Raw genomic sequence first — 113,757 nt, 5'->3', positions numbered from 1 at the left:
GACCAGCACCCAGGGCAGCCCCAGCCCCGACAGCAGGCTCGCCGCCATCACGACGGGCTCCCAGGGGGCGGCGCGCAGGGCCACCGAGGCGGCGAAGAGGAGCCCTCCGGTGGCCGACAGCCGTGCCTCGCCGGCCCGGCGCAGCAACGGCCCCGCGATCAGGCCGCCGAGGACCGTGCCGCCGCCCTGGATCGCGGACAACACGCCGGTGAAGCCCGGCTCGCGGTGCAGGCCGTGGTCCACCACGGCGAAGACGACCGCCCCGTTGACGCCGGAGACCAGCATCAGCGCCGCCCCGGACAGCACGAGGCGGCGCAGGAGCGGGTCGTGGAACAGGAAGCGCGCCCCCTCCGCCGTCCGGGCCGCCCAGCCACGCGCCGCGGGGGCGCGCCGGGCGGATGCGGCAGGCAGGCGCAGCGTGCCGAGCAGCAAGGCGCCGGCCGCGAAGGTGGCCGCGTCGAGCGCGACCACAGCGTCGCCGCCCGCGGCGGTGAACAACCCGGCGCCCAGCAGGGGCGCGGCGAGGCGGGTGCCCTCCGACGCGCTCATACGCAGCCCGTTGACCTCGGCCAGCAGCGTCTCCGGCACGGCCGCGGGCAGGACGGCCGCCTCCGCCGCGTCGAGCACGACGAAGCTCACGCCGTAGAGCAGGAGCACCGCGAACAGCAGCCAGACCTGCGCGGGGGAGCGGACCAGGAAGAGCAGGCAGAGCACCGCGCCCATCACGACGTTGGTCCAGACGAGCACGGGCCGTGGGCCGAGGACGTCGGCCACCGTGCCGAGCACGGGTCCGGCGGCCGTCGGCGCCCAGAAGCAGAAGGAGGCGAGGCCGGCGAGGCTGTCGGAGCCGGTCAGCGACTTCACCCAGATGCCCGCGACCAGGGACATGGCCATGGTGCCGAAACCGGAGACCACGACGGCGCTCAGATAACGGCGGGCGTTGCGGTCGGCGAGAGCGGCTTTCATGCCGGGGATCATCGCGGCAGTCAACCTCCAAGTCAATGCTTGGGGGTTGTGATGGTGTTTACTTTCCGCCATGGCGGAGGCGGATCCCAGGCTCAGGGCGCTCGCGCATCCGGTGCGGCTGCGCATGCTCTCGCTGATGTGGGGCGCGCCCATGTCGGCGGCCGAGCTGTCCCGCGAGCTGGGCATCTCGCATGCCCTCGCCAGCCACCACCTGCGTTGCCTGGACGAGGCCGGGCTGGCCGAGCTGGCCGGCGTACGGGTCCGGCGCGGCGGCCGGGAGCGCCGCTACCGGGCGGCGGGAGGGACGCCGCTGACCGAGCAGCGGGACGGTTTCCCGCTGCTCGCCGAGGCGCTGGCGCGGTCGCTGCGCGAGCGGGCCGGGCGCCGGCGCGCGGGCGAGGAGGGAGTGACGGCCGACGCGGAGCTGTGGGTCGATCCCGAGCTCTGGCACGACGTCCGCGACAGGATCCTCGCCGCGATCGTCGACCTGCACGAGGGCGCGGCGGCCCCCCATACGCCGGGCACGATCCGGGTCGGCGCCACTGTCGCCGCCTTTCCGCTGGCGGAATCCATGGGCCCGGAAGGACGTTGAACTCCTGATCCCGGGCATAACACCGGAATCGACAGGGTGTGCCGGTAGGGTCTCCCCGGGAAAGCCGGTTGTACGGGGCACTCGGAATGTGCACCCTGGAAGAGCCCGTCAACGGAGGACAGAACCGAATCGTGACAGCATCCGAGAGATCGATCCAGCTCGTGCGGGTGGCGGCCGAGGCCGCCGCCGAGAAGCTGGCCGACGACATCATCGCCTACGACGTGAGCGAACAGCTCGTCATCACCGACGCCTTCCTTCTCTGCTCCGCGTCCAACGACCGGCAGGTCCGCGCGGTCGTCGACGAGATCGAGGAGCGCCTGCGCGTCGAAGCCGACGCCAAGCCCGTACGCCGTGAGGGCGAGCGGGAGGGCCGCTGGGTCCTGCTCGACTACCTCGACATCGTGGTGCACGTGCAGCACGAGGAGGACCGCCACTTCTACGCGCTGGAGCGCCTCTGGAAGGACTGCCCGTCCATCGAGCTGCCGGAGAGCGTCAAGCGGGTCGCCGCCCAGCGCGGGCACGGAGCGGCCAGGTGACGAACGCCATCATCGGGGCGGCGCGATGAGCCGTCGCGTCGTCTGCCTGCGGCACGGGCAGACGCTGTGGAACGTCGAGAAGCGTTTCCAGGGACACACCGACATCGCATTGGACGAGACCGGCGTCGCGCAGGCGGCCCGGGCCGCCTCCCTGCTCGCGGCGCTGCGGCCGACCATGCTCGTCTCCTCGGACCTGCGGCGCGCGTACGACACCGCCGCGGCCCTCGGCCGGCTCACCGGTCTCGACGTCGCCGTGGACAAGGACCTGCGCGAGCGCGGCGGCGGCGAGTGGGAGGGCCTGACCCGCGACGAGATCAGGGCGGGCTGGCCGGTCGAGTACGAGGCGTGGGAGGCCCCCGGCGGCGAGGATGTGGCGCACGTCGCCGACCGTGTCGCCGAAGCGATCGGGCGCTGGGCGTCCCGCCTGGACGACGACGGCCTGCTGGTCGTCGCCTCGCACGGAGCCGCGCTGCGGCTCGGCATCTGCCGGCTGCTCGGGCTGCCGCAGGAGCTGTGGTCGGCGCTCGGCAGCCTGGGCAACTGCTCGTGGTCGGTGCTGGAGGAGGGCCGTCGCGGCTGGCGCCTGCTGGAGCACAACGCGGGCACGCTGCCCGAGCCGATCAGCAGCGACGACAGCCCCGCCGCCACCGCGGACGGCTGAGACGCCTGTGACCGGTGACGATTAGGTAAACGGAAGGGCATACCTATATGCTCTCCGAGCGCCGCGCCGGGAGCACCCGGAGCGGTGGCAAGGGGCTATAGCGCAGCTGGTAGCGCACCTCCATGGCATGGAGGGGGTCTGGGGTTCGAGTCCCCATAGCTCCACACACCAGAGCGCCACGGACGTGGACATCCACTACTACATCGACGGCCAGTGGAAGGCCGTCCACCACGCCCGCGGCTTCGTCGGCAAGCCGATGTGGCTGATCATCAACCTCCAGATGGAGGACTCGTCCGGCTCTCCGGGCCCGAGCGTGAGCACCTACTACCGGGCCCGGAACGTCTACGTCGGCTGCTCCCGCGCCTGACGCGAGCGCCGGAGGATCACAGGCTCTTGAGGTAGGCGAGCGACGGCATGAAGAAGTACTCGCCGCCCTTCATCGTCACGGTCTGGGGAACCTGGTGCTGGGGACCGCTGAGCTTCGTGCTGCCCCACGCCTTCGGGTAGCGCACCTTGACGTCCCGCTTGCCCTGGCCGATCACCGGGTCGTGACCGGTGCCCTGGGCGGGGAAGTCGGCGTTGTCGGCCCAGCTCTGCTGGGTGAACTCGAACTGGTTCTGCAGGCTGGAGTTGAACGCCATGAACAGCAGGCCGACCCCGCCGGTCGGCCGGGTCGCCGCGGGGGCGTCGTCCCACGGCCTGTCGCTGCGCCTGCCGTACGTCTGGCCGCGCCGGGCCATCATGACGCCGAGTGTGCGCTCCAGCCCGCCGTCCCGCGAGTCCCGAGGGTTGGCCTTGCGGATGTGCGCGCTGACCGGGCACTTGGACCCGGGGTCGTCGCGGTAGCTGAAGTCGTTCTGCACCGGGTGGCCCTCGGAGCTCGGCTTGCCGTGCAGCCGCAGCGGCGTGCCGTTGCGGAACCGGCCCACCAGCATCGCGCCCGCGAGCGGCCGGTCGTCGCCCTTCAGGCCGAGCGCGTCGGCGAGGGCCTCCTCGGCCTCGCGGAACGCGCGGACGTTCTGCTCCAGCTTGCGCAGGACGAGGTAACTGCCGAAGTGCCGGCTCGGGTGGGGAGCGAGGGGGTCGGGGACGAGCACGTGGCTCAGCGGGAAGAACGGGTTCCAGTTGGTGCCGGACTCGGCGGCCACCTGGTCGGCGAGGAACAGCGGCTGGCTGCGGCCGTCCACGTATCCGAAGTGCTCGATGCCTCGGCCCTGGGCGTCGCGCAGGCCCTCGCCCTTCTCCTCGCCGACGATCTTCGCGGTCTTCGGCAGCAGCGCGAGGACCCGCTCACGGGTGGCGGCGACCGGTTCGGGCGTGGCGTCGCCGATCAGCACGATCGCGTGGATCTCCTCCTGGTAGTGCTTCTCCCAGGCACCGACCGCCGGATCGCTCAACGTGTCCTTGCGCCGCTTCATCCCCGACTTGAACGCGTTGTCGGTGAATTTGGTGGTGGAGTCGCCCAGTTTCAGATAGCCGATTTTGCTGATACCGACGCCTACGTACGGCGTGCCGGTTTTCTTCGAGCGGTTGAACTCGCGGACCTCCTCCAGGTGCTTCCTGGCCGATTTCATGAGCGGGACGAGGGAGCGCAGGAAGCGCCTGCCGTCCGGGCCGTCGCCGAAGTGCACGAGCAGCAGGGACATGCTTTCCCTCACGTGCGCCTGCAGGATGTTCGGCTGCAGGTTGTCGAGCATGGCCTTGGTGTCGGCGTCGAGTTTCGCCGAGTCCCACGCGAGCGGCTTGCCGTTGGACAGGTCGACCGGCATGTCGATTCCTTCCCCGTAGTGGAAATGTCGGGCCCCAACCGATAAGAGCCATCATCCACGGAAAAAGTTCGGCGCGCTTCGACTTTGCCCATACGCGATGGGCCAGGTCAGGCCTATTCCGCACCACCGGGGTAGTGATCGGTCATGACGAAGAGACGGCCTGTCGGCGTTGAAGAGGAGTTCCTTGTCGTCGATCTCGAGACCCGGCGGCTGACGCCGCTGGCGGAGTCGATGCTGGAGCGGCTGCCGGACGAGGGGTTCGCGGCCGAACTGCAGCGGTCGGTGGTGGAGACCAACAGCACCCCGATGGAGGACTTGGGTGACGTGCGGGCCGAGATCGTGCGGCTGCGCCAGGCGCTCGTGTCGGCCGGCGAGCCGCTGGGAGTGGGCGTGATCGCCTCCGGCACGACCCCGATCACCGGCATCGAGGGCTACACGTTCACGCCCGGGGAGCGCTACGAGTACCTGTCGGAGTCCTACCGGTTCCTCGCCCAGGAGCAGCTCATCTGCGGGGCGCAGGTGCACGTGGAGATCGACGACAGGGACGTGGCGGTGCTCGCCGCCCAGCGCGTGGAGGCGTGGCTCCCCCCGCTGCTCGCGCTCAGCGCCAGCTCGCCCTACTGGATGGACGAGGACAGCGGGTATGCCAGCAGCCGGGCGCTGACCTGGCAGCGCTGGCCGACGGCGGGCCCGCTCGGCCCGTTCGCCGACGCCGCCGAGTATGACAGGACGGCCGAGGACCTGGTGGCGTCCGGCGTCATCGAGGACCAGGGCATGGTCTACTTCGACCTGCGGCTCAGCGCCCACGTGCCGACGGTGGAGATGCGCATCTGCGACTCCTGCCCGCTCGCCGACGATGTGGTGCTCCTCGCCGGACTCTTCCGCGCCCTCATGACGAGGGAGATGGAAGCCGTGGAGCGGGGTGAGCCGCCGGTCGGCGAGCAGCGCCTGGCGCTGCTGCGGGCGGCCAACTGGCGGGCGGCCCGCGACGGGCTGGAGGGCGATCTGCTGTCGCCGGTGACGAGCCGGCCCGTGCCGGCCCCGCGGCTCATCACCTGGATGCTGGAGGAGCTGCGGCCGACCCTGGAGAAGCTGGGCGACTGGGAGATCGTCTCCGAGCTCGCCGACGCCGCGCTGCGCCGGGGCAGCTCCGCCTCGCGCCAGCGGGGGGCGTACGCGGTCAACGGGAAGCCGGAGGACGCGGTCGACCTGCTGCTCGCGGAGACCCGGCAGCGCTAGCGGGCCGTGCGGCAGGGCGGGTGTACGGGCCGATACGCTACTGGCCATGTCTGCGACCCCCGCCCTGAGCGCGGCATGAACGGCGCCTATTCGGGCTGGTTGATCGGCGCCGCTCTGCTGATGGCGCTCGTCGGTGTCGTCACCGCCGTACGGGACCGGCCGATGGGGCCGGTGCTGCTGGCCGGGCTGGGACTGCTGGAGCTCGCCGTGCTCGCGCAGGCGGGCTTCGCGCTCGCCGGGCTCGGCCACGTGGTGGAGAAGGCGACCTTCATCGGCTACCTGGCGGGCACCGTGGTGATCCCGCCCGCCGCCATGTGGTGGGGCCGGGCGGAGCGTACGCGCTGGGGGCCGGGGGTCATCGCCGTGGCCGCCTTCACCGTGGCCGTCATGACCGGGCGGCTGCTGCAGATCTGGAACGCGGGCGCATGAGCGAGCGTAGCGAGCGAATCGATAGACACAGCGCGATTCGCTCGTGCGACTCCGAGCCGCAAGGCGAGGAGGTGGCATGAGCGCCCCTGCCGGACAGGACCGGGGCGGCGAGGCCGTACGCTCCGGGCCGGGACGCGTGCTCGTGGCCGTGTACGGGATCTTCGCGCTGGCCGCGACCTCCCGCGCCGCCGTGCAGATCGCCACGAGATTCGCCGAGGCGCCGCTGGCGTACGCGCTGTCGGCGTTCGCCGGAGTGGTCTACATCGTGCTCACGGTGGCGCTGGCCCGGGGCGCCCGGCGCGTCGCGGTCGCCGCCTGCCTGGTCGAGCTGGCCGGGGTGCTGGTCGTCGGCACGCTGAGCCTGGCCGACTCCGCCGCGTTCCCGCAGGCCACCGTGTGGTCCGGATACGGCAGCGGGTATGGATTCGTGCCGCTCGCGCTGCCCGTCATCGGTCTCCTGTGGCTGCTGCGCGGAGTCCGGCGCTCGTAACGGTCCGGGGAGCAGGGAACAAATGAGAGCTATGAGGGCTTTGGTATGGTGTCAATCGTAGGATGACCGGATGAGGGGAGATGTTGCGGCGATGAGTGCCGTCGTGACGCGGAGGGGCGTGCTGCGAGCACAAGGCGGATCGATGGCGTGGCTGATCGCCGGGGGCATCGCCCTCGCCGCGTTGAACCTGCGCACCGCGGTGACCAGCGTGGGGACCGTCCTCGACCAGGTGAGCGCCGGGCTGGGTCTGTCGGGGGCGATGACCGGGCTCCTCACGACCCTGCCGGTGATGAGCTTCGCCCTGTTCGGCGCGCTGACGCCGGCCATGTCGCGGAGGATGGGGGAGCACCGGCTGCTGCTGGCCGCGATCGTCCTGCTCGCGGCGGGGCAGGCCGTGCGCTCCCTCGTCGACTCGGCCGTGCCGTTCATGGCGGCCAGCGCGGTCGCGCTGGCCGGTGGCGCGGTCGGCAACGTCGTCATCCCCGCGCTGATCAAGAGGCACTTCCCCCGGCGGGCGGGTGCGATGACCACCGTCTACTCGACGGCCCTCGCGGCCGGGACGATGGTCGCCGCCGCCGCGACCGTTCCCGTGCAGCAGGCCGCGGGAGGCAACTGGCACGTGGCACTCGGGGTGTGGGCGGCCCTGGCCGCCGTGGCCGCGATTCCGTGGCTCGCGCTCAGGCGCGGTGAGCCGGAGCGGCGCGACACATCCGCGAGGGCCGGAGCCGACGGCCTCCTGCGCAGCAGGCTCGCCTGGGCCGTGGCCGGATACTTCGGCTCGCAGTCGCTCATCGCGTACGTGATGTTCGGCTGGCTGCCGCTGCTGCTGCGGGACAACGGCTACACCGCCGGCCAGGCCGGCCTGGTCCTCGCCGTGTTCACCGGGCTCGGGATCCCCGTCTCCATGGCGGTGCCCGCGCTGGCGGCCCGGCTGTCCGGCCAGCGCCCGCTCGTGATCGCCTTCGCCGTCCTGTACGCGGCCGGCTTCGCGGGCCTGCTCACCGGGCAGGCGCTGTGGGCGTGGTCGATCCTCGTGGCCGTCGGCGGGGGCACGTTCCCGCTCGCGCTGGCGATGCTGGCCATGCGGACCCGCACGGCGGCGGGCACCGCCGCGCTGTCGGCCTTCGGGCAGAGCGCCGGATATCTCATCGCGGGCGCCGGGCCGATCACGTTCGGCCTGCTCCACCAGGTGAGCGGCGGGTGGGCGCTGCCGTTCGGGCTGCTGTTCGCCGCGCTCGCCGTACAGGTGGTCACCGGCTGGTACGCGGCGGCCGACCGCACGCTGGAAGACGAGACTCCGTCCGCACCCGGTGGGCGGCGCAGCGACCACGTCTCGCGGGGCGTGCGCGACCTCGTCGCGGGACGGATGCGCCGGTCGGCCGACACGGCGCGGCGGGCGCGGTCGGGCGACGGGGGCAACGCGGCCCGGCCGCGCCCTGCCATCCGGCCTTCCGGCCTGGCCCGCCCGGCCGGGCGGCAGGGTGCGGGCCGGGGAGACGAGCGCCGCAGGCCGGCCTCCCGCTGAGGCCGCGCACCTGGGTTTACGTCCTTCTCTCAGGGCAGGCGTAGGGCAGAGACCCACGAGAGAGGAGAAGGCATGAGCTCGATCGAACAGTCCGTCGATGTGAATGTCCCGATCCGCACCGCGTACAACCAGTGGACGCAGTTCGAGAGCTTCCCGGAGTTCATGGAAGGCGTGGAGTCGGTCAAGCAGATCGGCGACACGCGTACCGACTGGGTCGTCGAGATCGCGGGCGTCCGCCGCGAGTTCGAGGCGGAGATCACCGAGCAGCACCCGGACGAGAGGGTGGCCTGGCGCTCGGTGGACACGCCGCGGCAGGCCGGCGTCGTCACCTTCCACCGGATCGACGACAACACGACCCGCGTCACGCTGCAGATGGAGTACGACCCCGAGGGCTTCCTGGAGAAGGCGGCGGACGCCCTGCAGATCGTCCGCATGCGCGTCAAGGGCGACCTGGAGCGTTTCAAGACGTTCATCGAGTCGCGCGGCAGCGAGACCGGCGGCTGGCGCGGCGAGGTCCCGGGCCCGCACCAGCAGGGCGGCACGGGCCTCGGCGGCTCCGGCACGGGCTACGACATCGGCGAGCCGATGCCGCCCCGGACCGTGAACCCCGAGTATCCGCGCGAGACGCCGCTGCCCCCGCCCGGCCCCGGCCCGATCCCGCCCGCTCCCGGCACGGGTCCCGTCCCCGGCACCGGCCCGGTGCCGCCGCGTGACACGCCCGGCCCGGTGATCTGATCCACGCGAACAGGCCCGTCTCCCGCGCCCCGGGAGGCGGGCCTATTCGTTATTCGTGAGTGATCGGAAATTTATTTCGTCATGATAAGATGTGCAATCTGTCTTGTAGCCTCACGGGCGTATCCGATGAATACAGCGAAAGGGATGTCGCCCGTGTGTTACGAGCCCGATGCCGTGCCGCCCGTCTACGGTTCTCCGGTCACGACCGTCACGTCCGAGCGCCTCGTGCTGACCTCGGCCGACGGGGCGAGGTTCGCTGCTCACCTGTCCCGCCCCGGGCGCCCGTCCGGTCCCGCGGTGCTCGTCCTGCCGGACAACCGGGGACTGTCGGGATTCTACGAGCGCCTCACAGAACGGCTCGCCGAGCAGGGGCACACCGCGCTCGCCATCGACTACTTCGGGCGTACGGCCGGGACCGATCCGCGCTCCGGCAGCGACTTCCCGTTCATGGAGCACCTGGGCAAGGCGCACAAGGACACGCTGTTCGCCGACATCGCCGCCGGCGCCGCGCGCCTACGGGCCGAGGTGGGCGAGCAGGTCGTCTCGCTCGGCTTCTGCTTCGGCGGCAGGCTCGCGTTCATGACGGCCCTGCCCGCCTTCGGGCTCGCCGGCGCCATCGGCCTGTACGGATATCCGGACGTGCTGTTCGGCAACCCCGGCCCCACCCAGATGGCGGGCGAGCTGCGCGGGCCGATCCTGGGGTTGTTCGGCGGCGCCGACGAGGGCATCTCCTCCGAGGTGGTGCACGCTTTCGGCGAGGCGCTGGAAGGCGCGGGCGTGGCCCACGAGTTCGTCACCTATCCGGGAGCGCCGCACAGCTTCTTCGAGCTGGGCCGCCCGGAGCTGGCAGAGGCCTGCGCCTACGCCTGGTCACGCATCCTCGGCTTCCTGAAGCGGACAGCCCGAGGCGACCTGACCTCGCCTCGGGCTGCCACGATGCAAGACTAAGCCTTCCGGTTCCCGCCGCGCGCACCGGCACCCCCGAAAGTGCCGAAATGGTGATGCGGCGGGCCGGGCGGACCCGTTACCGTGCCCGCATGACATTGATCGTCTCTCCGCCGCCCGCCCGCTAGCGGGCGGCGCCATCCGGTGAGCCGGGCCTGGGCGGCCCGGCCGGTGGTCCCTGCCCGCCTGCGGGAATCGGGCCCACCTCACTGGAGAGACGTCGATGAACCACGCTCCAGCCCTGTCCGTACGGCAGGGCCTCGTCTACGTGTCCGCCGCCGCGATCGCCTGGGGAACCGGGGGAGCGGCGGGGGCTGTCCTGCACGGCGCGGGACAACTGAGTCCCGTCGCCGTGTCGTTCTGGCGCTTCGCCTGCGGCGCGGCGCTCCTGCTCGCCGTCGCCCGCAGCCGCCCCTCCTGGCGGGCGGTGCTGCTCGTCGGCCCGGCGATGGCGGTGTGCCAGGCGGCCTACTTCGGGGCGATCGCCGAGGCCGGGGTCGCGGTCGCCACCATGATGACGATGGGCGCCACGCCGCTTCTGGTGGCGGCCGGTGGCCGGGTCTTCCTGGGCGAGCCGCTGGGCCGCACCGGCCTCGCCTGCGGCGCGCTCGCCGTCGCCGGGCTGGCCATGCTCACGGGAGGCGCGCGGACGGTCACCCCGGCGGGCGCCGGCTACGCGTTGCTGTCGGCGGCGGCCTACTCCCTCGTCACGCTCACAACCCGCCGGATGCCCGCCGACGGCGTGGCCGTATGGGGGTTCGCCGGAGGCGCGGCCTGCCTGCTCCCGCTCGCCGCTGCCGGAGGGCTGATGCCCGCCGGGCACGCCGTGACCAACGTGCTGCTGCTCGGCTACCTGGCGGCGGTGCCGACGGCGCTCGCGTACGGGCTGTTCTTCGCGGGGTTGCGCGTCGTCGGTGGCACCACGGCGGCGGTCATCTCCCTGCTCGAACCTCTCGTCGCCGCCGTCATCGGCGTCGTGCTGCTGGGGGAGCGCATGTCGGCCGTACAGGTGGGCGGGGCGATCGTGCTCCTGTGCGCCCTCGCCTGGCTCGCCCGAGGGGAACTTCGCGATGCCCCGTGTTGACTCACCCCGGGCTAACGCAGAAGCCCGAGGACCTGTTAGCGATACCATGAGCTGGGGGCCTTGCGCGTACGTGGTCACCAGGCGGAACGTTCCTCAGCGGGCTCGTGACGCAACAGTGATCATCACGGTATTGACACGGCTCGCTGTTATCGCAAACAGTCAGGAAACCTGATCCGGAATGAGCGGGGCGCGGCGGATGACGAAGGTCCGGCCTGGAGAGAGCCCGACCGAACGCCCGAAGGCGGCGGTCATGGAGGACGTCGCGGAGCTGGCAGGAGTGTCGGCGATGACGGTGTCGAGAGTGCTGAACGCCCCGGAGAAGGTGCGCCCGGAGACCCGGGCGCGCGTTCTCGCGGCGGTCCGCGAGCTCGACTACCGGCCCAATTCGGCGGCGCGGGTCCTGGTGACCGGCCGCTCGGGCGTGCTGGGGGTCGTCTGCTTCGACACCACCCTGTACGGCCCGGCCTCCACGTTGTTCGGCATTGAGCAGGCCGCCAGGGACAGCGACTACCTGGTCAGCATCGCCAGCCTGCCCGCGCTCAACCGCAGCTGGATCACCAGGGGAATCGACCGCCTGCGGTCCCAGTCCGTGGACGGCGTCATCGTCGTCGCGCCGCACGAGTCGGCCGCCGAGGGGCTCCGGCACCTTCCCCCCGGCCTCCCGGTGGTCGACGTCGGCGGAGGCACGGACCTGCCGGTGCCGGTGGCGGCGGTGGACCAGTACGCCGGCGCCGCCCGGGCCACCCGCCACCTGCTCAGCCTCGGTCATCGCACCGTCTGGCACCTGTCGGGCCCGCCCAACTGGATCGACGCGAGCGGCCGGGTGGCCGGCTGGCGGTCGGCGCTGGAGGCGGAGGGCAGGGAGGTGCCCGAGCCGCTGGTCGGCGACTGGACCGCCCACTCCGGCTACGAGATCGGCAAGCGGCTCGCCCGTGAGCCCGACGTGACGGCGATCTTCGTGGCCAACGACCACATGGCGATGGGCGTGCTGCGGGCCCTGCGCGAGACGGGCCGGCGAGTTCCAGAGGACGTGAGCGTTGTCGGCTTCGACGACGTCCCCGAGGCGGCCTACTTCTGGCCGCCGCTGACCACCGTCCGGCAGAACTTCGGCGAGGTCGGCCGGCAGGCGTTCCAGCTCCTGCTGGACCGTATCGCCGGGGTGGAAGGCGAGGCCAGGCGCATGGTGGAGCCCGAACTCGTGGTGAGGGAGAGCACCGGCATCAGCCCCTGAAAAAGGGGACACATGTGAGGGCGGCGGCAGGCGTGTCCACGCCTGCCGCCGCTTGGGAGGAGCCGCCCGGGGCGCCGGTGCCTGGTGAGACGGCGCACCCCGGGCGGCCGCTTGTTACGGCTTCACCTCCAGCGTCACCGTGGTGGCCGACGGCCGGAAGCGGGCGTCGCCGGAGTAGGAGACGGTGAGCTCGTGCGTGCCGGCCGGCAGGTCGAGGCCGAGTTCGGTCTTGCCCTGGCCGCCGGGGTTGAGCGTCCCCTCGCCGAGGATCGTGGCACCCTCGGACACGGTCACCCGACCGGTCGCGCCCTCCGGGTCCACGCTGTAGTGGACCTGGACCTTCTTGCCCTGCTTCACCTGCTTGGGCGACGCGTGGGCGGTGACGGTCGTGTCGGTCCTGGTGTCCTTGCCGAGGCGGATGAACGTCACCGAGTGGGCCGGGAAGTCGTAGGTGAAGGCGGAGGAGAATCCGCTCACCTCCCGCTCGACCGGGGAGATCTTCGTGGGCTCGGCGAGCGAGTTGACGGCGGCGAGGTCACCGGTCAGCGAGGTGACGACGGCCTTCGGGGCGATCTTGGCGCCGCCGAGGTCGACCGTGCTGCGCACGGCGGTGTCCTGGACGTTGACGGCCTTGACCACCACGTCGCCGGTGCCGCTGTCCTTCGAGACCACCTGGTAGAGCGGCTCGACGGCGGCGTTGTCGGTGAAGTCGTTGATCTTCTGGCCGTCCAGCCAGGTGGTGATGTGCCGCCCGGAGACCTGGATCTTGATCTTGTAGTCGCGACCGGTCTGAACCGTGGTGCTCGACGTCGCGATCGACGACTTGGAGCCGTTCGTCGCCTTCTCGACGGCCGACTGGGTGTTGTTCCAGCCGCCGATGTTCCACCAGTAGAAGTTGCCGGTGTCCTTCGCGCCGAACATCACCAGGAAGCCCTCGGCGCCGCCGGTCTTGCGGGCGGTGACCTCCAGCGTGTAGTTGGACCAGTCCGTCGAGCCGGCCGTGGACCGGGCGTCGGTCACGTTGGCCGTCTGTACGTACGCGCCGTCCTGCACCGCCCACGTCCCCTGGCCGGGGGTCCACTTGCCCGTGCCGTTCGAGAAGTCGTCGCTGAACAGGACCGTGCCGTCGGCCCCGGTCACCTTGACGTCGTCGTAGCGGACCTGGGTGCTCCAGGAGCCGAGTCCGATGGCGCCCTTGATGTCGTCCACGGGCAGCGGGCTCGCCTTGTAGGTGCTCGGCAGCACGGTGTCGCCCACGTTTCGGGAGAACAGGCGCTGCACGTAGTAGCTGGGCGAGCCGTAGACCTGGTCGTTGTCGAACCAGATGAGGTCCGGCGTCCAGTTGACGTAGTCGACGTTGGACAGCAGCGGCGCGTACGACGCCAGGTCGACGACGTCGGAGTTGCGCTCGATGCCGGTCAGGTACGACGCCTCGGTCAGCGCGTTCCAGTACGTGTTGCCCTTCGAGGCGTACTCGCCGACGAACACGTGCGGGCCGCTCCGGTCGTAGTTGTCGTAACGGTGGTTGTTGGCCAGGAACCAGCTCGGGTCGTTGTAGTAGTGCTCGTCGACCAGGTCGGCCTTCTGGTCACGGGCGAACTGCCACATCCGGTCGAACCAGGAGCCCTGGGACGTCTGGCCGGCGTTCGAGAGGATCTTGATGTTCGGGTACTTGGCCCGGATCGCGCTCGCGAACTTGGGGAAGTTCGTGAAGAACTCGGTGTAGATCTCCTCGTTGCCGAGGCCGATGTACTTGAGGTCGAACGGCTTGGGGTGGCCCATCGCCGCCCGCTTGGAACCCCAGGTGGAGTCGGCCGGCCCGTTGGCGAACTCGATCAGGTCGAGCGTGTCCTGGACCCACCGCTGGAGCTTGGCCTCGTCGGTGAGCGGCCGGTTCTCGTTGCAGCCGTTGACGCCCACCGACAGCACCGGCAGCGGCTCGGCGCCCAGGTCCTCGGCGAACTGGAAGTACTCGTAGTAGCCGATGCCGTACGTCTGGTTGTAGCCCCAGAAGTTGAAGTTCGTCGGCCGCTCCTCGACCGGGCCGAGCGTCTCCTTCCACTGGTAGATGCGGCGCCGGTCCTGGTTGAGCGAGTACGGGTCGTAGGTGCCGACGTTGGTCACGCAACCGCCGGGGAAGCGCAGGAACCGCGGCTTGAGCGCGGCGATCGTCTCGGCGATGTCCTTGCGCATGCCGTTCTCGCGGCCCTTGAAGGTGTCCTCGGGGAACAGCGAGATCATGTCGAGGTCGACCCGGCCGGTGCCACCGGCCAGCACGACCAGGCGCGCGGCGTCCGTGGTCTCGTTCGCGGTGATCGTCGCGGTGTACTTCTTCCAGTCGGCCGATTGGACGTCGATCGTGGCGGTGCCGTACACCTTGGAGCCGTCCGCGCTCTCGACGGAGGCGGTGATCGGGCCGCCGCCGGTGCGCCGGGCGAACAGCGACAGGTCGTAGGTCTTGCCGGCCTGGACCGCGATGCCCTTGTTGAAGCCGGCGTTGCTCACGCCGTAGCCGGCGCCCGGGTTCGTGATGTCCAGCCGCAGGAAGTTGCGGTTGTTGCTGTTCAGCGGCTGGTCGCCGGACACCGCGGCCGTGCCGGTCGCGCCGCCGCGCCCGACCTTGGTCCACGCGGTCAGGCCGTTGTAGTTCCGGTTGTCGACCGAGTTGAACTCGAAGGACCGGTTCTGCACGAGCTCGGCGTACAGGCCGCCGTCGGCCGCGTGGTTGATGTCCTCGTAGAAGATGCCGTACAGGTTGGGGCTGACCTTGGTGCCGGCGGCGGTGGTGTCCACCTTGAGCTCGCCGACGTCCTTGGCATAGCCCTCGACCTGGAACTTCGTCCCCTGCGTCGTCGTGCTCTGGCCTGTGGCGACGAGTCTGCCGTCGCTGACCGCGATCCGCCTGTCCCCGGCCGACAGGTACACCTTGCCGCCGCCGGCGTCACGGAGCTGGAACGCTCCAGCCGTGGAGCCGAGGCGCACCGTGGAGTCGTCGGCGACCTGCAGGTAGCCCTTGCCGCTCAGGTCCTTGAGCGCCACCGTGCCGTCGCCCTTGTCCTCGGCGGTGACCGCGAGGCTCGTCATGGCCTGGGCGTCGGAGGCGACGACCTGCCCGTCCTTGTCGGCCGACAGGTACGGCGCGGAGCCGGCCGCGCGCAGCGTGAACGCGCCGGACGGGACGATCGCCTTGCCCTCGGCCGCCTTGACCGCGAAGTAGTCGAAGTCGGCCGCGATCGGCGTGCCGTTCTGCGCGGACAGCGCGAACAGGCCGACCTGCTTGACGTCCAGCGCGGCGGTGACCTTGGACGCCTGCACCCAGGCCGAGCCGTCCCAGTACGACGAGGTGAACTGGTTGCCCGACCTCGCCAGCTTGAGGATCTCCCCCGTGGATCCGGAGCGGCTCGCGAAGGCCGCGGTGAAGGCCGCCTTCACTTCGGTGTCGGTCTCGATGACGTTGCCCCCGGACGAGCCGACGTGCGCGAGACCGGCGCGGACGTAGTTGTCCCAGTCCTGCCAGGCGAAGATACCGGCGCTCTGGTAGTCGAGCGCGACCGGGGCGCTGAACTTCGTGACGACCTCGAAGTCCCCGGCGGGGACGTCCATGAGGAAGATGTTCTTGGCCGAGTTGTCGGTCTGGTAGGTGTCGCCCTTCAGCGAGTGGATCCGCAGGCTGCCGGGCCGCTCGCTCAGGGACCACTGGGTGTTGTCGGGGTTGAGAACCTGCCAGTCGGGACCGAGCGCGGCGGCGTCGAACTGGTCGACGGCCGCGCCGGCGGGGATCGGGTCGGCGGTTTCGGCCTGAGCCGGCGTGGTGGAGAGCGCGCCGCTCACCACACCGCTCGCCAGGGCCGCCGACAAGGCCAGTGACCAGGCCTTTCTGCTCATTCGGGGGGCTCCTCCGGTTTCTGTTAGCGTTAACATCACGAGATGGTCGCGAAGTGAGCGCTAACAAGCTGGATTCGGCCACCAGTTAAGGGCCATGCGGCATGTCCGTCAATAGGACGTTAACGCGATGTTTCGGTGTGACCGGACCGTAACCGGCCACCACCTTGACGGCGGGTCGTGTTAACGCTCACAGTCTTCCCAAGCAGTTGAGAGGAGCGCCAGTGGGACCCAACGTCGACCGCCGCCCGCCCGTCATGGCCGACGTGGCCAGGCTGGCCGGAGTGTCGCACCAGACGGTCTCGCGGGTGCTCAACGACCATCCGAACGTCCGCGCCGAGACCCGCACCCGGGTCATGCGGGCCATCGACCAGCTCGGTTACCGCCGCAACCTCGTCGCCCGGGCCCTGGTCACCAAGCACTCGCGCACGCTGGGCGTGGTCAGCTTCGACACGACGCTGTACGGCCCGGCGAGCACGGTATACGGAATCGAGCAGGCCGCGAGGGACGCGGGCTACTTCGTGAGCATCGTGAGCCTGCGGACCATCGACAGGGCCGGCGTGAACGACGCGATCGGCTACCTCGCCGAGCAGGGCGTGGACGGCATCGTCGTCGTCGCCCCGCAGCGGTCGGCGGCCCGGGCGCTCGACGACCTGCCGGCGGGCATGCCCGCCGTGGCCGTCGAGGGCTGGCATCAGGGCGAGGTCTCCGTGGTGAGCGTCGACCAGGTCGAGGGCGCCAGGCTGGCGACCTCGCACCTGCTCGACCTCGGGCACGAGACCGTCTGGCATGTCAGCGGCCCGGCGGACTGGCTGGAGGCCGAGGGCCGGATCGAGGGCTGGCGCGCGGTGCTGACCGCCGCGGGGCGGCCCGTCCCCGGCATGCTGACCGGCGACTGGAGCCCCCGATCGGGCTACCACGCCGGCAAGGAGCTCGCCGCCATGGCCGGCGACGTCACCGCGGTGTTCGTCGCCAACGACCAGATGGCGCTCGGTCTCCTGCGCGCGTTCACGGAGGAGGGGGTGAAAGTCCCCGAGCAGATCAGCATCGTGGGCTTCGACGACATCCCTGAGTCGGAGTTCTTCTCCCCGCCGCTCACCACCATCAGACAGGACTTCGGGGCCGTAGGCAGGCGCAGCATCGACGTGCTGCTCCGGCAGATCGAGTCGGGCGAGGCGTTGCCCCATGAGCGTCTCGTCGTGCCTCCCCAGTTCGTGCTCAGGGGAAGCACGGCCGTCGCCGCGCGCTAGCCGTACGGAAACACATTGATGACCAGCGCTGTGCCGTAGGTGTTAGCGCTAACAGTTAGAAAGGATCCCCACAGTGTTGAAGAGGATCTCGGCACTGATCCTGGCCGGTGCCACGGCCCTGACGATGGCCGGTTGCAGCAGCAGCAGTGGCGGCAGCGGTGGTTCGTCCGGCGGTGGCGCCGACGACGGAAAGCTCGTGATGGGCTTCGCCCAGGTCGGCGCGGAAAGCGGCTGGCGCACCGCCAACACCAAGGACATCCAGGAGTCCGCCAAGGCGGCCGGCATCGAGCTGAAGTTCTCCGACGCTCAGCAGAAGCAGGAGAACCAGATCAAGGCCATCCGCTCCTACATCCAGCAGAAGGTCGACGTCATCGCCTTCTCGCCGGTGGTGGAGTCGGGCTGGGACACCGTCCTCAAGGAGGCGCAGAACGCGAAGATCCCGGTCATCCTCACCGACCGGGCCGTGGATTCCAAGGACACCAGCCTGTACAAGACCTTCCTCGGCTCCGACTTCGTCGAGGAGGGCAAGAAGGCCGGTCAGTGGCTGGTCGACCAGTACAAGGACAGCAAGGACGACGTGAACATCGTCCAGCTGGAGGGCACCACCGGCTCCGCGCCCGCCAACGACCGCAAGGCCGGCTTCCAGCAGGTCATCTCCGCCGACCCGAAGTTCAAGATCATCGCTTCGCAGAGCGGCGACTTCACCCGCGCCAAGGGCAAGGAGGTCATGGAGGCCTTCCTGAAGTCCAACCCCAAGATCGACGTGCTGTACGCGCACAACGACGACATGGGCCTCGGCGCCATTGAGGCGATCGAGGGCGCGGGCAAGGTCCCGGGCAAGGACATCAAGATCATCACGGTCGACGCGGTGCACGACGGCATGCAGGCCCTCGCCGACGGCAAGATCAACTTCATCGTCGAGTGCTCCCCGCTGCTCGGCACCCAGCTCATGGACCTCGCCAAGAAGGTCGTCAAGGGCGAGCAGGTGCCCCAGCGGGTGGTCACCGAGGAGACCACCTTCACCCAGGAGCAGGCCAAGGAGGCCCTGCCCAACCGCAAGTACTGATCGGATTCCGGGCCGCCCCCGCCGCGGGGCGGCCCGCCCATGACGACGAGACACGAGGATCGAGCGATCCGGAGGAGTGCGCGCTCCAACGGTGAGCGGGAGACAACGAGCGATCCGGAGGGGCGCGCCGCCGATCTGGACTGAGGAGCGAGTGGGGAGCGAGGAACGAGTGACCCCCGAGCGACGAGGGAGGCGTTCCATTGCGCGCCTCCGGCACGACCAGGCGGAAGTAAGCGCTCCGACGGTGAGCGGGAGACACAGAGAGGGGCGCCGCATGGCCGCACCCGCGCCGATCCTGCGGATGAGCGGGATCGGCAAGCAGTTCCCCGGCGTGAAGGCACTGGACGGCGTCGACTTCCGGTTGCTTCCGGGCGAGGTCCACGCGCTGATGGGGGAGAACGGCGCCGGCAAGTCCACCTTGATCAAGGTGCTGACCGGCGTCTACGACATCGACGCAGGCGAGATCGAGCTGGAGGGCCGGCCGGTCGCCTTCTCCAGCCCCCTCGCCGCGCAGCAGGCGGGCATCAGCACCGTCTACCAGGAGGTCAACCTCTGCGCGAACCTGTCGGTGGCGGAGAACATCTTCATCGGCCGTGAGCCCCGCCGGCTCGGCCGCATCCAGTGGAAGGCGATGCGCCGCAGGGCCGCGGAGATCCTCGCCCGGCTCGACCTCGACCTCGACGTGTCGGCGCCCCTGTCGTCGTACTCGCTGGCGATCCAGCAGATGGTCGCGATCGCGCGGGCCGTCGACATCGACGCGAAGGTGCTCATCCTCGACGAGCCCACCTCCAGCCTCGACGCGGGCGAGGTCGCCCAGCTCTTCCGGGTGATGCGCAGGCTCAAGGAGCAGGGCATCGCGATCCTGTTCGTCTCGCACTTCCTCGACCAGATCTACGAGATCTCCGACCGGATGACGGTCCTGCGCAACGGCACGCTCGTGGGGGAGTACCTCACCAGCGAGCTGAGCCAGGTCGAGCTGATCGGCAAGATGATCGGCCGCGAGCTCGCCGACCTGGAGAAGCTGGAGGAGCGCCCGCCGGCCCGCGAGGGCGCCCCGCTGGTGGAGGCCGAGCAACTGGGCCGCACCGGCGCCATCCAGCCGTTCACGCTCACCATCCACGAGGGCGAGGTCGTCGGCCTGGCCGGGCTGCTCGGCTCGGGCCGTACGGAGATCGCCCGGCTGCTGTTCGGAGCCGACCACGCCGGCACCGGATCGCTGAAGATCGGCGGCGAGCAGGTCAACCTGCGCACGCCCCGATCCGCGGTCTCCAGGAAGCTGGCCTTCTGTTCGGAGAACCGGCGGGCGGAGGGACTGATCCCCGACCTGACGGTCCGGGAGAACCTCATCCTCGCCCTGCAGGCCGCCCGCGGCTGGACCCGGCCGATCCCACGGCGCAAGCAGGATGAACTGGTCGAAAAGTACATCGCCGCGCTGAACATCCGCCCGGCCAACCCCGACCAGCTCATCAAGAACCTCAGCGGCGGCAACCAGCAGAAGGTGCTGCTGGCCCGCTGGCTCATCCTGGAGCCCCGCCTGCTCATCCTCGACGAGCCCACCCGCGGCATCGACGTCGGCGCCAAGGCCGAGATCCAGCGTCTCGTCGCCGAGCTGTCGGACGGCGGGATGGCCGTGCTGTTCATCTCCGCCGAGCTGGAGGAGGTGCTGCGGCTCAGCCACAAGGTCGGCGTGTTGCGCGACCGTCGGCTCGTCGCGGAACTGGACAACGACGAGCGCCTGACCACCGACACACTGACGGAGACGATCGCGAGCGGAGCCCGATCATGAGCCGGATCCTGAAGCACCGACTGTTCTGGCCCCTGGTCATCCTGGTCGCGCTGCTGGCGCTGAACCTCTTCTTCACGGACAACTTCTTCAAGATCCAGATGAAGGAGGGGCACCTCTACGGCAGCCTGATCGACATCGTCCGGTTCGGCGCGCCACTGATCCTGGTGTCGCTCGGCATGACGCTGGTCATCGCCACCAGCGGCATCGACCTGTCGGTCGGCTCGGTCGTGGCGATCGCCGGTGCGCTGGCCTGCCTGCGCATCAGCGGCCTGTCCGACCAGAACTCCGTGGGCGGCGTGCTCGGGGCCGTGGGCCTCGCGCTGGTGCTGTCGGTGGTCCTCGGCGCCTGGAACGGCTTCCTCGTCGCGGGCATCGGCATCCAGCCGATCATCGCGACGCTGATCCTGATGGTCGCCGGGCGCGGCCTGGCCCAGCTCATCACCGACGGCCAGATCACCACCGTCAACAGCTCGCCGTACAAGCTGATCGGCGGCGGATACTGGCTGACGCTGCCGTTCGGGATCATCATCGTGGCGGTCGTGCTCGCGCTCACCGCGTTCCTCACCCGGCGCCTGGCGCTCGGCCTGCTCATCGAGTCGGTCGGCGGCAACGCCGAGGCGAGCCGCCTGGCCGGCATCAGCGCCCGCGGCGTGCTCATGACGGTGTACGCGTTCTGCGGGCTGTGCGCCGGCATCGCCGGACTCATGATCAGCTCGAACGTCTCCAGCGCCGACGGCAACAACGCCGGCCTGTGGATCGAGCTGGACGCGATCCTCGCCGTCGTCATCGGCGGCACCCCGCTGTCCGGCGGCCGCTTCTCGCTGAGCGGCACCGTGCTGGGCGCCCTCATCATCCAGACGCTGACCACCACGATCTACTCGATCGGCGTCCCGCCGGAGACGACGCTGCTGTTCAAGGCGCTCGTGGTGACGATCGTCTGCCTGATCCAGTCCCCGGCCTTCCGCGCGAAGGTGTTCCACCGCCGCAGGCGCCCGATAGCGGCGCGCCCGGCGGCCGAAGAGAAGGTGAGGGTCTCGGCATGACGAGCATCACCGGCCTGCGGGACCTCCGCCGGCGTACGGTCCCGCCGAAGTACATCCCCGTCCTGGTGACCGCGGGGCTGTTCGTGGCGATGTTCGTGGCGGGCGGCATCCGCTACGACAACTTCGCCACCGGGCAGATCATCCTCAACGTCTTCATCGACAACGCCTTCCTGCTGGTCGTCGCGGTCGGCATGACGTTCGTGATCCTCACCGGCGGCATCGACCTGTCGGTCGGCTCGGTGGTCGCGCTCGCCACGATGCTGAGCGCCAGCCTGCTGAAGGACGGCTGGCCGGCGTACGCGGTCATGGCCCTGGTGCTGGTGATCGGCGCGGTGCTGGGCCTGGCCATGGGCGCGATCATCCACTACTTCGAGATCCAGCCGTTCATCGTCACGCTGGCCGGCATGTTCCTCGCCCGCGGCCTGTGCTACACGATCAGCACCGAGTCGATCCCGATCGAGAACCAGACGTTCACCGACATCGCCCAGACGCGGATCAACCTCGGCGGCGACCTGTCGGTCTCCCCGAGCGCGGTGATCGCGGTGGTGGTCGTGCTGATCGCGGCGTACGTGCTGCACTACACCCGGCTCGGCCGCAACGTCTACGCGACCGGCGGCAGCGAGCAGTCGGCCCTGCTCATGGGTCTGCCGGTGGCCCGTACGAAGATCGCGGTCTACACGATCAGCGGGTTCTGCTCGGCCCTCGGCGGCCTGCTGTTCGCCTTCTACTCGCTGTCGGGCTACGGGCTCAGCGCCGTGGGCATGGAGCTGGACGCGATCGCCGCGGTCGTCATCGGCGGCACGCTGCTGACCGGCGGGAGCGGCTTCCTGCTCGGCACCGTGCTCGGCGTGCTCGTGCTGGGACTGATCCAGACGATCATCAGCTTCGAGGGCACGCTCAGCTCGTGGTGGACCAGGATCTTCATTGGTCTGCTGCTCTTCGTCTTCATCCTCCTGCAGCGCGTGTTCTCGGGGGGATCGCGCCGCCGAACTCCTTGATGTGCGGAAAAGTCCTATCCCTTCTATCGGCCGCATCCAGCTGTGCGGCCACCCCCCAACCAAGGAGATGCATATGAGGTTGCTACGAATCGGGGGCGTGGTGTCCGCCATCGCGCTCGCCGCGACCATGACGGCCTGCGGCTCCAGCCAGAAGACGGTGGACGTCGAGGCGTCCGCGTCCTCCGCGGCCGGCAACGCCGGGGCCCTGATCGGCGTCACCATGCCGACCAAGTCGTCGGAGCGCTGGATCCACGACGGCGACAACGTCAAGCAGCAGCTCGAGGCCCTCGGCTACAAGGTGGACCTCCAGTACGCCGAGAACGATATCCCCACCCAGGTCAACCAGATCGAGAACCAGATCACCAAGGGCGCCAAGCTCCTGATCATCGCCTCGATCGACGGCACCGCGCTCACCTCGCAGCTGCAGGAGGCCGCGGACAACAAGATCCCGGTCATCGCCTACGACCGGCTCATCCGCAACAGCCCGAACGTCGACTACTACGCCACCTTCGACAACTTCAAGGTCGGCGTGCAGCAGGCGACCTCGCTGTTGAAGGGCCTCGGCGTCGACAGCGGCAAGAAGGGCCCGTTCAACGTCGAGCTGTTCGGCGGCTCGCCCGACGACAACAACGCCACCTTCTTCTGGAACGGCGCGATGTCGGTGCTCAAGCCGAAGATCGACGACGGCACGCTGAAGGTCAAGAGCGGCCAGACCGACTTCAAGCAGGCCGCCATCCTGCGGTGGGACCCCGCCACGGCGCAGAAGCGCATGGAGGACATCCTCACCAAGACCTACACCGGCGACGCCAAGGTCGACGGCGTGCTCTCGCCGTACGACGGGCTGTCCATCGGCATCCTGTCGGCGCTCAAGAGCTCCGGCTACGGCACCAGCGGCCAGCCGTACCCGGTCGTGACCGGTCAGGACGCCGAGCTGGCGTCGGTCAAGTCGATCATCGCCGGTGAGCAGTACTCCACCATCTTCAAGGACACCCGCAAGCTCGCGGAGCAGACCGTGAAGATGGCCGACGCGGTGCTGAAGGGCCAGAAGCCCGAGGTGAACAACACCACGGACTACAACAACGGCAACAAGGTCGTTCCGTCGTACCTGCTGGACCCGGTGATCGTCGACAAGGACAACTACAAGGAAGTCCTCATCGGCAGCAACTACTACACCGAGGACCAGCTCAAGTAGGGATCCGGGCCCGGGGAGGAGTCCCCGGGCCCTCCCTGAGCGGGGGGCACATGACCGAGCACATCTTGCGGATGAGCGGGATCACCAAGACATTCCCCGGGGTGAAGGCCCTGCAGGACGTCAACCTGGCGGTCCGGCGCGGTGAGATCCACGCGATCTGCGGCGAGAACGGCGCCGGCAAGTCGACGTTGATGAAGGTGCTGTCCGGGGTCTATCCCCACGGCCAGTACGAAGGCGAGATCACCTTCGAGGGCAGGCGCTGCGAGTTCGGCGGCATCCGCGACAGCGAGCGCGCCGGCATCGTCATCATCCACCAGGAGCTGGCACTGTGCCCGCAGCTGTCGATCGCGGAGAACATCTACCTCGGCAACGAGCGGGCCACGCGCGGCGTCATCGACTGGAACCGCACCAACTACGAGGCCGGTGAGCTGCTGAAGCGGGTCGGCCTGCGCGAGAACCCGACGACGACGGTCGCCGACATCGGCGTCGGCAAGCAGCAGCTCGTGGAGATCGCCAAGGCGCTGTCGAAGGAGGTCAGGCTCCTCATCCTCGACGAGCCGACCGCGGCGCTCAACGACGAGGACTCGGCCCACCTGCTCGACCTGCTGCGCGGGCTCAGGGACGAGGGCATCACGTGCGTGATCATCTCGCACAAGCTCAACGAGGTGACCGCGATCGCCGACTCCGTCACGATCCTCCGTGACGGGCGCACGATCGAGACCCTGGACATGGCCGCCGACTCCGTGACCGAGGACCGCATCATCTCCGGGATGGTCGGCCGCGCCCTCGACAACCGCTTCCCGCCGCGCACGCCGGCGATCGGCGAGGAGGCGTTCCGCATCGAGGACTGGACGGTCTACAGCCCCAGCCAGCCCGGCCGGAAGGTGGTCGACGGTGCCTCGCTCACGCTGCGCCGTGGCGAGATCGTGGGCCTGGCCGGGCTGATGGGCGCCGGCCGCACCGAGCTGGCGATGAGCGTGTTCGGGCGGACGTACGGGGTCCACATCTCCGGAAGGATCTTCAAGAACGGCGAGCCGATCGAGATCCGCACCGTGCAGGACGCGATCAGGCACGGCGTCGCCTACGCCACCGAGGACCGCAAGAGGTACGGCCTCAACCTCATCGACGACATCAAGCGCAACATCAGCGCGGCCTGGCTCAAGGGCCTGTCGAGGCGGGGCTGGGTCAACGAGTACGAGGAATACCGCGTCGCCCAGCAGTTCCGCGCGAGCATGAACATCAAGGCGCCCGGCGTCGACAGCGTCGTCGGCAAGCTGAGCGGCGGCAACCAGCAGAAGGTCGTGCTCTCCAAGTGGATCCTGACCGAGCCGGACGTGCTGATCCTCGACGAGCCGACCCGGGGCATCGACGTCGGCGCCAAGTACGAGATATACATGATCATCAACCGTCTCGCGGAGCAGGGCAAGGCCGTGCTGGTGATCTCGTCCGAGCTGCCCGAGCTGCTCGGTCTCTGCGACCGCATCTACACGCTCTCGGAGGGGCGCGTCACCGGTGAGGTGCCGCGCGAGGAGGCCACGCAGGAACGCCTCATGTATCTCATGACCAAGGGACAGGAGTAGCTCGCATGAGCAGCATCACGCCCGCCGACGTGGAGGTCGGCGCCAAGGGCGGCGGGGGAGCGCCGGGGCGGCCGGGCCGGGTGTCGCTCGGCGGGCTGTCGCTCAACCTGCGCTCCAGCGGCATCTACATCGCCTTCGCGCTGATCATCGTGTTGTTCTCGGTGCTGACCGACGGCGCACTGCTGCAGCCGCAGAACATCTCCAACATCATCGTCCAGAACTCCTACATCCTGATCCTCGCGATCGGGATGATCCTGATCATCATCGCGGGGCACATCGACCTGTCGGTCGGCTCGGTTGTCGCGGTCACCGGCGCGCTGGCCGCGGTGCTCATGGTGAACATGGGCGTGCCCTGGCCGGCGGCCCTGCTGATCACGCTCGTGGCAGGCGCGCTGATCGGGGCCTGGCAGGGGTACTGGATCGCGTACTTCGGCATCCCCGCGTTCATCGTCACGCTGGCCGGCATGTTGCTGTTCCGGGCGCTGACCCTCACCGTCCTGGGCAACCAGGGCATCGGCCCGTTCCCGGACCAGGTCCGTACGCTGGCCAACGGCTTCACCGACGGCTGGCTGGGCAACGTCGGCCTCGGCCCGCTCGGGGGCGCCGACCTGTTCAGCCTGCTGGTCGGCATCGTCGCGATCGCCGGCATGGTCCTCGCGCAGTGGCGCACGCGGAGCGCCCGCAAGGGCTACGGCCAGGCGGTCGACCCCCTGGTGCTGTTCGCGCTGAAGATGGCGGCCGGAGCCGCGCTGATCCTCTTCCTCGTCGTGCAGCTCGCCCGCTTCAAGAACCTGCCGTGGGTGCTCGTGCTGCTGGCGGCGCTCGTGCTGGCGTACTCGCTGATGGCCAACCGCACCGTGTTCGGGCGGCAGATCTACGCGATCGGCGGAAACCTGCAGGCGGCCGTGATGTCCGGCGTCAAGGTCAAGTCGGTGGTCTTCTGGATCTTCGTCAACATGGGGGTGCTGTCCGCGATCGCCGGCGTCATCTTCGCCGGACGGCTCAACCAGGCGGGTCCCACCGCGGGCAACAGCTTCGAGCTGGACGCGATCGCCGCGGCCTTCATCGGCGGCGCGGCCGTGCAGGGCGGCGTGGGCAAGGTGGTCGGCGCGATCACCGGTGGTCTGATCATGGCGGTGATCAACAACGGCATGTCGCTGATCGGCTCGCCCAGTGAGCGGGTCATGCTGGTCAAAGGCGCGGTGCTGCTCGCCGCGGTGGCGTTCGACGTGTGGACCAAGCGCAGGGCCGGCACCGCGCGCTGATGGCCGCAGATATCGATGGAAACCGGTTTCGGGCTGCCGGCCGCATCGCCGGCCGGCGGCCCCCGCTCCGGGCGTGGCCGGCGCCAGAGCCTCTGGAGGTTGAGTGTGAACGTTAACAGTGACCGTTACGTGGTCGGTGTGGATTACGGAACGTTGTCAGGCCGCGCCGTGGTGGTGCGCGTGAGCGACGGCGCGGAGCTGGGCAGCGCCGTGCACGAGTACGCCCACCGCGTGATCGAGGACGCGCTGCCCGGCTCCGGCGTCCGCCTCGGACCGGACTGGGCCCTGCAGTCGCCGGCCGACTGGATCGACGTGCTGCGCAACGCCGTGCCGAAGGCCCTGGCCGACGCGCAGGTCGCCGCGGAGCAGGTGGTCGGCATCGGCACGGACTTCACGGCCTGCACGATCCTGCCCGCCACGGCCGACGGCCACCCGCTGTGCGAGGAGTTCCCCGAGCGGCCGCACGCCTGGCCGAAGCTCTGGAAGCACCACGCGGCACAGCCGCACGCCGACCGGATCAACGCGCTGGCCGCCGAGCGCGGCGAGGCGTGGCTGCCGCGGTACGGCGGCAAGATCTCCTCCGAGTGGGCCTTCGCCAAGGGCCTGCAACTGCTGGAGGAGGACCCGGAGATCTATGAGCGGGCCGACCGCTGGATCGAGGCCGCCGACTGGATCATCTGGCAGCTCACCGGGGTGGAGACCCGCAACGTCTGCACCGCCGGGTACAAGGCCGTTTACCAGGACGGAGGCTATCCGTCCGAGGACTTCCTGGCCGCGCTCAATCCCGCCTTCTCCGGGTTCACCCGGAAGCTCGGCCAGGGTCCGTCCGGGACGGACGGCAATAAGGCGCGGCTCGCTCCGCTCGGCGGCCTCGCCGGTCACCTGACCGCGCGGGCCGCCGAGTGGACGGGGCTGCCCGAGGGGATCGCGGTGGCGGTCGGCAACGTCGACGCCCACGTCACCGCGGCCGCGGCCGACGCCGTGCGGCCGGGCCAGATGGTCGCCATCATGGGCACCTCCACCTGCCACGTCATGTGCTCCGACCAGCTCGCCGAGGTTCCCGGCATGTGCGGCGTGGTGCGCGACGGCATCGTCCCCGGACTGTGGGGCTACGAGGCGGGCCAGTCCGCCGTCGGCGACATCTTCGGCTGGTTCGTGGACAACTGCGTGCCCGCGTCGTACGCCGAGCGGGCGGCGGAGGCGGGAGTCGGGCTGCACGAGTACCTGACCTCGCTCGCGGCCGCGCAGAAGGTCGGGCAGCACGGGCTGGTCGCGCTCGACTGGCACGGCGGCAACCGCTCGGTCCTGGTCGACCACACCCTGTCCGGCGTCATCGTCGGGCAGACGCTCGCCACCCGCCCCGAGGACGTCTACCGCGCGCTCATCGAGGCCACCGCCTTCGGCGCCCGCACGATCGTGGAGACGTTCGAGGCGGCCGGGGTGCCGGTCGAGGAGTTCGTGGTCGCCGGCGGCCTGCTCAAGAACCGCTTCCTCATGCAGACGTACGCCGACGTGCTGCGCCGCCCGCTGTCGGTGATCGGCTCCGACCAGGGGCCGGCCCTCGGCTCGGCCATCCACGCCGCCGTCGCGGCGGGCGCCTACCCCGACATCACGGCCGCCGCGGCGGCGATGGGCAAGCGCGAGGCGGCGGCGTACGTGCCCGACGCCGAGCGGGCCGACGCCTACGACCGGCTGTACGCCGAATATCGCAGGTTGCACGACCACTTCGCGGACGGCGAGATGCTCCACCGGCTCCGCGCGATCAGGAACGAGGCCAGCGCATGATCGATGAACTTCGCAGGGAAGTCTGCCGGCTCCACGCCGAACTGGTGCGATACAACCTCGTCGCCTGGACGGCCGGCAACGTGTCGGGCCGGGTGCCGGGCGAGGACCTGTTCGTCATCAAGCCCAGCGGGGTGTCATACGACGACCTGACCCCCGAGTCGATCGTGGTCTGCGACCTCGACGGCAACCTGGTCGAGGGCGACCTGTCCCCGTCCAGTGACACGGCCGCGCACGCCTACGTCTACCGGCACATGCCGGAGGTCAACGGGGTCGTGCACACCCACTCCACGTACGCCTCGGCCTGGGCGGCGCGCGGTGAGGCCATCCCGTGCGTGCTCACCGCGATGGCCGACGAGTTCGGCGGGGAGATCCCCCTCGGGCCGTTCGCGCTCATCGGCAACGACGACATCGGCAAGGGGATCGTCGCGACCCTGACCGGGCACCGCTCCCGCGCCGTGCTGATGCAGAACCACGGCGTGTTCACCATCGGCGAGTCGCCGAAGGCGGCCGTCAAGGCCGCCGTGATGTGCGAGGACGTCGCCCGCACTGTGCATGTCTCCCGGCAGCTCGGTGAGCCCCTGCCGATCGCGCAGGGTGACATCGACCGCTTGTACGACCGGTATCAGAACGTCTATGGACAGAGGAGTCACCTGTGAAGCTATGGTTCCTGACCGGTAGCCAGGGCCTGTACGGCGAGGACACGCTGCGGCAGGTGGCCGAGCAGTCCCGGCGCATCGCCGAGCAGCTGGGCGAGGCGTTGCCGTTCGAGCTCGAGTGGCGGCCCGTGCTCACCGACGCGGCGGCCATCCGCCGCGTGTGCCTTGAGGCCAACGGTGACGACGACTGCATCGGCCTGATCGCGTGGATGCACACGTTCTCCCCGGCCAAGATGTGGATCGCCGGCCTGGACGCGTTGCGCAAGCCGCTGCTGCACCTGCACACGCAGGCCAACGTGGAGTTGCCGTGGAGCTCCATCGACATGGACTTCATGAACCTCAACCAGGCCGCCCACGGCGACCGTGAGTTCGGCTACATCCAGACGCGCCTCGGCGTGCCGCGCAAGACCGTCGCGGGCCACGTGAGCGACCCGGCGGTGGCGGCGCGGATCGCCACCTGGGCCCGCGCCGCGGCCGGCCGGGCCGAGGTCGGCTCGCTGCGCCTGGCCCGCTTCGGCGACAACATGCGCGACGTCGCCGTGACCGAGGGCGACAAGGTCGAGGCGCAGCTGCGGTTCGGGGTGTCGGTGAACACCTACGGCGTCAACGAGCTGGTCGAGGCCGTGGACGCCGCCGCGGACGCCGACGTGTCCGCCCTCGTCAAGGAGTACGAGGACCTCTACCGGATGGCCCCCGAGCTGCGCGCGGGCGGGGAGCGGCACGAGTCGCTGCGGTACGCGGCCCGCATCGAGCTGGGCCTGCGGCACTTCCTGGAGGGCGGCGGCTTCAAGGCGTTCACCACGAACTTCGAGGACCTGGGCGGGCTGCGCCAGCTTCCCGGCCTGGCCGTGCAGCGGCTCATGGCCGAGGGCTACGGCTTCGGCGGCGAGGGCGACTGGAAGACCTCGGTGCTGCTGCGCACGCTCAAGGTCATGTCGGCGGGCCTGCCCGGCGGCACCTCGTTCATGGAGGACTACACCTACCACCTCACCCCGGGCGAGGAGCTCATCCTCGGCGCGCACATGCTGGAGGTCTGCCCGACGGTCGCGGCGGACACCCCCTCGTGCGAGATCCACCCGCTGAGCATCGGCGGCCGGGAGGACCCGGTGCGGCTGGTGTTCGACGCCGCCCCCGGCCCCGCCGTGGTGGTCGGCCTGTCCGACATGGGCGAGCGCTTCCGGCTGGTGGCCAACGAGATCGACGTGGTCGCCCCGCCCGAGCCGCTGCCCGCCCTGCCGGTCGCCCGTGCCGTGTGGCGGCCCCGGCCCGACCTGCGCACCTCCGCCGAGTCGTGGATCACGGCGGGCGCCCCGCACCACACGGTGCTCTCCTCGGCCGTCGGGTCCGAGGAGCTGACCGACTTCGCCGACATGCTCGGCGTCGAGTTGCTCGTCATCGACGAGGCGACCACCTCCCGTCAGTTCACCAAGGAACTGCGGTGGAACCAGGCCTACTATCGGCTCGCGCAAGGATTTTGATGTCAAAGAAGTGGGTGATGGGCGGCCTGGCCGCCCTCACACTCGGAGCCGGGGCACTCGTCCCGTCCGCCGCCTCGGCGGCGGACGAGGGCCTCGCTCTCTGGTACAAGCTCGACGAGACCTCCGGCACGGTGGCCTCGGACTCCTCAGGCAACGGCAGGAACGGCACGCTCAACGGTGACGCGAGCTGGGGCGACGGCCTCCGGCTCGGCGGCACGAACGGGTACGTCAAGGTGCCCGACAACCTGATGCGCGGCATGACCTCGATCACGGTCGCGCTCGACGTCTGGATCGACCCCACGCAGGCCACGCCGTACTTCGTCTACGGCTTCGGCAACTCCAGCGGGTCGAGCGGCAACGGCTATCTGTTCACCACCGGCAACACCTTCCGCACGTCGATCGCCTCGGGCAACTGGTCGACCGAGCAGAACGCCAACGCCGGCGTCAACCTCCCGCGCGGCGGCTGGCAGCACATCGCGTACACGCTGGGCGGCGGCGTCGGGGTGCTGTACCAGAACGGCGACGAGGTGGCCCGCAACACCGCCGTCACGCTCACCCCGGGCTCGATCGGCGGCGGCACGACCACGGCCAACTACATCGGCCGCTCGCTCTACTCGGGCGACAAGTACCTCAAGGGCAGGGTCAAGGACTTCCGCGTCTACAGCCGGGCCCTCGGCGCGGCCGAGATCGCCCAGCTCGCCGGACCGGTCAACACCGAGATCGTCAAGCAGGACGCGGCGGCGCTCGACCTCGGCGACACCGGTGCGGTCCGGTCCGACCTGACGCTGCCGGCCAAGGGCGCGTCCGGGTCCACGATCACCTGGGCCTCCAGCGACCCGTCCGTCGTCAGCACGACCGGCGCGGTCACCCGCCCGCCGGCGGGCGCGGCGGACGCGCACGTCACCCTCACCGCCACGCTCACCAAGGGCACGGCGACGGAGACGAAGACGTTCGACGTCACCGTCGAGGCGATCTACACCGACAAGCGGGCCGTGGAGACCGACGCCGGCAAGCTCGTCGTCCACAACATCGACGACGTCCGCGGCAACCTGACGCTGCCGACGAAGGGCGAGAACGGCACCACCATCACCTGGCGGTCGAGCAAGCCGGACACGCTCAGCGAGACCGGTGAGGTCAACCGGCCGCAGCCGGGCGCCAGCGCCGTCAAGGTGAACCTCAAGGCGACGATCTCGCGCGGCGGCCACCAGGCCGTGCGGATCTTCAAGCCCGAGGTGCCGGCGCTGCCCGCCAAGGAGCCGTACAAGGGCTATCTGTTCGCCTACTTCACCGGTGAGGGCTACTCGAACGGCGAGCAGATCTACAACGCGCTGAGCAAGGGCAACGACCCGCTGCACTGGCAGGAGCTCAACGGCGGCCGGCCGGTCGTCACCTCGGACGTCGGCGAGAAGGGCCTGCGCGACCCGTTCGTCATCCGCTCGCCCGAAGGCGACCGTTTCTACCTGATCGCCACGGACCTCAAGATCTACGGCAACGGCGACTGGGACCGCGCGCAGCGCAGCGGCAGCCGCTCGATCATGGTGGCCGAGTCGACCGACCTGGTGCACTGGACGAACCAGCGGCTCGTCCAGGTCTCCCCGCCCGAGGCCGGCAACACGTGGGCCCCGGAGGCGTACTACGACAAGACCCTCGGCGCGTACGTGGTGTTCTGGGCGTCCAAGCTGTACGGCAACCCGCAGCACACGGGGGACACGTACAACAAGATGGTGTACGCGACGACCCGCGACTTCTACACCTTCTCTGAGCCGAAGATCTGGAAGGACCCGGGCTACTCGGTCATCGACTCGACCGTGATCGAGCACAACGGGACCTACTACCGCTTCACGAAGGACGAGAGGAACAACTCCTCCTCCAGCCCGTGCAGCAAGTACATCATCGAGGAGAAGTCCACCTCGCTGACCAGCACGAACTGGGACTTCCTGAAGGAGTGCATCGGCTCCGGCGCGCTGTCGCGCGGTGAGGGGCCGACGATCTTCAAGTCCAACACCGAGGACAAGTGGTACCTGTTCATCGACGAGTACGGCGGCCGCGGCTACGTGCCGTTCGAGTCGACCGACCTGGAGAAGGGCGACTGGACCGTCCCGGCCGACTACCAGCTTCCGAGCCGCCCGCGTCACGGCACGGTGCTGGGCGTCACGCAGGCCGAGTACGACCGGCTGCTCAGCGCCCTCGGCTGATCCGGGCTCTCGGCTGATCCTGCGGGCCCTTCCCCTCCACGGGGAAGGGCCCGTTCGTGTCAGACGCAGACGCCGTGCGTCAGGCCGCCCGCCGCGACAGCGACCGGGAGGCGAGGGCGGCCCGGGCCGCCGCGAGTGCGCTGTTGATCGACACCTCGGCGAGCAGGCCGGGCGCCGCCACCTGGTCGCCGGTCAGCCAGACGCCGTCGCCGCGCTCGACCGCCGGCCGGTCGCGCCACGACGTGCCGGGCAGGTCGAGCGCGCCGCTGCGCCCGGCGGCCACGGCGTCGCGGCGCCAGGTGACCCGCCCGCGCCAGCCCGGGAGGGCGAGGTCGGCGATCCGCTCAAGCCGCCCGAGCGCAACGGCCTTCGGCTCACCGGGACGCATCGGCATCTCCATCTGGACGAGGCTTTCCCCGGCAGGGGCAAGGGACGGGTCGGGCAGTGAGTAACGCTCCAGGAAGCCGCCCTCGTCCAGGTCGCTGACGAGGAACAGGTCCCGCGGGTCGGCGCGTACCGCGAGGTCGAGCAGGACCGCCCGGCCGCTCTCCCAGCGCAGCGAGTCGTCGCCCAGCAGGCCGCGGGCGGCGTCGAGGGAGGTGGCGACGATCACCCGTCCCTCCGGCAGCCGGTCCACCCTCGACCCGGTCTCGACGCGTACGCCGAGGTCGCGCGCCCGCGCGGCCATCCGGTCGATCACCCGCCCCCAGCCGCCGATCACGTAGCGGACCGACGGGTACCGCAGGGCGAACACCCGCTGGATGCGCTCCCAGGCGAAGGCCGCCGACAGCCGGCCGGGGTCGGCGTCGTAGGTGACGACTCCCAGCAGCCCGGCGGCGGCCCGTGCGGCCTCGGCGCCGAAGCGGCGGGTGGCCCAGGAGCCGAAGTCCTCGTCCACCGGCGCCTTGAGACCACGCCGGAGGATCATCCGCAGCAGCCCGGCCGGGGGCCGGCCGGTCAGCCTCCCGCCCCGGCGGAACCGCGCCCGGGCCAGATGCCCCGGCCGCAGCGGAGCGTACGGCCGGACCAGTCCCCGCTCGTCCAGCCACCGCCAGGGCAGGCCGTCGGAGTAGAAGACGTGGGTGCCGTCGTTGGCGACGTACGGCGTGGCGGTGGAGCGGGCGCGCCCGCCGAGGGTGTGGTGCGCCTCGTGCAGGACGACGGCCGCGCCGCCCTCGGCGCAGGCGATGGCGGCGGTCAGCCCGGCGAGCCCGCCGCCCACGATCGTGATGTTTTCTCTCATGCACTCCCGGACGCGTCCCGGGCCTCGATCCGTGACATCTTCTCCGGGTTGGCGATGAGATAGACCGTGTCCACCAGACCATCGGTGATGACCAGCGAGACGACCGTGACGGGACGGCCGTCCAGGCGGGCGACGATCGCGGGCCCGCCGTTGACCTCGGCGATCTCCAGGTCCATCTCCTTGCCCGGGGGAGCGCCGATGGAGGCCAGGAAGCGCCGGCGGCCCTCCACGCTCGCGATCGCGATGAGGAAACGGGCGACCGGCACGGCGCCGGCCAGCTCCCGCAGCGGCGCCCGCGCCTTGCCGCCGCCGTCGCCGACCATGCGGACGTCCGCGGCGAGCAGCGCCGTCAGGCCCTCGATGTCCCCTTCCGCGCAGGCCGCGACGAAGCGCTCGGTGATCCTGCGCCGCTCGCGCCGGTCCACGTCGAAGCGCGGCCTGCGCTCGCGCACGTGGTCGCGGGCGCGTCTGGCGAGTTGCCGAACGGCGGGCTCGCCCCGGCCGAGGATTTCGGCGATCTCGGCATGGGAGAAGCCGAACGCCTCCCGCAGGACGAACACGGCCCGTTCCAGCGGGGACAGCGTCTCCAGCACGACGAGGAGGGCCAGCTCGACGCTGTCGGCGCGTTCCGCGGACTCCCCGGAGTCCGGCGCGGTGACGACCGGCTCGGGCAGCCAGGGCCCGACGTACGCCTCGCGCCTGGCCCGCACCCGGCGCAGCCGGTCGATGGCGAGGTTGGTGGTGACGCGCACCAGGTAGGCCTTCGGGTCGGCCACCGACGCGGCGTCCACCTCCGCCCAGCGCAGCCACGCCTCCTGGACCACGTCCTCCGCGTCCGCGGCGCTGCCGAGGATGCGGTAGGCCACACCGGCGAGCAGGCTCCGGTGCGCGGTGAAGACTTCGATGGTCATGTCACGCCAGACGTATCATGCCCGCCGTTGTGTGACATCGGCTCGTCCGGTTACCGTCCCCGCGCGGACTCCTATACACTGACTGCGTCGCAAGGGGCTATAGCGCAGCTGGTAGCGCACTTCCATGGCATGGAAGGGGTCTGGGGTTCGAGTCCCCATAGCTCCACCACACCTCAAGGGCGGTCGATCGACCGCCCTTTCTCGTCTCAGGGCACGCCGAGGAGGCGGAGGACCGCCGTGGTGGCGGCGGCGAGGACGACGATCAGGGGGAACGGCGCCTTCCGCAGCGTGAGGATCCCGGCGACGAGCACCCCGGCGGGCCTGGCCCATCCGGCGAAGCCGTGCCCCTCGGTGAGGGCCGAGGTGGCCACCAGGGCGATGAGCAGCACGGTCGCGGCGACGGACAGCAGGTGGCGAAGGCGGCCGGGCAGCCGGAGCCGGTGGCGCAGCACCGGCCCGGCCAGGCGGAACGCGTAGGTTCCCGCGGCCAGCGCGACGACGGCGAGCAGGGGCATCAGCGGACCTCCCGGTCGGGCAGCGGCGCCGGTGCGCGCGTGGCGAGCACCAGGCCGATCAGGGCGAGCAGCACCGGCAGCCCCGCGGGCAGGAACGGCGTGGCCGCCACCGCGACCAACGCACCCAGGACGCAAGCCCGGCGCAGGGCGGCGTTCCGGACGTTCCGTTCGGCGAGCGAGGGCAGCACGAGGGCGAGCAGCACCGCGGGGAAGGCCGCGTCCAGCCCCAGGGCGTCGGTGTCGCCGATGCCGCGCCCGGCCAGCGCGCCGAGCACGACGGCCGCGTTCCAGCTCACGAACAGTCCGAGCCCGCAGGCCCAGAACGCGGCGTGACGCCGGCGGGGATCGCCGTCGCGCAGCACGAACGCCACCGCCTCGTCCGTCATGAGGTGCGCGCCGGTGAGGCGTGTCCACCACCGGCCGCCGAGGACGTCGCCGATCGCGAAGCCGAACGGCAGCAGGCGCGCGTTCAGCACCAGGCCGGCCGCGACGGCGGCGATCGGGGCGCCGCCGGACAGCACCACGCCGACCGCGGCGAACTGTGCCCCTCCGGCGAACACCAGCAGGGACATGACGACCGGCACCCACGGAGGCAGGCCGCCGGACACGGCGATCGCGCCGAACGCGGCGCCCACCATCGCGTCGGCGAGGCACACCAGGGCGATGTCGCGGAGCGTGCCGCGATCGAGTGTTCGCCAGAGCGAATGCATGTCCAGTAGAGTGAACAAGGACGGCGGTGTTCGTCAAGTCGAACAAACGGAAGTGTGGAGCGAACACGTGGCTGAGAGGCCGTCCTTCGACCTGATCACGCTCATCGCGGCGTCCATCCGCAGGGAGCGCGAGCGTGCCGGCCTGTCGCTGACCGAGCTGGCCAAGCGCGCGGGCATCGCCAAGTCCACGCTCTCCCAGTTGGAGTCGGGCGTCGGCAATCCCAGCGTGGAGACGCTGTGGGCGCTCGGGGTCGCGCTCGGCGTGCCGTTCAGCCGCCTGGTCGACCCGCCCCGGCCGGCCGTACGGGTGATCCGGGCGGGGGAGGGGCCCGCGACCTACTCCGAGCAGGCCAGCTACTCGGCCACCCTGCTGGCCTCGTGCCCGCCGCACGCGCGGCGCGACCTGTACCGCATCTCGGCCCAGCCGGGCAGGCCGCGCACCTCCGACCCGCACATGGCCGGCACCGTCGAGCACCTCCTGATCGGCACCGGACGGGCCTTGGCCGGGCCCGCGGAGGAACCGGTCGAGCTCGGGCCGGGCGACTACATCGCCTACCCCGGCGACGCCCCCCACGTCTTCGAGGCACTCGAGCCCGACACCACCGCGGTCATCGTCATGGAGCACATCTAGCCCTCCCGCGGCTCCCCTCGGCGGGCGAGGGCCGTACGGACGGCGACGCCCGCCACGGTCGCGGTGGCGCAGGCCGCGAGTGCCAGGGGCGGCACCAGCGGCGTGAGGGCCCCGAGGGCGGCGAGGATGACCACCCCCGCCAGATGCGACCTCGGGACGCGCCCCCAGACGGCCCGCTTGAACAGCGCGTGCCCGGTGAGGAAGAGCGCGGGACCGCCCAGCACGGCCATCGCCGTCCCCGGCGCGGTGTGCCCGCCCGGGTGGTGGATCACGAGCTCGTCGGCCACGGCCGACACGACGACGCCCGCGACCATCGGCAGGTGGAGGAAGGTGTAGGCCGAGCGGGCGAGCCGCCCCGGGTCGTCCGCCGCGGCGATCACCCGGCTGCCCGCCTCGGCGCTGCTGCCGAAGTAGGTCCACCACAGGCCGACGCTCGCACCGAACGCGGTGACGAGGGCCGCGGCGGCGACCGGCGACGGGTGCGCGGCGAAGGTCCCCCCGGTGACCAGGATCGACTCGCCGAACGCGATGATCAGGAAGAGCTGGCAGCGCTCGGCCAGGTGGGCGCCGTCGATCGACCAGTCCGTGGTCGCCGACCTGCCGAGGCCCGGGGTGACGAACCCGACCCAGGGCGCCAGCAGGTCGGCCCCCACCGCGGCCGCCCACAGCAGTTCCCTAGGCAGGCCGTGCGCGAGGCCGCCCGCGATCCAGAACACCCCCGACAGCACGGCCCAGGCGAGCACACGCGCCAGGTTGCGCCGCAGCGGCCCCCGCGGCGCGGCTGCCACCGAGGACGCCGTACGGACGACCTGGACGGCCACGTACGCTGCGGCGAACATCAGGCCGTGCTCGACGAAGGCCCGGGGGAGGGCAGCCGACATGACCAGGCTCGCCAGCATGACGGCGACCAGCACGATCCGCACCGAGGGACGGTCGGGGTCGAACCAGTTCGTGTGCCAGGCGGTGTAGATCCAGGCCCACCAGACGGCGAGCAGCAGCAACAGAGTCTGCGCCGCGCCGCGCCACGACAGGTGGCCGAGCAGCAGGTGGGAGAGCTGGGTGACCGCGAAGACGTACACGAGGTCGAAGAACAGCTCGGTGAACGTGACCCGCTGCTCCCCGCCGCGCGAGCGGAGCGAGCCCGTGTGCATCGTCACGGCGGCCCACGCTAGAGATCTCCCGCCCGAAAGGGAAGAAGATATCTTGATATACCACGATCCGCTGACGTACGTTCGAGCGAATGAGAGCGGAAGAGCTGCGCAGCCATCGCTGGTACGGCGCCGACAGCCTCAGGTCGTTCAGCCACCGTGCCCGGACCCGGCAGCTCGGCATCGCGGCGCAGGAACACCTCGGCAAGCCCGTGGTCGGCATCCTCAACACGTGGAGCCAGCTCAACCCCTGCCACATGCATCTGCGTGAGCGGGCCGAGGACGTGCGGCGCGGCGTCTGGCAGGCCGGGGGCTACCCGGTGGAGCTGCCGGTCATGGCGGTGGGGGAGACGTTCCAGAAGCCGACCGCCATGCTCTACCGGAACCTGCTCGCGATGGAGACCGAGGAGGTGCTCCGCTCCTATCCCGTCGACGCGGCCGTGCTCATGGGCGGGTGCGACAAGACCACCCCGGCGCTCGTCATGGGCGCGATCAGCGCGGACCTGCCGGTCGTCTTCGTGCCGTGCGGGCCGATGCTGCCCGGCGACTGGCGCGGGCAGCGGCTCGGCAGCGGCAGCGACATGTGGAAATACTGGGCCGAACGACGGGCGGGAAAGCTCGGCGACGAGCAGTGGGCGGAGATCGAGGAGGGCATAGCCCGCTCGCCCGGCCACTGCATGACGATGGGCACGGCGTCCACGATGACCTCGGTGGCCGAGGTGCTCGGGCTGACGCTGCCGGGCGCCGCGTCGATCCCGGCCGTGCTGTCGGCGCACACCCGGATGGCCGCCGCGAGCGGCCGTCTCGCGGTGGACCTGGCCTGGCACGGTCCCCGCCCGTCGCAGGTGCTGGACGAGAGGGCCTACCGCGACGCGGTGACCGCCGTGCTGGCCCTGGGCGGCTCGACCAACGCGGTGATCCACCTGATCGCGATGGCCCGCCGCAGCGGGGTGCACCTCACGCTCGACGACTTCGACGACGCCTCCCGCCGGGTGCCCGTCCTCGCGGACGTACGGCCCGGCGGGGCGCACCTCATGGAGGACTTCCACCGGGCGGGCGGCGTCCCCGCGCTGCTGCACAGGATCGCGGACCTGCTCCACCTCGACCGGCCCACCGTGTACGGACGCGTGCACGGGCACGGCCTCGCGACGCGGGAGCCGTACGACGACACGGTCATCAGGCGCAGGGACGACCCGGTGTCGCCGGAGGGCGGGCTGGCCGTGCTGCGCGGCAACCTCGCGCCGGACGGCGCGGTGATCAAGCACGTGGCCGCGGAGCCGCGGCTGCTGCGGCACACCGGGCCCGCCGTGGTCTTCGAGGGGCACCAGGACCTCTTGCGGCGGATCGACGAGGTGGACGTCACGCCCGACAGCGTGCTGGTGCTGCGCGGCGCCGGGCCGAAGGGCGGCCCCGGCATGCCCGAGCACGGCATGCTGCCGATCCCGGAGCGGCTGCTCAAGCAGGGCGTCCGGGACATGCTGCGGATCTCCGACGCGCGGATGAGCGGCACCAGCTACGGCGCCTGCGTGCTGCACGTCGCCCCGGAGTCGCACGTCGGCGGGCCGCTGGCGCTGGTGCGGGACGGCGACCTGATCACCCTCGACGTCGAGGCGCGGCGGCTCACGCTGGAGGTCGCCGGCGACGAACTCGACCGCAGGCGGCGCTCCTGGACGCCGCCGCCCCCGCGCTACACCCGCGGGTACGGCGCGCTGCACGAGGCGCACATCCTCCAGGCCGACGAGGGATGCGACCTCGACTTCATGAGAGGGTCCGGCGGGGCGCCCGAGCCGGACGTCGACTGATCGGGATTGGTATACCGGTACGCATGACCGCTGAGCACGTGCTGAGTCCGGTGGCCAGGTCGACCACTCGCACCGACCTGGTCGCCGACGCGATCCGCACCGCGATCCTGTCCGGGCGCATCGCGCAGGGGGAGACGCTGGTGGAGCGCCGCCTGGCCGAGCGGCTCGGGGTCTCCAAGACGCCCGTCAGGGAGGCGCTCATCGGACTGGCCGCCACCGGGCTGGTCGTGATCGGCCCGAACAGGGGGGTGACGGTGCGCGTGGTGGGCCGTGCCGACCTCCGGAAGGCGTACGAGGTCAGGCTGCTGCTCGAACCGTGGGCGATCGGCCGTACGGCGGCCTCCGGACACGCCGCGGACGGCGCGCGGGCGGCCCTCGCCGAGGCGCGGGCGCTGCTCGCCGGCACCGACACGGCGGCCCTCAGCCTGGCCAACCGGCGCTTCCATCGTGAGCTGTACGCCCGGTGTGGCAACGAACTGGTGGTCGCCCAGCTCGACACCCTGCAGGATCTCGCCGCGCTCGGCAGCGTCACGGTGCTGTGGCGGGACCGGCCCACGTGGCCGGAGGAGCACGAGGAGCACGAGGAGCACGAGGCGATCCTCGCCGCCGTCGAGGCGGGCGAGGCCGCGCTCGCCGAGCGGCTGACCCGTCGCCACATCGAGCGCTCGGTCGCCCGCCTCGTCTAGAAACGGACCTCAGGCGAGCGTACGCAGGATGTCCGAAACCATCTGCCGGTCGGGGCCGGTCAGCTCGGTCATCGGCGGGCGTACGGCCCTGCCGCACACGCCGAGTTGCGCGAGCGCCTCCTTGACCGCCGAGACGTTGTGCTCGCCGCCGTTCCTGGCGCGCAGGTCCTCGATGGGCTTGAGCAGCCGCCACACCTTCGCGGCGCCCGCCCGGTCGCCCGCCCGGAGCAGGGCGTGCAGTTCGAGCGACCGCTCGGGGGCGATGACCGCCAGGCCGGAGGTGAAGCCCTCCGCGCCGCCGGGCCAGAAGAACGGCGCCCAGGTCTCGGCGAGCCCGCACAGCCACACCGGCCCCTCCACGGCGGCGGCGAGGACGGCCATGGCCACGGGGTCGGGCACCGCGTACTTGACTCCCACGACGTTGGGGCACTCGCGCAGCAGGTCGCGCAGAGCGCGCTCGGTCACGGCGGGGGAGCGCACGTAGCAGACCACTCCGAGGTCGGGCACCGCCTGGGCGATCTCCCTGTGGTAGGCCGTCCAGCCCGCCTCCGACTGGTAGGGGTGCACCGGCTGGTGGACCATGACGGCCTGGCAGCCCTGCCGGGCGGCGTCCCTGGCCAGCCGTACGGCCCGGCGCACCTCGTGGCCCACGCCCGCGATCACGACGGCGTCCGGCGCGGCCCTCCGGGTGACGGCGACGGCCCGGGACAGCTCGTCGTCGTCCAGTGAGTAGAACTCCCCGGTGTTGCCGTTGGGGGTGAGGGCACCCACTCCGCCCCTCGTCAGCCGCTCGACGACGGCCGCGAGCGCCGGCTCGTCGATCCGGTCGCCGTCGTCGAACGGGGTGACCGTGACGGCGACCACGCCGCGCAGCGCCTCGCGTACCTCGTCGATCATGTGAACCTCCCGGGGCCGATATCTGGTATATCAGTATGCCAAACGCGTGAAGTTGACAACGATCTTTGACACAATTAATGGCCGAAATGCCTATTTAGTCGGGCAATGTCTTGACTTGTTGGGCGTGGTCCCCTATCTAGAAGAAGGCAAAGACGGCTGATCATTAACGGCGGCGACCATGACAATCGAATCAGGACCGGACAATCCGCGTCAGGAGTACCGCGCCATCCAGGCCGAGGCGTTCAACCGCATCGGCGGCAGGTACGACGAGGCGTTCCCGCACAAGGAAGGCCAGGTGGCCGCCGGAGAGTGGATGATCAAGCAGCTCAAGCCGGGCGCGCGCGTCCTCGACGTCGGCTGCGGTACGGGCTCGCCCACCGCCCAGCAGTTCGCCGAGGCGGGCTGCGAGGTGATGGGCATCGACATCTCCCCGGTCATGCTGGACCTGGCGAGGAAGAACGTGCCGACCGGGACGTTCCTCGAACGCGACGTGCTCGACCTCGACGACTCGCTCGGCGTGTTCGACGCCGTGACGGCCTTCTTCAGCCTGCTCATGCTGCCGCGGGCCGAGATCGAGCAGGCCCTCGGCAAGATCCACGCCGTGCTCGCCCCCGGCGGCCTGTTCTCGCTGAGCATGGTGGAAATCGACCTCGACGACGTGCCTTTCCAGTTTCTCGGCGCTCCGGTGCGGGTGACCGGATATCTGCGCGACGAGTTGCGCGAGGTCATCGAAGCCGCCGGTTTCAGCGTGCTGTCGGAGAATCACCTTTCGTACGCTCCGGCGACCACACAGGCGCCGCCGGAAATCCAGCTCTTCGTCAACTGCCGGCGTGACCAATTCTGAGCGGCCACACCCGTGTCGGGAGACGGGGAACCGTTAGCCCTGCTGAGTCAGGTCAGCGGGGTCGTCCGGGCCATCGGCGAGAGCCGCGGCCCGGAGGACGCGACGAGGGTCCTCTGCGAGGCGGTGGTGCCGTGGCTGGCCGACGCCGCCGCGGTCTACGTGGACGGCGCCGTCTGGCACCGGGTCGATCCCGACGGACGGCTGCCGCCGCGCTGGGCCGGCGACGGGATCGGTGAGGCGGCCCTGCTCGACGGGCATCTGCTCGCCGTGCCCCTCCGGGCGTACGGCAAGCCCGTCGGCTGCGCGCTGCTGGCGCGCGACGCCCGGCGGCCGCCCTTCGGGGAGATTCACGTGCTCGCCGCGGGACAGTTCGCCGTGCCCGCCGCGCTCGCGATCCACCACGGGCGGCGAGACCGCCAGCAGGACGAGACCCTGGAGACCCTCCAGCGCGGGATGCGGCCGGGCGACCCGCCCGACCTGCCCGGGCTGGAGATCGCCTACCGCTACAAGCCCGCAGCCGAGCGGGTGGGCGGCGACTGGTACGACGTCATCCCGCTGCCGGGCAGCAGGGTGGCCCTGGTCGTCGGCGACGTTATGGGACACGGGCTGGCCGCCGCGGCCGTGATGGGCCAGCTCCGCACGGCCGTGCAGACCCTGGCCTCGCTCGACCTGCCGGCCGAGCAGGTGCTCCACTCGCTCGACGAGATGGCCCAGCGGCTGGCCGCGCAGACGCTCACCACCTGCGTCTACTGCGTGTACGACCCGGTGCTGCGCAGATGCACGATCGCGAGCGCCGGGCACCTGCCGCCGATCCTGCTGGGATCGGACGGCAAGGCGGAGGTGCTGTCGCCGCCCCGGTGCCCGCCTATCGGCCTGGGCCGCACGCCGTTCGAGACGATGGAGATCGCGGCGGAGGACGGCAGCATGCTCGTCCTCTATACCGACGGGCTCGTGGAGGAGCGCGGGCAGGACATCGGGCTGAGCGTGGAGTCGCTGCGCCGCAGGCTCGCGAACGGCACCTCGATCGAGGCGCTGAGCGACGACGTGCTGTCCGCGGGGAGGACCGACGACGTCACCGTGCTGGCCATCCGGTTCCGCGGCATCCCCAGCGAGCACGTCGCCCAGTGGCTGCTGGAACCCCAGCCGACGACGCCGTCGCGCGTACGCGGCCTGGTCCGCCGGACGCTCGGCTCGTGGGGCCTCACGTCGATGACCCCGGTGGCCGAACTGCTCGCCGGCGAGCTCGTCACCAACGCCGTGCAGCACACCCAGCGGCCCATCACCATCAGGCTGCTGCGCACCGACCACCTGCTGTGCGAGGTGAGCGACGACGACCACCGGCTGCCGGTGGTGCGCGAGCCCGGCCCGCTCGACGAGGACGGCAGGGGGCTCTACCTGGTCAGCCAGCTCGCCGAGCACTGGGGGACCAGCCGGGTCGCCGGAGGCAAGACCGTCTGGTTCTCGCTGACGATCCCCTAACGCCGGAACGCCTTCCGGTACGCCGACGGCGACGTACGCATCGAACGGCCGAAATGGTGGCGGAACGTCACCGGGCTTTCGAATCCGACGGCGGCTGCGATCTCCTCTATCGGGGCCGCCGTCGTCTCGAGGAGCGGCAGGCTGGCCGCGATCCGCTGCGCGATCACCCATCGCAGGGGGCTCGTCCCGGTGCGGCGCCCGAAGTGCCGGATGAAGCCGCGCTCCGACATCCCGGCGACCCGGGCCAGGGCGGCGACCGTGACCGGCCGGGTGAGATCGGCGAGCACCCAGTCCATCGCCCTGCCCACCGGGTCGTCGTCGTCCACCGCCGCGACCGGCGCCTCGACGAACTGCGCCTGCCCGCCCTCCCGGTGCGGCGGCACCACCAGCCTGCGGGCCACCGCGTTGGCCACGCTCGGCCCGTGGTCGCGCCGCACGAGATGGACGAGCAGGTCGAGGCCCGCCGCGCTGCCCGCGCTGGTGAGCACGTCGCCCTCGTCCACGTACAGCACCCCGGGGTCCACCCTGACCTCGGGAAAGCGCCGCTGGAGCAGCGCTGCGTACCTCCAGTGGGTCGTCGCGGCCCGGCCGTCGAGCAGCCCGGCGGCGGCGAGGGCGAAGGCGCCGGAGCAGATCGACACGACCCGGGCCCCGCCGTCGTGCGCCCGGCGCAGCGCGGCCGTGAGCGCGGGGGACACCTCGGCACGCACGTCGGGGACGCCGGGCACGATCACGGTCCGCGCCCCGGCGAAGACGTCCAGCCCGTGCGCCGCCTCGATCGTGAACCCGCCGACCGCCCGCAGCGGGCCGGGCCTTTCCGCGCACACGGCCAGCTCGTACCACGGGACGTCCAGCTCCGGGCGGGGCAGGCCGAAGACCTCGACGACGCAGCCCAGTTCGAAGGGGCTCATGCCGTCGAAGGCCAGCACCGACACGGTACGGCTCCGGTCGGGGAGCGGGAGCATGGCGGGATATTAGCGATATCGGGCGTTCATGCCTCTTCTGGGGTGGCAGGGCGGCCGGGCACCCTGGTCGGCATGTCCGCCGTAACGCACACCCCGGCCGCCGAGCCGGCCGCCGCCGTCGCCCACTTCTCCGCCCGCCTGGCCTTCGAGACCGACGTGTCCGACGTACGCGCCGATCTGCTCTCCGGCGAGCCGGGGATCGTCGTGGTGGACTCCCGCAGCGCGGAGAGCTGGCGGCAGGGTCACATCGAGGGCGCCGTCCACCTGCCCACGGCGGAGATCGCCGCCCGGGCACCCGCGCTGATCCCCCGTGACGTGACGGTCGTCACGTACTGCTGGGGGCCGGGCTGCAACGGCGCGACCCGCGCGGCGCTGGAGTTCGCCCGGCTGGGCTACCGGGTCAAGGAGATGATCGGCGGGTTCGAATACTGGGCGCGTGAGGGGTTCCCGGTCGTGGAGCCCTCCGGAGTGCGCGCTCGTCCGGCGGATCCGCTCACCGCGCCCGCGGGGGCCGCCTGCGCCTGCTGAAACGTTCTCGGTTACACCCACGCTGCGGAAGTCCTATACACTGGCGGAGCGCCGCCGACGCGGCGTGGGCAAGGGGCTATAGCGCAGCTGGTAGCGCACTTCCATGGCATGGAAGGGGTCTGGGGTTCGAATCCCCATAGCTCCACCATGGCTGAACCATCGCAGGAGCCGTCCTCCGTCCGGAGGGCGGCTCTCGGTGTCTTGATGGACGCCGAAACGGTCTCCGGCATCTACGGATACCTTGCCGCACGTGGAGTGAAGATCTGGATCGACGGCGGCTGGTGCGTCGATGCCCTTCTGGGAAAGCAGACGAGAGGTCACCCGGACCTCGATGTGGCGATCGACCACAAAGACGAAGAGAAATTCATCGAACAGATGAAGGGTCTCGGGTACACGAAGAGGCGCGACGGCGGCGACACCGCGTGGAACTACGTCCTGACCGATGGCCGGGGCCGTGGCATCGACGTGCATGTATTCGAATACGACGAGTCCGGAAAGAACATCTACGGGATCGAATATCCCTACGGCTCACTCACCGGACAGGGCGAAATCAACGGCCATACCGTGAACTGCGTCGCCCCGGAGTGGATGTTCGCGTTCAAGACGGCGTACGCGCCGGAAGAAAAGGATCGCAAGGACGTCCACGCGCTGGGTGAGAAGTTCGGCTTCGAGATACCGCCTACTCATCATTGACCTGCACATGGTCACACGCGTGCCGGGTAGGGGCGGGTGTCATGAAGAGGATCCTGCAGCTCGTCGTCACCCGCTGGCTGGCGCGTACGCCGATCGGGATGGTCGTGCTCGGCCTCGCCTGGCTGTTCATGCGCAAGCGGCGGGCCCGCAGACAGCAGCCCGCGGACAGCCCGGTGCTCCGTGAGCCCGGACGCCGGTCGGGCAACCCGTACGCCTGGCGTGGCCCGGCCGCGGGCAACCGCCGCTGACATCGATCAGCCGACGGCGGCGGGAGTGCGGAACGTCTGCCGGTAGACCAGGGGTGACACCCCGACGGCGGCGTGGAGGTGCTGGCGGAGCGAGACCGCGCTGCCGAACCCGGCCTTCCTGGCGATCGCGTCGACCGGCAGGTCGGTGGTCTCCAGCAGGTGCCGGGCGTGCGCGATCCGCTGTCCGGCGAGCCACCTGGCCGGGCTGAGGCTGGTCTCCTCCCGGAACCTGCGGGTGAACGTCCGCACGCTCATGCGGGCGTGCGCGGCCAGGGCGGCAAGATTGACCGGTTCCTCCAGATGTTCGAGCATCCACGCACGGGTGGGCGCGGTGGTGGTCCCGGAGGGATCGGGCAGCGGCCGCTCGATGTATTGGGCCTGCCCGCCCTCCCGGAACGGCGGGGTGACGCACCGGCGGGCGGTGCGGTTGGCCACCTCGCTGCCGTGGTCGCGCCGGATGACGTGCAGGCACAGATCGATGCCCGCGGCCACGCCGGCCGAGGTCAGCACGTCGCCGTCGTCGATGAACAGCACGTCGGGATCGAGCCGTACGCGGGGGAACAGCGCGCGGAAGTCCGCGGCGTTGCGCCAATGGGTCGTCGCGGGGCGCCCGTCCAGCAGGCCCGCGGCGGCCAGCACGAAGGCCCCGGTGCAGATCGAGATGAGCCGGGCGCGCCCCACGACGCCCCACAGCGCCGCGCGCACCTCCTCGTCGAGGGTGCCGTCCTCCAGCGGCGGGCCGCTGTGGATGCCCGGCACCACCACCGTGTCCGCCGTCGCGAGCACGCTCAGGTCGTGGTCGGGGACGATGCTGAAGCCGGCCTGGCCGCGCACCGGGCGGCCTCCCGGGGTGCAGGTGACGACCTCGTACAGCGGGCCGGGGTCGCGGGCGGCCCAGAACACCTGTCCGGGGATGCCCAGATCGAGGGTGGCGAAGTCGTCCAAGGCCAGTACGGCGACGCGGTGCATGGCCCGATTCTTTCACATGTTGACCTCCCGGCCACTGTCCCCACGGTGGACACAACGGGAGGATGCTCGCCATGAAGTCGCTGCATCGTGCGTGGATCGTCGCCGCCGTCGCCTTCGTCGCGATCATCGGGGCGGCCGGGTTCCGCGCCACGCCGGGCGTGATGATCACGCCGCTGGAGGACGAGTTCGGCTGGACGAGAGGCACGATCTCGCTCGCGGTCTCGGTGAACCTCATGCTCTACGGACTGTGCGCGCCGTTCGCGGCGGCGCTCATGGACCGCTTCGGCATGCGCCGCGTCGTCGCCTGCGCCCTGCTGCTGGTGGCGACCGGCAGCGGCCTGACCGTGTTCATGACCGCGAGCTGGCAGCTCATCGCGCTCTGGGGCGTCCTGGTCGGGCTCGGCACCGGCTCGATGGCGCTCGTCTTCGCCGCCACGCTGACCGACCGCTGGTTCGTACGGCACCGCGGCCTGGTCACCGGCGTGCTGACGGCGGGAGGCGCGACCGGGCAGCTGATCTTCCTGCCGGTGCTCGCGCACCTGGTCGAGATGCAGGGCTGGCGGTGGGCCTCGGTCACGGTGGCGGGGGCCGCGCTCGCCGTCGTCCCCCTTGTGTGGTTCCTGCTCAGGGACACCCCCGAGGAGATCGGCCTGACCGCGCTCGGCGCGGCCGAGCCGGTCGTGCGCACACCGGCCAAGGGCGCCGCCGCGCGGGCCGTACGCGTGCTGCGGGACGCGGCCCGCACCCGGCACTTCTGGTATCTCGCGCTCGGCTTCGCCATCTGCGGCGCGAGCACGAACGGTCTGGTCGGCACCCACTTCATCCCGGCCGCCCACGACCACGGCATGCCGGAGACCACCGCCGCCTCGCTGCTCGCCGTGATCGGGGTCTTCGACATCGCGGGCACCGTCTTCTCCGGCTGGCTGAGCGACCGGGTGGACCCGCGGCTCCTGCTCGTCGTCTACTACGCGCTGCGCGGACTGTCGCTGCTGGTCCTGCCGCAGTTGTTCGCCGCCACGGCCGAGCCGAGCATGCTGGTCTTCATCGTCTTCTACGGCCTCGACTGGGTGGCCACCGTGCCGCCGACCGTCGCGCTGTGCCGCAGGATCTTCGGCGCGGACGGCGCGGTGGTGTTCGGGTGGGTCTTCGCCTCCCACCAGGTCGGCGCGGCCGTCGTCGCCACGGTGGCCGGGGTCACCCGCGACCACCTGGGGAACTACGACCTGGCGTGGTACGGCGCGGGCGTGCTGTGCCTGCTCGCCGCGCTCATGTCGTCCCGTATCGTCACGCGTGTCCGGGATCGCGGCGAAGCTGCGATCCTTGTCGGGTGACCGAACGCGTTCTTCCCCTGGTCGTACGCATCGAGCGGGCCGCGCCGCCGCGCCGCACCGACGCGCTGGAGGCGGCGGCGACGGCAGTGGTGCGCCTGCTCGATCGTGCCCAGGACGGTGAGTGGCCCGACGAGGTCGCCGAGTGGCAGGACGGCCGGATCAGGAAGGTGGTCAGGCGGGCACGCGGCGCCGAGTGGCGGCGGGCGCTCGCCCTGCCCGGCATCACCGTCACCGTGCGCACGGCCGAGGTGCGGGTGCATCCGCCCGTGCCGCTCGACGACTGGCCGCGTGACCTCGCCCGGCTGCAGGTGTCGGGCACGGAGCTCTCCGACGACGCCGCCCCGCCGGAGGCGGGCCCCGACGACGTGGTGCTCTGGATCAACCCCCGCCTGGAGATGACAGCGGGCAAGGCGATGGCCCAGGCGGGGCACGGCGCCCAGTTCGCCTGGTGGGGCGCGGGCGAGGCGGACAGGGCGGCCTGGCGCGAGCGCGGCTTCGCCGTACGGGTCAGGACGGCCGGCCCGGACCGGTGGGACGCGCTGGCCGCGAGCGGGCTGCCGGTGGTCAGGGACGCCGGGTTCACCGAGATCGCACCGGGCTCCGCGACGGTGGTCGCCGACGCGCCATGGCTGCGGGTGGGCGTTCCCGAAGTGTGATGGGGAAGGCACCCGAAATACCGGGATTTGCCGTACGCTCCCGATCGTGTCACCTGGGGACTATGGGACGAAGGCCGTCCCCTCTTACATAGCGGCCGAGGCCGAGACCACTCCGCTACCGAAGATCACGGTCCCTGTGGCGCCGCCACCGGCGAGCTCGTCGAAGGGCCTCGGGGACCTGCCGATGCGGGTGGTCTACCGGGCGATCGCGGTCGCCGCGGGAGTCGTCGTCCTGGGGGCAGGCGCGACCGTCGTGCTGCTGAACCGGGACGACCCCGCCGCCACGGCCGCCGCGCCGCCGCCTCACTCCGCGGCCGTCGTCGTCCCCTCGGCCGCGCCGGCCTCGTCCGGCGCCGCCGCACCCGCCGCGGGCGCGGTGGCCACGCCCGGTCTCAGTCCCCTGTCGAGCGCTCTGTCCAGCCCTGTCGCCAGCACCGGGGCGAGCGCGACCCCCGGCACGACCGCGAGCGCCGCCTCGAGTCCGGCGGCCGGCGCGGACGCGGTCGATCCCGCGCTGGCGGCGGCCCTGAAGGACCCCCGCGTGCCCGCGCTGCCGAAGAACAGCCGCAGGCTCCGCAGCCTGCCCGGCCGGGCGGCCGCCACCCACGGCCTGGTCAAGGACCGGCGCTCCGGCATCGCCCTGCCCCGCTTCACCAAGACATGGGCGCTGGCCAAGCCCGCGCCGTTCGCCTCCCGTCAGCTGCTGCCCAAGGTCAAGGGCGCGTCGTACCGCGGGATGCTGGTCTCCTGCCCCGTGCCGATCCCCGAGCAGAAGACGCTGCGCGACACCGCCTTCCTGGCCGCCCGGTGGACGCTCAATCACCACCCCTCGGGCGCGACGATCACCTGGACGGCCTCCCAGCCCTTCAAGGCGGGCAAGCGGGAGGGCTGGCTGCTCGGCTACACCGTGCACTACACGCTCAAGGGCAAGAAGCGGGTCTCCGCCGCGGCGCTGGCCCTCGTGGACGTGCCGGAGAAGAAGCCCGCGGTCGTGTTCGTCACGATCCCCGACAGCCAGAAGAAGCGCTGGCACGACATCAACAAGGTGATGTCGTCCGTCAAGGCGCTCTAGCAGGAGCGCGGGCGCCGCCACAGGCGGTTGGTCAGGAGCACGGCCACCGCCAGCCCCGCCGCGGTGAGGGCGCCGCCCTCACCGACCATCCAGGCCGACCTGTCGTGCGCCGACGTCATCGCCTCGGCCACGAAGTACAGCGACGCGTTCATCGTGGCGTGGAGCACCAGGACCGGCCAGATGCTCCGCGTACGCAGGCGCAGCCACACGAGCGGGAAGGCCAGCGTGACCGTCTGGAGAGTGAACATCAGCAGCGCGTACGGCACCGGCACGCCCTTCTCGACCGCCCCCGGCACGAACAGCATCAGCGGGTAGTGGAACGAGGCCCAGGCCAGGCCGAGGATCACCGCCGTCGCGGCCGGGCCCCGGCGCGCGGCGAGCCTCGTGACGAGCAGGGAGCTCCAGCCGAGCTGCTCGCCGAGCGCCAGGACGACGAACGGCGCCACGCCGGGAACGAGGCCGAGCACCACGCCGAGCGCCGGATGCAGCCCGGTGGACGCGGCGAGGTTGCCCGGGTCGAAGCGGGCGGCGCCGGTCAGCCAGGCCGTGCCGTACGTGAGGCCGGTGCCGAGGACGGGCACGGCCCACGCGGCGGCGAGCGTGCGCCAGGGCACCCGGTGGAAACCCCAGTCCACGGCGCGGACACCGCCGCCGGCCAGGCACGCGACGAGCGCGGCGAGCGCGGGCATGAACGCCTGACTGTAGACGGCGATCTGGATGCCGATCGGGGCGTCGCCGATCCGGTTGAGGTCGGCGCCCTGCGAGACGGCGAGGGCCACGACAGGTAGCACGAGGGCGGCCAGGGTGACGCCGTACACGGCGAGCCGCGGCTCGCGGGCGGCGGGAGCGGCGGCCTCGATGGGGATGGTGGTTGACGGGTTCGTTCGCATGGGCCGATTGCAGCGCCCCGGCGGTCCCGTCCGCCTGAGAGCCGGGTCCCGTTCCCGTCCCGGCGTCCGGACCCAAGAGGGTCCCGGCGTCCGGGCCCAAGAGGGTCCCGGGTGGGACGGGACCCGGGTCCCATTCCCCTCAAGGTGAGGAATGTCCAATGATGTCCTGATGCGAAGCGGTACGTGGCCCCGATGGCTCTGGGCGATCCCCGTCCTGTGCGGGGCGGCCGTCGTCGCCGGCGTCGCGCTCACCACGGCCGTGCCCGCGCCCGACACCACCTATCTGGTGCTCGACGCGGTCGTCGGACTGACCTGCCCGGCGGTCGGCGTGCTGATCCTGTCGCGGTCGCCGCGGCACCCCATCGGCCGGCTGTTCTGCCTGAGCGGCGCCGGGCTGGCGCTCCAGGCGCTGTCCGGGGGATACGCCGCGTACGCCCGGCCGCACGGGCTGCCCGGCGCCCTGCTCGCCGCGTGGGTGACGAACTGGGTGTTCTTCACCGGTTTCGGGCCGCTCCTGCTGCTGCCGCTGCTGCTGCCCGACGGACGGCTGCCGTCGCCGCGCTGGCGGCCGGTGCTGATCGCGGCCGTCGCCGCGATGGCGGTGCTCCAGGTCATGCTCATGCTCCGCGACCGCATCTGGGTCTGGGGACACGAGGTGCCCAGCTCCTTCGGGTTCGTCCCCACGGATCCCGTCGCGGAGGTCGCCTTCGGCGTGGTGGTGACCGGGCTGGCCCTGTCGGGGGTCGCGGCGCTGGCCACCCGGGTCACGCGCTCGGACAACAGGCGCCGCCTCCTGCCGGTGTTCGCGGCCGTCGTCGCGGTGGGGCTCTCGGTCGTCGCCGACACCCTGCTGCCGCCCGACCCGCCCGTGGGGGTGTGGCTGCAGGCCGCGGCACTGCCGCTGTTCCCCGCGGCCACGGCGGTCTCGATCTTCCGCTACCGGTTGTTCGAGATCGAGGTGCTGATCCGGCGCACCGTCGTGTACGCGCTGGTCACGGTCGTGCTGCTGGGGGCCTACCTGGTCACCGTGGCCACGATCGGCACGCTCCTGCGAACCGGGAGCGGAGTCCTCCAGCCGCTCGCCGCAACCGCTGTCGTCGCGCTGGCGTTCGCACCCGTACGCGACGCCGCGCAGCGGGCCGTCGGCCGTCTGCTGTTCGGCAACCGGGGTGACCCGGCCGCCGCGCTGTCCCTGCTCGGCCAGCGCCTGGAGTCGTCGGCCGACCCGACGCGGCTGCTCGACCGCGCGGCGGAGACCGTCGCGCACACGCTGCGGCTGCCCGCGGTCGCCGTGCTCGCCGCCGACGGCACGCCGGTCTGCGCAGAGGGCGGGGTCCCCGCCGACGGCGTACGGCTGCCGCTCGTGGTGGGCGGACGCGTGGAGGGGGAACTGCGCGCCACCCCCCGCTCGCCGGGCGAAGCCCTGTCGGCGGCCGACCTGGCCGTGCTCGACGACCTCGCCCGCCAGCTCGCGGTCGCCCTCGCCGCCGTACGGCTCGCCACCGAGGTGCAGACGTCACGGGAGCGGCTGGTCATCGCCAGGGAGGAGGAACGGCGCAGGCTCCGCCGTGACCTCCACGACGGTCTCGGGCCCGGTCTGGCCGCCATCGGCGTACGGCTCGACGTGATAGAGGCCACCGCCACGGGGGTGTCGCCGGCCGTGCGATCGTCGCTGTCGGAGGTCAGGCAGCTCGTCCAGGGCCTCGTCGGCGACGTGCGGAGAATCGTCCACGACCTGCGGCCGCCGGCGCTGGACGAGCTCGGGCTGGCCGGGGCCCTGGAGGACCTGGCCCTGGACACGGAGGAGGCCGCGGAGGGCGGCCCGGCCGTCATGGTCCGGGTGCCGGAGCCGCTGCCCGAATTGCCCGCCGCCGTCGAGGTGGCGGCCTACCGCATCGCTCAGGAGGCCCTGGCCAACGCCCTGCGTCACGCGCGGGCCCGGACCATCGAGATCGTCGCCGGGATCGAGCGGGACGGACTGGTCCTGCGCGTCCGCGACGACGGCCGGGGACTGCCCGAGCCGCTCGTCGAGGGCGTGGGATCGGGCAGCATGAGGGAGCGCGCCGCGGAACTCGGCGGCGTGTTGCGCAGGACGTCCGCCTCAGGGGCGGGCACGACGGTGGAGGCGGTGCTGCCGCTGTGATCGACCCCAAAGCCGATTCCACGACCGATCCCGAGGCCGCCGAGCCGGTGCGCGTCCTGCTGGTGGACGACCACCCGCTGCTGCGGCACGGCCTGCGGGCGCTGCTCGAACAGGTCGGCGGCGCCGAGGTGGTGGGCGAGGCGGGAGACGGCGACGAGGCCGTCGCCCTCGCCCTGTCGCTGCGGCCCGACGTGGTCGTGATGGACCTGGTGATGCCGGGCACCTCGGGGATCGAGGCCACCCGCCGGCTGATCGACCGCGACCCCGCCCTGGGCGTGCTCGTGCTGACGATGAGCGAGGACGACGCGTCGGTGTTCGCCGCCCTGCGGGCGGGCGCGCGCGGCTACGTCCTCAAGGGCACGGGCGGGGCGGAGTTCATCGCCGCCGTCCGGGCCGTCGCCAGGGGCGAGGCCGTGTACGGCCCCGCGGTGGCCCGGCGCATCCGCAGGTTCCTGGCGCCGGGCCCGGCCGTCACGCCGTTCCCCGAGCTGACCGCCAGGGAGCGGGAGATCCTCGACCTGCTCGCGTCCGGCAGGTCGAACGCGGAGATCGCCCGCGCCCTGTTCCTCAGCCAGAAGACCGTGAAGAACCACCTGACGTCCGTCTTCGCCAAGCTCCAGGTGGCCGACCGGGCGCAGGCCGTGGTGCGCGCCCGCCGCGCCGGCCTCGGCGAGTGAGCCGGGGGATGCCCGGGCTCAGTGCTCGGCGAGGACGATCACGGAGTCACCGGGGGCGAACGTCATCGCCCGGGACCGGTCCGGGTTGAGCACGACGCCGTAGTGGGGCGGCTCGCCGATCCTCGCCGCCACGCGGTATCCGATCGCGGTCTCGCCGCGCCGCAGGGCCGACTCCACGATCGTGCGGAAGGCGACGGGCGTGCCGGTGGTCACATAGTTCTCCACGGGCCGCGGGTAGACCTCCGAGCCCGCGGAGTCGAAGAGCTGCCCGAAGACCTCGGCGAGGTGCGGGTTCTCGGCGAGCTGCGCGAGCAGCAGGCCGATGACGGTGTCGCTGATCACGATGTCGTCGGCCTCGGTGACCTCGGCGAGCGAGCGGTTGTTCTCGTCGTGCATCTCGCTCACGATCGAGTACTTCTCGCCGAGGGTCGCCTGCATGTCGCGCAGTTGCAGCAGCGTCATCAGCGTCCGGGTGTCGGCGTGGCGCGGGGCGTACCGGTCGTCGGAGAGCACGATGACGTGCTGGTAGACGCCGACGCCGAGGGACTCCAGGGCGTACCTGTCGGTGCCGTCGCACTCCTTGACGTTCACCGTCAGATTGGCGAGGTGCGCCAGGCCTGCCCCGGCGCCGGGATGGTCACTGGCGACGTCGAGCACCGACCCGGGGGTCACGTAGCCGTCCAGGTAGCGGATGATCCGCGCGGCCCGGCCGTTCCAGCCGAGCATCAGCGTCCGCTCGGCGGCCGGCTCGGGGGCTCGCGCGGGGACGATCTGCCGTTCGTCGGCGGGCGCCGTGCCGTTGGCCAGGCGGATGAGGGAGTCGTCCTGGGCGAGCACGACGAGTTCGTCGGACGTCCCGATCACCGTGTCCGGCGGCGGGTTGAGCACCACGCCGCCGGGCCCGCGCAGGCCGAGGACGGTCGCGGTCGCGTACGTGTCGAGTGCCTCGCCGTACGACCTGCCCGCCAGGGAGGGTTCGCGGCGCAGGTACATCTCGCCGCCGTCGAAGTTCAGCAGGTCCATGCAGACCACGGACACGCCGGACTGGCGGGACGACTGCACGATCAGCCGGGCGGCGATGTCGTCGCTGTCGACCAGGTGGACGCCCCGCCCGCCGGCGAGCCGGGCGGCGGCCATGTTGCGCGAGGAGGCGACGGCGGCGATGACCGGAGGATGGTCCCCGGCCCGCTTGGCCAGCGCGAGCAGGGTCTTGATGACGTGCGCGTCCGGGTCGTCCTTCTCGGGGGACAGCACCACGACCGTACGCGCGGTGCTCAGGCTCATCAGGTCGAGGTCCGCCGGCTCTGTGGGACTGCCGGTGCGGCAGACCAGCCGTGTCCTGCCGGTGTCGCCCACCCGGGCCCGGATGGCGTCCTCCATCGTCGGCTTGTCCTTGTCGGCCAGGATCGCGATGACCGAGCCGCGCTGGCTGGCGTGTGCCTTCACCAGTTCGGAGACGATCGTGTAGAGCTGCTCGGACCAGCCGAGGATGACCGTGTGGCCGCTCTCGATGACGCGTGAACGCCCCTTGCGCAGTTCCTCGATCTTGCCGCGCAAACCGGCGGAGAGCACGCCCACGAGGATGCTGACGATGAAGATGCCGCCGAGGGAGGCGCCCAGCATGATGGCGAGGAAGGGCGCCGTCCCGGCGTCTCCGGCGATCTTTCCCGGGCTGAGCGCGTGCATGAGCGACAGCCACAGCACCCCCGGCCAGCCGTCGTGCCGGAGCGCCTCGTCGGGGGTGAGCCACATGGTGAGCGCGCTGATCACCACGATGAGTACCAGCGACACCAGGGCCAGCCAGCCGATGAGGGCGGCCGTGCCCTTGGCCATGGTGTTGTCGAACCAGTAGCGCGCACGCTCTTTGACCGTGGCTTTTGACACCGGCATCCCCCGCAAGTGATCGGCAAACGCCAGACATAGTAGAAGCGACTAGGCTTGAGCGTGTGACGCACCTGGTTCTCGCCTCCGCCTCGCCCGCCCGCCTCGGTGTGCTGCGGGCGGCCGGGCTCGATCCCAAGGTGATCGTCAGCGGCGTCGACGAGGACGCGATCACGGCCGGCACCCCCGGGGAGCTGTGCCTGAAACTGGCCGTGGCCAAGGCGGACGCCGTCTCCCGGACGCTCGGCGACGGCATCGTGATCGGCTGCGACTCGGTGCTCGAACTCGACGGCGTCGCGTACGGCAAGCCGGGGACGCCGGAGAACGCGGTGCGCCGCTGGCACATGATGCGGGGCAGGACCGGCCGGCTGCTGACCGGGCACTGCGTGGTCGACGTGGCCGGGGGCCGCAGGGTGTCCGAGGTGGCGGCGACCGTGGTGCGGTTCGGCACGCCGTCGGACGAGGAGATCGAGGCGTACGTCGCCAGCGGGGAACCGCTGGGCGTGGCGGGGTCGTTCACGCTCGACGGCCTGGGCGGCTGGTTCGTGGAGGGCATCGAAGGCGACCACGGCAACGTGCTCGGCATCTCGCTGCCCCTGCTTCGCCGCCTTTTCGCCGATCTGGGCGTGCCGGTGACGACCTTGTGGCGCTAGCCTGCCCGCCATGAGTGGCATCGGGCGGCCCGCCGGACGGCGTGGCGTCGGCGGTTTCGCCGAGGGGATCGGTTTCTGCTTCCGGGGACTCGGCTGGGCCGCCCGGCATCCCCGCTGGTGGGTGTTCGGGCTGATCCCGGCCCTGATCGCCCTGGTGCTCTACGCCCTGGCGCTGGTCTGGCTGGGCACGCACGCGACCGACGTGGCGGCCTGGGCGACGCCGTTCGCGGACGACTGGGGCTGGCGCGACGGGTTCCGCACGCTGGTCGGCGTGATGATCTTCGTGGCGGGTCTCGCGCTCGCCGTGCTGACGTTCACCGCCGTCACGCTGGTGATCGGCGACCCCTTTTACGAGAAGCTCTCGGAGAAGGTCGAGGAGGACCTGGGCGGGCTCCCCGACGGTGGCGACCTGCCTTTCTGGGCGTCCCTGTTCCGGTCGATCCGCGACAGCCTCGTCACGCTCTGGTGGGTCCTGCTGTTCTCCGTGCCGTTGTTCGTGCTCGGCTTCGTGCCGGTCGTCGGGCAGACCGTGGTGCCCGTGGTGGGGGCGTTCGTCTCCGGGTTCTTCCTCACGGTCGAACTGACCGCCCTGGCGATGGAACGCCGGGGTCTGCGGCGCAAGGAGCGTTTTGCCCTGCTCCGGTCGAACATGTCCGCCTCGCTCGGGTTCGGCGTGCCGCTCTTCGTCGCGTTCATGGTGCCGCTCCTGAGCGTCGTACTGATGCCCGGCGCGGTCGCCGGCGCCGCCATGCTCGTCCGCATGCGGCTGGCGCCGGCGACCGTCCCGGGCGATCAGGCACCGGGAGGTCAGGCACCGGGAGGTCAGGCCAGGGACACGAGACCGGCGTAACCGGAGTTCCACATGTCCTCGACCCCGTCGGGCAGCAGCAGGACGCGGTCGGGGCGCAGGGCCTCCACGGCCTTCTCATCGTGGGTGACCATCACGACGGCGCCCTGGTAGGAGGCGACCGCCGCCAGCACCTCGTCCCGGGACGCCGGGTCGAGATTGTTGGTGGGCTCGTCGAGCAGCAGCACGTTGGCCTGCGAGCTGACCAGGGTGGCCAGCGCCAGCCGGGTCTTCTCGCCGCCGGACAGCACGCCCGCGGGCTTGCCCGCGTCGTCCCCGGCGAACAGGAACGAGCCGAGGATCCGGCGCACCTCGCCGTCGCCCAGGTGCGGCGCGGCGGCGGCGAGGTTCTCGGCGACGGTGCGCGCCGGGTCGAGCGTGTCGTGCTCCTGCGCGAAGTAGCCCAGCCGCAGACCGGGCCCGTGCACCACGCGGCCCGAGTCGGGGCGTTCGCGCCCGGCCAGGATCTTCAGCAGCGTGGTCTTGCCCGCGCCGTTGAGACCGAGCACGACGAGCCGGCTGCCCCGGTCCACGGCCAGGTCCACCCCGGTGAGCACCCGCAGGTCGCCGTACGCCTTGGTCAGGCTGATCGCGCCGAGCGGGGTGCGGCCGCAGGGGGCGGGCTCGGGCAGCCGGATGCGGGCGACCTTCTCGGCGCGGCGGACCGGCTCCACCGCGGCCAGCATGCGGTCGGCCCGGCGCGCCATCTCCTTGGCCCGTACGGCGGTCGCCTTACCGGCGCGCATCCTGTCGGCCTGGGCGTGCAGCGCGGCGGCCTTGCGCTCGGCGACGGCCCGCTGCCGGGCGCGCCCGCGCTCGGCGGCGTCGCGGTCGGCCAGGTAGGTGCGCCAGCCGGTGTTGTGCACCTCCAGCGCGGCCCGGTCGGCGTCGAGGCGCCAGATCCGGTTCACGGCGTCGTCGAGCAGTGTGGTGTCGTGGCTGATCAGGACCAGCCCGCCGGTGCGGCTCGCGAGGTACGACCGGAGCCAGGTCACCGAGTCGGCGTCCAGGTGGTTGGTGGGCTCGTCGAGCAGCAGCGTGCCCTGCTCGGCGAACAGGATGCGGGCGAGTTCGACCCGGCGGCGCTGCCCGCCGGACAGGGTGCCGACCCGCTGGGTCATGACCCGGTCGGGCAGGCCGAGCCCGGCGGCGATGCGGGCGGCCTCGGCCTGCGCGGCGTACCCGCCGCGGGCCTCGAACTCCGCCTCGGCCCGGACGTACCGCCGCATCGCCTGCTCCTGCAGGGCGGGGTCGGCCATGGCCGCCTCGGCGGCGCGCAGCGCGCGCTCGGCCTCGTCGAGCCTGCGGGCCGACAGGATGCGGCCGGCGACGGTGAGGGACGGATCGGCCGCTGCGGGATCCTGCGGGAGATAGCCGACCTGGCCGGTCCGGGTGATGGTGCCCGCGGCCGGCTGCAGTTCGCCGGCCAGGGTCTTCAGCAGGGTGGTTTTGCCCGCGCCGTTGCGGCCGACCAGGCCGACGCGGTCGCCGGGGGCGACGTGGGCGGTGACGTCCGACAGCAGGAGACGGGCGCCGACGCGCACGTCGACACCGCGAAGGGTGATCATTTGATGACGCTCCGGAGAAGCTCAAGGACACACGGGTGGCGTGGAAGCGGGTGTCCGAGCTAAGAGATCCGGGGCGTGGACATGGCGCCGAGTGTAGGCCGCGTGCCCCGCCCGGTGCCAACGGTTTTCCGGCTGACCGGTTGTCCACAGGAGGATGCTTGTCCCCAGAACGCGCTTCGGCCGTCGTGGGGGCGGGGCCGTCCGGCGAGGCTTGCGGCCATGACGATCCCGAAGCTCGTGCTCTCCTCGCCGGCGGACATCCTCGCCGCCGTGCCCTACCTCGTCGGGTTCCACCCCGCCGACAGCCTCGTCGTGACCGGCGTCGCCGGCCCGGAGGTGCGGCTGACGACGCGCTGGGACCTGCCGGTCGCCTCCGGGGACCTCGACCGGCTGGTCACACTGCTGCGCCGCGAGTCGGTGACCGCCGCGTTCGTCGTCGGTTACGGTCCCGGCGCCCTGGTGACCCCGGCCGTCGACACGGTGACCCGGCTGCTGCACGCCGGAGGCATCCGGGTGGCCGAGAGCCTCCGGGCCGAAGGCGGGCGCTACTGGTCCTACTCCTGCGGCAGCGCGACCTGCTGTCCCCCCGAAGGCACGCCCTACGACACCGAGCGCAGCCACGTCGCCGCCGAGGCCGTGATGCACGGGTTGGTCGCCCTGCCCGACCGGGGCAGCCTGCGGCGCTCGGTCCAGCCGTGCGGCGGAGCGGCGATGCGGCAGGTCACCCTCCGCGTCATGGCCGATCTGCGGGCCGTGCCCGAGCCGGGGGGATCGGTCGCGGACGAGACGGCCGCGCGGTTCGTGGCCGAGGGGCTGGCGCGGGTGCGCAGAGCCATCGGCCTGTACGACTCGGGAGGCAGGCTGGACGACGAGGGCGCCGCCCGGCTCGGGCTCGACCTCGCCGTGGTCAGGGTGCGTGACGAGGCGTGGGCGTTGATCGACGACCGGGACGCGCACATCGCACTGTGGCGCGACCTCACCCGCCGGCTGGAGCCGGGCCACGTCGCACCCGCGGCCTCACTGCTGGCGGCCGCCGCATGGCATCGGGGGGAGTGCGCGCTCGCGGGGATGGCGCTGGAGCGCGCGCTCGCCGCCGACCCCGGCTATTCGATGGCGCTCCTTCTCCGGCAGGCCCTGGTGCACATGATGTCCCCCGCCATGCTCCGCGACCGCATGCCGACGCCGGAGGAGCTCGACGAGGAGATGGGCCGTCCCCGGGCGATCTGGCTCGCACCGCTGCGCGCGCTGCTGGCCAGGGACCTGCCCGCTCCGGTGTCCGCGACGGCCCCGGGCCGCGGTCAGACCGCGTCGCCGCCCTGAGCCTGACGACGGCGCTCGTTGTAGGCCCGCATCCGGGCGGGGTAACCCGTGAGCTGCACGTCGTACACCGGAAGGGCGAGATCCCTGGCGACCTTGGCGATCACGGCGGGAGCTCCGACACGGCGACGGGTCCACTCCCCGTCGTGGGCCACTGCCACCGCGGTGGTGTCGGTCGCGAAGGTCTCGGGCTCGACGTAGAACTCGACTCCACGCCGGGTCTTGGCGAACTCGATGAGGGCCTCGATGTCGGCGTCGGTCGCCTCGCGGTCGAACTTGGCCACGCGGGCGCCCCGGCGCCGCCGGAGCCCGTAGCGATCTCGCCATCTCATAGTGCTTGTATACATCGCCGTGGATCACGATGGCGTTAAGTGAACGGTCTCGGGGCGATGTCGGGGATGTCCCTGATGCCGCCGGGTGCGTACGCGGCACAAGATGGAGGCAGACTCGAAGAGAGCCGAGCAGTCGATCGACGGAAGGCGAAGCTGTGATGCCCGCGGCAGCGACACCACCATGGCCGGGCAGTGCCCCGATGCCACACCCTCAGTTGCGCGTCACCAACCAGGACCGCGAACAGGTGGTCGAGCACGTCAAAGCGGCTTACGCCGAGGGCAGGCTCGACAAGCACGAGATGGACGAGCGGCTGCACCTGGCGATGACCGCGCGCACGCACGCCGATCTCGTGCCCATCATGAACGACCTGTACGGCACCCGCCCGGCGTACGTGCCCCGGCCGCCCGCGTACCGGCCGCCCGCGTACCGGGCCGCGGTCCCGGACGGGGGAGACCGGGTCGGGGCGGCGGCCTCGCACCTGTTCGCGCTGCTGGGGTTGTTCATCATCGGCCCGCTGCTGATGATGGTGACCGCGGGGCGGACGTCCCCCTACATCAGGAAGCACGCGGTGGAGTCGCTCAACTTCCACCTCACCGTGCTGGGGGCGACGGTGCTGCTGCCGTTCACCGTCGTCGGCGTCGTCCTGCTGCCGGTCATCTGGGTCGTCGGACTGGTGCTGTGCATCGTCGGCGGGGTGTCGGCGCTCGCCGCCACCGAGTTCCGCTACCCGCTGACCATCCGCCTGATCAAGTGACTCCCGGTCAGGGCATGAGTGCGCGGACCGCGGCCACGGTGTCGGCCTCCTCCGGCCGCTTGTCGGGCCGGTAGCGCAGCACTCGGGCGAAGCGCAGCGCCATGCCGCCGGGGTAGCGGCTCGACCGCTGCACGCCGTCGAAGGCGATCTCCACGACCAGCACAGGCTTGAGCGTGACGACGTAGCCGTCCACCGGTCCCTCCGCCAGCCGCAGGAACTGCTCGGTCTGCCAGGTCAGCAGTTCGTCGGTGAGGCCCTTGAACGTCTTGCCGAGCATCACGAAACCGCCGGTCTCCGGGTCGTAGGCGCCGAGGTGCAGGTTGGACAGCCAGCCCCGGCGCCGTCCGCTGCCCCACTCGGCGGCCAGCACGACCAGGTCGAACGTGTGCCGCGGCTTCACCTTGACCCAGCCCGCCCCCCGCCGGCCCGCGGCGTACGGCGTGCGCAGCGACTTCACCACGACGCCCTCGTGGCCCCGCCGTACGGCGTCGCCGAAGAACGCCTCGGCCTCCTCGGCGTCCGCCGTGACGAGCCGAGGTGTGATCAGCTCGGCCGGGACCGCGGCCTCCAGCGCGGCGTGCCGCTCCTCGTCCGGCAGGTCGAGCAGGTCGGCGCCGCCCACGCGCAGGGCGTCGAAGAAGAAGACGGTCAGCGGCACGGTCGCGCGCAGCGACGCGACGTCGGTCCTGCTGGCCACCCGGCCCGAGGTGACCTGGAACGGCTCGGGGCGGCTGTCCGGGCGCAGCGCGATGACCTCGCCGTCGAGCACGAGATCGGTCCCGGGCAGGCCGAGCACGGCCTCCACCAGCTCGGGGACCTGCGCGGTGATGTCGTCGAGCGTGCGGGTGAAGACGGCGACCCGGTCGTCCGACCGGTGGGCCTGGACCCGCACGCCGTCGAGCTTCCACTCCACGGCGGCAGGGACGCCGGCCTTCTCCAGCGCGGCGGTCACGCTGGGCGCGCTCTGCGCGAGCATCGGCGCCACCGCCCGCCCGACCTCCAGGTGGAACGCCTTCAGCTCCGCGACACCGCCGCGCAGCGCGGCCGCGCCGACGGCGGGCAGCGAGCCGCGCAGGGTCAGGGCCCGGCGCACCTCGGCCGCGGGCACGTTCGCGGCCATGGCGACCGCCTCGATCATCACCCCGTTGAGCGCCCCCTGGCGCAGCTCGCCCGTCAGCAGCCGGTGCAGGAACGACTGCTCCTGCCGGGTGAGGGCGCCGAACAGCTCGCCGAGCAGTTCACGGCGCGCGGCCTGCGAACCCGACCCGGACTGCGACTTGACGCGTTCGAGCAGCGCGTCGACCTGCGTCAGGGTCGCCGTGGCGATCTGGCGCGGCTCGGGGAGGTCGGACAGGCTCCGCCAGCCCACCCCGATCTGGCGCTGCGGCAGCTCACCGGACAGGTAAGCGATGGCGATCTCGGCCTCGTCCGGTCCCACCCTGCCGAGCAGCTCGGCGAGGTGCCTGATCTTGGCGAGCCGCGCCGAGTCCGCGGCGACGGCCGCGGACGTCCTGGCAAGGTCGATCAGCAACACACCGTAATCCTGCCTCACCACAGCGCCAGATGCCCAGGCCGGGGGTCGGACACGACCTAGTGGGACGTCCGCGAGCCTTGGCCGGGTCGGTCACTGCGCCATCCGGAAGGAACCTGCGGTCCTCGTGAAGCCCGCTCCGCTTCCTCGATCCAGACGAACGTTTGCGGGCAGCACTAGCTCCGCCACGCCCCGTGATAATGCGGCAGGTCGAGCGGCGGCACCGGGAAGCCGCCTGCCGCGGGCTCGTCGGACAGTCGCTCGAACTCGGCGTCGACTTCGGCCTTCTTGGCTTCCTTGCGCCGCTGGTTGACGGTGTCGAACCGCATCCAGATGGCCGGCGCGCCGACCGCGATGACCGCGCCGAGGACGACGCCGATCATCCGGTTGTCCTCGTTGACGACCACATTGCGCACGGCCGCGACGAGCAGGATCCAGGCCAGGTTGACTGGGATGAGCACCTTCCATCCCAGCGACATGAGCTGGTCGTAGCGCACACGGGGCAGCGAGGCGCGCACCCACACGATGAAGCTGAAGGTCAGCACGAACTTGATGAAGAACCACAGCACCGGCCACCATCCCGTGTGCGCCCACTCCCACGACATCGGCAGCGGCGCCCGCCAGCCGCCGAGGAACAGCGTCACGGCGATGCCCGAGGCGGTGAAGGTATGCAGGTACTCGCCCATCATGATCAGGGCGAACTTCAGCGACGACGAGTACTCGGTCTGGAAGCCGCCGACCAGCTCGCCCTCGCCCTCAGGGAGGTCGAACGGGATGCGCGCGGCCTCGCCGAACATGCAGACCACGTAGATCAGGAACGACGGGATGAGCAGCACCGCGTACCAGGTGCCGGCCTGCACCTTGACGATCTCCGAGGTGGACAGCGTCCCGGCGGAGATGAACACCGCCACGAACGACAATGCCATCGCGATCTCGTAGGAGACCACCTGGGCCGCTGAGCGCAGGCCGCCGAGCAGCGCGTACGGCGAGCGTGACGACCAGCCGGCCAGCACCACGCCATACACCGACACCGCGCCCATGGCCGGCATGAACAGCACCGCCACCGGCAGGTCCACGAGCTGCAGCGGCGTCTGCACGCCGAACAGGTCGACCATCGGCGCGAACGGCACGATCGAGAAGGCCAGGAAGGCCGGGACCACCATGATGACCGGGGCCAGCAGGTAGAGCACCTTGTCCACGGTCCGCGGGAAGATGTCCTCCTTCAGCCCCATCTTGAGCGCGTCGGCGACCGACTGCAGCAGGCCGAACGCACCGGCCCGGTTGGGGCCGTAGCGGTGCTGCATCCGCGAAATCAGCTTGCGCTCGTACCAAACCCCGAATACCACTCCGAACGCCAGGAAGAGGAACAGCATCACGGCCTTGACGATGGTGATCCACAGCGGGTCCCTGCCGAAGTCGGCAAGGGTGGGATCGGCCATGGGAACGCCGGTCATGGAGTGCTGCTCCTTCCTCTGCCGCGGCGTCCGGCGAGTCCGGGACCCGCGGTGGAAGGTGACGCTATCCGGTGAGCGGATCGGCGTCTTGAACGAATGCGAACAGCCGCTTCGGCGTCATGCCCGCCATCGCCCGGATCTCGCGGGTGAGATGGGACTGATCGGCGTAACCGCACGCGACCGCCTGCCCCAGCGTGGCCGAGGGCCGCCGCAGCAGATCCACGGCGCGCTGGAAGCGGGCGATCCGGGCGACCGTCTTCGGCGACAGGCCTACCGAGCGACGGAACCCGAGTTCGAGGTATCGGCGGCTGACGCCCAGCTCGTCGGCCAAGGCACCGATGGTGAGCCGTCCGTCCGGTTCCTGCAGCCGCAGCCAGGCCTGCATGATCACGCCGTTGGGGACGGCGTCGGGACGCAGCCACGCCGTCAGCAGTTGCTCCAGCAGGCTGAAGCGCGCCGCCCAGTTCGCCGGCGCGGCCAGCCGACCGGTCAGCTCCGCGGCGCGGGCCCCGAGGAGATCCGCCAGGTGCACGGTCGCACCGGCCACCTCGCGCATGGATGTCCCCGTCAGTGCCGACATCCCGGCAGGGGTGAGCCCGACCGCCACCCCGTGGCGCCACGGGGTGCGAGCCGGGAGCGTCGCGGCGCTCCGGGGGCCGGTGACGATGGCGCTCATGCCCGTGAAGTCGATGATGAGGGTGGCCGCGTTGAGCGGCAGCATCCTGCTGGGCGGAAGCCTTCCCGCCGGAGCGCGAAAGCCTGCCCAGCCCAGCACGTAGGGACGCAGGCGTCGGCCCGACGCGCGGATGACGATCCGGTACGCCTCCGCCGGTGGCTGTGCGGGCAGGGAAGCGGGCAGGGAATGCGTCGCCATCACATCAGCACACCGCCGGTTCACGGGAGGTCATGGATCAAGTGTGCCGGGAGCGTGCGACACCCGGCACACGGGAGAAAGCCCTACTAGCTGTAGTGGCGCACGCGCGGCCACAGCTCGCGCCAGGGCCGGACGGGGTCGCGGCAGACCGTGATCGGCACACCCCGCTCCTCGCCCGGCATCCCGCTCAGCCTGCCCGCGACGGTGCAGCGGGCGAAGACGGCGCCGAGGTCGGCGGGCGGGTAGCCGACGGACACGACCACCCGCGTGCCCTCCGGCGGCGGTCCCCACCACCACAGCTCGTTGTGGCCGCTGTAGACCGCGGGCAGCCCGAACTCGCCCGCCCAGCGGCGCAGCGCGCCGGCCTCGCCGTAGTTCGCCGCGAGCAGCACCGCACCGGCGCGCTCGCCGGCGGGCAGGCCGCTCACCACCCGGGCCGTCTGCGACGCCACATCGCGCATGCCCACCGACTCACGGGCGACCTCGTTGATGGCGGCGACCGGCGTGCCGGCGAGCGACGCCGCCGGGACGACCGGCAGCGCCACGACCACCGCCACCACGGCGTCGACCGCCAGCGCCGCGACCAGCACTCCCCGCCTCCGCCACCCGGCCGCCGTCACGCAGCCGGCCGCGAACAGGTAGAGCAGGAACGCGCCGGTGTAGTCGGGGCGGCCCCCCGAATAGAGGACCAGCGCGCAGGCCACGGGGTAGGCGATGGCGAGGGAGCGGACCCGCCGGTTCCGCCACAGCCGCAGCCAGCCCGCCGCGCAGACCACCGCCTGCACGGGCCCGAGCAGCACGATCTGAAGGGGGACGAAGGTGGCGCGGTTGTCGGCGCCCTCGTCGATCCTCAGCGCCTGGGCCATCTGGAACTGCGGCCAGTCGTGCGTCGCCTGATAGAGCAGGTTGGGTGAGGCGATCGCCAGAGCCAGGAGGGCGCCGGCCCACAGTCGCCTGTCCCGCAGCACCTCGCGCGGGCCGGCCACGAGGATGCCCAGGCCCACGCTGCCCAGCAACACCACGATCAGGTCGCGGTTGTACGCGGCGACCCCGGACAGCGCTCCCACCCAGAGCCAGTAGCGCCCGTCCCCTCTGAGCAGCACCCGGAGCAGGCACAGCGTGACCGCGCTCCACAGCACGAGATCGGGGGTGAGGGTCAGCAGGGCGTGACCGGCCACGAGAGGCAGCACGGAGGTCGCCGTCCCGGCCGCGGCGAGGACCTGGGCTGCGCGTCCGCCACCAAGCCCGCGGGCGGCCAGCGCGACGAGCACGACCAGAGCCCCGGCGCACAGGGCGGGCACGATCCGCAGCGCGACGACCGTGTCCCCGAAGATCGCCGTGGACACCCGGGCGATCATCGGCGTGAGCGGTGGGGTGTCGAAGTATCCGAGCCGCGGCCGCTCGCCCAGCATGCGGAAGTACAGCTCGTCGCGGTGGTAGCCGTACCAGGGGCTCACCGCGAGCAGCACGGCCACGGTCGCGGCGGCGATCGCGGGCACGGCCCGGGGCGGCCCGGTGAGCGGAGCGCCCGCCCGGAGGTCACCGCCGGGGGCCGCCCTGCCGGCGTCGTCGCGTGTCGCCGGCGTGCCGCCCGTCAACTGGTCGTCCGCGGTCACGCCGGCCTCCCGGAAGCCGGCGTTCGCAGGGGGCCGTCCTGAGGGCGGCCGTGATGGGAGGGACCCCGATCGAGGGGGCCCATGCGGCGGTGGTTCGGGAGGGCATGGTCCACGCGGTCATCATCCTCGAACCGCTCCCGTCCTCCTATCCCCGAATCCGGAGCGCCGCCGTCGCCTCGCCGGCGTCCCGGTCAGCCGACGCCGAGCAGGTCGACGACGAAGATGAGCGTCTCACCGGGCTTGATGAGGGCGCCCGCGCCGCGGTTGCCGTACCCGAGGTGCGGGGGGATCGTCAGACGGCGCCGTCCGCCGACCTTCATGCCGGCCACGCCGCGGTCCCAGCCGGCGATGACCCGGCCGCCGCCGAGCGGGAACTGGAACGGCTGGCCGCGGTTCCAGGAGGCGTCGAACTCCTCACCCGTGGAGAACGCCACCCCGACGTAGTGGACGGTCACGTTCTGCCCGGGCTTGGCCTCCGGCCCGTCCCCCTCGACGAGATCGACGATCTCCAGGTCCGCGGGCGGCGCGCCCTCGGGAAAGTCGATCTCGGGCTTCTCCAGTGCCACGTGGGCCTCCTGTTCTGTGTTTGCCCAACTGTTCTGTATGTGCCCGAAGGCGCTTCGGGTGCCGGAAGTTCCGGCCGGCTGACGACTCTACCGGGGACGGCCGACACGACGACGCCTTCCCCACGCGGGGTGGGGAAGGCGTCGGAATTCCGGAGGATGACGAGGGTTACGGGCGACGGCCCCTCGACAGGCCCGCCCGGTCGTCGTCGCGCGCCTCCTCGGCACGGCCTTCATCCGCACGAGCCTCATCCGCGCGGGCCTCATCCGCGTCGGTCACCGGGTAGCCGGTGGCCTGCGGAGCGGTGTCACGCGCCGCGAGCGGTGACGTGACGGGCCCGGCCGACGGCGGACGCTGGACCACGACGGTGTCGGCCGGCTGCACGCCGCCCTGCAGCAGCGCCTGGGCCTGGTCGAGCATGGGAGAGGCCACCAGCACGTCGTAGCGCCCGGCGACGATCGAGCTCCTGGACGAGAAGTCGCGCGTCCCGCCGGTGAAGGCGTGGCTGGTGAAGCCGAAGGCGGCGCCGGCGATGGCGCCCCAGAGGATCGACCACAGCACCAGCCCGAAGAACGAGGTCGTGGCCGAGGTGAACAGCCCGAGGAACAGGCCGACGATGAGTCCGAACACCGCGCCGGTGATCAGGCCGGACAGCGCGGCCCTGCCGTTGGTGAGCCGCCCGGTGACGGTCTCCTCCAGGCGCAGGTCGCTGCCGACGATCGCGGTGTTCTCCACCGGGAACCCGGCGTCGGACAGGGTGTCGACGGCGCGCTGCGCCGCCGCGTAGTTGTCGTAACTGACCAGCAGCCGTCTGTCGACCGCCGGACTGACCGGCCCTCCGGCCGGGGAGTACTGCATGATCGCCTCCGCGGGGTAGTGCGGTCGGTAACACGGACGCACTACCCCCAGAGAGCTCGATATTCCTGTACGGAATAGGAGGAGTCACCAGCTTTGGTGCAGCGGCATGCCCTCGCTGTAGCCGGATGCGCTCTGCACGCCGACCACCGCCCGCTCGTGGAACTCCTCCAGAGTGGTGGCGCCCGCGTACGTGCAGGAGGAACGCAGACCGGCCACGATGGCGTCGACCTGGTCCTCCACGCTGGGCCGTGCCGGGTCGAGGTACATCCGGGAGGTCGAGATGCCCTCCTCGAACAGCGCCTTGCGGGCCCGCTCGAACGGCGAGTCCTCGGCGGTGCGCAGCCGTACGGCACGGGCCGAGGCCATGCCGAAGTTCTCCTTGTACTTGCGCCCGTCCGGGGCGGTGCGGGTGTCGCCGGGCGACTCGTACGTGCCGGCGAACCACGAACCGATCATGACGTTGGAGGCTCCCGCGGCGAGCGCCAGCGCGACGTCGCGGGGGTGGCGCACGCCGCCGTCGGCCCACACGTGCCGGCCCAGGCGGCGGGCCTCGGCGGCGCACTCCAGAACGGCCGAGAACTGCGGCCGTCCCACGCCGGTCATCATCCGGGTCGTGCACATGGCGCCCGGGCCCACGCCGACCTTGACGATGTCGGCGCCGGCCGCCACGAGGTCGCGTACGCCCTCCGCGGTGACGACGTTGCCCGCCGCGATCGGCACGGAGGGCTCCAGCGCGCGTACGGCCCGCAGCGCCGAGATCATCTTCTCCTGGTGGCCGTGCGCCGTGTCGACCACGAGCACGTCGACGCCCGCGTCGAGCAGTTCCTTGGACTTGGCGGCCACGTCGCCGTTCACCCCGACCGCCGCCGCGACGCGCAGGCGGCCGCGCGCGTCCACGGCGGGCTGGTAGAGGGTGGAGCGCAGGGCGCCGGTGCGGGTGAGGATGCCGACCAGGCGGCCGTCCTCGTCCACCACGGGCGCCAGCCGGTGGCGGCCCTCGTGCAGTGCCTCGAACGCGGCCTGCGGATCGACGCCGCGCGGCAGCGTCTGCGGTGATTCGGTCATGACCTGGGAGAGCTGGGTGAACATGTCGACGCCGTGGCAGTCGGCCTCGGTCACCACGCCGACCGGGCGGTTGTCCCAGTCGACGACGATGACCGCGCCGTGCGCCCGCTTGGGCAGCAGGGTGAGCGCCTCGCCCACGGTGTCGTGGGGAGTGAGGGTGATGGCCGTGTCGTGGACGAGGTCACGGCTCTTCACCCATTCGATGACATCGGCCACCACGTCGATCGGGATGTCCTGGGGGATGACGGCGATGCCGCCGCGCCGGGCGATGGTCTCGGCCATGCGGCGGCCCGCGACGGCCGTCATGTTGGCGACGACGATGGGGATCGTGGTGCCGGTTCCGTCACCGGTGGACAGGTCCACGGCGAGGCGCGACCCGGCCGAGGAACGGGACGGCACCATGAAGACATCGCTGTACGTGAGATCGTAGGGCGGCGTCACATCATTGAGGAATCGCACGTTTGTCCAGCCTACGTTGTGAGCGGGTCATATCCGGCATTCCCGGCCGACGCCGGAGCAGACCCGGACACGGGATACATTGACCTCGCCTGAAAGGAGAGCATGTGATCATCGTTGACCGTCCGGAGACGCTCGTCGTCGGCTATGCCGTACGGACGACCAACGCGGCGGAGGCGGACCAGGCCCGCGCCCAGCTGCCGGCCCTGTGGGCTCGCGCCGGAGCGCCCGGAGCCTTCGCGCACGTGCCCGGCCGGATCGACGAGAACCTGTACGCCGTGCTGACCGACTACGAGAGCGACCACAACGGCGCCTACACCCAGATCGTCGGCGTGGCCGTGCGTACGGCGGCGCGACTGCCCGAGGGCATGGTCGCCGTGCGGGTGCCGGGCGTGCCCGCGCTGCTGTTCGAGGCGCGGGGACCGATGCCGGGCGCGCTCGTCGAGGCCTGGCAGCAGGTGTGGAAGCACACCGAGTCGGGCGGCACCCCGGCCCGCGCCTTCACCACCGACCTGGAGATCCACCACCCCGGGGGCGTCGACCTCTTCGTGGCCACGCTGCCGTCGTTCGGGGAGCCCTCCGGGCCCCCGGCGCAGGTTCAGGCGACGCCGGCCTGATCGTCGTTCTGCCCGTCGTCCCGGTCGTCGTCCGGCGGCGGGTCGGGCAGCCGCCACCCGGCGACCAGCAACGGCAGCAGGAAGTGCGTCCACCACAGGGCGAAGACGCCGAGGAACACGGCCGCGGCGGGGATCTGGGACTTGTCTCCCTCGCTCCACGTCGCGACCACGACGAACGCCGCCAGGCCGGCCAGGATGAGTCGCATCACCCTGTTCGCGTACGTGTGCGCCCGGAGCCGCTCGGCGACCTGCCGCTCGTCGAGGTGGGTCTCCGGCAGCGAGGCGAGCCCGCGGGTGGCGCTGTTCAGCGCGGTCACGACCGGGACGTAGATCGCCAGCATGACCACCAGCAGCACGAGGTTCACCCGGACGGCGGTGTCGCTCGGGGCGATCGCCCACGACACCGCGGCGTCCGCCCACAGCAGCAGCACGCTGGCCGCGCCCGCCACGACGAGCAGGCGGCGCCGCCGCCGGGTGCGGTGCAGCGCCACGAGGCGGTCCTGCTCCATCGACCGGGCCACGTGGAGGTTCCAGCGTTCGCGCAGGTTCACGACGCGCTCCCCAGTTTGGGAAACGGCTTGAGGGAGAAGACGACCTCCACCGGCACCTCGAAGAACTCGGCGATCCGCAGGGCCAGGTGAAGGCTCGGGCTGTACTCGCCGCGCTCCAGGTAGCCCACCGTCTGGTAGTGCACCCCGAGCGCGGCGGCCAGATCCCGGCGCGAGACCCCGCGGTCGGCCCTCAGCACCGCGATGCGGTTGAACACCGGCTCCTCGGCCACGTCTCACCTCCGTCGGGCCCATGAGTCCGCTCATCTTCCGCGGACCCGGCGCAGCAGCCAGGGGGCTAGCACCATACCGCCGACCGCCCATGCTCCCAGAACGGCCGCCGCCCGGCCGAGCGGCCAGCTGTGCCCGAGCTCGGTCGCGAGGACGGAGTCGGGCAGGAACGCCGCGCGCAGCCCGAGGCCCTGCCAATAGAGGGGGAAGAACTGGGCGATGCCGCGCACCAGGCCGGGCAGCGCCTCCAGCGGGAACATCACCCCGGAGACGAGCATCAGGAGCATCGACGGCAGGGCGAGCATGGCCGCGGCCGCCTTCGGGCCGGACACCAGGCTGCCGATCATCGCGCCCAGCGGCACGACGGCCAGCGTGCCCAGCACCAGGACCCAGGCGAGCGTGAACCACCGCGCGGGCGTCGCCGGCGCGGTCACCCCGGCGAGCGGCACGGCCACCAGCAGGACGAGCGCGGCGTTCAGCGCGATCGTCAGCAGCGTCGAGACGGCCCGCCCGGTCAGGTAGACGCGGATGCCCCGGGGCAGCGTGCGGGCTCGCATGAGCGTGCCCTCCTCGCGGTCCGCGGCGATCAGCATCGGCAGCCCCATCAGCCCGGTCGAGAAGACCGCGAACGCCAGGAAGCCCGGCGTCATGAACGCCGCCATGGACACGGGTGCGCCGGGCACGTTGTCGTCCCCGATGAACAGGACGAGCACCACGTAGGTGCCGACGGTCCCGACGAGGGCGTTCAGCAGCTCCTTGCGGTCGCTCCAGAGGTTGAGCTGCTCGGTCCAGCCCCGCCGCAGCCCCAGCGTCGTCGCGTTCATCGCGTCCCTCCCACGGTCGCCGTCTCGCGCGTCTCGTCGATGAGATCCAGGTAGCTCTCCTCCAGGGTCGGCCGCCTGATCTCCAGCCCGGGGACCGGGCCGCCGTACCGCCGGTGCAGGTCCCACGCCACGCCGGACGGGTCGGCGGTCTCCAGCTCGCCGTCCTCCCAGCGCACCAGCGACGGCGCCTGCACGGCACGGGCCAGCTCGGCCGGACTGCCGCAGGTGACCACCCGCCCGGCCACGAGTACGGCGATCCGCCCGGACAGCCGCTCGGCCTCGGCCAGGTCGTGCGTGGTGAGCAGGACGGTCAGCCCCTCGTCGCCGGCCAGCCGCTCGATCAGCAGGTGGAACTCCCGCCGGGCCTCGGGGTCGAACCCGGTCGTGGGCTCGTCGAGGAACAGCACGTCGGGACGGCCGACGATGCCGAGCGCGACGTCCAGGCGGCGGCGCTGGCCCCCGGACAACACCCCGACCCGGTTTCGCGCCGCCTCGGTCAGGCCGAGCGTGGCGAGCAGCTCGTCCACGTCGCGCGGCTTCTCGTAGTGCGCCGCGACGTGCGCGAGCAGGTCGCGCGCCCGCCAGCGGGGATGGTCGCGCCACGACTGCATCACCACACCGAGCCGCGCCCGCCAGGCGTCCCCGGCCCGAGCCGGGTTCTCGCCGAGCACCTCGACCTCGCCCGACCAGCCCGTACGGAACCCTTCCAGGATCTCGACCAGGGTGGTCTTGCCGGCGCCGTTGGGCCCCAGCAGCGTGAACACCTCGCCCCTGCGCAGGTCGAGGTCGACGCCCTTGAGCACCTGGATGGGCCCGTACGCCATGCGGAGTCCGCGTACGCGGATGACGACGTCGTGCATGCGCCCTCCAATGAAGTAATCGTGCTCTCGAATGTAGTAGATGTACTACATTCGATTCAATACCTGCTTCATTGGAGGGCGGTCAGCGTGATCGGCTCAGGGCGTCCAGAGGGGCTCGGGGATCTCGAAGCCCACCGGCTCACCCCACTGGTTGCGGTAGGCGACCTCGTGGGCGGGGCGGCGCGGGGCCACGTCCCAGCGGCCGGTCGGGTAGCCGAAGGTGACCATGCACGCCACCTGCCAGCCCTTGTCCTCGGGCACGCCGAGGATCCGCATCGTCTCCGCGCCGTGGAACAGCCCCAGCACGGACGTCAGCGCGCTGCCCACGCCGAAGGCGCGGGCGGCCAGCTGGGCGCTCCACACCGAGGGGTAGATGGAACCGCCGCTCGGGTCGTTGCGGGTGAAGGCGAACATCAGCAGGGGATAGGACTCGAAGTGGTCGGCCAGGTGCTGCGCCGACCGCAGCACGTTGAGCGTGCGGGTGTCGCCGGTCGCCTCGGCCCGCTCGCGCATCGGCTTGTAGTGCCCCTCGAACAGCCTGCCGAGCGCGTCCCGGTACAGCGGCCCCAGCTGGGACTTCACCTCGGGATCGTCCACGAGCAGGAACCGCCAGCCCTGGGTGTTGCCGGCGCTGGGGGCGCGGACGGCGGCGTCCAGGATGCGTTCCTGGACCTCCATCGGGATCGGGTCGGGCTTGACCCGCCGCATGGCGCGGGTCGTGTAGAGGGCCTCGAAAAGGTCCATGTGCGGGAGAACTCCTCGATCGTCGCGGGGGAAATGGGAGCCGGGGTCAGGGCAGCACGGGCGGGGGAGGCGGTCAGGCCGGCAGCACGGTCACGGCGGCCCGGTCAGGCCAGCACGCCGGCGGCGCGCAGGGCCTTCGCCTCGTCGCCGGGCAGGCCCCAGCCGCTCAGGTCGTGCAGCCGGGTGGCCGGGGCCAGGTCGCCGCACGGCACGCCCACCAGCCGGGGCGCGGGCGCGGCCTGCGGCAGCCCGCCGACCTCCACGAACGTGCCGCGCGCCTGGTTGTGCGGATGCCGGACGGCCTCGCGAGGGTCGAGCACGGGGGACACGCAGGCGTCGGATCCCTCGAAGACCGCCTCCCACTCGGCGCGGGTGCGCGACCGGAACGCCTCGGTCAGCCGCTCCCTGATGGCCGGCCAGTTCGCCCGGTCGTCGCGGTCGGGCATGTCGTCGATGCCCATCCGGGCGAGCATCTCCGCCCAGAACTGCGGCTCGAGCGCGCCCACGGCGAGATGGCCGCCGTCGGCCGTCTCGTACGTGTCGTACATGGGGGCGCCGGTGTCGAGGAGGTTGGTGCCGCGCGGGCCCCAGTGGCCGGAGTGCACCCCGCCGTAGAACATCGAGAACAGCAGCGCGGCGCCGTCCACCATCGCGGCGTCCACCACCCGGCCGCGCCCGGTGCGCTCACGTTCCAGCAGGGCCAGCAGCACGCCGTACGCCAGCATGAGCCCGCCGCCGGCGAAGTCGCCGAGGATGTTGATCGGCGGGGTGGGCTTGCCGCCCTCGCGGCCCAGCATCGACAGCACTCCGGCGATGGCGATGTAGTCGATGTCGTGCCCGGCCGTGGAGGCGAGCGGGCCGTCCTGTCCCCAGCCGGTCATGCGGCCGTAGACCAGCCGTTCGTTGACCGCGTGGAGGTCGGCGGGCCCGATGCCGAGCCGTTCGGCGACCCCGGGCCGGAAGACTTCGATCACCACGTCGGCCCGCTCGGCGAGCCGCTTGAAGGCGGCGACCCCCTCCGGGGACTTGAGGTCCAGGCCGATCGTCCGCTTGCCGCGGTCCATCACGTCGCGGCGCGGGGCGTCGCTCACGGCCTTCACCCGGTCGATCCGCAGCACCTCGGCGCCGTGGTCGGCGAGCATCATCCCGGCGAACGGCCCGGGCGCGAGACCGGCCAGTTCCAGCACCCGGATCCCCGCCAGCGGTCCCCGCGACTCTTCCATCCGCGCCCTCCTCGCAGCGGCATCAGTTCACGCGACAAGTAGAACATGTTTCTGTAGGCGTGCGAGACTGCGCCCGTGACGTGGAATGTTCTCGCGCTGCCGCCGCTTCCGGAGACCGCGGTGCGCGGCCTGCTCGCCGACCTCGACGGCCGCGTCGAGGTGCGTGTCCCCGCCCGCCACGACCGCGCGGCGCTGCTGGACGCGCTGCCCGAGGCCGAGATCGTCGTCGGCGACTGGAGCGGGGCCCTGGCCCTCGACGCCGAGGCCGTACGGCTGGCGCCGCGCCTGGCGTTCGTGCAGCAGCCGTCGGTCGGTGTGGACGGGCACGACCTGGAGGCGCTGGCCCGCGCCGGGGTGCCCCTCGCCAACACCGCGGGGGTGAACGCCGCCGCGGTGGCCGAGTGGTGCCTGGCCGCCGCGCTGGCGCTGCTGCGCCACCTCGCGGACGGCGACAGGGACATGCGGGCGGGGGAGTGGCCGCAGTTCGCCTACCAGCGCCGCGAGCTCGCCGGATGCCGGGTGGGAGTGATCGGCTTCGGGCCGATCGGCGCGGCCTGCGCACGCCTGTTCGGCGCGCTCGGCTGCCGGGTCTCCTACTGGTCGCGCACGCCCAAGCCCGAGTCGTACGGCGCGGCCTACCTGGACCTCGACGCGCTGGTGGCGGGCAGCGACGTGCTCGTCCTGGCCGTGCCGCTCGCGCCGGAGACCCGCGGGCTGATCGACGCCGCCGGGATCGCCCGCATGCCGAAGGGGTCGGTGCTGGTCAACGCGGCGCGGGGCGGGGTGGTCGACCAGGCGGCGCTGCTGGCCGCGCTGGAGTCCGGTCACCTCGCCGGCGCGGCGCTGGACGTGTACGACAGCGAGCCCCCGCCGCCGGACGACCCGCTGCGCTCCTGCCCCCGGGTCCTGCTGTCGCCGCACGCGGCCGGGGTCACGCCCGAGGCGACGACCCGGCTGATCCGGTGCGTGCTGGACAACCTCACCGCGGCGGTGGAGGGCCGTCCCGTCGTCAACGTGGTCAACGGCGCCGACCCGCTCGTCCGCCGGCGTCAACCCAGGTCATGACGGTTTCCACAGTTACGGCAGGGGCGGCGGAGGCGATGAGAAAGGGCAGGATACGATCTACGCCGACGGGGCGCCGCGGGAATTCCAGATAGTTTTCGCGGGCGTAACGTGTCTACTCTGGTCTGCGTTCCCCTCCGGGGATAGCGTGCCAAGAGGCGATCTCTACGATCCATGGGGGTGGTGTCATGCCAGAGCGCACGGCCAGTATGACCGCCCATCAGCAGGCCGTCGAGCAGATCAGGAACTCCTACGCGGCCATTCCGGCGGACGCGGCTCCCCGGCTGGCCAAGGCGACGACGAACCTGTTCCGCTTCCGCACGCCGGCCAAGACGGCCACGCTGTCCGCCCGCGATCTGGACCAGGTCATCCACGTGGACCCGGTGACCATGACGGCCGAGGTCCAGGGCATGACGACGTACGAGAACCTGGTGGACGCCACGTTGCCGTACGGGCTCATGCCGTACGTCGTGCCGCAGCTCAAGACGATCACGCTGGGCGGCGCGGTCACCGGTCTCGGCATCGAGTCGACGAGCTTCAAGGACGGCCTGCCGCACGAGTCGGTCGAGGAACTGGAGATCCTCACCGGCGACGGGCGGATCGTGGTGGCCCGGCCCGACAACGAGCACGCGGACCTGTTCCACGCGTTCCCCAACTCCTACGGCACGCTCGGCTACGCCCTGCGCATCCGGATCAAGCTGGCCCGGGTGAAGCCGTACGTCAAGCTGACGCACATCCGCTTCAGCGACGCCGACAAGTGCATGCTCGCCATGCAGGAGATCTGCGAGAGCCGCGAGCACGACGGCGAGCAGGTGGACTTCGTCGACGGCACGTTCTTCGGCCCCGACGAGCTGTACATCACGATCGGCTCGTTCTCCGACCGGGCGCCCTACACGTCCGACTACACCGGCATGCGGATCTACTACCAGTCGATCCGCAGCCGCGTCCGCGACTGGCTGACCGTGCGCGATTACCTGTGGCGCTGGGACACCGACTGGTTCTGGTGCTCGCGCGCCTTCGGCGTGCAGCAGCCGCTGGTCCGCTCGCTCCTCCCGCGCCGCTACCTGCGGTCGGACGTCTATCGCAAGCTCGTCGGCCTCGACCAGAGGTACGGCGTGACCGCCCGGATCGACCGCTGGCGGAACAACCCGGTGCACGAGTCGGTCATCCAGGACGTCGAGGTGCCGATCGAGCGCGCCGCCGAGTTCCTGGAGGTCTTCCACGACAAGGTCGGCATGACCCCGGTGTGGATGTGCCCGCTCAAGGCGACCGACCGGTGGGCCCTCTACCCCCTGGAGCCCGGCCGCCTGTACGTGAACTTCGGCTTCTGGGGCATGGTTCCGCTGCCGCGCGGACAGTACGACGGTTACTACAACCGGCTGATCGAGCGGGCAGTTCACTCGCTCGACGGCCACAAGTCGCTGTACTCCACCTCTTTCTACGAGCGTGAGGAGTTCTGGCGGCTTTACAACGGAGACGCCTACTGGCCGGTCAAACGCGCTTACGACCCGGGCGGCCGGTTGCTGGACCTCTATGACAAGTGCGTCAGGGGCCGGTAGGCGTCGATACGTCGGGAGAGGTGCAATGACTCTTGCGAAGATCTTCGAGAAGATCGTCGGTCCTGACGCGGGCGTCGAGTTCGTCGCCTACGACGGCAGCAAGGCCGGATCCTCGGGGGCGGACCTCCGCATCGAGGTGAAGTCGCCGGTGGCGGTGGCCTACCTCGCGCAGGCGCCGGGAGAGCTCGGCCTCGCCCGCGCGTACATCTCCGGCCACATCGACGTGCACGGGGACATGTACACCCTGCTCGACCGGATGTGGTCGCTGACCCTGAACGACCTGCCGCTCAGCGAGAAGGTCGCCGCGATCCGCTCGCTCGGGATCAAGCCGCTGCTGATGCGCGTCCAGCCGCCGCCGCAGGAGGCACGGCAGAGCACGCTGGCGAAGCTGGGCAGCCGGCACGCCAAGCAGCGGGACGCCGAGGTGATCCACCATCACTACGACGTCTCCAACCGCTTCTACGAGTGGGTGCTGGGCCCCTCCATGGCGTACACCTGCGCGGTCTTCCCACGGCAGGACGCGACGCTGGAGGAGGCGCAGTACACGAAGTTCGACCTGGTGGCCAAGAAGCTCGACCTCAAGCCCGGCATGCGGCTGCTCGACGTCGGCTGCGGCTGGGGCGGCATGGTCATGCACGCGGCCAAGGAGTACGGCGTGAAGGGCCTCGGCGTCACGCTGTCGCGCCAGCAGGCCGAGTGGGCGCAGAAGGCCATCGCGGAGGCGGGGCTGTCGGAGCTCGCCGAGGTCCGCTACATGGACTACCGCGACGTCGCGGAAACCGGTTTCGACCGGGTCAGCTCGATCGGCCTCACCGAGCACATCGGCAAGGACAACCTGCCGTCGTACTTCTCCTTCCTGTACGGCAAGCTCAAGCCGGGCGGGCGCCTGCTCAACCACTGCATCACCCGTCCGACCAGCACCGAGAAGACCATGAACAAGGGCGGCTTCATCAACCGCTACGTCTTCCCCGACGGGGAGCTGGAGTCGGTGGGCTACCTGATCCGCCAGATGGAGGACACCGGTTTCGAGGTCCGCCACGAGGAGAACCTGCGTGAGCACTACGCGCTGACGCTGCGCGAGTGGTGCAAGAATCTCGACGCCCACTGGGACGAGGCGGTCGAGGAGGTCGGCCAGGGCACCGCCCGGGTCTGGCGGCTCTACATGGCCGGCTGCGTCGTCGGGTTCGAGCGCAACAAGGTGCAGCTCCACCAGGTGCTCGGCGTCCGGCTCGACGAGGGACGGTCGCACGTTCCGCTGCGCCCGTCCCTCGACTGGCCGTAAAGGTCCCTACCGCAGCTCGCGCTTGAGGATCTTGCCGGTGGCGGTCATCGGCAGGGACTCGCGGAACTCCACGATCCGCGGGTACTTGTAGGCCGCCATCGTCTCCCGGCACCACGCCACCAGTTCCTCCTCGGTGGTGGTGGCGCCGGGCTTGCGGATGACGTACGCCTTGACCTCCTCGCCGTGGGAGTCGTGGGGCACCCCGACGACCGCGGCGAGCGAGACCGCCGGGTGGGTCATGAGGACCTCCTCGATCTCTCGGGGGTACACGTTGAAGCCGCCCCGGATGATCATGTCCTTGGCCCGGTCGACGATGAAGTAGTAGCCGTCCTCGTCGCGCCGGGCCACGTCGCCCGTACGGAACCAGCCGTCCTTCATCACCTCCGCGGTGGCCTCCGGCCGGTTGTAGTAGCCCTTCATGATGTTGTGGCCGCGGACGGCGATCTCGCCGATGTCGTCGACCGTGTTCCACTCGGCGTCGACCAGCTTCATCTCCACGCCCCAGATCGGCGTGCCGATCGACCCGGGCTTGTTGGGCTTCCCGGGCTGGTTGAACGAGGCCACCGGCGAGGTCTCCGACAGGCCGTAGCCCTCCAGGACGTCCACCCCGAACGTCGCGCTGAAGTCCTTGAGGACCTCCACCGGCAGCGCCGATCCGCCGGAGACCGCGCTCACCAGCGACGTCGGCACCTGCGCCGCCCCGGTGTGCACCGCGGTGAGCATCGCCCAGTACATGGTCGGCACGCCGGCGAACAACGTGACGTTCTCCCGCCGCATCAGCGTGAGGGCCTCGGCCGGCTCGAAGCGCGGCATCAGCACGAGCGCGGCGCGGCGCCGGAACCCGGTGTTCATCAGCACGGTCTGGCCGAAGGAGTGGAACAGCGGCAGCGTGACGAGGTAGACGTTCTCCGGCTGCCGCGGCGACAGCTCGTCGTTGACCATCGCGTTCATCAGCATGTTCTGATGCGTGAGCTCGGCGCCCTTCGGCTGCCCGGTGGTGCCGCTGGTGTAGAGGATCACCGCCGTGTCCTCGGGGGAGGTCTGCACGGTCTCGAACTCGCCGGACATCCCGTCGAGGGCCGCCCACAGCGTCTCGCCGAGCTCGGACTCGGTGGCGAGCGGCGTGGCCGGCAGCACGAAGAAGTGCTCGGCGCGTTCGGCGTCGGCGAAGCCGGCCCGGCCCCGCTCGCCGAGCGGCAGCTCCGGCGAGCCCTCGAAGCAGAAGAAGGCCTTGGCGTCGGAGTCGTCCAGGTGATAGGCGATCTCCCTGGCCTGCAGCAGCACGTTCAGCGGGACGACGGTCGCGCCCGCCTTGAGGATCCCGTAGTAGACGAACGGGAAGTACGGCAGGTTGGGGCAGGCCAGCGCCACCTTGTCGCCCTTGCCGATGCCGCGCGAGACCAGCAGGTTGGCGACCTGGTTGGCGACGGTGTTCACGAGCGAGTACGGCAGGCGCATGTCGCCGAGGACGACCGCGGTGGCGTCGGGCTTCTCCCGTGCGCTGTCTTCCAGCACGACGGCCAGGTTGAGCATCTGCCGCTCCCTCTTCTATCGGACCCTTCGGTCCATACCAACCGGTAGGTACCTCAGCGTAACCGCTCGGAGAGTGGATTTTGAGGGTCCGGTTACAAGGGCGTTCTCGACCCTTGACGATGCTGTGTCCCCGCACAAGAGTGGGCGACATGGACACGGCTGTCGACCTGTCCCACATCCCGTTCTGGGGGCTGCCCCAGGCCGAGCGGCACGAGGCGTTCCGCCGCCTGCGCGCGCTCGACCGGCCCGTCTTCTTCCGGGAGAACAAGATCCCCTTCATCGGTCACGGACCGGGCTACTACGCGCTCGTACGGCACGCCGACGTGACCGAGGCGAGCCGCGACCCCGCCGTCTTCAGCAGCGAGCCGACGGCCAACAGCATCCCGGACATGCCGCGCTGGCTGGCCGTCTACTTCGGATCGATGATCAACATGGACGATCCCCGGCACGCCCGGCTGCGGCGGATCGTCTCGCGGGCGTTCACCCCGCGCATCCTGACCAAGATGGAGGAGGACCTCGGCCGGGCCGCCCGGGAGATCGTCGACGGGGCCGTGCGGGAGGGGCCCGGCGACTTCGTCACCCAGATCGCCGCCCGATTACCCGTACGGGTGATCTGCGACATGATGGGCATTCGGCCCGAGCACCACGACCGGGTGCTGCGCCGTACGAACACGATCCTGGCCAACGCCGACTCCGAGTATTCGGGCGTCGCCGTCGACCCGTCCCGGCCGGACGGCTCCTTCGGCCGCTGGACCACGGCCCGCGGCCTGGCCGCGCTGTTGCGGGCCGGGCACGACCTCAACGCGCTGGCGCGGCGCCTCGCCGGGGAGCGCCGCCGCCGGCCCACCGACGACCTGACCAGCAGGCTCGTGAACGGCGAGGAACGCCTGACCGCCCAGGAACTCGGCTCGTTCTTCATCCTGCTGGTCGTCGCGGGCAGCGAGACGACCCGCAACGCCATCGCCCACGGGCTCAAACTGCTCACCGACCACCCCGAGCAGCGCGCGCTGCTGCTCGCGGACTTCGACGGGCGCATCGCGGGCGCCGTCGAGGAGATCGTCCGCTACTCCAGCCCCGTCATCCAGTTCCGCCGCACCGTGACACGCGACCACACGATGAACGGCCACGACTACCGCGCGGGCGACAAGGTCCTGCTGTTCTACAACTCGGCGAACCGGGACGAGGCGGTCTTCCGCGATCCCGACGTCTTCGACATCACCCGCAGCCCCAACCCCCATGTCGGCTTCGGCGGCCACGGCCCCCACTACTGCCTGGGCGCCCACCTCGCCCGCCGGGAGATCACCGTGATGTTCCGGGAACTGTTCGACCGCATGCCCGCCATCCGTTCCGTGGGCGAGCCGTCCTACCTGCTGTCCAACTTCATCAACGGCGTCAAGCACATGAGCTACCGCTTCTGAGCCTCGGCGTCAGTGAGCGTACTCGTCGCGGCGCCACAGCATGGCCGCCAGCATCAGCGGGAACATCGCGACGTGGGCCGCGACCATCAGGGCCATGCCGTGGATCAGGCCCAGCCACAGGAGCGGGAACAACGGCACGACCGGGGCGAACATCGCGCCGCACATCTCCAGGACCGGGGCCCAGGCGTGCCCGCGCACGCGCATCCAGACGGCCATGCCGGCCGACATGTCGAACGCCATGAGCAGATAGGCGAGTTCGGTATCGCGGGCGTACGAGGGCTGGATCCCCAGGGCGGACCACAGCAGGCCGAGCGCGAACATCCCGGCGAACATCGCGACCACCATCTCGAGGTAGTGCAGGGCGAAACGGCCCCATCGCCGTGTGGCGGGGCGGTGGCCGGTGGGCCTTCCAGGCGTGGTGTGCGTCATGGCCCAACTGTCCGGGCGGCCCGCGGACGCGCCAAGGAGGGAGACGGGAACGGGTCCGAAATCTTGGGCTCCCCGTCCGTCCGGCCTACAGTCGGGTCATGACCCAGCGGCGCATGGTCGTGGTCGGATACCACGCGGCGGAGCTCGTCGACATCGCGTGCGTGACGTCGAGCCTGATCATGGCGAACGCCCACGGGGCGTCCCCGTGCTACGACGTGTGCCTGGCCACCCCGTCGGGGCTGCCGGTCACCTGCGGCAGCGGGTTGACGCTGCAGGGGCAGCAGGCGCTCGAACGCGTCACCGGGCCGCTGGACACGCTCCTCGTCTCCGGGGGGATCGGGCACGAGGAGGCCGCAGCCAACCGGGTGATCGTCGGCCACGTCCGGCGGCTGGCACGGGAGAGCCGCCGCGTCGCCTCGGTGTGCACGGGCGCGGCGGTGCTGGCCGCCGCCGGCCTGCTCGACGGGCGGCGCGCGACCACACACTGGCAGTTCGCCCACACGCTCGCCGCCCGCCACCCGGAGATCGCCGTCGACGCCCGCCCGATCTTCATCCGCGACGGCAACGTCACCACCGCCGCCGGTGTCACCAGCGCGCTGGACGTCACGCTCGCGTTCATCGAGGAGGACCACGGCCCCGCCCTCGCCAGGCAGGTGGCCCGCAACCTGGTGACCTACCTGCAACGACCGGGCAACCAGGCGCAGATGAGCATGTTCACCGAGGGCCCGCCGCCCGGGGACGGCCTGGTCAAGCGCATCGTCGACCATGTCACCGGCCATCCGGACGCCGACCTGTCCACCGCCGCCCTGGCGGCCGGCGCGGGCGTGAGCGAGCGCCACCTGACCCGGCTGTTCCTCAAGCACACGGGACAGACCCCGGGCCGGTTCGTACGGCGGGCCCGCACCGAGGCCGCCGCCCACCTGCTCGCCTCCACGTCGCTGCCGATGGCCGCGATCGCGGCCCGCTGCGGCTTCGGGACGGCCGAGGCTCTCCGCCAGGCGTTCGTCGATCTTTACGGCATCCCGCCCTCGCGTTACCGCCTGACCCAGGCGACCGCGTTGCCGTCCTCCTTCGGCGACGACAGGTGACGATTCTGTCGGTGCCGCCTGCGATGGTGGCGGCGTGGTCTACTTCGTCTACCGCAGCGTCTACGAGGGACCGTCCGGCCGGCTCGTCCGGCACTTCCCCGACGCCACGGTGCTCGACTGGTTCCGCAGGGTGTGGGACGACGCCGCGTCGCAGGACGCGTACACGTGGGTGCAGCGCGAGTTCGGTGCAAATGTCTACGGTCTGCACACCATCTTCGAGACCGGGCTGCCGGCCCCCCGCACCCATGTCGAGTTGCGCCGGCTGCTCAAGGAACATCTGTACGTCGAGGGGAGGCTGCGGGCCGACCGGCACAGCGTGCGGGTGCTCACCGATGACGACGAGGTCGAGCTGGCGTACTTCTTCGTGGACGACCACGTGGTGGCGGCCGAACCCGACCGCTGGGCCTACCTGGTGCACGAGAGCTGGGACCTGCCCGCGGACGCATCACCGTCCGTGCGGACGTTCACGCCTCCGGTCCCGGTTCACGTCGTCAGCCCCGCGCCGCCCGGCGGGGAGGGCGTGATGTACGCCGTCATACTCACTCACCACGCCACCGTGAACAGCGTCGGAGGCAGATACCCGGAGGCGTTGCCGGGCGTACGGCTGCCGGGGCTCGCGGCGGCGCTGCGCGCGGCGGACCCCGATCTCCTTAACGGCGAGTTGCGTGCCCTGCGCGCGCTGATCGCCCCTGATGATGAGGAGATCGGGCCCGCGCTGGAGCGCTGCAACCATTGGGCCCGTCTGGAGGAAGACGTGCCCGAGATCAGTGCTCCGCACTCCCGGGCGCACGAACACGCGCTGCGTCTGCTGGCGGACCGCGTCCCGGCGGACGGACGTGACCCCGGTCGCACGCTCGTCCGGTGCGACGACCACCTGGCCCAGATGGCGATCCACATGGACAAATTCTTCGGGTACCGGCAGTGGTTCCTCTTCGACGACGTCTGGGCCGCCGCGCATCCCGAGACGGCCGCCTCACTGATGCGTTTCGGCGCGCACTGGGATCCACGCTGCCGGCGCAGGCATGCGCGCCTGACCCACTGCGGCTGAACCAATGGATGTGGCAGACTGACAACCGAATGTGGTTCTAGTCACTCGGAAGGGCCGGGCCCCCACCATGACGACACAGCCCACGGAGCGCACGCCCATCACCTCGGCGGCGGACATCGACCTGAACGACTGGAACTTCTGGGGCCGTCCGGACGAGGAGCGGGAACACGCGTTCCGGCTGCTGCGCGACCTGGACAAGCCGGCCTTCTTCCCGGAACCCGAGTTCAGCCTGGGCGGCGTCACCGGGCCGGGCTACCACGCGCTGGTCCGGCACGCCGACATCCTGGAGGCCAGCCGCAATCCCGAGGTCTTCTGCTCGGGCGACGGCGGGGCCACCAACATCCCGGACCTGCCGGCGGAGTTCGCCGAATACTTCGGCTCGATGATCAACATGGACGACCCGCGGCACGCACGCCTGCGGCGGATCGTCTCGCGCGCCTTCACACCGAGGATGATCAAGCAGTTCGAGTCCGACGTGGACGCCGCGGCCTCGCGCATCGTGGACGAGCTGCTGGAGACCGGCCCCGGCTGCGACTTCGTCACCGAGGTGGCCGCCAAGCTGCCCTTGAAGATCATCTGCGACATGATGGGCATCCCGGAGAAGGACTACCAGTTCGTCTTCGACCGCTCGAACATCGTCCTCGGCGCCACCGACCCCGAGTACGTGAGCGACCGCGAGGACATCGCCGACGCGCTGCTCACCGCGGGGATGGAGCTGCAGCAGCTCGTCCAGGACCTGGCCGCGCTGCGGATGGAGACGCCCACCGACGACCTCACTTCGTCCCTGGTCAACGCCAACATCGACGGCGAGCGGCTGACCGCCCAGGAGCTCGGGTCGTTCTTCATCCTGCTCGTCGTGGCCGGCAACGAGACCACCCGCAACGCCATCTCGCACGGCATGCGCCTGCTCACGCTCAACCCGGAGCAGCGGCGGCTGTGGCTGGAGGACTTCGAGGGCCGGGCGCCGCGCGCGATCGAGGAGATCGTCCGGCTGGCCGCGCCGGTCAACTACATGCGCCGCAAGGTCACCCGCGACCACGAGATGAACGGCAACCTCTACCGCAAGGGCGAGAAGGTCCTGCTGTACTACTGGGCGGCCAACCGCGACGAGCGGGTGTTCGACGACCCGCTGCGCTTCGACATCCTGCGCGACCCCAACCCGCACGTCGGCTTCGGCGGCCCCGGTCCCCACTTCTGCCTCGGCGCCCACCTGGCCCGCCGCGAGATCACCGCGATGTTCCGCGAGCTGCTGCGGCGGGTCCCCCAGATCGAGGCGGGCGAGCCGGAGCGCCTGCTGTCCAGCTTCATCAACGGCATCAAGCACATGCCCTGCGAGTTCTGACCGGCCGGACCCGGGTCCGGCCGATGGTCAGCGGAGGGGCTTGATCGACCGGAAGACCGTGTTGATGTCGGGGAGCAGGTCGTTCTTGAGCTCGGGCACGGCCATGTAGACGATCGTGGGAAGGTCGGCGCCGGTGTTCATGGCCGCGACCACGACCGTGGTCGTCGCGCCGTCGGCGGTCACCTTGTAGACGGCGGCCAGGCCGGTGAGGTTGTTGCGCGCCAGGCGCTGCTGGGCGACCTTGGTGGCCGCGTTGCCCTTGGGGAACTGGGTCTGCCGCGCCCGGAACATCACGGCACTGACGACCGGGCTCAGGTTGTCGGGCGTGGTGTACCTCGCGGCCAACGACTGCGCCAGCGGGCCCGACATCACCTGGGCGAACTCGCGTTTGCCCTTCGTGGTCATGCCGGCGGGCACGTACTGCCTGCTGGTGAAGCCGTACGTCGCCTTGACCTGGGCCGGGTCGGCGTCCGCCTGCCAGGGGCCGCCGAGCCTGGGCAGCGTGATCCGGCCCGCGGTGTCGGTGAGCACGCCGTTCACCGGGGAGGCGGTGCCCTTGTAGACGGGCAGCCGTGACGACGTCTGCGCCTGCGGCTTGGCCGTGGCGCCGGTCTTGACGGGGGAGGGCTTCGCGGACGTCGCCGCCTCGGCTGTGTCGCCGGAGCTGAGCGGCCCGGCGGCGAAGGCCCACACGAGCACCCCGACGAGCGCGGCGACGACCGAGGCCACCAGCGCGTACAGCCAGACCGGCCGGCCGGACTCGTCCTCCTCGTACTCGTCGATGGCCTGGTAGTTCTCCCCGAACACCGTGTTCCACAGCTCCTGCTGCCGGTGCGCGGGAGGCGTCTTCGGCCCGCTGATCTGTCCCGCCGTCACGAACGGCCGGTACGGGTCCTCCGGCTGGGGAGGGGGCGGGGGCGCGGTGGAGGCGGGCGGGGCGGACTCGGCGTACGAGCGGACCGAAGGAGTGAACGGCGCGGACGGCCGGGGATGGTCCGGCCCGCCCGGGAACGGGCCCCCCTGTGGACCGGCCTGCCCCTGACCCTGCCTCTGGCTCTGGCTCTGGCCCTGGTGTTGACTCTGGTCCTGACCGGGGCCCGCGGGGCCCGGCGTGCCGTACACCGGCGCGGGGCCTCCGAAGCCCTCAGCGCGTCCGAAAGACTCTGCGCCTCCGAAACCCTCTGGGCCCCTGAAGCCGTCTGGGCCGTCGAAGGCGCGGGCGGGCCGGTTCTGAGCCGTACCGGGGGGCGGGCCCGCCATGGTCGCGGTGGCGTCCGCGGACTGTTGCGGCGCACCCTCGACGAAGGACCGGACGGTCGGGGTGAAGGACGAGGGCGGAGGCATCTCGGGCCAGGCCGGCGGGATCTCCGGCCACGCCGGCTCCCGCTGGTGTTCGCTGCGGTCCGTGGGCACGGTACCTCCCGAGATCATGCCCGAATTGGGGGTGCCTGGCATGATCTCATGCGAGCCGGGGGCTGCCGCAGCGAAACCGCGGAATGCCTCGCGGAACTGCTCACCGGTGGGGTCGGTGGGCGGGTCCTGCATCGGCAAATCCGCGGGCGGGAATGAGTTGGCCACGGCAAGCACAGTAGGGGAATGGACATAAGAGCCCACAACGGATCTATCACCATCGTGTATCGCACTCTGACACGCCAGGTCAGCAGACAAGATCGATCCGCGTCCCGCTTGCCGTCTGCGCTACGCTTGACACGCGTGCCGCCACCCTGCTGAGCGGGCAGCCGTCTCGGAGCGTGAGAGCGCGGAGACGGGGCTGCCTCGACTGTGACGCGGGGGCCTGCCCCCGGCGGGCGCCTTCATCTGTGTGATTCCAGCCGCCTGGCGAGGAGTGGAAGTGGACGAGCCGGTGTACGACCCGCAGGCGCTGCAGGCCAAGTGGCTGCCGCGGTGGGAGGAGCTGAACCCCTTCGCGGCGGTCGAGGACCTCGCGGACACCAGGCCGCGCAAGTACATGCTCGACATGTTCCCCTACCCCTCCGGCGACCTCCACATGGGGCACGGCGAGGTCTTCGCCATCGGCGACGTCGTCGCGCGCTACTGGTTCCAGAAGGGCTACAACGTCCTGCACCCGATCGGGTGGGACTCCTTCGGCCTGCCCGCGGAGAACGCGGCCATCAAGCGCAACGCCCACCCCGCCGAGTGGACGTACGCCAACATCGACACCCAGGCGAACTCGTTCAAGCGGTACGCCATCTCCTTCGACTGGTCGCGGCGCCTGCACACCAGCGACGCGGAGTACTTCCGCTGGAACCAGTGGCTGTTCACCCGCTTCTACGAGCGGGGCCTGGCCTACCGCAAGGGCGGCCTGGTCAACTGGTGCCCGCAGGACCAGACCGTGCTCGCCAACGAGCAGGTCGTGGCGGGCAAGTGCGAGCGCTGTGGCGCCGACGTCATCCGCCGCGAGCTGACGCAGTGGTACTTCAAGATCACTGACTACGCCGACCGGCTGCTCGACGACATGGCGCAGATCGAGGGCGGCTGGCCCGAGCGCATCCTCACCATGCAGCGCAACTGGATCGGCCGCTCCACCGGGGCCGACGTCCAGTTCCGCATCGAGGGCCGCGACGAGCCGGTCACCGTCTACACCACGCGCCCCGACACGCTGTACGGCGCGACGTTCTTCGTCGTGGCCGCCGACGCCCCGCTGGCGGAGGAGATCGTCGCCCCCGAGCAGGCGGAGGCGCTGGCCGCCTACCGTGCCGAGGTCGCCAAGCTCTCCGACATCGAGCGGCTGTCCACCGACAAGGAGAAGACCGGCGTCTTCCTGGGCACGTACGCGGTCAACCCGGTCAACGGGGAGCGCATCCCGGTCTGGGCGGCCGACTATGTGCTGTCCGACTACGGCCACGGCGCGATCATGGCGGTGCCCGCGCACGACCAGCGCGACCTCGACTTCGCGCGGAAATTCGGGCTGCCGGTCAAGGTCGTCGTGCACACCGGCCTGGCCGACCCGGGCGAGACCGGCGTCGCCACTCCCGGCGAGGGCACGCTGGTCAACTCGGGTCCGCTGGACGGGCTGACGAAGGCCGAGGCGATCCAGAAGATCATCGAGGTCCTGGAGGAACGCGGCACCGGCAAGGCCGCGGTGAACTACCGGCTGCGCGACTGGCTGCTGTCGCGGCAGCGGTTCTGGGGCACCCCGATCCCGATCATCCACTGCGTGGACTGCGGCGAGGTCCCGGTGCCGGACGACCAGCTTCCGGTCACGCTGCCCGACCTGCGCGGCGCGGCCCTGCAGCCGAAGGGCGTCTCGCCGCTGGCCGCGGCCACCGAGTGGGTCAACGTCGAGTGCCCGAAGTGCGGCGGACCCGCCCAGCGGGACACCGACACGATGGACACCTTCGTCGACTCGTCGTGGTACTTCCTGCGCTACTGCGACCCGCACTACGAAGGCGGGCCGTTCGACGTCGAGAAGGTCCGCGAGTGGGGCCCGATCGACCAGTACGTCGGCGGCGTCGAGCACGCCGTGCTCCACCTGCTGTACTCGCGGTTCTTCACCAAGGTCCTGTACGACATGGGCCTGGTCGGCTTCACCGAGCCGTTCCTGCGCCTGCTCAACCAGGGCCAGGTGATCAACCGGGGCAAGGCGATGTCGAAGTCGCTGGGCAACGGCGTGGACCTGGGCGAGCAGATCGACGCGTACGGCGTGGACGCCGTGCGACTGACGATGATCTTCGCCGGGCCGCCGGAGGACGACATCGACTGGGCCGACGTCTCGCCGGCCGCGTCGCAGAAGTTCCTGGCCCGGGCGTTCCGCGTGATGGCCGAGGCCGGTGCGGCGTCCGCCCCGGGGATCGACTTCTCCGGGGGCGACGTCGAACTGCGCAAGGTCACCCACCGGACCATCGACGAGGTGACCAAGCTCGTCGAGAGCCACCGGTTCAACGTCGCGGTGGCCCGCATGATGGAGCTGACCACGGCCGCCCGCCGGGCGATCGACGCCGGTCCCGGCGCGGCCGACCCGGCCGTCCGCGAGGCCGCCGAGACCCTGGCGATCATGCTGTCGCTGGTCGCGCCGTACGTCGCGGAGGAGGGCTGGGAGCGGCTCGGGCACGCGCCGTCGGTCGCGAAGGCCGGCTGGCCCGAGGCGGACCCGGCGTTGCTGGTCCAGGAGTCGGTCACGGCCGTGGTGCAGGTGGCGGGCAAGGTCCGCGACCGGCTGGAGGTCTCCCCGGACATCTCCGAGGCGGACCTGCAGGCCCTGGCTCTGGCGTCGGACAAGGTCCGGCCCTACCTGGACGGCGAGCCGCGCAAGGTGATCGTGCGGGCGCCGAAGCTCGTCAACATCGTTCCGTAGGGGAGTGATCCCGGCTCCGCCATACCTTGTGCAAACCTGTCCGGTATGGCGGAGCCGCCATGCGGCATAGGGTGCGGCTGTGGCGAATGGTGCGTACCTGAGATACCCCCACCTGAACGGTGACCTCCTCGCCTTCGTGGCGGACGACGACGTCTGGCTGGCGCCCACGAGCGGCGGCAGGGCCTGGCGGTTCACGGCCGACCGGGTCCCGGTATCCCACCCCCGGTTCTCTCCCGACGGCACCCGCCTCGCCTGGACGAGCACCCGCGAGGGCGAGCCCGAGGTGTTCGTGGCCGATCTGGAGGGCGGCGAGGGCGAGCGGCTCACCCACTGGGGCAACGCCACGACAGGCGTGCGCGGCTGGACCGAGGACGGCCACGTGCTGGCCGTGACCGCCGCCGGCCACGCCTCGCGGTCCCGGCTGTGGGCCCACGCGGTGCCGCTGGACGGCGGCCCGGCGACAGCTCTGCCGTACGGCAGGGTCAGCGAGGTCGCGGTCAGCGGCGCCAGGGTGGCGGGCGTCTCGGCGGTGTTCCGCGAGCCGTCGCAGTGGAAGCGCTATCGCGGCGGCACCGCGGCCAAGATCTGGGTGGACGCCACGGGCGACGGCGAGTTCACCCACCTGTTCGCCGGCAATCCCGCGCAGCACTGGTCGGTCATGTGGGTGGGGGAGCGCCTGGCCTTCCTCGCCGACACCGACGGCGACGGCAACCTCTACTCCTGCCTGCCCGACGGCTCGGACCTGCGGAAGCACACCACGCACCGCGGTTTCTACGCGCGCCATGCCGCGTCGGACGGCTCCCGCGTCGTCTACAGCCTCGGCGGCGACCTGTGGCTGTTGGAGAGCCTGGACGCCGAGCCGTACAAGCTGGACATCACCCTGAGCGGGCCGCGCCCGGCCAGGGCCAGGCGGCCGGCGCCGAACCGGGTCGGCGGCTTCGCGCCGGATCGCACCGGGCGGGCGAGCGTGGTCGAGATCCGCGGCACCGCCCACTGGCTGACCCACCGCGACGGCCCCGCGGGCACGCTGCGCGCCGAGCCCGGCGTCCGGGTACGGCTGCCGCGGCCCCTCGACGACACCGGCCGGGCCGTCTGGGTGTCGGACGCCTCCGGTGAGGACGCGCTGGAAATCGGCCCGTCCGGCGGGGAGATCCGCACGCTGGCCGCCGGCCGGCTCGGCCGGGTGCTCGACCTGGCCGCCGCGCCGGACGGGAGGCACGCTGCGGTCGCCACCCACGACGGACGGCTGCTGGTGGTGGACCTCGGCTCAGGGGACGTCCGCGAGGTCGACCGCACCACCCACGGCGACGTGCAACACGTGACGTTCTCCCCGGACTCGGCCTGGCTCGCGTGGGCGCACGCCTACCAGCCGTGGCGCCGCCACCTCAAGCTGGCCCGCGTGGACGGCGGCGCCGCGATCGAGGTCACCCCGCCGCGCTTCAACGACTACAGCCCGTCCTTCACCCAGGACGGCAGATACCTGGCCTTCCTGTCGGACCGCACGTTCAACCCGGTCTACGACAGTCACGTCTTCGACCTGTCCTTTCCCAGCAGCTGCCGGCCGTACCTGGTGCCGCTCAAGGCCACCACGCCCTCGCCGTTCGACCCCTCACTGGCAGGCCGCGGCTTCGGCGGGGACGACGACGCCGGCCCGGAAGACAAGAACGGCGAGAGCGCCAAGAACGACGCCGGGAAGGACGGTGAGCCCGGCCCGCCGCGTCCGACCGAGGTGGACGCCGACGGGCTGGCGGCGCGCATCGTGCCCGTGCCGGTGCCCGCCGGCACCTACTCCAACCTGCGTGCCGCCAAGGGCGGCCTGCTGTGGCTGCGCCACCCGCTCACGGGCGAGCTCGGCGACGGCACCGAGCCCGGTGAGCCGGTCCTCGAACGCTACGACCTGGCCAAGCGCAGGGCCGGCGAGCTGGGCGGAGAGTTCTGGGCCTTCGAGGTCAGCGGCGACGGCACGCGCCTGGTGGGCACCGGCGGGCACGGCCTGCAGACCCGCGCCACCGGGGACGACGACGAGGTCGTCACCGTCGACCTGGACCGCGTGGCCGTGACCGTCGATCCGGTCGCCGAGTGGCGTCAGGCCTACGCCGAGGCCGGGCGGCTCATGCGCGACCACTTCTGGCGGGCGGACATGAACGGCGTGGACTGGCAGGCCACGCTCGACCGCTACGCCCCCCTCGTGGAGCGGCTCGGCGCCTACTCGGAGCTGATCGACCTGCTGTGGGAGGTCCAGGGCGAGCTGGCCACCTCCCACGCGTACGCGCGGCCGGCCGGCTACGGCTACGATCCCCGGCGCCGCCAGGGCCTGCTCGGCGCCGACCTCGCCCGGGACGAGAACGGGGTGTGGCGGATCAGCCGCATCCTGCCCGGGGAGTCCTCCGACCACGAGGCCCGCTCGCCGCTGCTCGCGCCCGGCGTCGCCGTCCGCGAGGGCGACGCGATCGTCGCCGTGAGCGGGCGTCCGGTGGATCCGGTCCGCGGGCCGCTGGCGCTGCTGTCCGGCACGGCGGAGCGGCCCGTGGAGCTGACCGTCCGGCCCGGCTCCGGCGGCGAGCCCCGCCGGGTCGTCGTCACGCCCGTCGCCGACGAGACGCGGCTGCGGTACCACGACTGGGTGGCCGGGCGGCGGGCGTTCGTGCGTGAGGCGTCGGGCGGGCGGCTCGGCTACCTGCACGTGCCGGACATGATGTCCACCGGGTGGGCGCAGTTCCACCGGGATCTGCGTACCGAGATGGGCTTCGACGGGCTCGTCGTGGACATCCGCGACAACGGCGGCGGGCATGTCTCCGAGCTGGTGCTGGAGAAGCTGCAGCGGCGGGTCACCGGGTGGTCGCTGGCCCGGGGGTACGAGCCGGCGCGATACCCGGAGGACTCGCCACGCGGGCCGATCGTGGCCGTCACCGACGAGTTCGCCGGGTCGGACGGGGACATCGTCAGCGCCGGGATCAAGAACCGCGGCATCGGGCCGCTCGTGGGCACGCGGACCTGGGGCGGCGTGATCGGCATCGACTCGCGGTACGCGCTCGTGGACGGGACCGTCGTCACGCAGCCGCGGTACTCGTTCTGGCTGGAGGGCGAGGGGTGGGGCGTCGAGAACCACGGCGTCGACCCGGACGTCGAGGTCGTCGTGACGCCGCAGGACCTGGTCGCCGGGCGGGATCCGCAGCTGGCGCGGGCGGTGGAGCTGGCCCTGGCGACGCTGGAGGACAGGCGGCCGGCCACCCCGCCGGAGTTGCCGCCGCTGATGTGATCCCCCGCTGCCGATGACGTTGACGATCGGGCAGCCGTACGGACAAAATTGCGCCCGAGCCACAAACTAGTCATATCGATGTAGGCGTGCGGTCAGGGCATGCCGCGACCACCACCGCTCCGGCGGTGGTCTGGGGTGCGCGCCTGACCGTTTGGCTCGCCGTCGGCGTGCGCCCCGCGTGGGAGGCACGTCTTGTACAGACGAATTCTCGGCGGGCTGGCGACCGCCGCCGCGATGGCGGCGACCGTTCTCGTCGTCACCGGCTCGCCGGCGAACGCCGCCGGTACGGGCACCGGCTACCTGCACACCAGCGGGAACAAGATCGTCGACAGCACCGGCGCCACGGTCCGGCTGACCGGCATCAACTGGTTCGGCATGGAGACCGACAACAAGACCTTCCACGGGTTGTGGGCGAACAACCCGTGGAAGAGCCAGCTCGACCTCATGGCGAACCTGGGCTACAACACGATCCGGGTGCCGTTCTCCGACGACGCGCTGAAGCCTGGCGCGCAGGCGACGAGCGTCAACACCTACTCCAACCCCGACCTGATCGGCCTGTCCCCGCTGCAGATCCTCGACAAGGTCGTGGACTACGCGGGCCAGAAGGGCATGCGGATCATCCTCGACCGGCACCGGCCGACCAGCGCGGGCCAGACGGCGTTGTGGTACACCTCGGGCGTCCCCGAGTCCACCTGGATCAGCGACTGGAAGTCGCTGGCCCAGCACTACGCGGGCAACACCACCGTCATCGGAGCCGACCTGCACAACGAGCCGCACGCCGACGGCACCAACCCGAACGCGACCGGCTCCTGCTGGGGCTGCGGCGACGAGTCGCGCGACTGGCGCCTGGCGGCCGAGCGCGCGGGCAACGCCATCCTGTCCGTGCAGCCCAACTGGCTGATCTTCGTGGAGGGCGTGAGCTGCCCGAGCGGCGGCCTGTCCAACGTCTGGGACAACGACCCCAGCAACGACGAGGACTGCGGCTGGTGGGGCGGCAACCTCACCAAGGCCGGGCAGTACCCGGTGCGGCTGAACGTGGCCAACCGGCTCGTCTACTCGCCCCACGAGTACGCCACGTCGGTCTACCACCAGGCGTGGTTCGACGACCCGTCGTACCCGGCCAACATGCCGGCCATCTGGGACAAGTACTGGGGCTACCTGTACAAGCAGAACATCGCGCCGATCATGGTGGGCGAGTTCGGCACCACGCTGGCCAGCAACACCGACAAGATCTGGCTCCAGGAGCTCATGAAGTACATGGGCAGCGGGGTGAACGGCATGTCGTTCACCTACTGGTCGTGGAACCCCAACTCGGGTGACACGGGCGGCATCCTGAAGGACGACTGGGCGACGGTCGACCAGGCCAAGCAGAGCATCATCTCGCCCTACCTGATCCCGCCCACGGGCGGCAACCCGACGCCGCCGGTGTCGCCCTCGGCCTCGCCGAGCGTGTCCCCGTCGGCGTCCCCGTCGGCGTCCCCGTCGGCGTCTCCGTCGGTCTCGCCGTCGGCGTCTCCCTCCGCGTCGCCGTCCGCGTCTCCTTCGTCGCCGGGCGGGAAGACGTGCACCGCCACGTACAAGGTCGCCAACCAGTACCCCGGCGGCTTCCAGGGCGAGGTCACGGTCAAGGCGGGGTCGTCCGCCATCTCGGGCTGGACCGTGAAGTGGGCCTTCCCGAACGGCCAGAGCATCAGCCAGCTCTGGAACGGCACGCTCAGCGCGAGCGGGTCCAACATCACGGTGACGAATCTGGCCTACAACGGCGCGCTGGGCGCCGGGGCCTCGACCACGTTCGGCTTCAACGGCAGCTGGTCGGGCACCAACGGCGTTCCGTCGCCGGTGAGCTGCACCGCCTCCTGACGGCGAATCGAACACGGCACAGCACAAGCCCGGCGCTCACGAGAGCGCCGGGCTTGTCCCTGTGCGGCGTCCGGAACCGGCGGACGGCTACAGCTTGCGCAGGACGGCCGTCACCTTGCCGAGCACGGTGGCCTCGTCACCGGGGATCGGCTCGTAGTTGGGGTTGTGCGGCACCAGCCACACGTGCCCGTCCTTGCGCTTGAACGTCTTCACGGTGGCCTCGCCGTCGATCATGGCGGCCACGATGTCGCCGTTGTCGGCGACCGGCTGCTGCCGCACCACGACCCAGTCGCCGTCGGCGATGGCGGCCTCGATCATCGAGTCGCCGGAGACCTGGAGCAGGAACAGCGTGCCCTCGCCCACGAGCTGCTTGGGCAGCGCGAACACGTCCTCGATGCTCTGCTCGGCCAGGATGGGACCACCGGCCGCGATGCGGCCGACCAGTGGCACGTAGGCCGCGGTGGGCCGGTTGAACCCGGACTCCTCCTCGGAGGTGGCGTCGGGGTCCACCCACAGCACCGGCTCGCCCGGCAGCCGGACCTCCAGGGCCCGGGGCCGATGCGGGTCACGCCGGAGGTAGCCCTTACGCTGGAGCGCCGTGAGCTGGTGCGACACGCTGGAGGTGCTGGTCAGCTGGACCGCTTCCCCGATCTCCCGCATGGACGGCGGATAGCCGCGCTGCTGGACCGAGTCGCGGATCACCTCGAGGATCTTCCGCTGCCTGGGGGTGAGGCCAAGCGAGTCGCGCCTGCGAACCGCGAGGTCGCTGACGCCATCCGCTTGCTCACTTCGGTCACTCACGATGCCACCTCTCAATCCGTGTTCCTCATGTCGCACAGAGCGACCGTACCGCGATTCAAGATCACCGTCAAACAATTGTTCGATATCCAGCGAAATCGCCGATCTCGCCGTCCACCTCATCGTACGGGAGTTCGATCGATCCCGTGTTCGATTTACCCGATCTTCTCTGGGTGCTGTACGCCCAGGTCAGAAGCCGTACGGAAATCGGCCGGGAAACGGCGCCTAAAGGGCGTATTCCGCGACGCGCGGGGCAGGTGATGCGGCCGTGACCGGAGGCGCGACACGCGCGCCGAGCAGGCACTTCCCCTCCCAAGGCCGGTTCGACTTGCGTTCAAGGTCGGGCACTCCTACGGTTGGACCACAACATCTAGTAGTCACAGCGGTGTAAGTTCACCACACCTTGTGTTCCGGATGTGCGTTCAGGGAGGCGATGAAGTGCACTGTCCGTTCTGTCGCCATCCGGACACCCGGGTCGTGGACAGCCGTGCTGCCGAGGACGGGGCGGCGATCCGCCGCCGGCGCACCTGCCCCGAGTGCGGGCGCAGGTTCACCACCCAGGAGACCGTGCTGCTGATGGTGAGCAAGCGCAGCGGAGTCACCGAGCCGTTCTCCCGGGAGAAGGTCATCGCCGGCGTGCGGCGGGCCTGCCAGGGGCGTCCGGTCAGCGAGGACTCCCTCGCCCAGCTCGGGCAGCGCGTCGAGGAGAGCATCCGGGGTACCGGCGCGGCCGAGATCGCCTCCCACGAGGTGGGCCTGGCCATCCTGGGCCCGCTCCGCGACCTCGACGAGGTGGCCTACCTGCGCTTCGCGTCGGTCTACCGGGGATTCGAGACGCTGGCCGACTTCGAGGCGGAGATCGAGCAGCTCAGGGCGGCCAGAGGCGACCGGGAGCCGATCGAGGAGTGAGCGCCTCCCGGGAGACCGGGACGGGGCGGAGGCGGCGGCACGGCGCCGGGTGCGGTGGCCGCGGCGCGACGATGAGGTTGTAACGAGCGTGGTCCGAAAGAGGGGCTCCACCGGGCCCTGGGAGGGGGAAGTCATGACGGAGACCGTGAGCGGCACCGTATCGGGCACGGGGGGCCGGGCCGGCAAGCGCCCGCGCAAGGGCCTGAAGATGAAGCGCGTCTTCACCACCCCGGGTGTCCACCCGTACGACGAGGTCCGCTGGGAGCGGCGCGACGTCGTGATGACGAACTGGCGGGACGGCTCGGTCAACTTCGAGCAGCACGGCGTGGAGTTCCCGGACTTCTGGTCGGTCAACGCGGCCAACATCGTCACCACCAAGTACTTCCGCGGGGCGGTGGGCACCCCGCAGCGCGAGTCGAGCCTCAAGCAGCTCGTCGACCGGGTCGTGGGCGTCTACACCAGGACCGGCCTCGAGAACGGCTACTTCGCCTCCGAGGAGGACGCGGAGATCTTCGACCACGAGCTCAAGCACGCGCTGATCCACCAGATCTTCAGCTTCAACTCCCCGGTGTGGTTCAACGTCGGCACCCGCTCGCCCCAGCAGGTGAGCGCCTGCTTCATCCTGGCCGTGGACGACACGATGGAGTCGATCCTCGACTGGTACAAGGAAGAGGGCGTGATCTTCAAGGGCGGCTCCGGCTCCGGGGTCAACCTCTCCCGCATCCGCTCGTCCAAGGAACTGCTGTCCAGCGGTGGCACGGCCAGCGGCCCGGTCTCCTTCATGCGCGGCGCCGACGCCTCCGCCGGCACCATCAAGTCGGGCGGCGCCACCCGCAGGGCGGCCAAGATGGTCGTCCTCGACGTGGACCACCCCGACATCGAGGAGTTCATCGAGACCAAGGCGCGCGAGGAGGACAAGATCCGCGCGCTGCGCGACGCCGGGTTCGACATGGACCTCGGCGGCAAGGACATCGTGTCCGTCCAGTACCAGAACGCCAACAACTCGGTGCGGGTCTCCGACGAGTTCATGCGCGCGGTCGAGGCCGGCGGGAAGTTCGGCCTGCGGGCCCGGCTGACCGGCGAGGTCATCGAGGAGGTCGAGGCCCGGTCGCTGTTCCGCAAGATGGCCCAGGCCGCCTGGGAGTGCGCCGACCCCGGCGTGCAGTACGACGACACGATCAACGACTGGCACACCTGCCCGGAGACCGGGCGCATCACGGCCAGCAACCCCTGCTCGGAGTACGTCCACCTGGACAACTCCTCGTGCAACCTCGCGTCGATCAACCTGCTGAAGTTCCTGCGTGACGACGACAGCTTCGACGTCGCGACCTTCGTGAAGGTCACCGAGCTGATCATCACCGCGATGGACATCTCGATCACCTTCGCCGACTTCCCGACGCAGAAGATCGCCGAGACCACCCGTGCGTACCGCCAGCTCGGCATCGGCTACGCCAACCTGGGCGCGCTGCTGATGGCGACCGGCCACGCGTACGACTCCGACGGCGGCCGGGCCATCGCGGCCGGGATCACCTCGCTGATGACCGCCGTGTCCTACCGCCGCTCGGCCGAGCTCGCCGGGATCGTCGGCCCGTACGACGGCTACCAGCGCAACGCCGAGCCGCACAAGCGGGTCATGCGCAAGCACGCCGCGGCCAACGACGACCTGCGCACGCTCGACGACATGGACAAGGCCCTGCACGCCGAGGCCACCCGGCAGTGGCAGGAGTGCCTCAGGCTCGGCGAGAAGAACGGCTACCGCAACGCCCAGGCGTCGCTGCTCGCCCCGACCGGCACCATCGGCCTGATGATGGACTGCGACACCACCGGCATCGAGCCCGACCTGGCGCTGGTGAAGTTCAAGAAGCTCGTCGGCGGCGGGTCGATGCAGATCGTCAACCAGACGATCCCGCGGGCGCTGCGCCGGCTCGGCTACCTGGAGGAGCAGGTCGAGGCCATCGTCGAGTACATCGCCGAGCACGGCCACGTCGTGGACGCCCCGGGCCTGCGGCCGGAGCACTACGAGGTGTTCGACTGCGCGATGGGCGAGCGGGCCATCGCCCCGATGGGCCACGTCCGGATGATGGCGGCCGTCCAGCCGTTCCTGTCCGGCGCGATCTCCAAGACCGTGAACCTGCCCGAGTCGGCCACGGTGGACGACATCGAGCAGGTCTACCTGGAGGGCTGGAAGCTCGGCCTCAAGGCCCTGGCCGTCTACCGCGACAACTGCAAGGTCGGGCAGCCGCTGTCGGTCGCGAAGAAGACCTCCGAGGAGGTCTCCGAGGAGGCCGCGGAGAAGGAGCCGATCGTCCAGGTCGTGGAGGTCGCGCGGCCGACCCGGCGGCGCATGCCGAACCAGCGGCCGAGCACCACCACCCGCTTCACGGTGGGCGGCGCCAAGGGCTACATGACCGCCTCGTCCTACCCCGACGACGGCCTGGGCGAGGTCTTCCTCAAGATGTCCAAGCAGGGCAGCACGCTCGCGGGCGTGATGGACGCCTTCTCCGTGGCGATCTCGATCGGCCTCCAGTACGGCGTGCCGCTCGACACGTACGTGCAGAAGTTCGTCAACATGCGGTTCGAGCCGGCGGGCATGACCGACGACCCCGACGTCCGGATGGCGCAGTCCGTGATGGACTACATCTTCCGGCGGCTCGCGCTCGACTACCTGCCGTACGAGGACCGGGCCGCGCTGGGCATCTTCTCCGCCTCCGAGCGGGCCGCGCAGCAGCGCGGCGAGGACCCGGCCGCGCTCCAGGACGTGGACACGGCCGCCCTGGCGCAGTCTGCGCCCATCGAGAGCGGGCAGGCGCCCGTCGAGAAGGCGCAGGCCGCGCCGGTCGAGGCCAAGCCCGCCGAGGGCCTGTCCAACGGGCAGGTCGCGCCGGTGGCGGTGCCGGAGCCGCGCCGGGTCGGCGCCTCGCTGGAGAGCCACCAGGGCCGTACGGCGGACGCGCCGCTGTGCATGACCTGCGGCACCAAGATGCGCCCGGCCGGCAGCTGCTACGTCTGCGAGGGCTGCGGCAGCACCAGCGGCTGCAGCTGAAACGGGTGAACCGCAACCCGCTGAATCATTCAGTCTGATCGATTCGGGCTGAACCGAAGGGGAACCGACCGTGGTCGGTTCCCCTTCGGCCTGTCGGAGGTGATGTGCCGATGCCGGTGGATCGGAAAGACGGCGGGCGGCGAGGGAGACCTCAGGCCGTCGCGGTCGCGCGGTCCAGGTGGTCGGTGATGACGGCGGTGAACGCGGCGGGGTCCTCGAACGGCAGGCCGTGGCCGCCGGGGACGGTCACGAGGCCGGCGTGCGGGATCAGCCGGGCGAGCTCGCGCTGGTGGTGCGGCGGCACGATCCGGTCGTCGGCACTGGAGACGATCAGCGTCGGCGCGGTCACGCGTGGCAGCAGCTCCGTGATGTCGACGGAGATGTCGGCCAGAGCCTGCCTGGCGAACCCCTCCTCGGTTCCGTCGAGAGAGGCGGTGAACGCGGCCGCGGCCTGCTCGAAGTCCTCCGGCGAGCGGGCGCGGAGCGTGGCGTCGCCCATCGCGGTCACCTGCAGCAGCCGGGCGAGCAGTTCCCTGTCGGTGCGCACCAGGCGGATCCACAGGTCCATCTGGAAGGCCATCCACGGGTCGGTCCTGGCCCATCCGGCGTGCGCGGTCACCGACAGCGCCGTCTCCGGCCGGGTGCCGGCCGCCGCCAGCGCGACGACGGCGCCGAGCGAGTGGCCCACCAGGTGGAACCGCTCCAGGCCGGCGTGCTCCGCCGCGCCGAGCACCTGGGCGACCAGATCCTCCACGTGGATGGGGCCGCCTCCGTCGACGGTGGCGCCCGAGCCGGACAGGTCGGGGGCGACCACGGTGAAGCGGCCGGCGACGGCCTCGATGAGCGGGGCCCAGTTGGTCTCGCCGGTGGCGCCGGTGCCGTGGACCAGCACGAGACCGGGGCCGGTTCCGGTGAGGAGATAGTTGACGGTGGTGGAGCCGACGGTGACGACGGACATGATCGTTCCTTTCACGTGGTGATCCGCGCGGGGTCGCGGACGGACATCAGGAGACCGACGGCGAGCGCGCCGGCCAGGGACAGGAGGGTCAGCAGCCACAGGGCGGTGTGCAGGGCGTCCGCGTAGCCGGCGCTCGCCAGGCGGGCGAACTCCAGCCGCCCGGCCCCCGCCGGCACGGCGCCCGCGATGTCGCCCTGCAGCAGGCGGGAGGTCGCCAGGGCCGCCCGCGCCTCGCCGTACCGGCCGGTCAGGCTCGCCCGGGTGAGCGCGGACAGCACGGCGCCGAGCACGGCGATGGCGACGACCTCGCCCGTGATGCGGGCCGTGTTGAACAGCCCCGCCGCCATGCCCGCCCGCGCGGGCTCGACGGAGGAGACCGCCGCGCCGTCGACCACGGCCAGTGACACGCCGAAACCCGTCCCGATCAGCAGCAACGGCACGGCCAGCCGCGCCGGGCCCGATCCGGCGGGCACCTCCGCCAGCAGGCCGGTCCCGGCCGCGACCAGCAGCAGCGTGACCACCAGCAGCACGCGCTGCGACAGGCGGCGGGCCAGGGCGCCGGTGACGGGCGGCATGACCAGCGTCGGCCCGGTCAGCAGCATCAGCGTCAGACCCGCCTGCCGGGCCGAGTAACCGGAGGTCGCCATGAGGTACGGCGGCAGCACGATGGTCAGCGCGACGAAGCCGAAGGCGAGCAGGAACGGCATGGACGCGATCGCCGCGAACCGGGGCCGGGCCAGCAGTGACAGATCCACCAGCGGCGCGGGATGACGCCGTTCGGCAATGGCGAAGGCCGCCGACAGGACCGCGCAGGCGGCGAAGGCGCTCAGCACCGCCGGGTGCGTCCACCCGAGAGCCGGCCCCTCGACCACGCCGAAGGTGAAGGCGGTGAGCGCGAGGGTGAAGGCGGCCGCGCCGCCCCAGTCCAAGGGGCCGTCCGGGGCGGCACGCGACTCGTCCAGCAGCGCGCTCAAGGGCAGCACCGGCAGCAGTGCGATCCCGGCCGCCGCGAACAGGCTCCGCCAGCCGACGGCGCCGACCAGCGTTCCGGCGATCACCGGGCCGAAGGCAAGCCCCAGGCCGAGCGTGGTGCCGAACCACGCGAACGCCCTGGTCCTGCCGGGACCCGCAGGGAAGGCGTGCGCGAGCAGCGCGGTGCCGCCCGTGGTGGCCGCGGCGGCGCCGGCGCCGGCGAGCGCCCTGGCCGCGATCAGTACGCCGATGTCCGGGGCGGCGGCGGCCAGGAGCATCGACGCCGTGAACACGCCGGCGCCGAGGATGAACATCCTGCGCCGCCCGATCCGGTCGGCAAGCGCCCCGGTGCTCGCCATGAACGCGGCGAAGGTGAGGAAGAAGGCGTTGACCACCCACTGGGTGGCGTCCAGCCCGGCGCGCAGGTCCGCGCCGATGTCGCCGAGCGCCTCGGCGGTGCCCGTGGCGGTCACCGGGACGAGCAGCACCGCGGCGCAGACCACGGCGAGGGACGGCGCCCACCGTCGAGGGCCAGGGCAATCCGCAGGCATCGATACCATCCAATCCTGATAACCATAAGGACTCTGATGGACATCAGAGGATGGATGAATAGCGGCACGTCTGTCAAACCGGTGATAAGGTCCGCGTGTCAGAGCCCTGACGGCCGGGGGGAGCGTGATGATGGAAGCCGAGGAGGCGAGGATCGCCGAAGCGGTGGCGTGGCGGCCCGGCAACGCGATCAAGCGCGCCGAACAGGCGCTGATCGCGGAGAAGACCCGTGTGCTGCGGCCGTTCGGGCTGACCGTCCCGCAGTACGCCGCGATGTACGCGCTGTCGCTCGCGCCCGGCATCTCCGGGGCGAAACTGGCACGGTTCTGCTCGGTCACCCCGCAGAGCATGACGACCGTGCTCAAGACGCTGGAGTCGCGTGGGCTGGTGGAGCGGCGTCCCTCCAGCGACCATGCCCAGGTGCTCGTCACCCGGCTCACCCGGGCCGGGCAGGCGCTGCTGCGCAAGGCCGACGCGGCGGCCGTGGCCGTGGAGCGCAGGCTGGTGGAGGAGTTCACGCCCGACGAGGCCGACCGGCTACGGGACCTCCTCGAACGGGCCGTCGTCGTGCTGCAGGAGACGCCGGCGGGGGAATGAGGCCGGGGACGGCCGTGTTGCCGCAACCATGGTCATCGGATTCATCGGCAGCGGAAACATCGGCGGCACCCTCGCGAAGCTGGCGGTCGACGCCGGGCACTCGGTGGTGCTGAGCAACTCCCGCGGGCCGGACACGCTCTCCGAACTCGTGGCCCGGCTGGGCCCGGCCGCGCGTGCCGCCACTTCGGCCGAGGCCGCGGCGGCGGGGGACATCGTGGTCGTGACGATTCCCTTCGGCAGATACCGGGAGGTGCCGGTCGAGCCGCTGGATGGCAAGATCGTCATCGACACGAACAACTACTACTTCGAGCGGGACGGTCACTTCGCCGAGATCGACGCGGGGGAGACCACCGACAGCGAGCTGCTCGCCGCGCACCTGCCCGGCTCGCGGGTCGTGAAGGCGTTCAACGCCATCAACTACGTCCACCTCGCCGAGCAGGGGCAGCCCGCCGGCACGGAGAACCGGCGGGCGCTGCCCATCGCGGGCGACGACGCCGAGGCCAAGAAGGCGGTCGCCGAGCTGATCGACTCGTTCGGCTTCGACGTGGTCGACGCCGGCCCGCTCGCGGAAGGGCGGCGGTTCCAGCGGGACAAGCCCGCCTATGGTCCCCGTCTCACCGCCGCCGAGCTGCGCGACGCCCTCGCGCGGGGCTGACGGATCAGGCCGGGGCCCCGATCAAATCGGGGACGGCCGTCTGGCGGGTGCCGGTCTCGGCGGAGTGGCGGATCGCGTCGAGCAGGCCGTGCAGGCGCAGGCCGTGCGCGAAGTCCGGCACCTGCCCTCCGCCCGTCCGGAGGTCGGCGGCGAGCGCGGCGTAGAGTTCGGCGACGTTGCGCGCGTCGCCCGCCGCCCCGGGCACCCGGACGTACTCCTCGGGAATCGGCAGCTCCTTCCACGCGCCGCCGGCCGTCCCGTACAGGCGCAGCTCACTGATCTGCACGCCGTACGGGCTGCCCGGGCCGGTGGACACGAGGGCGAGGTCGCCCTCCGTGCCGGAGATCTCGATTCGCGCGCCCGGCTCGGTGACCTTGCCGCTGTGGAGGTGCAGGGAGACCACGGCGCCGCTCGTCATGGTGGCGGAGAGCAGGAGCTGGTCGGGGGTGTCGGCCTCGATCGTCTCGCCGCTCTCCTCGATGACGTACTGCCCGCGCTGGACGGAGAGGGTGGCGGACAGGGAATCGACACCGCCCAGGAGATGCTCCACGACGTCGAGGGTGTGCCCGCCCACGACCTCTAGCAGCCCGGCCGCGCCGGCCCGGGTGACCGTGTACGCCGACCAGGACGGCAGCCTGCCGTTCGCGCCCTTGCCGACGGCCGAGTGGACGTTCACCGCGGTGACCCGGCCCACCGCGCCGTCCCTGAGCAGGTCGCGGGCGTAGGTCACGGCGGGGGCGAACCGGCCCTGCAGCCCGAGCGCGTGCCGCACGCCGGCCGCCCGCGCCTGGTCGAGCAGGTCCCGCGCCTCTGCGGTCGTCCGCGCCAGCGGCCATTCGCACAGCACGTGTGCGCCTGCCTCAAGGGCGGCGCCGACGAGTTCGGCATGGTGGGGGACCTTGACCGTGACGGCGACGAGGTCCACCTCGGGGTGCGCGGCAAGGGCCCGGGGATCGGTGAACGCGTGCGCGGCGCCGAAGCGGCGGGCTGCCTCGCGGGCGCTGTCCTCCCGGCTGGTCGCCACGGCCGTGATCTCGTAGTCCGGCAGCGCCCGCAGCGCCGGCACATGCGCGCGCACCGCCCAGCCGCGCTCGGGGTTGGCGCCGACGATGCCCACACGGATTCTGCTCATTTCCGCCTCCACGCAATAAGCGGACTCGGTGCGTCCGGTTGCGACCCTAGCATAAACGGACGCGCTGAGTCCGGTTGGTAGGCTGCCGTCATGAGCAGTCGGGACGGAGCGGTCGGCGTTCTGCTGGCGGCGGAGCCGGGGCGGACGCCCCGGGCCGACGCGCGGCGCAACATGGAGCGGCTGGTGGAGGCCGCGCGGGCGGCGGTGGCCGAGATCGGAGTCGAGGTCACGGCGCACGAGATCGCCCGCAGGGCCGGCGTGGGCATCGGCACCTTCTACCGGCGCGTGTCCTCCCGTGAGGCGCTGCTGGAGGCGGTCCTCGACGAGGTGCTCGCCGAAATGGCCGACCTGGCCGCGGACGCCGCGGCCGACCCCGACCCCTGGCACGGATTCGAGACCTTCGCCGCCGCGTACGTGCGGCTGCGTGCGGAGAGTTGCGGCATCCGCGAGGCCGTGGGCGGCGCCTGCGGACCGAACCTCGACCCGGTTCTCGGGCAGATCCAGGAGGGCGTACGGCTCCTGGTGGAACGCGCGCAGGAGGCCGGGGTGATGCGGGCCGACGTGGCCTGGCAGGACGTGCCGTTCCTGCTGGCGGCCGTGGCGACCGGTCCGCGCACGCTCAGGCTCCGGGCCGGGGACGAGCAGTGGGGCCGCAACCTGCGGATCGTGCTCGACGGGCTGCGTGCGCCGCGGTCGCAGGCGTTGCCGGGGACGCCGCCCGCCTGATCAGTCGGTCTCGAAGGCGAGCCGGTCGGTGAGCCAGCGGTAGAACTTGATCGAGAACCTCACCCAGTGGGCCACCATCGTGGTCAGGTGCTCCCGCGTGACGCCGGCCCCGATGTAGACCTGGGAGTCGCCGACGACCCGGATGGTGCCGTTGTCCTGGGTGAACGCGTACACCTTCGGCCACATCGTGTCCGCGTTCCACTCGTTGAGCGCCGTGAGCAGCATCGGCTTGTCGTCCACCGAGTACTGCCTGTCGTAGAAGGACCGTACGGTGAACAGGTCTCCTTCCTTGCCGAACAGGAAGTAGATCGTGAGGTGGGCGGTGGAGATCGCCAGGTCGCCCTCTGTGTCAATGGTGTGCTCGATGTCCAGTTCGTCCAGGATTTCCTCGAGGAGGTCCCGGTCCGGCTGGACGACCGCTGGGGAAGGCGTCACCGCTCCATCCTGCCCCATCGTGCCGTCGCCGAAGTGGCGGACGTGACACACGATTCTTCGGTGGCCAGGGTGTCCGGCCTTTCGGTGCCGGCCCCTCCGGCCGGCCGCGCAGCTTGTGGTAGCCGCGCTTACCAGTCTGTGATTGCTGTGACACGTAGGGTCACCTTAGGCTTCGCCGCATGAGCATCCCCACCGAACCCATCGGCAGCCTCCCCCGCCCCGCGACCCTGCTGACCGCCCTGACCGGCCACGCCGCGGGACGGGTCGAAGACGACGAACTCGCCATGCGGCAGGAGGAGGCGGTCGCCGACACCTTGGACAGGCTGGAGCGGCTCGGCTGCCCGGTCGTGGTCGACGGCGAGCAGGCCAAGCCGAGCTTCGCCACCTATCCGGTCGCCGGGCTCGGCTCGCTCGCGCCGGACGGCGCGGTCATCCCGTTCGCCGACGGGCACACACGGCAGCTGCCGCGGATCACCGAGGGGCCGTTCCGCTACGCCACCCACGCCGACACCTATCTGCGCACCGCCCGGCGGCACACGGACCTGCCGGTCAAGCAGGCCGTCATCGCGCCCTCCGCGCTGAGCCTGCTGTATCCGGCCGAAGGCGTCGACGGCTATCCGCGCAAGGTCTTCCTGGACGACCTGGTCGCCGAGGCCGAGGCGGACATCCGCGGATGCCTCGACGCGGGCGCCCACGTGGTGCAGCTGGACTTCACCGAGGGCCGGCTGTCGCTCAAGCTCGACCCCTCCGGCGGGCTGCTGGACGACTTCGTCGCGCTGAACAACCGGGTGCTGGAGTGGTTCACCGCGGCCGAGCGGGCCCGGATCGGGGTGCACACCTGTCCAGGCGGCGACCAGGACTCCACGCACAGCGCGGACGTCGACTACGCCCTGCTGCTGCCGAAGCTCTTCCGGCTCCAGGCGGGCAACTTCTACGTCCAGCTCGCGAGCGAGCCCGACCGGGAGCGCGTGCTCCGCGTGATCGCGGACGCGCTCCCGGCCGAGGCGAGGATCTTCGTGGGCGTGACCGACCCGATCGACCCGGTGGTGGAGACGCCCGAGCAGGTGCGCGACCGGATCCTCGAAGCCGCCCGGCACCTCCCGGCCGAACGGCTCGGCACCTGCGACGACTGCGGCTTCGCGCCGTTCGCCGACGACGTCTCGACCTCCAGGGAGACGGCCTTCGCCAAGATCGCCGCCCGGTTGGAGGGGACCAGGCTGGCCGAAGAGGCCCTCGGCCTGTGACCGCTACCAGGAGGCGGCGGGGAACCAGCCGTACCCGAACCTCGCGGGCAGCCGCACGTCCCAGTAGAGGAACGTGAAGGCGCCGACCACGAGGAAGGCCACGGCGGTGACCGTCGCGACCCGCGCGGGGGACGCGGTGAGCCATCGCGTGAAACGGCCCCTGCCCGCATACACGAGGACCACGAACAGCAGCGCCATGATCGTGATGTTGCCGAGTGACTGCAGGACGAAGACGCCCGCGCCGTAGAACGGGTTGCGCGTCTGCGCCGCGTACTCGAACAGCTTGTGGAACAGCGGGAACGGACGGCCCACGAGGAACCCGCCGATCAGCCCGCCGACCACGACGAGGCGGGCGTGCGGGAAACGACCGGCCAGCCGGGCGAACGGATCGGGCACGATGCGCAGGGCCGCCAGGCCGAGATACACGAAGGCCAGGCCGATCAGCCCGAAGACCACGGACGCCTGCACCAGCCGGGGAGGCAGGCCGGAGGCCGTCTGCGCGGTCGACAGCTGGGGGAGCCGGTCGCCGAGCAGCGCCCCGGCAGCGCCGTACACCGCGGAGACGACGACCATGCCGAGTGCGAGCCGGCTCAGCGGGCGCAGCGCGGTCCTGAGCCGGCCGGCGCCGCCGTCCGCGGAGTCGGCCATGGGGGCGATCGCGCCGAACACGGCGATGTTGCACGCGGTGAACGTCCCGGCCAGGCCCGAGACGAACGCGAAGACCGTGCCGGCGACGAGACCCCCGATCGCGGTGTGCTTGGCGTCGTAGCCGAGGAGCGTGTTCGCCACGTTGTCGCCGATCACGCTGTCCACCAGGCGGAACGACCAGAGCGCGGCGACGAGCGCGCCTGCAAGCACGCTGAGCAGGACGATCAGGCCACGACGCCGGGGCACGTCGGCGGGGCGAGCGGGGGATGGGGACGCGGCGAGTGGCGTGGTCCGGGCCATGGGGACACCTTTCTCCAGTCGGGGACGGGCGAGCCGATGACGGGAACTCCGCGAACCGGGGTCAAGGACGCGGCGCGGCCCCTGACTCGGCGAGAAGGGCCAGGTAGCCGTCTGAGACGATCCGGGCGGCGCGGGCGGCGTACGACTCGGGGTCGTCGGGCGCGATGGTGGCCAGGCCGTCGACGTACCGGTTGTACATGCAGAAGGCCGCGGCGATGAGCACGGTGTCGTGGATCTCCAGATCGGTCGCGCCTTCGGCCCGCGCCGCGGCGACGTCCTCCTCGCGGACCTCGCGCCCGCCGCGCTGTACCGCGGCGGCGATGCGCAGCAGCGCCTTCAGCTTGGCGGAGATGGGGGCCGTCTCGGGATCCCGCTTCACCTGCTCGACCAGCGTCATCCCCTCGGGCAGCTGGGCGGCGGCGTAGGCGGCGTGTGAGGAGAAGCAGTAGCGGCACTCGTTCAGCGACGACACGTATGCCGCGATCAGCTCGCGCTCGCCCCGCGACAGCGTGCTCTCGCCACGCAGCAGCACCTCCGCGAGCGCGTTGAGCGGATGGGCGGTCTCGGGGCGGAAGGCGAACAGGCCGCGGATCCCCGGCGCGTCGGATCCGAGGGCGATGTGGGGCATGGACGCTCCCTTGCTGAGGGGTGAAGGGGGTGAGCACCTCTCAAGCAGCGTCGGCGAGGAAGATCGCTCCGTCAACCTTTCCCGTGCTCAACCGATCCTGCCGATGAGCGCCGTGATGTCCTCCGCCAGGGCGGCGTCGAGCGGGGCGTGCCGGTTGAGCAGCCGGTACCACATGACTCCGAAGATCATGTCCACCAGCAGGTCCAGGTCCGCCCCGGGGGGCGGCGGCATCCGCTCCAGCACCGCCCGCAGGGTGTCCCGGCGCGGGCCGATCAGCCGCTCCCGCAGGCGTTCGCCCAGGGCGGGGTCGCTCTGGGCCTCCGCCATGAGGCCGGCCACCACCCTGCCGGCCACGCCGTCCGCCAGCGCGAACGTCTCGCTCAGGAACGTCTCCAGGTCGGCCTGCGACGGCGCCCGGGTGCTCCCGACGAGGTCGGTCATCGCCTCCAGCAGCAGGTCGGCCTTGGTGTCCCACCAGCGGTAGAGCGTCTGCCTGCCGGTGCCCGCCTCCTCGGCGATGCCCTTCAGCGTCACGTTCGGATATCCGTCGCGCTCGCACAGCCGCAGCGCGGCCTCGAGTATCGCCCGGCGCGCCTGCTCGCTCCGTGGCCTTCCCACCATGCCGCCACTTTACAGGACAAGGTGTCTCGTTTTATGCTTTCGAGACATCATGTCTCGTATTGAGGAGAGTTCCGTGACTGAACGCGTGGTGATCGTCGGGGGCACGAGCGGCATCGGCCTGGCCGCCGCCGTACGGCTGGCCGCGTCGGGCCGCGAGGTCGTCGTCACCGGCCGTACGCCGGAACGGCTGGAGCGGGCGGTGAAGGAGATCGGGGAGCGGGGCTCCGGAGCGGTGGCCGACGCCCGCGATGCGGAGGCGATGCGGAACCTGTTCGCCGGGCTGGGCCCGGTGGACCACGTCGTGATCAACGTGTCGGGCCGAGGGCAGGCTGCGGGGCCGTTCCGGTCGCTGACGCCCGAGGCCCTGCGCCAGGCCCTGGAGGACAAGCTGATCGCCCACATCGTCGCCGCGCAGGCCGCGCTGCCGGTGCTGCGGCGGGACGGGTCCCTGACGTTCGTCTCGGCGGCCAGCGCGGACAGCGCGATGGCCGAGGTGGCCGGGTTGGCGGCGGTGAACGGCGCGATCCAGGCGATGATCCCCGGCCTGGCGGTGGAACTGGCCCCGGTCCGGGTCAACGCGGTGTCGCCCGGCGTGGTCGACACCGAGTGGTGGGACTGGCTGGGGGACAGCCGGCAGGGTGCGCTCGACGCGTTCGCCGCCGCGACCACGGTCGGCCGGGTCGGCACCCCCGCCGACGTGGCGAACGCGATCGCGTACCTGATCGAGACGGGTTACGCGACGGGCACCGTGCTGACCGTGGACGGCGGCGTCCGCCTCAAGCCGAGCCCGGCATGAGGACGATCCTCGTCACGGGGGCGACCGACGGGCTGGGCCGCCACCTTGCGGCCCGGCTCGCCGCGTCGGGCGACCGGGTGATCGTGCACGGGCGCGATCCCGAGCGGGTGCGCCGGGTCCGCGCGGAGATCGGCGGCACCACGGACGGACTGCTCGCGGACCTCGCCGACCTCCGGCAGGTCGACCGCATGGCGACCGAGGTCGAGGAACGGTTCGACCGCCTGGACGTGCTCGTGAACAACGCGGGAGTCGGCGGGGGAGCCCCGCACTCCGGCCCTCAGCTCGGTGCGGGAGGGCGGCGACGCCACCCTCCGCCTGATCGACGGGAAGGTCCCCAGTGGCACCTACCACGTCGGGGCGAGTGAGGGCCGGGCCGACCCCCAGGCGTACGACCGCGAGGCCCGGGCCCGCCTCCGCGAGCTGAGCGACCGCCTCGTCCGCGAGGCCCTCGCCCCCTGAACAGAAAGCCTCGCCGGACCGGTCGGAAGCGGTGGCCGCCTCCGCGGGAACCTCCGGGTGGCCGCGGCGGTAGTCAGAGGCATGAGGCACACTGCGGTCGGCTTATGCGGCTTGGTGCTCGTGGCGGGCTGCGCCGGCACCGGAACCCCCGGCACCGGTGCCGGTGCCGGTGCCGGAACGACGCTCCCGTCCACGTCCGTCCCTGCGCCGGTCCCTGCTCGGGTGTTCTGCGAACGGACGGCCCGCAGCACGGCGAACGCACTGCCCGAGGTGCGGGGCACCGGGCGGGGAGCCGAGGTGTGGGGACTGATGTTCGCGCCGTTGCCGTTCTCCGCCGGGCGGGAGGTCAAGATCGTGTGGCGGATGACGGGTGAGGGGCCGTTGCGCGTGACCGCCGCGCTCCCCGACGGCACCGCCGCCAGACTGACCTGGGGACCCGAGGCACACGGCGGATCGACCTGGCACCGGCCCGGTCAGGAGTGGGGCACGGGCTTCGTCTTCCCCAAGCCGGGCTGCTGGGAGATCACGCTGACCCGCGACCGGGGCTCGGGCACGGTGTGGCTGCCGGTCCGCTGAGACGAACCCGGCCCGCCGGATCGTACGGCGCCGCGATCAGTGGGGCGTGGTGCGGCTGAGGATGTGCGGCGGGACGGGATGGGCGGCGGCCTGCGGGTCGGTCACGGGGGCCTGCCACGATCGGGTGAGCGGCAGGATCCCGGCCCACACGTCGTGCGGGTCGTCGGCGTCGTCCGGGTGGCCCTCGCGCACCTTGACCGACGCCTCTGCGAGCGGGAGCGCGAGGATCGTCGTGGCGGCCAGTTCCTTGCGGTTCGGCTGCCGGGCGTACTCCCACTGGCCGGGGGTGACGTGCTCGGTCAGGCACCGCAGGGCCGGCAGCTTCTCGTCGTCCTCCAGCACGCGCGGCACACCGTAGATCATCGCGCTGCGGTAGTTCACGCCGTGCTCGAAGACCGACCGGGCCAGCACGAGGCCGTCGACGTGGGTGATCGTCACGCAGACCGTCGTGCCCCGGGTGAGGCTGCGGCTGGCCACCGAGCCGTGCACGTACAGATGGTCGTCGTCGAAGCCGTACACCGTCGGCACCACCATGGGGTCGCCGTCCACGACGACGCCGAGGTGGCAGACGAACCCGGCCCGGAGCACCTCGAACAGCGCCTCCCGGTCGGTGCGGCCCTGTTCCCGCAGCCGGCGGTGCCGGGTCCGCTCGGTTGCGGACAGATCACTCATGAGGCGACATTTAACCAGTAAAAGCCTGCGGCCCGCCCGGCAGGGATGCCGGGCGGGCCGTCCGGTGGATCGTTGCGGAAGAACCGCCTCAGGCGGCGGACGTCGGCCCGGACGTCCTCGGGAACCGGATGACGTTCCCGCCCGTGTAGGCCTTGAGATCGACGATCTTCCGGTCCCTCCTGTCGCGCGCGGGCCTGCGGCGCAGCGCGGTCCTGATGTCCCTGACCTTGGCGAGCGACGGCACCACCGTGACCATGTTCGTTTCCCCCCGACCGTGATGGTTCCGTGACCTTTCCGGTATAGATATCGGAGGCTTGGTAAAAGGGGCGTAAAGCCTCCGGTGTCACATGAGCCTCGGGAAGCACGAGGGCCTATCGAAGCACGGCTCAGTACGGAAGTGGCCGGCCGGAGGGGGTGCGGAGGTCGAGTTCGGCGGCGGGACGGCGGACGCGGCGGGGCCTGCGGATCGTGGTGCGTCTCATGGCCCTTCCTCCTTCCATGACATTGGCAGACTATTCGCCCCGGGTGCCGCCGTCCTCCCGTTTTCGTTCAGAGGGAAGCGGGGACCTTGCGGCTCACGACGTTGATCCGGGTCCACGCGTTGATCTGCGCGATGGCCACGATCAGCGCGGCAAGCTGCTCCTGCGAGTAGTGCCGCGTCGCCTCGGCCCAGATGTCGTCAGGCACGGGGTCGGGCCGGTCGGCGAGCCGGGTCGCGGCCTCGGTCAGCGCCAGCGCGGCCCGCTCGGCGTCGGTGTAGCACGGCGCCTCCCGCCAGGCGGCCACCGACCACAGGCGCTCGTCGCTTTCGCCGGCCTTCTTGGCATCCCGGCAGTGCATGTCCAGGCAGAAGGCACAGCCGTTGATCTGGCTGACCCTGATCTTGACGAGTTCCAGGGTGGCGTGGGGCACGTCGCACTCGTGCAGGAAACGCTCCACCCCGAGCATGGCCTGGTACGCCTGGGGAGCCAGTTCGCGGACGTTGATCCTCTCGGTCATCGTGATCTCCTCGTCTCGTCGGCCCGCGTCACGCGGGCGAGTTTCTCCGGGTTCAGGACCATGTCGACGGCGGTGACCCGGCCGCCCGCGACGGTGAGGCCGAGCACGGAGACCAGCCGGTCGCCGTGGTAGCGCAGCAGGCCCGGCCAGCCGTTCACGCCAACGGGGACCAGCTCGAACCGGCCGAACCTGCGGATGCCGAACAGCAGCCTGGCCACCTTGGCCGCGCCGAAGACGGGCCGCCTCCCGGCGCGCACCCGGCCGCCGCCGTCGCTGCGCATGACGACGTCCGGGTCGAGCAGCACGACAAGAGCGTCCATGTCGTCGCCGAGGCAGGCCCGGGCGAAGGCGTGCACCACCTGCCGGTGCTCGGAGGGGTCCACCTCGAACCGGGGCGCGCGCGCCGCGACGTGCGCCCGGGCCCGGGCGGCGAGCTGCCGGCAGGCCGCAGGACTGCGCCCGACCGCCTCACCCACCTCGGCGAACGTCAGGCCGAACACGTCGTGCAGCACGAACGCCGTCCGCTCGGCCGGGCTGAGCGACTCCAGCACGACGAGCATCGCCATGCTCAGCGACTCGTCCAGGGTCACCCGCTCCGCGGGGTCCGGCTGAGCGACGGGTCCGGTGAGAGCAGGCCCGGTGAGAATGGGCTCGGGCAGCCACGGCCCCACGTACTCCTCCCTGCGGTGCCGCGCCGAGCGCAGCACGTCGAGAGCGAGCCGGGAGACCGTGACCACCAGCCAGCCGGTCACGTCCCTGATCTCGTCGCCGCCGTCGCCCGCCTTGGCGGACCGCAGCCGCAGCCAGGCGTCCTGCACGACGTCCTCGGCCTCGTCGAGGCTGCCGAGCAGGCCGTACGCGACGCCGAGCAGCCGGGGCCGCATCGCCTGGAACTCGGCGTCCAGGCCGGTGACCACCCCGTCGTCATGGTCGTTCACGTACTGAGGACGAGACACCTCCTCAGTGTGTGACATCCCGCTGCAGCGGCCGCGCTCGCGGGGCGTCCTGCGCCGGAGCCGATGCCCCGCCGGGGGCGCGCAGGCCGAACGCGACGACGACCGCGCCGAGCACCGCCGCCGCCACCGGGACGACCAGCGCGGTCCGCAGCGCGTCCGGCCCCGGCCCGGCCGCGACGCCGACGGCGGTGACGGCCGACAGCCCGAGCGCCGTGCCGAACTGCAACGCCGTGTAGAGCAGGCCGCCCGCCAGGCCGTGCTCGTCCTCGTCGACACCCTCCGTCGCGGCCATGGTCAGCGGGCCGTACGCCAGCGAGAAGGACAGGCCGAGCAGGAGCAGCGCCGGAAGCATGGCGGCGTAGGTCCAGTCCATCCCCACGGGCAGGAAGAGCGCGTACGCGACCGCCGCGAGGACGATGCCGCAGAGCAGCACCCGGGTGTTGCCGAAGCGGTTCACCAGGCGCGGCGTCAGCGTCGGCGCGAGCACCGTGTCGATCCCGATCACCAGCATGGCCAGGCCGGTCTGCATCGTGTTCCAGCCACGCCACTCCTGCAGATACAGGGTGATCAGGAACTGGAACCCCGCGAACGCGAACAGGAACAGCAACGCCGCCGCGTTCACCCGCACCAGCGGCGCGTTGCGCAGGATGCCCAG

The 113,757-nt window shown here is 71.3% G+C and carries 105 protein-coding genes and 3 tRNA genes (2 of these 108 running past the window's edge); 64 read left to right on the top strand and 44 right to left on the bottom strand.

The genetic code is table 11. The features are described from left to right. Positions 1-966: the 5' portion of an MFS transporter gene (locus tag Msi02_RS14735; protein WP_204048870.1), read on the bottom strand. 216 nt of this gene lie to the left of the window's left edge; 966 of the gene's 1,182 nt are visible here — the first part of the coding sequence; the start codon lies at positions 964-966; its stop codon lies off the left edge, out of view. A gap of 70 nt (positions 967-1,036) precedes the next feature. Between Msi02_RS14735 and Msi02_RS14730 the strand changes: the two genes are divergently transcribed. From Msi02_RS14730 to Msi02_RS14710, 5 genes are all read left to right on the top strand, one after another. Continuing rightward, positions 1,037-1,558: an ArsR/SmtB family transcription factor gene (locus tag Msi02_RS14730; RefSeq protein WP_204048869.1), complete on the top strand. Its 522-nt coding sequence runs from the start codon at positions 1,037-1,039 to the stop codon at positions 1,556-1,558. A gap of 131 nt (positions 1,559-1,689) precedes the next feature. Then, positions 1,690-2,094 (top strand): ribosome silencing factor, encoded by a 405-nt coding sequence (gene rsfS / locus Msi02_RS14725; RefSeq protein WP_079321005.1) that lies wholly within the window; start codon positions 1,690-1,692, stop codon positions 2,092-2,094. Positions 2,095-2,119: 25 nt separating this feature from the next. Then, positions 2,120-2,755 (top strand): histidine phosphatase family protein, encoded by a 636-nt coding sequence (locus tag Msi02_RS14720; RefSeq protein WP_204048868.1) that lies wholly within the window; start codon positions 2,120-2,122, stop codon positions 2,753-2,755. 91 nt (positions 2,756-2,846) lie between these two features. Beyond that, positions 2,847-2,919: transfer RNA gene (locus Msi02_RS14715), tRNA-Ala, on the top strand. 20 nt (positions 2,920-2,939) lie between these two features. Beyond that, a complete protein-coding gene (locus tag Msi02_RS14710; RefSeq protein WP_204048867.1) occupies positions 2,940-3,122 on the top strand; it encodes a hypothetical protein in 183 nt (60 codons plus the stop codon). A gap of 16 nt (positions 3,123-3,138) precedes the next feature. On the opposite strand, the gene Msi02_RS14705 is transcribed toward Msi02_RS14710, so the two are convergent. Continuing rightward, positions 3,139-4,524: a Dyp-type peroxidase gene (locus tag Msi02_RS14705; protein WP_204048866.1), complete on the bottom strand. Its 1,386-nt coding sequence runs from the start codon at positions 4,522-4,524 to the stop codon at positions 3,139-3,141. A gap of 144 nt (positions 4,525-4,668) precedes the next feature. On the opposite strand from Msi02_RS14705, the gene Msi02_RS14700 reads away from it, so the two are divergent. The 8 genes from Msi02_RS14700 to Msi02_RS14665 all read left to right on the top strand — a co-directional run bounded on the left by Msi02_RS14700 (position 4,669) and on the right by Msi02_RS14665 (position 12,202). Continuing rightward, complete coding sequence (locus Msi02_RS14700; protein ID WP_204048865.1) at positions 4,669-5,763, top strand: carboxylate-amine ligase; 1,095 nt, start codon at positions 4,669-4,671, stop codon at positions 5,761-5,763. A 75-nt stretch (positions 5,764-5,838) separates the two neighbouring features. After that, complete coding sequence (locus Msi02_RS14695; protein ID WP_204048864.1) at positions 5,839-6,192, top strand: hypothetical protein; 354 nt, start codon at positions 5,839-5,841, stop codon at positions 6,190-6,192. A gap of 76 nt (positions 6,193-6,268) precedes the next feature. Then, positions 6,269-6,682 carry a hypothetical protein gene (locus Msi02_RS14690; protein ID WP_079320998.1) on the top strand — a complete coding sequence of 138 codons (414 nt, stop codon included), beginning with the start codon at positions 6,269-6,271 and terminating at the stop codon, positions 6,680-6,682. Positions 6,683-6,824: 142 nt separating this feature from the next. Next, positions 6,825-8,207 carry a CynX/NimT family MFS transporter gene (locus tag Msi02_RS14685; protein WP_239108411.1) on the top strand — a complete coding sequence of 461 codons (1,383 nt, stop codon included), beginning with the start codon at positions 6,825-6,827 and terminating at the stop codon, positions 8,205-8,207. 72 nt (positions 8,208-8,279) lie between these two features. After that, positions 8,280-8,942 carry an SRPBCC family protein gene (locus Msi02_RS14680; protein ID WP_204048862.1) on the top strand — a complete coding sequence of 221 codons (663 nt, stop codon included), beginning with the start codon at positions 8,280-8,282 and terminating at the stop codon, positions 8,940-8,942. A gap of 144 nt (positions 8,943-9,086) precedes the next feature. Continuing rightward, positions 9,087-9,890, top strand: a complete 804-nt coding sequence (locus Msi02_RS14675; protein ID WP_204048861.1) for a dienelactone hydrolase family protein — start codon at positions 9,087-9,089, stop codon at positions 9,888-9,890. Positions 9,891-10,110: 220 nt separating this feature from the next. Then, positions 10,111-10,971, top strand: coding sequence for a DMT family transporter (locus Msi02_RS14670; RefSeq protein ID WP_204048860.1), 861 nt, complete (start codon positions 10,111-10,113; stop codon positions 10,969-10,971). A 250-nt stretch (positions 10,972-11,221) separates the two neighbouring features. Next, positions 11,222-12,202 (top strand): LacI family DNA-binding transcriptional regulator, encoded by a 981-nt coding sequence (locus Msi02_RS14665; protein ID WP_239108410.1) that lies wholly within the window; start codon positions 11,222-11,224, stop codon positions 12,200-12,202. A gap of 114 nt (positions 12,203-12,316) precedes the next feature. Here Msi02_RS14665 and Msi02_RS14660 read toward each other — a convergent pair whose 3' ends face one another. Continuing rightward, the gene (locus Msi02_RS14660; RefSeq protein WP_204048858.1) at positions 12,317-16,087 is read right to left on the bottom strand and encodes an alpha-L-arabinofuranosidase family protein; all 3,771 of its coding nucleotides are present in this window, start codon (positions 16,085-16,087) and stop codon (positions 12,317-12,319) included. 254 nt (positions 16,088-16,341) lie between these two features. On the opposite strand from Msi02_RS14660, the gene Msi02_RS14655 reads away from it, so the two are divergent. From Msi02_RS14655 to Msi02_RS14600, 12 genes are all read left to right on the top strand, one after another. Further along, on the top strand, positions 16,342-17,334 hold the full coding sequence (locus tag Msi02_RS14655) for a LacI family DNA-binding transcriptional regulator (RefSeq protein WP_079316127.1): 993 nt from the start codon (positions 16,342-16,344) through the stop codon (positions 17,332-17,334). Positions 17,335-17,407: 73 nt separating this feature from the next. Continuing rightward, on the top strand, positions 17,408-18,400 hold the full coding sequence (locus tag Msi02_RS14650) for an ABC transporter substrate-binding protein (RefSeq protein WP_204048857.1): 993 nt from the start codon (positions 17,408-17,410) through the stop codon (positions 18,398-18,400). Between the two features lie 274 nt (positions 18,401-18,674). Further along, positions 18,675-20,186: a sugar ABC transporter ATP-binding protein gene (locus Msi02_RS14645; RefSeq protein ID WP_079316083.1), complete on the top strand. Its 1,512-nt coding sequence runs from the start codon at positions 18,675-18,677 to the stop codon at positions 20,184-20,186. Further along, entirely contained in the window at positions 20,183-21,229 is a 1,047-nt protein-coding gene (locus Msi02_RS14640) for an ABC transporter permease (RefSeq protein WP_079316084.1), read from the top strand. Before Msi02_RS14645 ends, Msi02_RS14640 begins: the two co-directional genes overlap by 4 nt. Next, positions 21,226-22,227, top strand: coding sequence for a galactofuranose ABC transporter, permease protein YjfF (gene yjfF, locus Msi02_RS14635; protein ID WP_079316085.1), 1,002 nt, complete (start codon positions 21,226-21,228; stop codon positions 22,225-22,227). The genes Msi02_RS14640 and yjfF overlap by 4 nt, the downstream gene beginning before the upstream one ends. A 73-nt stretch (positions 22,228-22,300) precedes the next feature. Next, positions 22,301-23,419 carry a multiple monosaccharide ABC transporter substrate-binding protein gene (gene chvE, locus Msi02_RS14630; protein WP_239108409.1) on the top strand — a complete coding sequence of 373 codons (1,119 nt, stop codon included), beginning with the start codon at positions 22,301-22,303 and terminating at the stop codon, positions 23,417-23,419. 50 nt (positions 23,420-23,469) lie between these two features. After that, positions 23,470-24,999, top strand: coding sequence for a multiple monosaccharide ABC transporter ATP-binding protein (gene mmsA, locus Msi02_RS14625; RefSeq protein WP_204048855.1), 1,530 nt, complete (start codon positions 23,470-23,472; stop codon positions 24,997-24,999). A gap of 5 nt (positions 25,000-25,004) precedes the next feature. Continuing rightward, positions 25,005-26,264 (top strand): multiple monosaccharide ABC transporter permease, encoded by a 1,260-nt coding sequence (mmsB, locus tag Msi02_RS14620; protein ID WP_179155259.1) that lies wholly within the window; start codon positions 25,005-25,007, stop codon positions 26,262-26,264. Between the two features lie 129 nt (positions 26,265-26,393). Then, complete coding sequence (araB, locus tag Msi02_RS14615) at positions 26,394-28,049, top strand: ribulokinase (protein ID WP_373308269.1); 1,656 nt, start codon at positions 26,394-26,396, stop codon at positions 28,047-28,049. Next, positions 28,046-28,705 (top strand): L-ribulose-5-phosphate 4-epimerase, encoded by a 660-nt coding sequence (locus Msi02_RS14610; protein WP_079316089.1) that lies wholly within the window; start codon positions 28,046-28,048, stop codon positions 28,703-28,705. Before araB ends, Msi02_RS14610 begins: the two co-directional genes overlap by 4 nt. Beyond that, complete coding sequence (araA, locus tag Msi02_RS14605; RefSeq protein ID WP_079316090.1) at positions 28,702-30,183, top strand: L-arabinose isomerase; 1,482 nt, start codon at positions 28,702-28,704, stop codon at positions 30,181-30,183. Before Msi02_RS14610 ends, araA begins: the two co-directional genes overlap by 4 nt. Beyond that, positions 30,183-32,378 (top strand): immunoglobulin-like domain-containing protein, encoded by a 2,196-nt coding sequence (locus Msi02_RS14600; protein WP_204048853.1) that lies wholly within the window; start codon positions 30,183-30,185, stop codon positions 32,376-32,378. Before araA ends, Msi02_RS14600 begins: the two co-directional genes overlap by 1 nt. A 79-nt stretch (positions 32,379-32,457) precedes the next feature. Here the strand turns inward: Msi02_RS14600 and Msi02_RS14595 are convergent, their stop codons facing one another. Then, the gene (locus Msi02_RS14595) at positions 32,458-33,621 is read right to left on the bottom strand and encodes an NAD(P)-binding protein (RefSeq protein WP_204048852.1); all 1,164 of its coding nucleotides are present in this window, start codon (positions 33,619-33,621) and stop codon (positions 32,458-32,460) included. Beyond that, entirely contained in the window at positions 33,618-34,532 is a 915-nt protein-coding gene (locus Msi02_RS14590; RefSeq protein ID WP_204048851.1) for an RNA polymerase sigma-70 factor, read from the bottom strand. Before Msi02_RS14590 ends, Msi02_RS14595 begins: the two co-directional genes overlap by 4 nt. Before the next feature lie 93 nt (positions 34,533-34,625). Here Msi02_RS14590 and Msi02_RS14585 point away from each other — a divergent pair. Further along, positions 34,626-34,701, top strand: a tRNA-Ala gene (locus Msi02_RS14585). Positions 34,702-34,738: 37 nt separating this feature from the next. On the opposite strand, the gene Msi02_RS14580 is transcribed toward Msi02_RS14585, so the two are convergent. Both Msi02_RS14580 and Msi02_RS14575 read right to left on the bottom strand, forming a co-directional pair. Next, positions 34,739-35,047, bottom strand: a complete 309-nt coding sequence (locus Msi02_RS14580) for an AzlD domain-containing protein (protein WP_079316094.1) — start codon at positions 35,045-35,047, stop codon at positions 34,739-34,741. Continuing rightward, a complete protein-coding gene (locus Msi02_RS14575; RefSeq protein WP_204048850.1) occupies positions 35,047-35,757 on the bottom strand; it encodes an AzlC family ABC transporter permease in 711 nt (236 codons plus the stop codon). Before Msi02_RS14575 ends, Msi02_RS14580 begins: the two co-directional genes overlap by 1 nt. Before the next feature lie 67 nt (positions 35,758-35,824). Here Msi02_RS14575 and Msi02_RS14570 point away from each other — a divergent pair, with 67 nt between their 5' ends. Further along, complete coding sequence (locus Msi02_RS14570) at positions 35,825-36,388, top strand: helix-turn-helix domain-containing protein (protein ID WP_204048849.1); 564 nt, start codon at positions 35,825-35,827, stop codon at positions 36,386-36,388. On the opposite strand, the gene Msi02_RS14565 is transcribed toward Msi02_RS14570, so the two are convergent. After that, positions 36,385-37,539, bottom strand: a complete 1,155-nt coding sequence (locus Msi02_RS14565) for a low temperature requirement protein A (protein WP_204048898.1) — start codon at positions 37,537-37,539, stop codon at positions 36,385-36,387. The two genes, Msi02_RS14570 and Msi02_RS14565, sit on opposite strands and share 4 nt — an antisense overlap. Before the next feature lie 89 nt (positions 37,540-37,628). Here Msi02_RS14565 and araD point away from each other — a divergent pair, with 89 nt between their 5' ends. Continuing rightward, a complete protein-coding gene (araD, locus tag Msi02_RS14560; RefSeq protein WP_204048848.1) occupies positions 37,629-39,338 on the top strand; it encodes an L-arabinonate dehydratase in 1,710 nt (569 codons plus the stop codon). Positions 39,339-39,361: 23 nt separating this feature from the next. After that, on the top strand, positions 39,362-40,024 hold the full coding sequence (locus Msi02_RS14555; RefSeq protein ID WP_204048847.1) for a GntR family transcriptional regulator: 663 nt from the start codon (positions 39,362-39,364) through the stop codon (positions 40,022-40,024). Positions 40,025-40,033: 9 nt separating this feature from the next. Here the strand turns inward: Msi02_RS14555 and Msi02_RS14550 are convergent, their stop codons facing one another. Further along, positions 40,034-40,921 (bottom strand): dihydrodipicolinate synthase family protein, encoded by an 888-nt coding sequence (locus tag Msi02_RS14550; RefSeq protein ID WP_204048846.1) that lies wholly within the window; start codon positions 40,919-40,921, stop codon positions 40,034-40,036. 178 nt (positions 40,922-41,099) lie between these two features. On the opposite strand from Msi02_RS14550, the gene Msi02_RS14545 reads away from it, so the two are divergent. Next, positions 41,100-41,765, top strand: a complete 666-nt coding sequence (locus Msi02_RS14545; protein WP_204048845.1) for a class I SAM-dependent DNA methyltransferase — start codon at positions 41,100-41,102, stop codon at positions 41,763-41,765. A 12-nt stretch (positions 41,766-41,777) separates the two neighbouring features. Next, positions 41,778-43,244: an ATP-binding SpoIIE family protein phosphatase gene (locus Msi02_RS14540; RefSeq protein ID WP_204048844.1), complete on the top strand. Its 1,467-nt coding sequence runs from the start codon at positions 41,778-41,780 to the stop codon at positions 43,242-43,244. Here Msi02_RS14540 and ftrA read toward each other — a convergent pair. Beyond that, entirely contained in the window at positions 43,241-44,209 is a 969-nt protein-coding gene (gene ftrA / locus Msi02_RS14535; RefSeq protein ID WP_204048843.1) for a transcriptional regulator FtrA, read from the bottom strand. The two genes, Msi02_RS14540 and ftrA, sit on opposite strands and share 4 nt — an antisense overlap. Positions 44,210-44,281: 72 nt before the next feature. Here ftrA and Msi02_RS14530 point away from each other — a divergent pair, with 72 nt between their 5' ends. The 4 genes from Msi02_RS14530 (at position 44,282) to Msi02_RS14515 (ending at position 45,678) form a co-directional block, all read left to right on the top strand. Beyond that, positions 44,282-44,737, top strand: coding sequence for a rhodanese-like domain-containing protein (locus Msi02_RS14530; protein WP_204048842.1), 456 nt, complete (start codon positions 44,282-44,284; stop codon positions 44,735-44,737). Between the two features lie 72 nt (positions 44,738-44,809). Further along, positions 44,810-44,885: transfer RNA gene (locus tag Msi02_RS14525), tRNA-Ala, on the top strand. A gap of 56 nt (positions 44,886-44,941) precedes the next feature. Further along, the gene (locus Msi02_RS14520) at positions 44,942-45,430 is read left to right on the top strand and encodes a nucleotidyltransferase domain-containing protein (RefSeq protein WP_204048841.1); all 489 of its coding nucleotides are present in this window, start codon (positions 44,942-44,944) and stop codon (positions 45,428-45,430) included. A gap of 41 nt (positions 45,431-45,471) precedes the next feature. Then, the gene (locus tag Msi02_RS14515; protein WP_079316101.1) at positions 45,472-45,678 is read left to right on the top strand and encodes a DUF6203 family protein; all 207 of its coding nucleotides are present in this window, start codon (positions 45,472-45,474) and stop codon (positions 45,676-45,678) included. A 6-nt stretch (positions 45,679-45,684) separates the two neighbouring features. On the opposite strand, the gene Msi02_RS14510 is transcribed toward Msi02_RS14515, so the two are convergent. Next, positions 45,685-46,647, bottom strand: coding sequence for a GlxA family transcriptional regulator (locus tag Msi02_RS14510; protein WP_204048840.1), 963 nt, complete (start codon positions 46,645-46,647; stop codon positions 45,685-45,687). Positions 46,648-46,718: 71 nt separating this feature from the next. Between Msi02_RS14510 and Msi02_RS14505 the strand changes: the two genes are divergently transcribed. Genes Msi02_RS14505 through Msi02_RS14495 form a run of 3 tightly spaced genes read left to right on the top strand, consistent with a single transcriptional unit; the run spans position 46,719 to position 49,706 of the window. Then, positions 46,719-47,978 carry an MFS transporter gene (locus Msi02_RS14505; protein ID WP_204048839.1) on the top strand — a complete coding sequence of 420 codons (1,260 nt, stop codon included), beginning with the start codon at positions 46,719-46,721 and terminating at the stop codon, positions 47,976-47,978. Beyond that, positions 47,975-48,634 carry a peptidyl-tRNA hydrolase gene (locus Msi02_RS14500; protein ID WP_204048838.1) on the top strand — a complete coding sequence of 220 codons (660 nt, stop codon included), beginning with the start codon at positions 47,975-47,977 and terminating at the stop codon, positions 48,632-48,634. Before Msi02_RS14505 ends, Msi02_RS14500 begins: the two co-directional genes overlap by 4 nt. A gap of 46 nt (positions 48,635-48,680) precedes the next feature. After that, positions 48,681-49,706: a hypothetical protein gene (locus Msi02_RS14495; RefSeq protein WP_204048837.1), complete on the top strand. Its 1,026-nt coding sequence runs from the start codon at positions 48,681-48,683 to the stop codon at positions 49,704-49,706. Here Msi02_RS14495 and Msi02_RS14490 read toward each other — a convergent pair. Then, positions 49,703-50,596, bottom strand: a complete 894-nt coding sequence (locus tag Msi02_RS14490; protein WP_204048836.1) for a CPBP family intramembrane glutamic endopeptidase — start codon at positions 50,594-50,596, stop codon at positions 49,703-49,705. The two genes, Msi02_RS14495 and Msi02_RS14490, sit on opposite strands and share 4 nt — an antisense overlap. A gap of 169 nt (positions 50,597-50,765) precedes the next feature. Between Msi02_RS14490 and Msi02_RS14485 the strand changes: the two genes are divergently transcribed. Together Msi02_RS14485 and Msi02_RS14480 are read left to right on the top strand one after the other, a co-directional pair. Beyond that, a complete protein-coding gene (locus Msi02_RS14485; RefSeq protein WP_204048835.1) occupies positions 50,766-52,739 on the top strand; it encodes a sensor histidine kinase in 1,974 nt (657 codons plus the stop codon). Beyond that, complete coding sequence (locus tag Msi02_RS14480) at positions 52,736-53,416, top strand: response regulator transcription factor (RefSeq protein ID WP_239108407.1); 681 nt, start codon at positions 52,736-52,738, stop codon at positions 53,414-53,416. Before Msi02_RS14485 ends, Msi02_RS14480 begins: the two co-directional genes overlap by 4 nt. Positions 53,417-53,434: 18 nt before the next feature. On the opposite strand, the gene Msi02_RS14475 is transcribed toward Msi02_RS14480, so the two are convergent. Beyond that, positions 53,435-55,300, bottom strand: coding sequence for a CASTOR/POLLUX-related putative ion channel (locus Msi02_RS14475; protein ID WP_204048896.1), 1,866 nt, complete (start codon positions 55,298-55,300; stop codon positions 53,435-53,437). Between the two features lie 62 nt (positions 55,301-55,362). Here Msi02_RS14475 and Msi02_RS14470 point away from each other — a divergent pair, with 62 nt between their 5' ends. After that, positions 55,363-55,950, top strand: coding sequence for a Maf family protein (locus tag Msi02_RS14470; RefSeq protein ID WP_204048834.1), 588 nt, complete (start codon positions 55,363-55,365; stop codon positions 55,948-55,950). Between the two features lie 10 nt (positions 55,951-55,960). Then, a complete protein-coding gene (locus tag Msi02_RS14465) occupies positions 55,961-56,800 on the top strand; it encodes an EI24 domain-containing protein (protein ID WP_204048833.1) in 840 nt (279 codons plus the stop codon). On the opposite strand, the gene Msi02_RS14460 is transcribed toward Msi02_RS14465, so the two are convergent. After that, positions 56,773-58,365, bottom strand: coding sequence for an ABC-F family ATP-binding cassette domain-containing protein (locus tag Msi02_RS14460; RefSeq protein ID WP_204048832.1), 1,593 nt, complete (start codon positions 58,363-58,365; stop codon positions 56,773-56,775). The genes Msi02_RS14465 and Msi02_RS14460 overlap by 28 nt on opposite strands. A 219-nt stretch (positions 58,366-58,584) precedes the next feature. Here Msi02_RS14460 and Msi02_RS14455 point away from each other — a divergent pair, with 219 nt between their 5' ends. Next, a complete protein-coding gene (locus Msi02_RS14455) occupies positions 58,585-59,685 on the top strand; it encodes a DUF4192 domain-containing protein (protein ID WP_204048831.1) in 1,101 nt (366 codons plus the stop codon). On the opposite strand, the gene Msi02_RS14450 is transcribed toward Msi02_RS14455, so the two are convergent. Beyond that, complete coding sequence (locus tag Msi02_RS14450; RefSeq protein WP_204048830.1) at positions 59,664-60,014, bottom strand: hypothetical protein; 351 nt, start codon at positions 60,012-60,014, stop codon at positions 59,664-59,666. The two genes, Msi02_RS14455 and Msi02_RS14450, sit on opposite strands and share 22 nt — an antisense overlap. A 200-nt stretch (positions 60,015-60,214) precedes the next feature. On the opposite strand from Msi02_RS14450, the gene Msi02_RS14445 reads away from it, so the two are divergent. Continuing rightward, positions 60,215-60,769, top strand: coding sequence for a DUF1707 and DUF4870 domain-containing protein (locus Msi02_RS14445; RefSeq protein WP_239108405.1), 555 nt, complete (start codon positions 60,215-60,217; stop codon positions 60,767-60,769). A gap of 7 nt (positions 60,770-60,776) precedes the next feature. On the opposite strand, the gene Msi02_RS14440 is transcribed toward Msi02_RS14445, so the two are convergent. The 7 genes from Msi02_RS14440 to Msi02_RS14410 all read right to left on the bottom strand — a co-directional run bounded on the left by Msi02_RS14440 (position 60,777) and on the right by Msi02_RS14410 (position 69,190). Beyond that, a complete protein-coding gene (locus Msi02_RS14440) occupies positions 60,777-62,303 on the bottom strand; it encodes an ATP-dependent DNA ligase (RefSeq protein ID WP_204048828.1) in 1,527 nt (508 codons plus the stop codon). Positions 62,304-62,476: 173 nt separating this feature from the next. After that, positions 62,477-63,754 carry an NADH-quinone oxidoreductase subunit NuoH gene (gene nuoH, locus Msi02_RS14435; RefSeq protein ID WP_204048827.1) on the bottom strand — a complete coding sequence of 426 codons (1,278 nt, stop codon included), beginning with the start codon at positions 63,752-63,754 and terminating at the stop codon, positions 62,477-62,479. A gap of 64 nt (positions 63,755-63,818) precedes the next feature. Further along, positions 63,819-64,628, bottom strand: coding sequence for a helix-turn-helix transcriptional regulator (locus Msi02_RS14430; protein ID WP_204048826.1), 810 nt, complete (start codon positions 64,626-64,628; stop codon positions 63,819-63,821). A gap of 86 nt (positions 64,629-64,714) precedes the next feature. Continuing rightward, on the bottom strand, positions 64,715-66,244 hold the full coding sequence (locus Msi02_RS14425; protein ID WP_204048825.1) for a glycosyltransferase family 39 protein: 1,530 nt from the start codon (positions 66,242-66,244) through the stop codon (positions 64,715-64,717). Positions 66,245-66,435: 191 nt separating this feature from the next. Continuing rightward, the gene (locus Msi02_RS14420) at positions 66,436-66,810 is read right to left on the bottom strand and encodes an FKBP-type peptidyl-prolyl cis-trans isomerase (protein WP_079316111.1); all 375 of its coding nucleotides are present in this window, start codon (positions 66,808-66,810) and stop codon (positions 66,436-66,438) included. A gap of 166 nt (positions 66,811-66,976) precedes the next feature. Beyond that, positions 66,977-67,666: a YrzE family protein gene (locus Msi02_RS14415; RefSeq protein WP_179155263.1), complete on the bottom strand. Its 690-nt coding sequence runs from the start codon at positions 67,664-67,666 to the stop codon at positions 66,977-66,979. Between the two features lie 84 nt (positions 67,667-67,750). Next, complete coding sequence (locus tag Msi02_RS14410; protein WP_204048824.1) at positions 67,751-69,190, bottom strand: GuaB1 family IMP dehydrogenase-related protein; 1,440 nt, start codon at positions 69,188-69,190, stop codon at positions 67,751-67,753. 104 nt (positions 69,191-69,294) lie between these two features. On the opposite strand from Msi02_RS14410, the gene Msi02_RS14405 reads away from it, so the two are divergent. Then, entirely contained in the window at positions 69,295-69,804 is a 510-nt protein-coding gene (locus Msi02_RS14405; protein WP_079316113.1) for a GyrI-like domain-containing protein, read from the top strand. Here the strand turns inward: Msi02_RS14405 and Msi02_RS14400 are convergent. The 6 genes from Msi02_RS14400 to Msi02_RS14375 form a co-directional block, all read right to left on the bottom strand. Continuing rightward, positions 69,786-70,355 (bottom strand): hypothetical protein, encoded by a 570-nt coding sequence (locus Msi02_RS14400; RefSeq protein WP_204048823.1) that lies wholly within the window; start codon positions 70,353-70,355, stop codon positions 69,786-69,788. The two genes, Msi02_RS14405 and Msi02_RS14400, sit on opposite strands and share 19 nt — an antisense overlap. Continuing rightward, entirely contained in the window at positions 70,352-70,585 is a 234-nt protein-coding gene (locus Msi02_RS14395) for a helix-turn-helix transcriptional regulator (protein ID WP_079316115.1), read from the bottom strand. The genes Msi02_RS14400 and Msi02_RS14395 overlap by 4 nt, the downstream gene beginning before the upstream one ends. A 30-nt stretch (positions 70,586-70,615) precedes the next feature. Beyond that, positions 70,616-71,407, bottom strand: a complete 792-nt coding sequence (locus tag Msi02_RS14390) for an ABC transporter permease (protein ID WP_079316116.1) — start codon at positions 71,405-71,407, stop codon at positions 70,616-70,618. After that, positions 71,404-72,267 (bottom strand): ABC transporter ATP-binding protein, encoded by an 864-nt coding sequence (locus tag Msi02_RS14385; RefSeq protein ID WP_079316117.1) that lies wholly within the window; start codon positions 72,265-72,267, stop codon positions 71,404-71,406. The genes Msi02_RS14390 and Msi02_RS14385 overlap by 4 nt, the downstream gene beginning before the upstream one ends. Positions 72,268-72,363: 96 nt before the next feature. Further along, positions 72,364-73,011 carry a nitroreductase family protein gene (locus tag Msi02_RS14380; RefSeq protein WP_204048822.1) on the bottom strand — a complete coding sequence of 216 codons (648 nt, stop codon included), beginning with the start codon at positions 73,009-73,011 and terminating at the stop codon, positions 72,364-72,366. A 104-nt stretch (positions 73,012-73,115) separates the two neighbouring features. Next, positions 73,116-74,234 (bottom strand): CaiB/BaiF CoA transferase family protein, encoded by a 1,119-nt coding sequence (locus Msi02_RS14375; RefSeq protein ID WP_239108404.1) that lies wholly within the window; start codon positions 74,232-74,234, stop codon positions 73,116-73,118. Positions 74,235-74,309: 75 nt separating this feature from the next. On the opposite strand from Msi02_RS14375, the gene Msi02_RS14370 reads away from it, so the two are divergent. From Msi02_RS14370 to Msi02_RS14360, 3 genes are all read left to right on the top strand, one after another. Continuing rightward, complete coding sequence (locus tag Msi02_RS14370; RefSeq protein ID WP_204048821.1) at positions 74,310-75,299, top strand: NAD(P)-dependent oxidoreductase; 990 nt, start codon at positions 74,310-74,312, stop codon at positions 75,297-75,299. A gap of 185 nt (positions 75,300-75,484) precedes the next feature. Further along, positions 75,485-76,855, top strand: a complete 1,371-nt coding sequence (locus tag Msi02_RS14365; protein ID WP_079316121.1) for an FAD-binding oxidoreductase — start codon at positions 75,485-75,487, stop codon at positions 76,853-76,855. A 25-nt stretch (positions 76,856-76,880) separates the two neighbouring features. Continuing rightward, positions 76,881-78,137 (top strand): class I SAM-dependent methyltransferase, encoded by a 1,257-nt coding sequence (locus Msi02_RS14360; RefSeq protein WP_079316122.1) that lies wholly within the window; start codon positions 76,881-76,883, stop codon positions 78,135-78,137. Positions 78,138-78,143: 6 nt separating this feature from the next. Here Msi02_RS14360 and Msi02_RS14355 read toward each other — a convergent pair whose 3' ends face one another. Beyond that, on the bottom strand, positions 78,144-79,670 hold the full coding sequence (locus tag Msi02_RS14355) for a long-chain-fatty-acid--CoA ligase (RefSeq protein WP_204048820.1): 1,527 nt from the start codon (positions 79,668-79,670) through the stop codon (positions 78,144-78,146). A 149-nt stretch (positions 79,671-79,819) separates the two neighbouring features. On the opposite strand from Msi02_RS14355, the gene Msi02_RS14350 reads away from it, so the two are divergent. Next, entirely contained in the window at positions 79,820-81,088 is a 1,269-nt protein-coding gene (locus Msi02_RS14350) for a cytochrome P450 (protein ID WP_204048819.1), read from the top strand. A 9-nt stretch (positions 81,089-81,097) separates the two neighbouring features. Here the strand turns inward: Msi02_RS14350 and Msi02_RS14345 are convergent, their stop codons facing one another. Then, positions 81,098-81,517: a hypothetical protein gene (locus tag Msi02_RS14345; RefSeq protein WP_204048818.1), complete on the bottom strand. Its 420-nt coding sequence runs from the start codon at positions 81,515-81,517 to the stop codon at positions 81,098-81,100. 98 nt (positions 81,518-81,615) lie between these two features. Here Msi02_RS14345 and Msi02_RS14340 point away from each other — a divergent pair, with 98 nt between their 5' ends. From Msi02_RS14340 to Msi02_RS14330, 3 genes are all read left to right on the top strand, one after another. Continuing rightward, the gene (locus Msi02_RS14340) at positions 81,616-82,605 is read left to right on the top strand and encodes a GlxA family transcriptional regulator (RefSeq protein WP_204048817.1); all 990 of its coding nucleotides are present in this window, start codon (positions 81,616-81,618) and stop codon (positions 82,603-82,605) included. A 34-nt stretch (positions 82,606-82,639) separates the two neighbouring features. Next, complete coding sequence (locus tag Msi02_RS14335) at positions 82,640-83,653, top strand: hypothetical protein (RefSeq protein WP_204048816.1); 1,014 nt, start codon at positions 82,640-82,642, stop codon at positions 83,651-83,653. A gap of 67 nt (positions 83,654-83,720) precedes the next feature. Further along, positions 83,721-84,995 (top strand): cytochrome P450, encoded by a 1,275-nt coding sequence (locus Msi02_RS14330; RefSeq protein ID WP_204048815.1) that lies wholly within the window; start codon positions 83,721-83,723, stop codon positions 84,993-84,995. 27 nt (positions 84,996-85,022) lie between these two features. Here Msi02_RS14330 and Msi02_RS14325 read toward each other — a convergent pair whose 3' ends face one another. Further along, the gene (locus tag Msi02_RS14325) at positions 85,023-85,871 is read right to left on the bottom strand and encodes a hypothetical protein (protein WP_204048814.1); all 849 of its coding nucleotides are present in this window, start codon (positions 85,869-85,871) and stop codon (positions 85,023-85,025) included. Between the two features lie 976 nt (positions 85,872-86,847). Between Msi02_RS14325 and leuS the strand changes: the two genes are divergently transcribed. The 3 genes from leuS to Msi02_RS14310 all read left to right on the top strand — a co-directional run bounded on the left by leuS (position 86,848) and on the right by Msi02_RS14310 (position 94,429). After that, positions 86,848-89,310, top strand: coding sequence for a leucine--tRNA ligase (gene leuS, locus Msi02_RS14320; RefSeq protein WP_204048813.1), 2,463 nt, complete (start codon positions 86,848-86,850; stop codon positions 89,308-89,310). A gap of 79 nt (positions 89,311-89,389) precedes the next feature. Then, on the top strand, positions 89,390-92,569 hold the full coding sequence (locus Msi02_RS14315) for a S41 family peptidase (protein ID WP_204048812.1): 3,180 nt from the start codon (positions 89,390-89,392) through the stop codon (positions 92,567-92,569). Between the two features lie 192 nt (positions 92,570-92,761). Continuing rightward, a complete protein-coding gene (locus Msi02_RS14310; protein WP_204048811.1) occupies positions 92,762-94,429 on the top strand; it encodes a cellulase family glycosylhydrolase in 1,668 nt (555 codons plus the stop codon). 87 nt (positions 94,430-94,516) lie between these two features. On the opposite strand, the gene lexA is transcribed toward Msi02_RS14310, so the two are convergent. Beyond that, complete coding sequence (gene lexA, locus Msi02_RS14305) at positions 94,517-95,233, bottom strand: transcriptional repressor LexA (protein ID WP_239108415.1); 717 nt, start codon at positions 95,231-95,233, stop codon at positions 94,517-94,519. Between the two features lie 432 nt (positions 95,234-95,665). Between lexA and nrdR the strand changes: the two genes are divergently transcribed. Together nrdR and Msi02_RS14295 are read left to right on the top strand one after the other, a co-directional pair. Next, positions 95,666-96,136 carry a transcriptional regulator NrdR gene (nrdR, locus tag Msi02_RS14300; RefSeq protein WP_079320071.1) on the top strand — a complete coding sequence of 157 codons (471 nt, stop codon included), beginning with the start codon at positions 95,666-95,668 and terminating at the stop codon, positions 96,134-96,136. A 133-nt stretch (positions 96,137-96,269) separates the two neighbouring features. Further along, complete coding sequence (locus tag Msi02_RS14295) at positions 96,270-99,179, top strand: vitamin B12-dependent ribonucleotide reductase (protein WP_079320070.1); 2,910 nt, start codon at positions 96,270-96,272, stop codon at positions 99,177-99,179. Between the two features lie 151 nt (positions 99,180-99,330). On the opposite strand, the gene Msi02_RS14290 is transcribed toward Msi02_RS14295, so the two are convergent. Both Msi02_RS14290 and Msi02_RS14285 read right to left on the bottom strand, forming a co-directional pair. After that, positions 99,331-100,137: an alpha/beta fold hydrolase gene (locus Msi02_RS14290; protein ID WP_204048810.1), complete on the bottom strand. Its 807-nt coding sequence runs from the start codon at positions 100,135-100,137 to the stop codon at positions 99,331-99,333. 11 nt (positions 100,138-100,148) lie between these two features. Further along, positions 100,149-101,660, bottom strand: coding sequence for an MFS transporter (locus Msi02_RS14285; protein ID WP_204048809.1), 1,512 nt, complete (start codon positions 101,658-101,660; stop codon positions 100,149-100,151). A gap of 127 nt (positions 101,661-101,787) precedes the next feature. Here Msi02_RS14285 and Msi02_RS14280 point away from each other — a divergent pair, with 127 nt between their 5' ends. Further along, positions 101,788-102,255, top strand: coding sequence for a MarR family winged helix-turn-helix transcriptional regulator (locus Msi02_RS14280; protein ID WP_079320066.1), 468 nt, complete (start codon positions 101,788-101,790; stop codon positions 102,253-102,255). A gap of 28 nt (positions 102,256-102,283) precedes the next feature. Further along, positions 102,284-102,910 carry an NADPH-dependent F420 reductase gene (locus Msi02_RS14275; RefSeq protein WP_204048808.1) on the top strand — a complete coding sequence of 209 codons (627 nt, stop codon included), beginning with the start codon at positions 102,284-102,286 and terminating at the stop codon, positions 102,908-102,910. A gap of 4 nt (positions 102,911-102,914) precedes the next feature. Here Msi02_RS14275 and Msi02_RS14270 read toward each other — a convergent pair whose 3' ends face one another. Further along, positions 102,915-104,042: a Gfo/Idh/MocA family protein gene (locus tag Msi02_RS14270; RefSeq protein ID WP_204048807.1), complete on the bottom strand. Its 1,128-nt coding sequence runs from the start codon at positions 104,040-104,042 to the stop codon at positions 102,915-102,917. A 90-nt stretch (positions 104,043-104,132) separates the two neighbouring features. On the opposite strand from Msi02_RS14270, the gene Msi02_RS14265 reads away from it, so the two are divergent. After that, complete coding sequence (locus Msi02_RS14265; RefSeq protein WP_204048806.1) at positions 104,133-104,768, top strand: TetR/AcrR family transcriptional regulator; 636 nt, start codon at positions 104,133-104,135, stop codon at positions 104,766-104,768. Here the strand turns inward: Msi02_RS14265 and Msi02_RS14260 are convergent, their stop codons facing one another. Then, on the bottom strand, positions 104,769-105,203 hold the full coding sequence (locus Msi02_RS14260; RefSeq protein ID WP_179155511.1) for a type III secretion system chaperone family protein: 435 nt from the start codon (positions 105,201-105,203) through the stop codon (positions 104,769-104,771). Between the two features lie 179 nt (positions 105,204-105,382). Here Msi02_RS14260 and Msi02_RS14255 point away from each other — a divergent pair, with 179 nt between their 5' ends. Beyond that, positions 105,383-106,447: a cobalamin-independent methionine synthase II family protein gene (locus tag Msi02_RS14255; protein WP_204048805.1), complete on the top strand. Its 1,065-nt coding sequence runs from the start codon at positions 105,383-105,385 to the stop codon at positions 106,445-106,447. Positions 106,448-106,450: 3 nt separating this feature from the next. On the opposite strand, the gene Msi02_RS14250 is transcribed toward Msi02_RS14255, so the two are convergent. From Msi02_RS14250 to Msi02_RS14240, 3 genes are all read right to left on the bottom strand, one after another. Beyond that, entirely contained in the window at positions 106,451-107,395 is a 945-nt protein-coding gene (locus Msi02_RS14250; protein WP_204048804.1) for a hypothetical protein, read from the bottom strand. Between the two features lie 61 nt (positions 107,396-107,456). After that, on the bottom strand, positions 107,457-108,023 hold the full coding sequence (locus Msi02_RS14245) for a carboxymuconolactone decarboxylase family protein (RefSeq protein WP_204048803.1): 567 nt from the start codon (positions 108,021-108,023) through the stop codon (positions 107,457-107,459). Positions 108,024-108,110: 87 nt separating this feature from the next. Beyond that, positions 108,111-108,644, bottom strand: a complete 534-nt coding sequence (locus Msi02_RS14240; protein WP_204048802.1) for a TetR/AcrR family transcriptional regulator — start codon at positions 108,642-108,644, stop codon at positions 108,111-108,113. A gap of 73 nt (positions 108,645-108,717) precedes the next feature. On the opposite strand from Msi02_RS14240, the gene Msi02_RS14235 reads away from it, so the two are divergent. From Msi02_RS14235 to Msi02_RS14225, 3 genes are all read left to right on the top strand, one after another. Continuing rightward, on the top strand, positions 108,718-109,440 hold the full coding sequence (locus Msi02_RS14235; protein WP_239108403.1) for an SDR family oxidoreductase: 723 nt from the start codon (positions 108,718-108,720) through the stop codon (positions 109,438-109,440). Continuing rightward, the gene (locus Msi02_RS14230; protein ID WP_204048800.1) at positions 109,437-109,805 is read left to right on the top strand and encodes an SDR family NAD(P)-dependent oxidoreductase; all 369 of its coding nucleotides are present in this window, start codon (positions 109,437-109,439) and stop codon (positions 109,803-109,805) included. Before Msi02_RS14235 ends, Msi02_RS14230 begins: the two co-directional genes overlap by 4 nt. A gap of 316 nt (positions 109,806-110,121) precedes the next feature. Beyond that, entirely contained in the window at positions 110,122-110,475 is a 354-nt protein-coding gene (locus Msi02_RS14225; RefSeq protein ID WP_204048799.1) for a hypothetical protein, read from the top strand. A gap of 36 nt (positions 110,476-110,511) precedes the next feature. Here the strand turns inward: Msi02_RS14225 and Msi02_RS14220 are convergent, their stop codons facing one another. From Msi02_RS14220 to Msi02_RS14200, 5 genes are all read right to left on the bottom strand, one after another. Beyond that, positions 110,512-111,147, bottom strand: a complete 636-nt coding sequence (locus tag Msi02_RS14220; protein WP_204048798.1) for a pyridoxamine 5'-phosphate oxidase family protein — start codon at positions 111,145-111,147, stop codon at positions 110,512-110,514. An 88-nt stretch (positions 111,148-111,235) separates the two neighbouring features. Beyond that, positions 111,236-111,403 carry a hypothetical protein gene (locus Msi02_RS14215; protein WP_167538755.1) on the bottom strand — a complete coding sequence of 56 codons (168 nt, stop codon included), beginning with the start codon at positions 111,401-111,403 and terminating at the stop codon, positions 111,236-111,238. Between the two features lie 293 nt (positions 111,404-111,696). Continuing rightward, positions 111,697-112,146 carry a carboxymuconolactone decarboxylase family protein gene (locus Msi02_RS14210; protein ID WP_204048797.1) on the bottom strand — a complete coding sequence of 150 codons (450 nt, stop codon included), beginning with the start codon at positions 112,144-112,146 and terminating at the stop codon, positions 111,697-111,699. Then, complete coding sequence (gene sigJ / locus Msi02_RS14205) at positions 112,143-113,102, bottom strand: RNA polymerase sigma factor SigJ (RefSeq protein WP_239108402.1); 960 nt, start codon at positions 113,100-113,102, stop codon at positions 112,143-112,145. The genes Msi02_RS14210 and sigJ overlap by 4 nt, the downstream gene beginning before the upstream one ends. Before the next feature lie 4 nt (positions 113,103-113,106). Further along, positions 113,107-113,757, bottom strand: the 3' portion of a protein-coding gene (locus tag Msi02_RS14200; RefSeq protein WP_239108401.1) for an MFS transporter. The gene runs 819 nt beyond the window's last position; 651 of the gene's 1,470 nt are visible here — the last part of the coding sequence; the start codon falls outside the window, past its right edge; it ends in the stop codon at positions 113,107-113,109.

The organism is Microbispora siamensis (genome assembly GCF_016863095.1).
GTDB lineage: Bacteria > Actinomycetota > Actinomycetes > Streptosporangiales > Streptosporangiaceae > Microbispora > Microbispora siamensis.
This window is presented reverse-complemented; position numbering and strand designations above follow the sequence as displayed.

Coding starts and splice junctions, on each gene's coding strand:
- Msi02_RS14730 (WP_204048869.1), top strand. CDS start 1,037: ATGGCGGAGGCGGATCCCAGGCTCAGGGCGCTCGCGCATCCGGTGCGG.
- Msi02_RS14720 (WP_204048868.1), top strand. CDS start 2,120: ATGAGCCGTCGCGTCGTCTGCCTGCGGCACGGGCAGACGCTGTGGAAC.
- Msi02_RS14705 (WP_204048866.1), bottom strand. CDS start 4,524: ATGCCGGTCGACCTGTCCAACGGCAAGCCGCTCGCGTGGGACTCGGCG.
- Msi02_RS14700 (WP_204048865.1), top strand. CDS start 4,669: ATGACGAAGAGACGGCCTGTCGGCGTTGAAGAGGAGTTCCTTGTCGTC.
- Msi02_RS14695 (WP_204048864.1), top strand. CDS start 5,839: ATGAACGGCGCCTATTCGGGCTGGTTGATCGGCGCCGCTCTGCTGATG.
- Msi02_RS14690 (WP_079320998.1), top strand. CDS start 6,269: ATGAGCGCCCCTGCCGGACAGGACCGGGGCGGCGAGGCCGTACGCTCC.
- Msi02_RS14685 (WP_239108411.1), top strand. CDS start 6,825: ATGGCGTGGCTGATCGCCGGGGGCATCGCCCTCGCCGCGTTGAACCTG.
- Msi02_RS14680 (WP_204048862.1), top strand. CDS start 8,280: ATGAGCTCGATCGAACAGTCCGTCGATGTGAATGTCCCGATCCGCACC.
- Msi02_RS14675 (WP_204048861.1), top strand. CDS start 9,087: ATGTCGCCCGTGTGTTACGAGCCCGATGCCGTGCCGCCCGTCTACGGT.
- Msi02_RS14670 (WP_204048860.1), top strand. CDS start 10,111: ATGAACCACGCTCCAGCCCTGTCCGTACGGCAGGGCCTCGTCTACGTG.
- Msi02_RS14665 (WP_239108410.1), top strand. CDS start 11,222: ATGGAGGACGTCGCGGAGCTGGCAGGAGTGTCGGCGATGACGGTGTCG.
- Msi02_RS14660 (WP_204048858.1), bottom strand. CDS start 16,087: ATGAGCAGAAAGGCCTGGTCACTGGCCTTGTCGGCGGCCCTGGCGAGC.
- Msi02_RS14655 (WP_079316127.1), top strand. CDS start 16,342: ATGGCCGACGTGGCCAGGCTGGCCGGAGTGTCGCACCAGACGGTCTCG.
- Msi02_RS14645 (WP_079316083.1), top strand. CDS start 18,675: ATGGCCGCACCCGCGCCGATCCTGCGGATGAGCGGGATCGGCAAGCAG.
- Msi02_RS14640 (WP_079316084.1), top strand. CDS start 20,183: ATGAGCCGGATCCTGAAGCACCGACTGTTCTGGCCCCTGGTCATCCTG.
- yjfF (WP_079316085.1), top strand. CDS start 21,226: ATGACGAGCATCACCGGCCTGCGGGACCTCCGCCGGCGTACGGTCCCG.
- chvE (WP_239108409.1), top strand. CDS start 22,301: ATGAGGTTGCTACGAATCGGGGGCGTGGTGTCCGCCATCGCGCTCGCC.
- mmsA (WP_204048855.1), top strand. CDS start 23,470: ATGACCGAGCACATCTTGCGGATGAGCGGGATCACCAAGACATTCCCC.
- mmsB (WP_179155259.1), top strand. CDS start 25,005: ATGAGCAGCATCACGCCCGCCGACGTGGAGGTCGGCGCCAAGGGCGGC.
- Msi02_RS14610 (WP_079316089.1), top strand. CDS start 28,046: ATGATCGATGAACTTCGCAGGGAAGTCTGCCGGCTCCACGCCGAACTG.
- Msi02_RS14600 (WP_204048853.1), top strand. CDS start 30,183: ATGTCAAAGAAGTGGGTGATGGGCGGCCTGGCCGCCCTCACACTCGGA.
- Msi02_RS14595 (WP_204048852.1), bottom strand. CDS start 33,621: ATGAGAGAAAACATCACGATCGTGGGCGGCGGGCTCGCCGGGCTGACC.
- Msi02_RS14590 (WP_204048851.1), bottom strand. CDS start 34,532: ATGACCATCGAAGTCTTCACCGCGCACCGGAGCCTGCTCGCCGGTGTG.
- Msi02_RS14580 (WP_079316094.1), bottom strand. CDS start 35,047: ATGCCCCTGCTCGCCGTCGTCGCGCTGGCCGCGGGAACCTACGCGTTC.
- Msi02_RS14575 (WP_204048850.1), bottom strand. CDS start 35,757: ATGCATTCGCTCTGGCGAACACTCGATCGCGGCACGCTCCGCGACATC.
- Msi02_RS14565 (WP_204048898.1), bottom strand. CDS start 37,539: ATGCACACGGGCTCGCTCCGCTCGCGCGGCGGGGAGCAGCGGGTCACG.
- araD (WP_204048848.1), top strand. CDS start 37,629: ATGAGAGCGGAAGAGCTGCGCAGCCATCGCTGGTACGGCGCCGACAGC.
- Msi02_RS14555 (WP_204048847.1), top strand. CDS start 39,362: ATGACCGCTGAGCACGTGCTGAGTCCGGTGGCCAGGTCGACCACTCGC.
- Msi02_RS14550 (WP_204048846.1), bottom strand. CDS start 40,921: ATGATCGACGAGGTACGCGAGGCGCTGCGCGGCGTGGTCGCCGTCACG.
- Msi02_RS14545 (WP_204048845.1), top strand. CDS start 41,100: ATGACAATCGAATCAGGACCGGACAATCCGCGTCAGGAGTACCGCGCC.
- ftrA (WP_204048843.1), bottom strand. CDS start 44,209: ATGCTCCCGCTCCCCGACCGGAGCCGTACCGTGTCGGTGCTGGCCTTC.
- Msi02_RS14530 (WP_204048842.1), top strand. CDS start 44,282: ATGTCCGCCGTAACGCACACCCCGGCCGCCGAGCCGGCCGCCGCCGTC.
- Msi02_RS14520 (WP_204048841.1), top strand. CDS start 44,942: ATGGACGCCGAAACGGTCTCCGGCATCTACGGATACCTTGCCGCACGT.
- Msi02_RS14515 (WP_079316101.1), top strand. CDS start 45,472: ATGAAGAGGATCCTGCAGCTCGTCGTCACCCGCTGGCTGGCGCGTACG.
- Msi02_RS14510 (WP_204048840.1), bottom strand. CDS start 46,647: ATGCACCGCGTCGCCGTACTGGCCTTGGACGACTTCGCCACCCTCGAT.
- Msi02_RS14505 (WP_204048839.1), top strand. CDS start 46,719: ATGAAGTCGCTGCATCGTGCGTGGATCGTCGCCGCCGTCGCCTTCGTC.
- Msi02_RS14490 (WP_204048836.1), bottom strand. CDS start 50,596: ATGCGAACGAACCCGTCAACCACCATCCCCATCGAGGCCGCCGCTCCC.
- Msi02_RS14485 (WP_204048835.1), top strand. CDS start 50,766: ATGCGAAGCGGTACGTGGCCCCGATGGCTCTGGGCGATCCCCGTCCTG.
- Msi02_RS14465 (WP_204048833.1), top strand. CDS start 55,961: ATGAGTGGCATCGGGCGGCCCGCCGGACGGCGTGGCGTCGGCGGTTTC.
- Msi02_RS14460 (WP_204048832.1), bottom strand. CDS start 58,365: ATGATCACCCTTCGCGGTGTCGACGTGCGCGTCGGCGCCCGTCTCCTG.
- Msi02_RS14455 (WP_204048831.1), top strand. CDS start 58,585: ATGACGATCCCGAAGCTCGTGCTCTCCTCGCCGGCGGACATCCTCGCC.
- Msi02_RS14450 (WP_204048830.1), bottom strand. CDS start 60,014: ATGAGATGGCGAGATCGCTACGGGCTCCGGCGGCGCCGGGGCGCCCGC.
- Msi02_RS14445 (WP_239108405.1), top strand. CDS start 60,215: ATGCCACACCCTCAGTTGCGCGTCACCAACCAGGACCGCGAACAGGTG.
- nuoH (WP_204048827.1), bottom strand. CDS start 63,754: ATGACCGGCGTTCCCATGGCCGATCCCACCCTTGCCGACTTCGGCAGG.
- Msi02_RS14430 (WP_204048826.1), bottom strand. CDS start 64,628: ATGGCGACGCATTCCCTGCCCGCTTCCCTGCCCGCACAGCCACCGGCG.
- Msi02_RS14415 (WP_179155263.1), bottom strand. CDS start 67,666: ATGCAGTACTCCCCGGCCGGAGGGCCGGTCAGTCCGGCGGTCGACAGA.
- Msi02_RS14390 (WP_079316116.1), bottom strand. CDS start 71,407: ATGAACGCGACGACGCTGGGGCTGCGGCGGGGCTGGACCGAGCAGCTC.
- Msi02_RS14385 (WP_079316117.1), bottom strand. CDS start 72,267: ATGCACGACGTCGTCATCCGCGTACGCGGACTCCGCATGGCGTACGGG.
- Msi02_RS14380 (WP_204048822.1), bottom strand. CDS start 73,011: ATGGACCTTTTCGAGGCCCTCTACACGACCCGCGCCATGCGGCGGGTC.
- Msi02_RS14375 (WP_239108404.1), bottom strand. CDS start 74,234: ATGGAAGAGTCGCGGGGACCGCTGGCGGGGATCCGGGTGCTGGAACTG.
- Msi02_RS14365 (WP_079316121.1), top strand. CDS start 75,485: ATGCCAGAGCGCACGGCCAGTATGACCGCCCATCAGCAGGCCGTCGAG.
- Msi02_RS14360 (WP_079316122.1), top strand. CDS start 76,881: ATGACTCTTGCGAAGATCTTCGAGAAGATCGTCGGTCCTGACGCGGGC.
- Msi02_RS14355 (WP_204048820.1), bottom strand. CDS start 79,670: ATGCTCAACCTGGCCGTCGTGCTGGAAGACAGCGCACGGGAGAAGCCC.
- Msi02_RS14350 (WP_204048819.1), top strand. CDS start 79,820: ATGGACACGGCTGTCGACCTGTCCCACATCCCGTTCTGGGGGCTGCCC.
- Msi02_RS14345 (WP_204048818.1), bottom strand. CDS start 81,517: ATGACGCACACCACGCCTGGAAGGCCCACCGGCCACCGCCCCGCCACA.
- Msi02_RS14340 (WP_204048817.1), top strand. CDS start 81,616: ATGACCCAGCGGCGCATGGTCGTGGTCGGATACCACGCGGCGGAGCTC.
- Msi02_RS14330 (WP_204048815.1), top strand. CDS start 83,721: ATGACGACACAGCCCACGGAGCGCACGCCCATCACCTCGGCGGCGGAC.
- Msi02_RS14295 (WP_079320070.1), top strand. CDS start 96,270: ATGACGGAGACCGTGAGCGGCACCGTATCGGGCACGGGGGGCCGGGCC.
- Msi02_RS14290 (WP_204048810.1), bottom strand. CDS start 100,137: ATGTCCGTCGTCACCGTCGGCTCCACCACCGTCAACTATCTCCTCACC.
- Msi02_RS14285 (WP_204048809.1), bottom strand. CDS start 101,660: ATGCCTGCGGATTGCCCTGGCCCTCGACGGTGGGCGCCGTCCCTCGCC.
- Msi02_RS14280 (WP_079320066.1), top strand. CDS start 101,788: ATGATGGAAGCCGAGGAGGCGAGGATCGCCGAAGCGGTGGCGTGGCGG.
- Msi02_RS14275 (WP_204048808.1), top strand. CDS start 102,284: ATGGTCATCGGATTCATCGGCAGCGGAAACATCGGCGGCACCCTCGCG.
- Msi02_RS14270 (WP_204048807.1), bottom strand. CDS start 104,042: ATGAGCAGAATCCGTGTGGGCATCGTCGGCGCCAACCCCGAGCGCGGC.
- Msi02_RS14265 (WP_204048806.1), top strand. CDS start 104,133: ATGAGCAGTCGGGACGGAGCGGTCGGCGTTCTGCTGGCGGCGGAGCCG.
- Msi02_RS14255 (WP_204048805.1), top strand. CDS start 105,383: ATGAGCATCCCCACCGAACCCATCGGCAGCCTCCCCCGCCCCGCGACC.
- Msi02_RS14250 (WP_204048804.1), bottom strand. CDS start 107,395: ATGGCCCGGACCACGCCACTCGCCGCGTCCCCATCCCCCGCTCGCCCC.
- Msi02_RS14245 (WP_204048803.1), bottom strand. CDS start 108,023: ATGCCCCACATCGCCCTCGGATCCGACGCGCCGGGGATCCGCGGCCTG.
- Msi02_RS14240 (WP_204048802.1), bottom strand. CDS start 108,644: ATGGTGGGAAGGCCACGGAGCGAGCAGGCGCGCCGGGCGATACTCGAG.
- Msi02_RS14230 (WP_204048800.1), top strand. CDS start 109,437: ATGAGGACGATCCTCGTCACGGGGGCGACCGACGGGCTGGGCCGCCAC.
- Msi02_RS14220 (WP_204048798.1), bottom strand. CDS start 111,147: ATGAGTGATCTGTCCGCAACCGAGCGGACCCGGCACCGCCGGCTGCGG.
- Msi02_RS14215 (WP_167538755.1), bottom strand. CDS start 111,403: ATGGTCACGGTGGTGCCGTCGCTCGCCAAGGTCAGGGACATCAGGACC.
- Msi02_RS14210 (WP_204048797.1), bottom strand. CDS start 112,146: ATGACCGAGAGGATCAACGTCCGCGAACTGGCTCCCCAGGCGTACCAG.